The sequence below is a fragment of the Nocardia donostiensis genome (assembly GCF_002081715.1).
GTDB lineage: Bacteria > Actinomycetota > Actinomycetes > Mycobacteriales > Mycobacteriaceae > Nocardia > Nocardia donostiensis.
Genome location: NZ_MUKP01000008.1, coordinates 1 through 115,343 on the forward strand (window position 1 = coordinate 1; position 115,343 = coordinate 115,343).

The following is a 115,343-nucleotide window of genomic DNA, read 5'->3' on the forward strand; positions in this document are numbered from 1 at the left end:
ACATCCCACGCTCGAATCGCTGCGCTTCGGCCTGGGCAGCAAGCGAAAGAACGACGCAGTCGCGAACCTCATCGACCTGCCGAACGACGGCGACTGGCGGAAGCCGCTGAGTGACTGACAGGACCGACTCAGCCGCAGTCCCCGCTACTCCCGATCTCGAAGGCAGCCGCCGACCGCACCATCGGTCTCGAGCCGAGATCCGACCGCGGAGAGTTCCCGTCCACCCGTTGTCGCTGGCGAGTTGTGTCAGAAGAGCGTGTCGGTCGGTAGCCGGTGGGGCCAAGCCTGTCAGCGATGTGTCGATACCGGCCGGCCTCGTCGCCCAGGGCAAGTGCACTGATCGTGGTAGCCCTTCACAGAAACTTCACTCCGCGCCATATCACGCCTTTCATCAAGGTTTCGCCGAGTGCGGGATCATGGCCGGTCAGGTCCGCCAATTCCTGCGGAGAGGGATAGTTCTTCACCCGTCCGTTGAACCGCTCCAAGATATCGGATAAGAGCTGTCGGTCGGCTGGGTGGCATTGCATTTCCGCTACGCGTGCTTTGATGGAGTTGACCGTATCACGCAGAAATTGCCGGTCGCGATCGAACTCGAAACCTTGCCGTGCGAACACATAACTACCGTCTTGCACTGCGTGCAGTTCGACGCGGTGAACGCCGCAGCGGCGGTAGTAGTTCTCCATTGCCGTGTTGAACGCCGTCGCGAATCCGGTACGGGTTCGTGTCATCAGCAAGCTGTTGTTGTATGCTACGATTTTCCCTTTCCGATCTTCGTATATTTTCCGTCCAAAGGTTCCTACGACGTTTTCTTCGTTGTCGTAGACAACGCCCATGTATGTGAATCCGGGACGACCTTTGGCTGCTGATTTTGTGAAATAGTTGGCGTCGGTGATTTTTATTCGAAAGGGTCCGTACTGCTGGTTCAGTCCCGACAGTTGATCGAGTAGTCGGGCATTGTTCGGTGGCATGGCCCGAAGCAGGTCGGTGAGCGGGGGCATCGATGACAGATCGGGAATCCTCTGCCTCGGATCGACAGGGCCTCGGCTTGCGCCCGTATCGTCGTTGCGCGGGGAGAAGCGCTGAAGTCGCGTGCCGATACTGCGGGCAACCTGTCCTGATCGCGGGCGCTGTGGCGGGCTGCGGTACCACGGAGGGCTTCGGTCACGCCCTCTAGCGGCCTGGCATGGACGCGAGCGATACCCTTGGTGAGATTCCGTGCCTGTTGCAGCACTTTGCTCCACACCTGGGACCATTCCGACGACAAACTGGCCAACCCTCCCGGAAAAAGTCCCTTTCGAGGCATTCCACTGGTACGGCCAACTGGCACGACGAGTTGGTGCTCCGGGTCTTATTTCGTAGTCGACACTCACGTGTAACCGAGGTGTGAACCGGTTGTGGGGCGCCGTGTCAGGTTCGCCATCGGAGAATGTACCGTAAGTTGCCGCTGTGTGGCGGAGCGAGTACTACCGGCTGTCGTTCCCCGCGCTACTTCGGGCATCGACTCCTTCTCGGCGTTGCCGGGTGCAGGGGTTGAAGAGACCGTACGGACACTCGGGCATGGTCATTGTTCCAGTCGGGTGTTCAGAATACGGGCGATCCGGGCGATCACCGTCGGCTCGGTCATTGCCAGATGAGTTGTATCGATATCGAAGTTCGAAATCTGTCCGCGGACATGGGGCGCCCAGCCCGGGTGCCCTATCGCGTCGGATCGCCTTTCGCTGGTTGCGGTGAAGTACAACATGTCGCTGTCCAGGACCGGGGGTTGCCAGGAGCTGGCGGCTCGGATCGACAGGTTGTAAGCGTCGGTCATGCGTTCGATCGTTGCGGCGTCGATATCGATGCTGCCGCCCAGTCGCTGCCGGATCAGGTCGGCGGCTTCCTCGGCCGTCGCATCGGAACTCACGTAATCGATGCCGATGACCGGACCGAGGTTGCTTATCAGTTCTCCGGCGGTGACGGTGGAGAGGGTTGAGGAGTCGACGCCATCCGCTTCGGAGTCCAGCAGTGCCAGCAGCGCGATCTGCTCACCGGCGGCACGCATCTCGACGGCGATGGCGTGGGCGATCAGTCCGCCCAGTGACCAGCCGAGTAGATGATATGGGCCGTGTGGCTGGACTGTTCGGATCTCGTCGAGGTAGCGGGTGGCGATGTCCTGGATCGAAGTGGGGCCGGGGCTTTCGCCGCTGATTTGTGGTGTTTGCAGGCCATAGATCGGTCGATCGGCGGATAGGTACTCGTCGAGTGGGCGGTAGCACCAGGCCAGGCCTGAGGCAGGGTGGATGCAGAACAGTGGTGGTTGGTGGCCGCTGGTGCGGATCGGTAACAGGACGTCGAAACCGAGGGCGGCCCGGTCGGTGGTGGTGTGCCCGGTGCGCATGCCTGATTCGATCCGCTTCGCCAGGTCGGCCGGGCGAGGATCGGAGAGCATCCAGCTGACCGGTACCTCGTAGTCGAGTTCTTTTTTCAACTCGCTCACCACTTGCACCGATCGCAGCGAGTTACCGCCCAATGCGTAGAAGTTGTCGTCGGCCCCCACTCGGTCCACGCCGAGTACCTGTCCGAAGGCGCGGGCGACTTCTTCTTCCAGCCACGACGACGGCTCCCTGAACTCCCCCATCGTGTGCACCGGCTTCGGCAGCCGCGTGCGGTCCAGTTTGCCCGACGCGGTGAGGGGTACGGTGTCGAGCACCATCACTGTGGTGGGCACCATGTAGTCGGGTAGTTCGGTGGCGGCGTGTGTGAGGACCGCTTCGGTGTCGATGGTGGCGCCTGTGGTGGGGACGAGGTAGGCGACGAGTTGGTCCCCGGCGCCGGTGGTGTGCACTGCCGCGATCGCGCGGGCGATGGTGTGGTGTTCGGCGAGTACGGCTTCGATTTCGCCGAGTTCGATGCGTAGGCCGCGCAGTTTCACTTGGAAATCGGTGCGGCCCAGGTATTCCAGTTCACCGGCGCGGTTCCAGCGCGCCACGTCGCCGGTGCGGTACATGCGTTGGCCGTCGGTGTGGGGGTCGGGTACGAACCGTTCTGCGGTCAGGCCCGGGCGTGCGTGGTAGCCGCGCGCGATCTGGTTGCCCGCCAGGTACAGCTCCCCTGCCACGCCGGGTGGTACCGGATGCAGTCGGGTGTCGAGTACGTATGCTCGTACGTTCCATACCGGTGTGCCCGTGGGTAGGCTTCCGGCGTCGGTTTCGCTTACCGGGTGTGCGGTCGCGTGCACGGTGAATTCGGTTGGGCCGTATAGGTTGTGCAGTTCGGTTCCGGGCAGTGCTCGTCGTGCCGCGGCGACCACTTCCGCGCCGAACGCTTCGCCGCCTACGAGTAGTGCCCGCAGCGACGCCAGTGTTTCTGCGGGTGCTGTGTTCGCGAACGCTGCCAGCATCGATGGCACGAAGGAGGTGATGGTGACTTGGTGGGCGGCGATGGTTTCGGCGAGGTAGGCCGGGTCGGTGTGTCCGTCGGGTCGTGCGATCACCAGTTGCGCGCCTGCTGCCAGGGTTGCGAATAGTTCCCATACCGAGACGTCGAATGTGGCTGGGGTTTTTTGCAGTACGACGTCCGCCGGTGTGAGTGTGTAGGTTTCGCTGAGCCAGTGCAGTTGGTTCAGTACGGCGCGGTGCGGTACGGCTACGCCTTTCGGGCGGCCGGTGGATCCGGAGGTGAAGAGTATGTAGGCGAGGTTGTGTGGTTGTAGTGGTGTGAGTCGTTCGCTGTCGGTGATGGGGGTGTCGTCGAATTCGGTCAATTCCAGCCCGTCGAGGGATGTCAGCACCACCACCGGTGCCGCGGTTGCCAGCATGTATTCGATGCGTTCGGCTGGGTGGTCTGGGTCGATCGGCACGTATCCGCCGCCGGCGGCGTGTATTGCATACATTGCGGTGACTTGGTCGAGGGAGCGTCGCATCCGCAGTGCTACCAGTGTCTCTGGTCCCACTCCTTGGGTGATCAACCAGCGTGCCAGTCGGTTTACGCGTGAGGCGAACTGGGCGTAGGTCAGTGTTTGTTCGCCGGATATCACTGCGGGTCGGTGGGCGTGGGTTTGCGCGGAGTGGGTGAACAGTGAGGCGAGTGTTTCGTTCGGGGTGAGTGGGTGTTCGGTGGCGTTCCACTGGGTCAGGACGGCTTCTCGTTCCGTGGTGTCGAGTAGGTTCACGTCGTGGATCGGTTGTGTGGGGTCGGCTGCTAGGGCGTGGAGCAGCCGCAGGAGGCGGTTGACGAGGGTGGTGACGGTGGCTTGGTCGAAGAGGTCGGTGGCGTAGGTCACCCCGCCGGTGATGCCTGCCGGGGCGCCGGTGGGGCCGTAGGTGTCCGATACGGTGATCTGTAGGTCGAACAGTGAGGTCCCGGTGTCGGCTTCGATGGCTGATACCGAGAGTCCGGGCAGTTCGAAGTCGGTTGCGGTGAGGTTTTGGAATGCCAGCATCACTTGGAACAGGGGGTGGTGTGCGTGGGAGCGCACAGGGTTCAGTTCCTGCACCAGTCGTTCGAACGGTACGTCTGCGTGCCCGAATGCGGCTAGGTCGTTGTTTCGTACGTGTTCGAGTAGTTGTGTGAATGTCATTCCTGTGGTCAGTTGTGTCCGTAGCACGAGGGTGTTGACGAACATGCCGACCAGGTCGTCGAGTTCGGGTTCGCCGCGTCCGGCGTAGGGTGTGCCGATCGCTATGTCGTCGGTGCCGGCCAGTCGTGCCAGTGTGGCGGCCAATGCGGCGTGGAAGACCATGAACAGGGTTGTGTTGTGTGTTCGCGCAAGGTGTTCCAGTTGGGTGTGGAGTTCGGCGCTGATGGTGATCGGTACGTTTGCGCCTGCGTAGGACTGTGTCGGTGGTCGCGGTCGGTCGGTCGGTAGTTCCAGTAATGCCGGTAGGTCCGCCAGCTGGTTTTTCCAGTAGTCGATTTGTGCGCGCAGCAATGATTCGGGGTCGTGTTCGGTGCCCAGTATCGTGTGCTGCCAGATCGCGTAGTCCGCGTATTGGACTGGGAGTGGTGTCCAGGCTGGTGCTTCGTCGTGCAGTCGTGCCGTGTATGCGGTTGTCATGTCTCGTGCGAGTGGGCCCAGTGACGATCCGTCGCCGGAGATGTGGTGTATCACCACGGCCAGTACCCATTCGTGCTGTTCGAGTTCGAACAGTTGCACTCGGAACGGTATCTCGTCTGTCAGGTCGAATACGGTTGATACGAAGGCTGTTATCGCTGGGGCCAGTTCCGGTTCGGTGCTGGGGGTTATGGGCATCGGGGGGATTGCGTCGGTGGCGGGAAGAACAATTTGTGCCGGTTCGCCCGCTGTGTGGGGGTAGATGGTTCGTAGTATTTCGTGTCGGGTCACTACGTCGGTGATCGCTGCGTGTAATGCGTCGAGGTTCAGTTGCCCGGTCAGTCGTATCACGATCGGGATGCTGTAGGCGGCGGAGTCGGGTTCGAACCGGTTGAGGAACCACATTCGTTGCTGTGCGTAGGACAGCGGGATGTGTTGCGGGCGTGGTTGTGGAGTCAACGCTATCCGGCCGGTGTCGGCGTGTGATTCGGCTCGTGCGGCCAGCTTGGTGACGGTCGGTGCTTCGAAGATCATGGATACCGGGACGTTCGCGTCGAGCGCGGCGCCGATGCGTGCGGCTACGCGGGTCGCGACCAGGCTGTTGCCGCCCAGTTCGAAGAAGTCGTCGTCGGCGCCCACGGGGCTGTCGAGGTCGAGTACTTCGGCGAATACACCGGCTACGATCTCCTCTACCGGTGATGCTGGTGCTCGGAATTGTTTGGCCTGCAGGATGGGGGCGGGTAGCGCTTTGCGGTCGAGTTTTCCGTTCGGTGTCAGGGGGATCTGATCGAGGACCATCACTGCGGTGGGCATCATGTATGACGGCAGTGTCTCGGCCAGCGCCGCTGTCAGCTGTGCACCGGTCACTTGTGTTCCCGTTGTCGGCACCACATACGACACCAGCATGACCGGTCCGGTGCCCTCACGGCGGGGCACTGTCGCGGCGAATGCCACGCCCTCGTGTGTTCTCAGCGCTGTGTCGATTTCCTCGAGTTCGACCCGGAATCCGCGCACTTTCACCTGGAAGTCGTTGCGTCCCACGAATTCCAGGTCGCCGTTGGTGTTCCATCGCACCAGGTCGCCGGTGCGGTACATGCGGTGGCCCGGTTCCCCGTAGGGGCATGCGACGAACCGGGCTGCGTTGGTGTGCGGTTTGTTGAGGTATCCGCGGGCCAGTCCGGGGCCGGTGAGATACAGTTCTCCGGCTACGCCTACCGGTACCGGTTGCAGCCGGGTGTCCAATACCAGTGCTTGCATTCCCGGTATGGGGGTGCCGAGCGTCGGCTGCTGCCCTGGTTGTATCGGGTTTGCTGTTGTGGCGATGATGGTGGTTTCGGTGGGGCCGTACCATTCCCGGAATTCTCGGGTTCCGGCGGTGTCGGTGCCTGCCCACCGGTAGGCCAGGTCGGTGGGGACGTTTTCACCGCCGCACATCACGACCCGCAGGTCGTCGAGCCCTGTCGGATCCACTGATGCCAGCGCGGCGGGGGTCACGAAGGCGTGTGTGATGCGCTGTGTGCGGAGGAATTCGGTGAGTTCGTTCCCGCCGTACATTCCGGCTGGTGCTATCACCAGGGTGGAGGCGCAGCTGATGGCCAGCAGGATTTCCAGCAGTGATGCGTCGAATGAGGGTGACGCGAAATGCAGCACCCGGGAGGTGTGGTCGAGGGTGTGTGGGGCGCGCTGTTCTGCCAGGTAGCCGGCGATACCGGAATGGGTGATCACGACGCCTTTGGGTATTCCGGTGGACCCGGAGGTGAAGACCGTATAGGCCACGTTGGTGGCCCGCAGCGGTTGCAGCCGCTCCCCCGCGCCGATCGGGTCGGCTGTCAGCGTGTCGATCTGCGCGACCGAAGCCGGGTCGTCGAGTTCGATCCAGTCCACCGAATCGGGTAGCTGGGTTCGCGCCTGCGATACTGTCACGCCCAGTACGGCAGCGGATTCGGTCACTATCTGCTCGATGCGGGTTGCGGGATAGCCGGGGTCGACCGGTACGTATCCTGCGCCCGCCTTCATCACCGCCCACCAGGCGACGACCAATTCCAGCGACCGTGCTGCCGCCACCAGTACCGGTTTCTCCGGTCCGGCTCCTCGGCGGATCAGGAAACGCGCCAACCGGTTGGACTGTTCGTCCAGCTCCGTGTATGTCAGCTCGGTGTCCCCCGCTACCACGGCCACGCCTTCGCTGTTGTCTCGTACGGCTGCAGCGAAGACTTCCGGTAGCAGTCCGGTGGTCTGCGGTGTTCCTGCGGGCTGCTTCCCTACCCGTGATACCAGCTCCGAGCGTTCGTCCGGGGCCAGCCAGTCGATATCTCCGACCGCTACTGTTGGGTCGTCGGTGATCGCTTCCAGTATTCGTAGCATTCGTTGGACGAACCCGGCTGCTGTCGCCTCGTCGAACAGGTCCCGCGCGTACATCAGTGTTCCGGTGATGCCTTGGGCTGCGCCGGTGTTGCTGTAGGAGTCGGTTATCACCAGTTGCAGGTCGAACTGGCACATCCCGGTGTCCACGTCCTCCTGTGTCACCACGATGTCCGGCAGTGTCACGTCCACGGCCGCGAGGTTCTGGAACGCCAGCGCCACCTGGAACAACGGGTGCTGCGCCGCCGTTCGCTGGGGGTTCAGTTCTTCCACGACCCGCTCGAACGGCACATCGGCATGTTCGAACGCTTGCAGGTCTGTCTCCCGTGTCCGCGTCAGCAGGTCGGTGAACGGTTCACCGGTATTCACCGGAGTCCGTAAGGTCAGGGTGTTCACGAACATGCCGACCAGGTCGTCCAGGCCTGGCTCGCCTCGCCCTGCGACGGGGGTGCCGATCGTGATGTCTTCGCTGCCGCTCAACCGGTGCAGTAGCACGGCCAGGGCCGTGTGTATCACCATGAACAGCGAGGAGCCTTGTGATCGCGCCAGCTTCAGGAGCCGCCCGTGTACTTTCGCATCGATGTGCACTGGTACTCGACCGCCTGACAGCGACGCTACCGCCGGGCGGATGCGGTCTGCTGGTAGGTCCAGCCGGTCCGGTGTCCCTGCCAGCGTCGAGCGCCAGAATTCCAGTTGCGCGGACATCAGCGAGGTGGGGTCGTCCGCTGCTCCCAGCACTTGCCGCTGCCACAGTGCGTAATCAGCGTACTGCACTGGCAGGGGCTGCCATACCGGTGCGTGTCCGGCTACTCGCGCCGCGTACGCCGTCATCACGTCGCGGGCCAGTGGCCCCATGGATTGTCCGTCGCCGGCAATGTGATGGACTACCAGCACCAGCATGTACTGTTCGGTGCCTTCGGCGTCGGGGCCGAGTTCGAACAATCCCACTCGTATCGGCACCTGCATGGTCACATCGAAACCGGCGCGCACGAATTCACCCACCACGTCCTGATCCGAATTCGCCTGCGCTGGTATCGGTTCCGCCGCCACTGCGGGCTCGTCCAGAATCATCTGCTGCGGTGCGCCGGCTGTGTGGGGGTATATCGTCCGTAGTACCTCGTGTCGTGTGACGACGTCTCTGAGTGCTGCCCCCAGAGCTTCGGTGTTCAGCTGTCCCGACAACCGCAACAGCACCGGGATGTTGTATGCAGGCGAGTCGGGTTCGAGCTGGTTGAGGAACCACATCCGCTGCTGTGCCAGGGACAACGGTATAGGCTCGGGGCGCGCTCCCGCTGTCAACGGAATCCGGCCTCCGCGGCGGAGCGTGCTGGTGAGCTCGGCCAGTTTCGCGACGGTCGGTGCCTCGAATACCGACCGCACCGGCACATGTGCGTCGAGCGCGGCGCCCACGCGCGCTACCACCAGCGATGCGGTCAGCGAATCGCCGCCGAGGGCGAAGAAGTCGTCGTCGGCTCCCACGCGGTTCACGTCGAGCACCTGCTCGAATGCTTCTGCGATCACTGCTTCCAGCCATGTCGAGGGTGCCCTGAACTCGTGGGCAGCGAACACCGGTTCCGGCAGCCGGGTGCGGTCCAGTTTCCCGTTCGTGGTCAGCGGCACGTCGTCGAGCACTATCACTGCGGCCGGCATCATGTATGCCGGTAGCGCTTCGGCCAGCGCGGCGTTCAGTTCCTCGCCTGTTACGTCGGTTCCCGCTGCCGGCACCACATACGACACCAGTGTCACCGGCCGTCCGTCGTCGCTTCGAGGCACGGTGACCGCGAAGGCCACCTCTGCGCGTGCCCCCAGCACGGCGTCGATCTCCCCCAGCTCGACTCGGGTGCCGCGCACTTTCACTTGGAAGTCGTTGCGTCCCACGTATTCCAGGTCGCCGTTGGTGTTCCGTCGCACCAGGTCGCCGGTGCGGTACATGCGGTGGCCCGGTTCCCCGTAGGGGCATGCGACGAACCGGGCTGCGCTCAAGCCTTTCTTGCCGATATATCCGTCGGCCAGGCCCGGTCCGAACAGGTACAGTTCGCCTGTGACGCCCGGCGGTACCGGTCGCAGCCAGGTATCGAGGACTGCGGCCGCGACGGGGCCGACCGGTTTGCCGATGGTGATCGGGGCACCGGGTGTCAGCGCGTTGCTTCCGGTGGCCCAGATCGTGGTTTCGGTCGGCCCGTAGAGGTTGACCATGGTGCGTCCGGGCGCCCACTGTTCGACCAGTTCCGGCCCGACCGGTTCACCGACCGATGCCAGCATGCGCAGCTCGTCGAGACCGTTCCGTGGGAGGGTCGCCAGCGCCGATGGTGTCAGTACGGTGTGTGAAATATGTTCGCGCTGTATCAGTTCGGCCAGGTCGTGGCCGCCGTAGACGTCTGGTGGTGAGATGACCAGTCGGCCGCCCGAGCCGTGCGCCAGCAGCAGCTCGAACACCGAGGCGTCGAAGCTGGGTGAGGCGACCTGCAGTACCGTCGATGTCGGGTCGGCGCCGAGTATCCGGCGCTGCGCGGCGACGACATCGGCCAGGCCGCGGTGGTTGACCAGCACACCTTTGGGTGTTCCCGTCGACCCGGACGTGTAGAGGACATACGCTGTCTGATCTTTCCGGATCGGTGCGCCGCGTTCGGTGTCGGTGATCGGTGTGCCGGGTTCGCGGTCCACTGTGCGGGTGGTGTTCTCGTCGTCGAGGATCAGCCAGTCGACGCTGTCGGGCAGCTGTGTGCTGAAGGCGGTGATGGTCAGCCCGAGCGAGGCGTGCGAGTCCGACAGCAGGAACGCGATGCGTTCGGGTGGCAGGTTCGGGTCGATGGGTACGAACGCGGCGCCTGCTTTGGCGGCAGCCCATATCGTGGTGATCGCGTCCAGGGAGCGTGGGAGTGCGGAGGCGATGGTGGTCGCTGTCCGGCCGGTGCGTCGGAGCAGGACCCGGGCCAGACGGGTGGACCGTTCGTCGAGCTGCCGGTAGGTCATGGTGGTCTCGCCGCAGGTTGCTGCGAGCGCGTCCGGTTCGGTGGTAGCGGAGGCGGTGAGGATGTCGTGCAGCGTGTCCGGGACTGCATGCTCTTCAGCTGGTGTGGGCCAGGAAGGGCCCGGTTCGTCGTTCAGTGAGATTTCGCCCAGCCGGGTGGCGGGGTTTCCGGCGATCCGGTTCAGCAACTCGACGAAGCGGTCGAGGATGCGGCGCGCCTGTGGGGTGTCGAATGCGTCGGTGCGGAAGCGGAGGGTGATGTGCAGTCCTTGGGTCTCGCCGTGCTCGGTGTGCTTCGGTGCGACGACCAGGCTCAGCGGGTACGGGGTGGCGTCGGCGCCGGTGATGTCATCGACGTGTAGGCCCGCTGTGTCGACGAGTTGTTGCAGTGCCGGGCGGTCGAGGGGGAAGGATTGGAAAGCCAGGGCGGTGTCGAAGAGTTCGGTGACGCCGAGGCTGCGGTGGATCTCGGGGAGGCCGATGTGGTGGTGGTCGAGCATGCGGGCGTGCTGTGCCTGAATCCTGGTCAGCAACTGCTGTATCGATAGCGTGGGGTCGAGCTGGGCTCGGACGGGGATCGTGTTCAAGAACATGCCGAGCGTCTGGTCTACCCGCGGTAAATGCGGTGGCCGTCCTGAGACAGCGGAGCCGAAGATCACTTCGGTGTCCCCGGTCAGTATGCGCAGGTTCAGGGCCCAGGCTGCGGCGACGGCGGTGTTGATGGTGACGGCTGCGTCCGCGGTCACCTGACGCAGTTGCTCGAAACGTTCCGCAGGCAGCTCGGCGCCGACTTCGGCGGCTGCCGGCGAGCCCGCCGCACCGGCTGTGCGGGCCACGCGGGTGGGTGAAGCCACATCGGAGAAAGCGTGCGCCCATGCGGCTTTGGAGGCGGTGAGATCTTGCTGATGCAGCCAGGCCACGTAGTCGCGGTAGGAGGGGGCAGGCCCGAGGGTGCCGATGTGTGAGGGTGTCCCGTAGTAGTCGAGCAGTTCCCGCATCAGCAGCGGCATCGACCAACCGTCCAGGATCACATGGTGGTTGGTGACGAGCAGCCGGAACGCATGGGTATCGAGGCGGATCAGTGTGAATCGGATCAGCGGGGGTTCCGACAGGTCGAAGCCTGCCGCCGCGTCCGCTGCGGCGATATCGTCGACCTCGGTCGAGGTGTCCGCATCGCCGTCGGTGAGGTCGATCTCCCGGAACCGGGCATCGGCGTGGTCCAGCACGATCTGGCATGGCCCGGCGGCGGTGTCGGCGAAAGCGGCGCGCAGGGTATCGTGCCGGTCGATCACTGCTTGCGCGGCCCGCCGCAGGCGTTCGCCGTCGACCGCGCCGGAAAAACCGATCACCGTTTGGACGGTGTAGTTGTCCTCGGTATCGGGGTTGTATGTCGAGTGGAAGTGGATACCGGCTTGCATCGGCGACAGGGGCCACACGTCGGTCAGGGTGTGATACTGCCGCTCGAGTCGATCGATATCGGGTTGGGTGAGCGAGACAAGCGGGAAATCCGTGGGACGGTAGGGGCGTCCCTCGGTGCGGTGATCTGTTCGGGGCTGTACCTCGGTCACGGCAGCTGTATCGGTGCGGGCTGCGGCGGCGAGAGCGGCCACGGTTTTGGCTTCGAACACGTCGCGCGGGGTGATGGTGAACCCGGCGGATTTCGCCAGCGCCACCAGCCGCATCGAGACGATGCTGTCGCCGCCGAGGGTGAAGAAGTTGCTTTCCGCTGAAACGCTGTCCAGGTGCAGCACTTCGGCGAACAGGTGCGCTATGACCTGCTCGGCGTGCGTGGACGGCGGCCTGCCGCCGGTGGCTGTCGACCGGTAGGGGCGTTCGCGTAACGCTTTCCGGTCGATTTTGCCCGAGGGTGTGCGCGGCATCGAGTCGAGTTCCACGATCGCGGCAGGGTTCAGGTAATGGGGTAGCGTGCCGGCGAGTTCGTCGTGCAGTGCCGTCACATCCAGTTCTCCCCCGGATGCGGCGACGACATAGGACACCAGTACCGGTTCGTCGGCGGGCCCTTTCTGGGCGACGGTGGCGGCACCGGCCACGGCAGCGTGCCGCACCAGGTGGGCGTCGACCTCCCCCGGTTCGATCCGCTGGCCGTGGATTTTGACCTGTTGATCGGTGCGGCCCAGGTACTCCAGTTCCAGCCCGCTGCGGCCCCGCACCCAGCGCACGGAATCACCGGTGCGATAGATCCGTGCACCACGGGTGGATCTGGGGTCGGCGACGAAACGGGACGCGGTCGCGCCCGGCCGGTCGACGTAGCCTCGGGCCAGTCCGGGCCCGCCGAGATAGAGTTCGCCGGCGACCCCGACCGGCACCGGCCGCAGCCACATATCGAGAACCGCCACCGACACACCCCGGGTCGGGCCGCCGATCGTCACCGGCTCACCAGGTGTCAGAGCATCGGAGCCGGTCGCCCAGATCGTGGTTTCGGTCGGCCCGTAATGGTTCATCAACCGGCGCCCGGGCCCCCACCGGTTCACCAGATCCGGTCCGGTCGCTTCGCCGACGACTGCGACCGTTTCCAGACACGGAACCCGGGCCGGGTCCATCGTGTGCAACGCGGACGGGGTGATGATCGCGTGGGTAACCTGCTGTGAACGCAGCAGCTCCTCGAGATCGGTGCCGGCATACACCTGTGACGGCGCCACCACGAGGCAGGCGCCGCTGCTGTGTGCCAGCAGCAGCTCTGACAAGCAGGCGTCGAAACCTGGGGAGGCGACCTGCAACACCACCGAGGCGGTGTCGGCAGCGAAGGCGTCGGCGTGCGCGGCGACCAGGTTGGCCAGGCCTCGATGGCTGAGGTGGACCGCTTTCGGTGTGCCGGTCGAGCCGGATGTATAGATCACATAGGCCGCGTTGTCGGCCCGCACCGTGCCTGCCGCTATTGGGGCGCTGTCCGGGTGCGGGAGTTCTTCCTCGGTGTCGAGGATCAACCAGTCGACCGTGCCCGGAAGTTGCGGTGCAACAGCACTGGTCGTCACACCCAGTGCGCTTTGTGAGTCGGCCAGCAGCTCGGCGAGCCGCTCGGCGGGGTTGTCGGGATCCAACGGCACGAAAGCGGCACCTGTTTGTGCTACCGCCCATATCGTCACGACCAGCTCGACCGAACGGGGCAACGCCACCGCGACGAACGATTCGGGGCGAGCACCGTGACCGGTCAGCAGGCGAGCGAGCCGGTCTGCGCGACGCTGCAGCTCACGATAGGTGAGGGTGGTCTCACCCGACCGGACAGCCACCGCGTGCGGATACCGTTGCGCGGTGGTGGACAGGATGTCGCGCAACGTGAGCTCTGCGGGCGCCGAGTCACTGCCCACCGACAGCAGTTCGGCCCGTTCGCTATCCCAGCATGAGGAGATCGCAGCGACTTTCTCGCCCGGGTCGGTGACGATCTGCGCCAAGATCAGCTCGAATCGTTCGAGCATGGTGCGGGCATCGCCGGCACCGAGCCGGTCGGTGCTGAATCGCAGCGTCACCGTATGGGTGCCGGGCTCGCTGATATCGGATGCCTCGTCGCGAGTCGACCGCGGCGGGGTCACCTGCAGGCTCAGCGGATATGGTGTGGCGTCGTGTGCGTCGATATCGACGAGCCGCAGATCGGCGGCGCGCAGATCGCGAGCCAGCCCCTCCCGGTCCAGCGGGTAGGACTCGAGCACCGTCACCGTGTCGAACATATCGGCGACCCCGGCGGCCCGTTGCAGCTCCGCCAGGCCGATATGCCGATGGTCCAGCATGGCCGCTTGTTCGGATTGCACCCGGACGAGCAGGTCGGCAACGGTTTCGTGAGGGTTGAGCCGGACCCGGACGGGCAGTGTGTTGATGAACAGGCCGATCATGTGCTCCACACCCAGGATCTGCGGCGGGCGGTGGGACACCGTGTTGCCGAATACCACATCCGAGCGGCCGGTCAGGGCGGTGAGCAGCAACGCCCACGCCACCTGCACGGCGGTGTTGGCGGTGACACCATAGGCGCGACCGAGATCGAGCACCGCGGCGGTGGTCGCGGCGTCGAGACGCATATCGACTTCGCCGTTGTGTGCGGTGACGGCCCGCTCCGGTCTGCCCGTGACCCGCGTCGGGCTCTCGATCCCGGCGAGCATCTGCCGCCACGCGGTTGTTGCGGCGTCACGATCCTGGACATGCAGCCACTGCAGATAGTCACGGTAGGAACGGGGGGCCGCGATCCCGGCCGGATCACCGCCGGAGGTGTACAACGTCAGCAACTGGTGGATCAGCAGGGGCATCGACCAGCCATCCAGCACGATGTGATGGTTGGTGACGAGCAGCTGGAACTCCTCGGTGCCGGTGCGGATGAGGTGGAAACGCAGCAGCGGCGGACGAGCCGTATCGAACGGAGCCGACGCCGCTGACGTGAGTCGCTGCAGCGCGCGGGCGCGTTCACCATCCTCGCTGATATCGGTGAGGTCGCTGTGGCGCCATTCGGCCCGGGTGGTGCTCGTCACGATCTGACGTGGCCCCTCGGCGCTGTCGACGAACGCGGTCCGCAGGCTGTCGTGCCGGTCGATGAGCGCCTGCGCGGCGCGGCGCATCCGTTCCGGATCCACCTGCCCGGCCAGGGTGAGCGCTGCCTGCACGATGTAGCCGTCGACGCCGTCGCGGTCGTAGGTGGCGTGGAACAGCAACCCGGACTGCAACGGGGTCAGCGGCCACACATCGGTCATCGACGGGTATTCCCGCTGCCAGCGGTCGATATCGTCCTGCGCGACCGCGACGAGCGGGAAATCCGACACGGTGAAACCGCCGGCGGATTCGGATCGGGCGTGTTCGGCGAGCGCCCGCAGCGCCTGCACCCACAGTCCGGCGAGCTCGTCGACATCCGCGGCGTCGAGGACATGTGTGGCGAACTCCCAGGTCGCGTCGAGTTCGGTCCCGTCGGGGCCCTGCTCGGCGATCGCGTTGATATCGAGCACGGCGGGCAGCGCCATCTGCGGATCGCTCGTCGCGGTCAGGGAGGTGAATTCGGTGGTGGGTGCCCACGCCCCCGAGTGTTCGCGGGCACCCACCCGCCCCAGATAGTTGAAACTGATCTGAGGTTCTGGTGAGCCCGCGAGCTCGGCGCAGGCCCGGGGATCGAGGTAGCGCAGCATCCCGTAGCCGATGCCGTTGTCCGGCACCGCCCGCAGCTGCTCCTTCACCTGTTTGACCGCCATTCCCGCAGCCGCGCCGCCGGCGAACGCCTCCTCGGGGTCCACGCCGGACAGTTCGAGCCGGACCGGGAACCGGGTGGTGAACCAGCCCACGGTGGCGTGGAGATCGGCTCCCGGCACGGCCTGTTCCTCGCGGCCGTGCCCCTCCACCGCGATCACCTCCCCGCCTGCGGTCGTGCCACGTCTGCGCCGCCACTCACCCAGCGCCAATACCAGCGCCGCCAGCAGCGGATCATTGGCGCCGCCGTGGAAACGGGCCGGGATGGTGGTGAGCACCGCCTCGGCAACATCTGCCGGGACCCGCACGTGTCTGCGGCCCGCGGTGGCCACCACGTCACGGGCCGGGTCCAGACGCCGCGCCCCGAGAAGCTGTTCGCCGCCTTCGAGAGCTGCTTTCCACAAGTCGAGTTCCGCTGCGCACCGGCCGGGTGCTTGCTCGACCAGACCGTGCACCCAGCGCCGGACCGAGGTGGTGCCCGCGCCGGTGGGCGGGTCGCTGCCGTCGCGAACCTGCCGCCAGGTCTGCGCGAGGTCGGCGAGGATTATCCGCCACGACACGGCGTCGACAGCGAGGTGGTGGATCACCAGCCACATCAGGTCAGGGCCGTGCCCGTTGCGACCGTTGCGGTCGTTGCGGTCGTGCATCCAGACGGCCTGCACGAGCACACCGTTGCCCGGGTCCAATCGATCCGCGGCCGCGTGCAGGTGCCTGTCGATGTCGGTGGCGTCGCGTCGGTCGAGCCGGACGCCGGCGAGCACCGCGTCGGCGTCGACGGATCCCGGCTCGCGGACATCGAGGAACCGGTCGGCCGACTCGGTGCCGCGCAACACCGCGCGCAGCATGTCGTGGCGGTCCAGCAGAGATTGCAGCGTCCGCACCAGACTCGTTCGGTCGGCCCGCTCCGGGAGCTGAACGAGGGTGGCATGGGCGAACCGATCGACGTGGCCGCGGTCGAGCATGGCGTGCATGATCGGTGACAGCGGCATCGGCCCGACACCGCCGCCGGGCAACTCGGCCAGCCGGGTGTCGCTGCCGGTTTCGGTCGCTATGGCGGCCAGGCCCGCGACGGTCTTGTACTCGAACACATCCTGGGTGGAAAACCCCAACCCCACGGCCTTGGCCCGCGCCACCAGCTGAATCGACAAGATGCTGTCGCCACCGAGGGCGAAGAAGCTGTCGTCCGCCCCGACCTGCCGCACACCGAGCACCTCGGTGAACAGCCCCGCCAGCAGACTTTCCCGGCCAGTGGCCGGTAGCCGGCCGGCCGCTACGGTCCCGAAAACGGGTTCGGGCAGCGCGCTGCGATCGAGTTTGCCGAACGCGTTCACCGGCAAAATCTCCAGCGGCACGATCACCGCCGGGACCATATGCGGCGGCAGGCACTCGCGGGCGAAGCGCTCGAGTGCCAGCGGATCGATGCGACGGCCGTCGATCGGGACGACATAGGACGCCAAAACGGTCGCGTCGGCGTTGTTACGCACCGGCACTGTGACGGAAAGATCCACATCCTCGTGCCCGGTGAGCGCCGCGTCGATTTCGCCTGGTTCTATCCGGTATCCGCGGATCTTGACCTGGAAGTCGCTGCGCCCCATCAACTCCACGCTCATCTCCGAGCCCGCACCGGTCCAGCGCGCGAGATCACCGGTGCGGTACATCCGCTCACCGGCACCGCCGTACGGATCGGCGACGAACCGGGCCGCGGTATCACCGAACAGGTGGCTGTAACCGCGCGCCAGTCCCGGCCCGGCCAGATACAACTCACCCACGGTGCCTTTCGGCACCGGTTGCAGGGTTCGGTCCAAAACCATGGCCGCTACGCCGCGGATAGGGCCGCCGACGGTGAGGTCACGGTCGGGTCGTATCGCGGCGCCTGCGGCGGTCACCGTGGTTTCGGTGGGCCCGTATTCGTTGTCCATGGGTACCGTCTGCGCCCAGCGTTCGATGACGTGCGGTGGGCACACGTCGCCCCCGACCACAACCCTGCGCAGGTCGGTCAGCAGATGCGGGTCCACGGTTGCCAGCATCGCGGGCGTCAACGTCAGATGGGTTACCCGCTGGTCGGCCAGCAGCTGGGTGAGCTGTGCACCGCCGATCACGTCGGGGGGTACGACCACCAGCGTGGCCCCGTTGGCGAAGCAGGTCAGGAACTGTTCCAAGGAGGCGTCGAAACTGGGTGAGAGCGCATACGACACGCGGGATGTTGCGTCGATACCGTAGGTGTGGCTGCGGTCGGTGAGGAGATTCGCCAGCCCGGTGTGGGTGACTTGGACACCTTTCGGTAATCCGGTGGACCCCGACGTGTAGGTCACATAGGCGAGGTTGGTGGCCCGTAACGGGCGGGTCCGCTCCTCGTCGGTAATCGGCCCGCCCGCAGCGTCGTCGCATTCCCGCAGGGTCGCGGGGTCATCGACAACCACCTGCTGCACCCCCCGCGGAATCCGCTCACGGTGGGCGCCGACGGTGATTCCCACACGTGCGCCGCTGTCGGCGATCATGTGCTCGATACGTTTCGGCGGGTACTGCGGGTCCACGTGCACGATCGCGGCCCCGCATTTGGCGACCGCCCACGCTGCTGTGATCGATTCGACCGAGCGGCGAAGCACGATCGCCACCGCTGTGTCCGGTCCGCAACCCAGAGCTATCAGCTGCCGGGCCAGCTGGGAGGAACTGGTGTCCAGCTCGCCGTAGGTCACCGTCCGGCCGGGCGAGGTGATCGCAGTCGCCGCAGGGTTGCGCTGCGCGCTGTCGACCAGAATGTCCGGTAGCAGCCGTGTTTCGACGCTGCTCGGTCCCCGCACCGGCAGCAGCGCGGCTCGTTCCTGCGCTTCGAGCAGCGCCAGGCTGCTGACCTGGCATCCGGGTCCCCCGGCGAGGAACCCGTGCAAAAACATGAGGAACCGTGTGTGGTGGCCGGCGAGCTCGGCCGGGCTGTAGATATTCGGGTTGCCCTGGAAGTCGATGTGTGTGCTGTCCTTGCCTGCTCCCGGGTAGATGTTGACGAACAGGTCGGCGGTGGGTCCTGAGGTCAAGACATGCAAACGTCCGGTCGTGTTGCCGAGCACCACCTCGTTCTCGACCATCATGAGGTTCACGGCCGGCCCGAAGGACGCCGCCTCATCGCGCGCGATCCCCATATCACCGAAGATGTCCTCTTGGCGGTAGCGCTGTCGCCGCAGGGCACTGGTCAACTCGCTACGCGCAGCGTCGATCACGGCACCGACGTTGCGGGAACCGACCCGCACACGCAGCGGGACCACATTGGCCACCATGCCCCCCGAACGACGCAGCACAGCAGAGTGCCGACCCGACACCGGCAGGCTCAGCAGCACTTCCTCGCTTCCGGTCATCCGGGCCAGATAGGCGGCGAACGCCGCGACGATGATCGGAGCGACGCTCGTACCGCGCTCGGCTACGACGCTGTCCAGCAGTTGCACGGTGTCGTCCGGCAAGGGGGCGCTGACCAGCGTCGGATGAATGGTGGGCTTGCTGATGCGACCGGCCAGGCTGACGACGGGCGGCGCGCCTGCCAGATGCTGCGTCCAGTAGGCGCGGTCGTTGCCGAAACGTTCAGAATCCCGGTACGCCAGATCCTGGGCGACGATGTCCCCCAGGTCTTTCGCTGTCGACGGCGGGGCCTGCTCGCCACGGAGCCACGCATTGTACAACTCGGTGATCCGGTGCACCATGGTGACCGCGGCGAAACCATCCAGCGCAATATGGTGAGCGCGCTGATACCACAGGATGTGATTCGAGCCGACCTGGAACACCACACTCGTCATGAGACGGTCGTTCAGCAAGTCCAGTGGGGCGGAATAGTCCTGGACCATCAACTGGTGGGCGGCCGCAACGGGGTCGCTGTGGTGGCGCAAGTCTACGATCGACACGGCAGAGCCGAGGGTTTCGTCGACGAACTGACATGGTTCTCCGTCGACCTCGATCAGGCGCATATGCCCGGATCCGAATTCGCGACCGACGGTATCGCATGCCGCGACAAGCAATTCCGGTTCCACGTCGCCGATGAGCTCGACGTATTGGGCCACAGATATCGGCGACGACCCCGCGAGGTGCTGGGCGAACCAGATCCCCCGCTGCGCGGCGGTCAACCGAAGAATATCGAAGGAGGGCGGGCTTGCGGAACCGACACCGTTGGAATGTGCGCCCGAGCCATTACCGGAAAACAGGTGACCGGAAAACTCGGCGGACCCGATCTGCGAGGAACTCGACCGGTCCCGGCCACTATCGAGGTTGCGCTGGAATCGAGACACCTGACCTCCATAGATTTCGTCATGTCAGGAGCCGGCACTTCGGGTCGCCCCTGACCCCCCGAAGGGTCTGTGCATCAGTCCGAAAACAGGCAATGAATTCCACGGGAATGGCACCGAGTGCCGCCAGCCGAGGCATTTCGTCTGCGCTGCGGTAGGCCACATGGCGCGACAGTCCACGCTGAGCCCGGAAAGAAATCACCCTGGGAGAAAATGAGACCCGACGGTGACGAATACCGTGGATGCGGCTGCAGGCAAGCTCAGCGGGCTAGGAGCGCGAGCTGTCGCAAACCATCACGGTGCAGGGGGTTTTCGGTGAACAGGGAGATTGCGGAGTCGCCGTCCGGCGCATTCGGCGCGGACACGCCTCTCGATGTGGACGCCCGCGTCGCCACCGTCTTCTGGACGGAAAACACGCAGGTTGCCGCAGTGACCCGGACCCGAGGCGGGTTCGGCGAGCAGGAAGCGAACATCGTTGGAATTCATCGGTTGCACCGGATCGCCGTCTGGCGGGTGGTATACCACTACGCCAGTTTTGTTCTAGCAGAAATTCAACGACCACGCTGTCGTCGAATTCGTGCTGTGGTTTCTCCGCAACCCCGACAATTGGGAGGATTCGTCTGTCGTGTCGACCTGTCGTAAAAGCATTGGTCGACAGTCGTCGACGCGTATCCGCGATTTCGACGACCAGCTCGAGAGGAAATAATAAACGAGGGTAAGGGAAGTCCGCAATGGCCGTTGATGGGGTGACACCCCGCGCGGGCGCTGGACGACGGCCCGGCAGCATTCTGCGGAGCCGTTGTCTTCGCCACGCTGACCGTCTGGGACCTGGTGGTCGTCGACTGGATCATCCTCGTCGGCCTACGTCCCCGCCTGCTGGTACTGAGGCCATGCTCATCTGGTGTGCGGTGTGCCGACTACGCCGAGGATGTAGTCGGCGTAGGGTCGCAACGAGGAGCGCAACCTGCCCCAGTTTTCCTCTTCCGCACCGAGGTAGACGGCGCGGGCATGTTCGAGCACGGGCCGATGCTCGGCGGGCAGCTGCCGCAGCGCCCATCCGGCGGCCACATCCTTGGGTTCGATCCTTCCCGTGGCCAAGGTGGTCCAGGTGCGGGCCAGCCGGAGAACCACATTGCGGGTGTCGGTGTCCAATTCGTTCAGCGATTCGGGGATATCGGCGGTGATCGCGTGCTCTAGATCGGCGCGCGGAACCGGGTCGAGCACCCGCGCCGGCGCCGGACCGGTGACCGCGGTATCCCCCTGCAGTACCATCGTGACCAACAGCGCCAGATCAGGACTTGCCACAGCCGACGGGACTTCGCCGCGCTCGTACTGCACACGCTCCCACTCGCCGTACTGGTATTCGCACCGCGGCGGGTAACGCCACGGCCGCACATCCTCGTGCACGACCGCCGTCAACTCCACCGGCCGAGCCGGGCCGCGCGGCGGGTACTCCCCGGAGATCGTGAGCAACTCCCCGGTCAACTGCTCGCGTTGCCGTACCGTCAACCGGCGATCCAGCACGACGAACACGTCCAGATCGCTGGACTGTCGCAGTCCGCCGAGCACCGCCGACCCCAGCAGATACGCTCCCACCACCGGCGCCCCGAGCACCGTCTCGACCACCCGAACCACGCTTTCGGCCTGCTTCATCGCCTCCGTCACCGCTTCGACGGTAGAGACTTCCCCCAGCTCGGTCCACGGATTTTCTCCAGCCCCGGCCCGCCGCCGCCGAAACACCGGGGAGCGCAAGGCGACGGCAGTACAGTCGCTGACCAGAACCACGTGCAGGCACCAGTCAGGAGGCCGTCGTGACCGTTCCCGCGTTGGCTTGGGTGGGCGCGCTCGCCCTGATCGTGGCGTTGCTGCTGTTCGACTTCTTCGTCCACGTCCGCGCAGCGCACCGTCCGTCGCTGGCGGAGGCCGCGGTGTGGTCGGGCGCCTATGTCGGGGTCGCGGTGCTGTTCGGGTTCGTGGTGTGGGGGTTGGGCGGGTCGACGATGGGCATGGAGTATTTCGCCGGGTACGTCACCGAGAAGGCGCTGTCGGTGGACAACTTGTTCGTGTTCTTGATCATCATGACCTCGTTGCGTGTTCCGGCGGCCGCCCAGCAGAAGGTGCTGCTGTTCGGGATCGTGTTCTCCCTCATCGCTCGCGCCGGGTTCATCTTTCTCGGCGCGACCCTGATCAACCGGTTCGCGTGGGTGTTCTACCTCTTCGGCGCCATCCTGTTGCTCACCGCGGGCAGCATGCTCACACCCGAGAGCGAAGAACGCCACGCAGGCGACAACATGGTGGTCCGCATAGCTCGTACGGTGTTGCCGACCAGTGACACCTACGACGGAGACAAGCTGTTCACTCGCGTCGACGGCAAGAAGCTGATGACCCCGATGCTGCTGGCGATGATCGCCATCGGCGGCACCGATGTGCTGTTCGCGCTCGATTCGATTCCCGCCATCTTCGGTCTCACCCAGAACGTGTTCCTGGTTTTCACCGCAACGGCGTTTTCCCTGCTGGGGTTGCGGCAACTGTTCTTCCTCATCGAGGAACTGCTCGACCGCCTCATCTACCTCAGCTTCGGTCTGGCGGTGATGCTGGCGTTCATCGGAGTGAAGCTGGTTTTGCACGCGTTGCACGAGAACAATGTTCCGTTCATCAACGACGGACAGCCGGTGCCGGTCACCGAAGTCTCCACCGGTATGTCGCTGGCGCTGATCGTCGCTGTGCTCGTGGTAACCACGGTGGCGTCCCTGCTCAGCCCTTCGGGTAAAGCACAGACCGCGGTAGCCAATGCCCGCCGCCACGCCACCCGCTACCTGGACCTCGGTTACGAAGCCGACCAGAACCTGCGGGAACAGACCTACGCGAAAATCCTGCGCGAGGAACACGTCATCGCCGGTTTGCCTCGCAAACAGCGCGAACAGATCCGCGACCGCGAACCCGAGCTCACCATCCTGTTGCGCCGCGCGCACCGGGTGCACGAGGACCGGGTGGCCCGTATCCGCGCGGGGCTGCCGCTGCGCATGTGAACATTTCTAGCTTGCTAGCATGCTAGCATCGAGGTGTGGGCGACGAGGATGTGAAGCAGTTCAACGTCTATCTGCCGATCGGACTGATCAAGCAGATCAAACACCGGGCGATCGAGTCGGGAACGTCGTTGTCGGCGCTGGTTGCCGATGCACTGCGCGCCTACCTCGACGACACCCCATCGCAGTCACCGACAGAAGAGGATTGATTATGACGACCGAAGGCATCGGGGCCGTGTTCCTGGAAACCCACAATTGGGGCAAGACGGCCAGGTTTATGCAGGCACTCGGATTCGAGCTCGAATTCGAAACCGACCACAACTCGGGCCAATTCCGTCACGGTGACGGGCCCTATGTATTCATTGCCGAGGTCGCACCGACCCAGCAACCGCGCACACAGCTGGTTCTGAACGTGGCGGGCACCCATGAGCGTCCCGGCGCCGACGTCGAGATCGTCACCGAGTTCGAGCACACCCACTACGGGACTCAGGAGATGACCGTCCGCGACCCCGACGGGCGGCTCTGGAGCCTGCAAGCGCCGGGTAAGGAGTGAACACCGTGCCGAACGAGCAGACGATCACCCCGGACAGCACCGCGCTCCGCGTGGCACTGTGGCGGGCCGTCCACGTACTCGACGATGCACCGCCGCACGTCATCGACGACGAGATCGGCCTGCGGCTAGCGGCGCCGGAGGACGGCTGGCGCGACCGCCCGGATATGGATCCGCACACGACCGCCCCGATGCGCGCGGGCATCGTGTCCCGTGCTCGCTTCATCGAGGATCTCGTTGCCGAACAGACCGCGCGCGGGGTGGACCAGTACGTTCTCCTCGGCGCCGGACTGGACACCTTCGTGCAGCGTCATCCCGAAGCGGCCGCACAGTTGACGGTGTTCGAGGTCGACCAGCCCGGCCCGCAGGCATGGAAGCAGCAGCGCCTGAACGAACTCGGTTTCGGCGTCCCGGATCATCTGCGGCTGATACCTGTCGATTTCGAGGTGGACTCGTGGTGGCAGCGGCTGACAGCCGCCGGTTTCGACCCGCACCGTCCGGCGCTCGTGGCATCCACCGGCGTGACCATGTACCTGTCCCGGGAGGCGAACATCGCGACCTTGCGCCAGATTTCCCAGCTGGCGCCGGGCTCCACACTGGCCACCACGTTCATGCTGCCGATCGACCTCGTCGGCGGCGAGGAGCAGCAACTGCGCCGGTACGTCGAGCAGGGTGCCCGCGCTTCGGGCACTCCGTTCATCAGCTTCTTCCGCCCCGAAGAGATCGTGGCCCTGGCCGAGGAAGCCGGGTTCGCCGCTGCCCACCATATTTCGTCCGATGACCTGACCGCTCGTTACTTCGCCGACCGCACCGACGGTCTGCGGCCCGCCGAGTCGGAACAGATCCTGGTAGCCACGACCTGAACGGTGTGTATCCGGAATGCGGTGGCCACCGCTGGTGGGCTCACCGGGCAGGCTCTGCGGAGCCCGGGATACAGGGGTAGTGGTGTAACCAGCCGAAACGGCTCGTCGGTACGGCTACACCACTACCCCCTTTCTCGCGGCCAGTCACAGTCGCTGCTGATGCCGACCGCGATTCAGGCGGTGTCTCAGAACGTCAGAGTGAACGACCATCCGTTCTGCGCCGCGCTTGGGGACTCGACCGCGTCGGATCCGGGAAGGCCGGCCCCGGGCTGGGTGTTCTCTGATTCGGCGGCGCCCTCACCGACCGGCGGTGCGAGCCTCGACATGCTGCCGGACGCGCCCTCCGACTCGCTGCCGGTGACCCCTTCGGGCCGGCTCTCGCTCGTGCCCGCTGTCCCGCTCTCGCCGGTGCCTTCGGTGCTGTTCTCGGTGGAGGACGCGTCGCCTCCCACGTTGCCGGAGTTTTCTGCGTTGTCGCCGGAACTACCTGTGCTCTCCGGCGATGCCGTCCCCGGATCCGCGACGACTACGGCGGTATCCGCCGAGTCGTAGGCGGCGGCGTTTCCTGCCGAGACCAGTAGCGCCGATGCGATCCCGAACAGTCCGGCCGTCACTGCAGCCGCAGTTGTGTGCCTCAATGTGTAGCCCCTTCTCTAGATGGAAGTGGTACCTCTGATCAGCATCAACGACTGTAGTGCCGATGGTATGGCTGCGGGCGCATGCTGGTATTGCTCGTGTTGCGACTCGACCCGATCGGGTGAACGTGCACGCGGGGCCGGTCAAGAGCTCTCGAGGAAGTCCTGGCATATCCAGGACGTCGTGGACGTTGTCTAAGTGAGCGTCCGGGAACTCGGGCAGGTCTGGTCTCGGTGCTCATAGCGACGATAAGCCGTTGGCATTCCTGGCGTAGGCATCATCGAATAGGTCCCAGCCATTGCGGCGGCCGACTGTGCGCGCCTCGGCCATCCAGCCCGCGTCGACGGCCGCGTCGATGAACGCACGAACCACGCCGGGCATGTTCAGGTTCAGCCAACGGTCACCGATCCAGATATCACCGGCCACAGACGGCCAGCCGTCGGGGACATGGCGCTGCCCGTCGGGCCGGAAGACCAGTGTCAGGCCTGCCACCGACCCGCGTGGCCGTAGCCGCAGGATTTCCTCGCAGCCGTCTACGTGCTGGTGGTAGGTCTTCCACAGGTACTGCTGCTCACCCACCGTGAGCACTCGGCGGCGGCGTTCTTTCGTCACCGCGCGATGCTAATGCGGGTCCAGGGATCCGGCTACCGGTTTGTTGAGCGGGCCAATCGCCGTGACATGGTCATTACTGTGGCGATGTAAACCATGGCTTCGTGGTGCTCAGGCCGGGTTTCGTAGTCGCGGACGCAGCGGCGGTGTTTGCTGATCCAGGCCAGTGTTCGTTCTACGACCCAGCGGCGCGGCAGCACGACGAATCCGGGGTCGGCGCGTTTGACGATCGTCACTGCCAGGTTCAGGACCTGGTGTGCCCAGGTCACCAGCCTGCCCGCATAACCGGCATCCGCCCAGGTCAGTGTGATGGTGGCGAATTGCTCCCGTAGTCTCGCCAGCAGCGGGACCGCGCCGTCGCGGTCCTGGGTGCTGGCGGCGGTGACCACGACCGCCAGCAGCAGACCCATGGTGTCGGTGGCGATATGGCGTTTGCGGCCGCCGACTTTCTTGCCGTTGTCCCATCCGCGTGAACCAGCGGGCACAGTGTCAGCGGCCCGTACCGACTGGGAGTCGATGATCGCCGCTGTCGGAGTGGGCCCGCGGCCCGCACGCACCCGGATCCGGTCGCGCAGAACGCCGGTAATCCGTTGCCACACCCCGGCTTTGGTCCATCGGCAAAAGATGTCATAGACCGTCGTCGGGGGCGGGAAGTCTTTGGGCAGCGCCCGCCAGGCGATGCCGCCACGCACCAGATAGAAGATCGCGTCCAGCACCAGGCGGCGGGGATGTTTCTCACTACGCCCACCCTTGCCCGCGGTGTTACCCGGCGGGGGGCAGCAGCGGTTCGAGCAGCGCCCACTGCTCGTCACTGCACGAGGACGGATACGCCGGACACAGTGTCGGCGACTGGTCGTGGGCCGGGCATGACGAACACAGGCAACTCGGCAATACTGGCACACGAACTCCTGGCAGAACATGGTCTCGACAACCGCTGATCTACCAGGAGTTCTTCATGTTCGCGCTACGCCACACCGGGCCGAACCTCATTCACCCGCAACCACATTCGCCGATCCGGCACCACCGAACCCGCCGACAACTCACCACCGGCCACGCCTGACGAGAGTTCCCGGACGCTCACTAAGGCGTCACATAACGCTTGCCAGGGCTATGACACCGAGAAGTATTTAGCCAAGCTAATAAAACACGGTGGGGGAAGGTCACCGGATCGAGGAGGTCGGACTGTGGAGGCGCAAACACGCGAGGAATTACTCATGCGGCGTATGACGCAACTGTGCGCCGAGTACGACGACGTCCGTAGGGCTATGCCGCGCCCGGAGGTCGCTCAGGAGATCCACGAACCCGGAAAAGGGCTCGCGCAGATCATCGAGACGGTCATGGTGGGCTACGCGGACCGGCCTGCCCTCGGCCAGCGGGCGACCGAGATACACACCGACGAAGCCACCGGCCGTGCGTCGCTGACGCTGCTGCCGCACTACCGGACGACCACCTACGGCGAGCTGTGGGAGCGGGTGCGCGCCGGTGATTTCGTGGCCATGCTCGGCTTCACCAGCAGCGACTACGCCACCCTCGACCTGGCGACCACCTTTTTGGGTCTGGTGGCCGTTCCATTGCAACCCAGCGCGTCCGTCGCGGGGCTGACCGCCATCGTGAACGAGACCGAGCCACGATTGCTCGCCGCGACGCCCGAACTCCTGGACACGGCCGTGACGTGCGCCCTGTCCAGCCCCCCACTGCGGCGACTGCTGGTCTTCGATTACCACCCGGGCGACGACGACCAGCGAGCGACGTTCGACACCGCACGCGCACGGCTGGCCGACGCGGGCAGCCCGGTCGTAGTCGAATCGTTCGACGAGGTCCTCACGCGAGGCAGAGGCCTGCCGCCGGCGCCACTGTACCGGTCGAACCCTGACGAGGACCCGCTGGCGCTGCTGCTCTACACCTCGGGCAGCACGGGAACCCCCAAGGGCGCGATGTACACCGAACGACTGGTCATCGCGGGATGGTTGAGTCGGCCGGATGCCGCCGCGATCAATTTCAACTACCTGCCGCTGAGCCATCTCGCGGGCTGTTTGTCGCTGACGGGAGCGCTGGCACGCGGCGGTACCGCATATTTCGCCGCCAAGAGCGATATGTCGACGCTTTTCGACGATATCGCGCTGGCCCGGCCGACCGAGTTCTTGTTTGTTCCGCGCGTATGCGACATGGTGTTCCAGCGCTTCCTGAGCGAGGTCGAGCGGCGCGGCAACGGCGTCGATCGCAAGGCGCTGGAAGCGGAGGTGAAAGCCGAACTGCACGACCATTTCCTGGGCGGGCGCCTGATCATGGCTACCTGCGGCAGCGCCCCGGTGTCGGCGGAGATGAAGTCCTTCATGGAGTCGGTGCTGGGTCTGCCGATGCGCGACGGCTACGGGTCCACCGAGGCGGGCGGCAACATCATGGCCGACAATCAGCTGCAACGTCCGCCGGTGCTCGACTACAAACTGGTCGACGTTCCCGAGCTGGGCTACTTCCGGACCGACAAACCGTATCCGCACGGTGAGCTGCTGTTGAAGTGCACCACTATGATCCCGGGCTATTACAAGCGGCCGGAGGTCACCGCGCAGGTCTTCGACGAGGACGGTTTCTACAAAACCGGTGACATCGTCGCCGAGACCGCGCCGGATCGGCTGGTCTACGTCGACCGGCGCAACAATGTGTTGAAACTGTCCCAGGGCGAATTCGTCGCGGTCGCGCACCTGGAAGCGGTGTACTCGACCAGTCCGCTGATCCGGCAGATCTTCGTGTACGGCAGCAGTGAACGCGCGTATACGCTTGCCGTGATCGTGCCCACCGACGACGCGCTGTCCCGGGGGGGGATCCGGACAAGGTGAAAACAGCGCTCAGCGAGTCACTGCAGCAGCTCGCCAAGGACGCCGACCTGCACAGCTACGAGATCCCGCGCGACTTCCTGATCGAAATATCCCCCGCGAACTCATCGAGAAATACGGCACCGACCTGGCGCTGCGACACCTGCTCTGAACATCCGAGCCCGGGATGGCCGATATGGCCGATGTGGGTGAAAGTGCCCCGTCTGCCTTTGCGGCGGCCGCGATATGGCACGGCAGCCGCAAAGGCCTCTCGTTACCGGCCGAGGGCGAGGTCGACGTCTGTGGTGATGCTCGGAATGGTGAGCACCGCGGCGAACGCGGCGTGCTGATGCCGCAGCGCCGCCTGCTCGGCGTCCGATCGCAAGCCCTGAGCCGGCCGGCCCGCGGCGCACCGAACCGGGCCCCCGCGGCACCCTTTACAGCGCGGGTGTGGTGAGGCGTTCGAGGATGCGCAGCGATCCGGTGGCCGAGATTTCGCGGAATTCGCCGCTGTCGATCGCGCGCCGGTAGATGCCGTAGGGGGCTTGCCCGCCGTCGCGTGGGTCGGGGAACACGTCGTGGATGGCGAGGATTCCGCCGGTGTTCACCCATGTCGCCCAGCCGTCGTAGTCGCGTTCGGCGGCTTCGACGGTGTGGCCGCCGTCGATGAACAGCATATCGATCGGTGTGCGCCATGCTGCGGCGACGGTGGCGGAGGCGCCGACGATGCCGATGACGATATCGGTGAGCCCGGCGCGGACGATGGTGCGGCGGAACCGGGTGACGGTGTCGAACAGCCCGGTGTCGGGGTCGACGAGGGAACTGTCGTGGTATTCCCAGCCGGGCTGGTGTTCTTCGGAGCCGTGGTGATGGTCGATGGTGAACACGGTCTGGTCGCGTTCCCGAGCGGCCGCACCGAGCAGCAGCGCGGATTTCCCGCAATAGGTGCCGATTTCGGTGACGACGCCGCCGCGGGGGCATCCCAGCGCGGCCTGGTAGAGGGCGCGGCCTTCGTCTTCGGGCATGAAACCGGGGGTTTCGCGGGCCAGGTCGAACAACTGCGCGGTGGTCAACGGCGCCGTAGCGCTGGATGGGGTCATGTGCTGATCGATCTCTCTGCTGTCGGATACCGGACCGGTGCCGCGGCCATACCTTACTCGCAGCGGAGGTTGCCGAGCCCGGGGAAGGTGATCGAATGGGTTCGCAGCGCCGATCCTGCCGAGCTGGATCGCGCAGGTACTGCGCGATCGTCGGCTCGGCTTCGCCCCGGCGGCTGTGGGTGCGCTGCCGCCGGGGAGTCTGTCTGCGTGACAGAGCCGGAGGCGATGAGCCATCGCAGCATCTCGGTCCGCGATGACCGGGAGCACGGTGAAACATCAAGGGCCGGAATGTAACACGCGTAAGTGGCGCCACGTCCGCGAGTTGCGGCACTTCCTCCCCCACTACCCTGTCGCCATAGAATTTTCAAAAATATAAGAGAGTGCAATTACTATTTCATGGAGACTGGTGTCTTGCGGGACAACGCAATTCATGGCTCAGCGGTAACCGGGGACGGTGCGGCCGGGCGGTGATCGGAAGATATCTCGCCGAGTGGTTCCACAAGCATGTGGCAGGGAAACTGACCAGGCAGGTCGACGAAGCCAGCGAAGCAGTGGAGAAGCCGGTTCGGCAGACCGTGCAATCCCTCGGGGAGTTCGCGAAGAACACGGCGCCCGACCAGGATCTGGAGTGGCGGCGACAGCTCGAGCAGACCGGTGTCGGGGCAGGTGAGCAACCGGGATACCTGCAGATCACTGATCGTTCGACGCCTGGTCTGGAGGCTGCCGTGGGACGTCTCGGTGACCGGGTGGCGGGAGATTCGGTGGTGCTCGGCCGCGACGCCGCGGATGCAGCATTCGGGAGCCGAACGCATCAGGGAGCGAAGCTGGAGGTGTCGGTCACCGAGGATGCGTACCGGTATCTGCGGGAGCAGCCGGGGTGGTCGCACACCCAGGCGGCAGACGGGACTCCTCGCCTGGTCGATGGCACCCTGTCGATCGGTATGGGATGGGACGCAGGACCGCCGCATCCCGACCTGTTCGGCCGTTCCTGGACAACTCCCGAAGGCATCCATGTCGCGAGTCTTCCCGATGTCTACGCCGTCCTTCAGGAGCGCGGCTCACCGCAAGATCTCCTCGATGCCGCAGCTATACGGCGCCGTCTGCTCGACCCGACACAACCACCGTTGCCCGCGCCGGTGCTGGCTCGTGAGATGGACGCCATACGTTCGATCCTGCCCGCCGAAGCCCTCGACCGCCCCGACGCCGATATCGCGGTCCGGCTCGGCGCCAACGGAATGCACATCGCCTCCACCCTCTACGGTGATCCCGCTGTGGGGCGGGCCAACCAGATCATCGGCGACCTCGAACTGCCCGGATATCGTGTCCCAGCGACCTACCACAACGGTTTCGGACTCGTTGAAGACGGGCGCCTGCTCCAAGAACACCTGGGCAATATCGGCGCCCGCCCACACGAGCGGCTCGACGCGTCCGCCGCGGACACCTACAGCGACTCCGTCTACGGCAACGGCCGCTGCAGCAACAACCCGGAAGGATATGACGAACTGCGCTCGGCTGACCTCGCCCGCGCCCACGCGCTGTCCCTCGGGTACGAGACCGACCGGGCCGACCGAATCCACGACATGATCACAGGCACAGCCTTCGACGAACACACCAAAGCCCAGGCGGGCAAACACCACCCCGACCCTCTCGTGCAGAGCATCGCCGGGGTCGACCTGCAAACACTTGCCCAACCCTCCTGCGTGGCAGACGTTTTCGATCTGGCACCTGAAGACCTGGCATCGCAACGCCACTCACCCGACCGCATCCTCGGCCGCACCCTGGTCGACCACGACCTGCGCATCCGCAGCACCGAAGAAGGGATGACCGTTATCGACGAATACGCCGAGTACCGCCCGGCCGTCGACGGCGTCGCCTCCGACCGGACCGTGATGGATGCCTTCGCCAACCGCATCGCCGGAAACGCAGGCTTTTCCGATCCCAGCACAGGTCACCAGTACCCGCCGACATGGACTCTCGACAATCCGGAACTACGCGCCGAACACGCCGAGAAAGCACGCGAGCTCGGTCAGAAACTCGCCGACCGCGACATCACTGCCACCCAAGCGCATCAAGAAGCCCAACGCCACACCGCCGCCATGCAAGAAAAATACGGACGCTGACTCTCCATGCAGCGCTGGTGTCCCGGGCAGCTGGGTCACGCCGTCACCAGACGGAGCTCTAGCTGCGGCGGCGGCATCGTCTGCGATGTGTTCGCCGTTATGGTGCGTAGGTCCTGATTCGGTGCAGTTGGGGGGCGTGCGGGTGACGTCGATCGAGCGCACTGTCTATCCACAATTCAAACGGTTGACCTCGACGCCGACCGTAGAGGAGATCATCTGGGGCGGAAGCGGACCGGTAGCCCGGAGGCGTAAGGTGCGGGCCGTGCACACCGACTTCACCACACTCAGCCTGGCTGTATGAGCGTCGGTCGAGGCGGAACATCGGGACAAACGGAGCCGTAGCTTGGTGTGGTCCGAACCTGTAGCTGTCGTCCTGCTGCGTTCATGTCGTGTGTGCTGACAGGTCTGTGCGGAGCGTCTGTTCCAGACTCGGATAAGCGCTCCTGGATGCCGCGGACGCCGCGGAATTGGTTCCTTCTCGCGCCCATTGCACATCTTCGGTGGTCCGTCGGATTGCCGCAGCCCGTTCGAGCGGGGGTGCCTTCACGAGCTATGGTCTCATTGGTCACCACCCGCCACTCGACGCCTGAACGTTGCAGGGCGGCGCGCAGCTGTGGGCTGGGCGCTTCGGGTAGCGCCACGAGATCGAAGTTCGATGTCGTGACATCGCCGAGGACCTGTGCTTCGACATGCTGCCTCCGTCGGCCACCTCATGCATGGTCCCCCATCGGCCTTTCCGACCTCTTTCAGCCGAGCAACCGGCGGGACAACCTGTTTGCGAAAAAGATCGGCAAGAGCTCTACTGATCCACACTTGTTCCCCCGGCTCATGTCATCAACGAGCTCGGCTCGGTCACAATACATAAAGTCCGGTTCCGTCACTGCAGCCCGTCACGCCCACGCGGCGCGCCGACCGCTGGCCTGAGGTTTGCCCCCTCTTTTATGCTTACTTGGTCTGTCGCCCTTCTACAGCCGGACGCCGAGCAGCGCGTCGACGACGTCGCGGATCAGTGTGGGTGCGCTGGTGTCGCTGCCGCCATAGTCGAGTGCTTGGGCGGCCCAGTGGTCGAGGGCGGCGAGCGCGTGGGGGGTGTCCAGGTCGTCGGCCAGATGAGTGCGCACCCGCATCAGGGTGTCTTCGGCGGCGGGGCCTGCGGGTAGCGCGGCAGCGTCGCGCCAGCGCTGCAGCCGGGTATGTGCGTCGCCGAGCACCGCCTCGGTCCACATGCGGTCGCTGCGGTAATGCCCGGCCAGCAACCCCAACCGGACCGCGGCCGGGTCCACCCCCGCCTGCCGCAGCCGCGACACCAACACCAGGTTGCCCTTGGATTTCGACATCTTCTCCCCGTCGAGGCCGATCATCCCGGTGTGCACGTAGTGGCGGGCGAAACGCCGATCCGATATCAGCGCTTCGGCGTGAGCGGCGGAGTATTCGTGATGCGGGTAGATCAGGTCGCTGCCACCGCCCTGAATATCGAATTCGGGGCCGAGCCGGTTGAGGGCGATCGCCGCGCATTCGATATGCCAGCCGGGGCGGCCTGCACCGAACGGGGCGGGCCAGGACGGTTCGCCGGGGCGGGCGATCCGCCACAGCAGCGCATCGAGCGGGTCGCGTTTACCGGCACGGTCGGGGTCCCCGCCGCGTTCGGCGAACAACCGGGCCATGGTGTCGCGGTCGTAGCCGGATTCGTAACCGAACGTTTCGGTGGCATCGGCACGGAAATACACGTCGGGGTATTCGGCGTCGTCGACGGTGTAGGCGGCGCCGGAGGCCAACAGTTTGCCGACCAGTTCCACCACTTCGTCCACTGTTTCGATCGCACCCACATAGTGGCGGGGCGGCAGTACCCGCAGCGCGGTCATATCGTCACGGAACAACGCGATCTCGCTGCTGCCGAGTTCCCGCCAGTCCACGCCGTCGCGGGCGGCGCGTTCGAACAGCGGGTCGTCGACGTCGGTGACGTTCTGCACATAATGCACCTGGTGTCCGGCGTCACGGAAGATGCGGTTGATCAGGTCGAAGGTGACGTAGGTGGCGGCGTGCCCGAGATGAGTGGCGTCATAGGGGGTGATCCCGCACACGTACATGGTGGCGGTCGATCCCGCGGTGACCGGCCGCACCTGCCGGTCGGCGGTGTCGTGCAACCGCAATGGTGGTCCTGCTCCGGGGACCGTCGGGATCGGGGTATCGGACCAGGCCTGCATCCTTCGAGGGTAAAGGGTGGGGTCAGAACGCGGGCCACGGGATGGGGCGCGCGGTGGTGGGCAGCGGCATCACCGCCTCGTCGAGCAGCCGTTTCGCCCGCGCCAGTACCGCGTCGATCTCGACGTCGGTGATGTGACGGGACAACGCGTCGGCCGGCGCGCCGGGCAACCGGTCGGTGAACGCGGCGATATCGGCCAGCAGCCCGTCGTCGACCGGGCGCCCGGCCCACCCCCACAGCACGGTGCGCAGTTTGGGTTCGCTGTGCAGGCAGATACCGTGGTCGACGCCGTACACACCGCCGTCGGCGCCTTCGAGGGCGTGCCCGCCTTTACGGTCGGCGTTGTTGAGCAGCACATCCAGCACCGCCATCCGCTGCAGCCGCGGATCGTCGGCGTGCACCAGCGACACCTCGTGCCCGTCGGGGTCCACCGCGCGCAGCACCTCACAGAACCCGTCGGGCACCGTGCCCGCCGGGCACAAGTCGACCAGGGCGAGGCGGTCGGCGCGATGGTCGACGGTGTCGACCCAACGCTGCACCATCCCCGGACCGAACGGGCCGTCCCGCAGCACCGTCTCCGGGATCACACCCCAGCCCAGCGCCTCGGAAATCAGGTAGGAGGCGACCTCACGCCCGGCGAGGGTGCCGTCGGGGAAATCCCACAACGGCTGCTCCCCACGCACCGGTTTGTACACCACCCGCAGCGGTTCGGTGTCGGTGTCGGCGGCGGTGATACCCGGATCGATGAGGTCACACACCAGGGTCACGTTGCTGGCGGTGCTGACACGACCGATCACGGTCATCTCCCCGGCGCCCAACCCGGTCGCGGCGTCGGGCACCGGTTACTCCCCCAGTTCGGTCGCGCCGAACAACTCGCCGCGTTTGTAGCCGTTGGTACGCACACACATGTGCCCGCGCGCCGACAACGGTTCCCCGCACAACGGGCACGGCGGACGCCCCGCAGCGATGACACGGGTGGAGCGCAGCGCGAACTCGCGGGCCTGGACGGGGGTCAGGAAAACCCGCACCGCGTCGGGGCCTTCGTCGGTGTCGTCGAGTACGACCGATTCGTCGACTTCGGTTTCGGTGATCGCGAGCAGTTCCACCACCACCGCGCCCGCGTCGGCGTCCCACCCCAAGCCCATGGTGCCGACCCGGAACTCGGCGTCGATAGGAGTGACCAGGGGCGCGTTGTCGCTGACGTTCTCCGCCTGCGGCGGCACGTCGGCGCCGAAGCGGCGCGCCACCTCGTCCAGCAGCAACCCCATCCGGTCGGCGAGCACCTTCACCTGCTGTTTTTCCAACAGCACGCTGACCACGCGGGGTTCTTCCACGGCTTGCAGATAGAACGCGCGGTCGCCCGGTTCACCGACGGTCCCGGCGACGAAACGTTCGGGGGTGCGGAAAACATGGATAGCTCGTGACACATGCACCTCCTGATACGTGACCTTCTTCGGCCTTGCCCCGCGACGCTGCGGCGGGATCGACACACAGCCGATACGCGCACCGGTCGCCGGTTACCCATGACAAGCATTCCGGGCGCCGCGCATTCCCATTATCCGTCTTTCCTCCCCGCCCCGATCTCACCGCCGGGCACCGGGCCCGAAGCATCGGATTCGCGCGGCGACGGCGGCGCCAACGCCGACAGGTCGGCGCCGGTATCGTTCATCCGCGCCACATACGGCGCGGTGGGGGTGTAGCGGATGACGCTGATCGAGGCCGGTTCGACCACGATGCGCTGGAACCCGTCCAGGTGCAGGCCGAGCGCGTCGGCGAGCGCGGATTTGATGACATCACCGTGGGTGCAGGCCACCCACAGCACGTCGGCGCCGTGCAGTTCGGCCAAGGCGCTGTCGTGGTCACGTAACGCGGCCACCGCCCGCGCCTGCACCTGCGCGAGCCCTTCCCCGCCGGGGAACACCGCCGCCGAGGCATGCCGCTGCACCACCTGCCACAGCGGTTCGCCGAGCAACTCGGCGATGGGACGGCCGGTCCAGTCGCCGTAGTCGACTTCGGCGAGCCGATCATCGATCACCGGCTCCAACCCCAGTTCCGCAGCCAGCGGCGAGATGGTGCGCTGGCAGCGCAGCAGCGGGGAGGCCACGATACGGGCGATGGGCAGCCCCGCCAACCGTTGCCCGACCTGGCGGGCTTGTTCGGTTCCGTGGTCGGTGAGTTCGACACCGTGGCTGCGGCCGGCGAGGGTGCGGGCATTGTTGGAGGTCGACACACCATGGCGCAGCAGAATCACCGTCATGGAGCCAGCCTAACGGGCGCACCCCGCACCCCGTCCCTCCTCGGCCCGCGCACGGCCGCAGCGGAGACGATCATGTCGCGCTCAACACCCCGGTCGCCAGCAACGCCATCACCACCGCACCGAGGACGATGCGGTAGCCGACGAACCAGTACAGCGAATGTTTGGCCACGAACCGCAGCAGCCACGCCACCGACGCATACCCGACGGCGAACGAGATCAGCGTCGCCACCAGCAGTTGCGGCCCTGAGGCATTGAGCCCCTCCCCGGCGGGTTCGAACGCGTCCGGCAGACTGAACAACCCCGAGGCGGTGACAGCGGGGATAGCGAGAAGGAACGAGAACCGCACCGCAGCCTCGCGTTCGAGGCCGAGGAACAACCCCGCGCTCGACGTCGCACCCGACCGCGACACTCCCGGAATCAACGCCAGACATTGCGCGAACCCCATGATCACCCCGTCACGGGTGGTGAGCTGCTCGAGAGGACGCTGTTTGCGGCCGTAGTATTCGCTGGCCGCGATCACCAGCGCGAACGCGATCAGCATGAACGACACCAACCACAGATTGCGGGCACCGGTGCGGATCACGTCTTTGAAAACGAACCCCAGCACCCCGATGGGGATGGTGGCGATGATCACATACCAGCCGATGCGGTAGTCCAGTTCCCGTTGGGTCTCGGCATCAGGGTCGTAGCCGACGGGCCCGGCTCCGGTGACGACGGGCAGTTTCGTGGTGACCCGATCACTGAGCGGCACCGTTTCTCGGGAACGCTGGGTCAGCTTCTCGAACACGGTGGCGCACCAGACCCGCACGATGCGCCAGATGTCCTTGGCGAAGAACAGCAGCACAGCAGCTTCGGTGCCGAGCTGGGTGACCGCGGTGAACGACGCGCCCGCGTCCTCACCGAAAAACAGCGACGACACGATCCGCAGATGCCCCGACGACGAGATCGGCAGAAACTCGGTCACACCTTGCACCACACCCAGAACGACCGCCTGAATCCAGGTCATCGACTCGACCGTCACACACATCCTCCTGAACTTCCCGCGGCACATGCCCGCTCCCCCTTGGCTTTTGACACCCGGGGCGGGGCAGGTACGGCGAACACACCGCAATCCCGCAGCGACAGTACAGTGCCGGACACCGGCCAGCAGGGCGGACCCCGCCAGCCACACACCCCGCGGCACCGGCAGCGGACACGACGCGCGAACAATCCCGCACCGGCCAGGTCACCGCCGCGTCACGTTCTAGGCTTGGCGCCGTGACGAATGCGCGGACCGCGACGAAGATGCGGGCACGGTGATGGAACAGCGGACCCTCGGCCGCAGCGGCCTGCGGGTGTCGCGGATCGGGTTGGCCACCCACACCTGGGGCAGCCGCACCGACGCCGACGAAGCGGCCGCGCAACTGGTCGCGTTCGCCGAAGCCGGCGGCACCCTGGTCGACACCTCCCCCGCCTACACCGGCGGCGCAGCCCAGAAAATCCTCGCCGAACTGCTCGGCGACCTGGTTTCCCGCGACGAACTGGTCCTCAGCGGCTGCGCAGGCCTCATACCGCACCTGCCCACCCCCGCACCCGGCGGTGAACCACCGGCCCCCGACCGCGTCCGCCACACCGTCGACGCCTCCCGCCGGTCGCTGCTGCGGCAACTCGACCGCACCCTGCTGGAACTGGGCACCGACCACCTGGATCTGTGGCATGTGGCAGTGTGGGACCCTCACACCCCTCTCGACGAGGTCGCCGCCACCGTGGACTGGGCGCTGCGTTCGGGTCGCGTCCGCTACGCCGGGGTGCGCGGGTTCACCGCCTGGCAGCTGGCCAGCCTGGCCGCGCTCGCCCCGATCACCGCAGCCCAAACCCCGTACTCGCTGCTGGCGCGCACCGCCGAAGACGATATGGTGCCCGCCGCCACCCATCACGGCGCAGGCCTGATCGCCACCGCACCGCTGGCCGGCGGCATCCTCACCGGAAAATACCGCGACGGGGTGCCCGCCGACTCCCGCGGCGCCGACGAATCCACCGCCGCCGAGATCAGCGGCCGCCTCGACGACCGCGCCACCCGCGTCGTCGACGCCCTGGTCACCGCCGCCGACGGTTTGGCCACCTCCCCGCTGGCGGTGGCGCTGGCCTGGATCCGGGACCGGCCCGGGGTGGCGAGCATGTTCGTCGGCGCCCGCGACATGGGCCAGCTGACCGGGGTGCTGGCCGCTGAAACCCTGGAACTGCCGCGCGCGATCGCCGCCGCTCTCGACGACGTCAGCTCCACCCTGTGACCCACACCGGCCGGGGCGGGCGTGATCGCAGACACAGCCCCGGCACGGATTAGCCTTGCCTGCATGAGCTGTGACCGCCGCTGTGTCCGTTCCCGGTGGGTGCGCGCGTTCCTCACCGTCCTGGCGTTGGGTGTCGTGGTGGCCGCCACCGGCTGCGACAGCAGCGGACCCACCGCCGACGGCGGGCAGCGCGGCCCGTCCACCGCCCGCCTGACCGACCTGGACCCGGTCCCGATCCAGCCCGCACCCACCCCGGCGCTGCCTGCCACGGTGCGCTCGTTCGACGGCAGCGACGTCACCGTCACCGACGCCTCCCGCATCATCGCCGCCGACCGCTACGGCACCCTCACCCAAATCGTGTGGGCGCTCGGACTGGGCCACAACCTGATCGGCCGCAGCACCTCCGCCTCCTTCCCCGCGGTGCAGCACCTGCCCAACGTCACCGGCGGCAGCGGATCACTGAATGTGGAATCGATCCTGGCGCTGCGCCCCACCGTGTTCCTCACCGACACCACCACCGCCAACGCCGCCATCCGCGAACAGTTGGCCGCCACCGGCGTCACCGTCGTCTACTTCGACCCCAGCCGCACCATGGACGGCGTGGGCCCCCAGATCGAAGCCGTCGCCGCCGCCCTCGGTGTCCCCGACGCCGGACGCGCACTGGCTGAACGCACCCGCGACGAGATCGCCGCCGCCTCCGCCGCTGTCCCACCTCAGCCGCGCCCGCTCACCATCGCCTTCCTGTACCTGCGCTCCACCGCCATCACCATGCTCGCCGGACCCGGTTCCGGCGCTGACGCCCTGATCACCGCGATCGGCGCCCGCGACGCAGGCACCGCAGCCGGGCTCACCGAACCGTTCACCACGATCACCAGCGAAGCGATGATCAGCGCCGCACCCGATGTGATCCTGGTGATGACCGACGGACTCGAATCCGTCGGTGGCCTCGACGGCATCCAGCAGATCCCCGGGATCGCGCAAACCCCCGCCGGACGCAACCAGCGCATCGTCGACATGTCCGATGCGGTGCTGCTCAGCTTCGGCCCCAACACCGGCCGGGTCGTGGCCGCACTCAGCGACGCCGTCTACGGCAACACACCCGCATGAGCGCCACCGACACCGAACCGGTCACCGCCACGTCCGGTCGACGTTCCCGCGCCACCCTGGCTTTCGCGGTGACGGCGGCCGTGCTGCTCGCTCTCGCGCTGGCCTCGGCCGCCATCGGGCAAGTCCCCACCAGCCCCGCCGAAGTCGCAGGCAGTGTCGCACACCGCATCGGCGTCGACCTCGGACCCCTGCCCACACACCCTGCCGGTGACGTCACCCTGTGGGAGGTGCGGTTCCCGCGCGTGCTGCTGGCCGCGCTCGTCGGCGCCGCCCTGGCCACCGCGGGCGCCCTGCTGCAAGGGGTTTTCGCCAACCCGCTCGCCGAACCCGGCGTCATCGGGGTATCGGCGGGCGCAGCGGTCGGCGCAGGCACGGTGATCGTCATCGGCGGCGCGTTCGTCGCCGCTTGGTCGGTCGCCGCCGCCGCCTTCGCCGCCGGACTGGCCACCACCACCCTGGTGTATGTGCTGGCCCGCTCCGACGGCCGCACCGAAGTGGTGACCCTGGTCCTCACCGGTGTCGCGATCAACGCGTTCGCCGGCGGGCTGATCGCGTTCCTGCTGTTCGTGGCCTCCCCTGCGGCGCGCGACCAGATCGTGTTCTGGCAGCTGGGCAGCCTCAATGGCGCCACCTGGGACGCGGTCGCCGTCGTCTCCGTGCTCACCACCGCCGGTGTCGCCGCCGCCGTGTTCGTCGCACCGCGACTGGACCTGCTCGCGCTGGGGGAGTCCGCGGCCCGGCACCTGGGTGTGGACGTGGAACGGCTACGCCGCAACGTCATCGTCATCGTCGCGGTGCTGGCCACCGCCGGGGTGGCGTTCACCGGAATCATCCTGTTCGTCGGGCTGATCGTGCCGCACCTGGTGCGCATGCTGGTCGGGCCGGGACATCGGGTACTGATCCCGCTCAGCGCCCTCGTCGGGGCCGCGGTGCTGCTGGCCGCCGACGTGGCCGCCCGCTCCCTGGTCGACAACGCCGACCTACCGCTGGGCATGCTCACCTCCCTGGTCGGCGGCCCGTTCTTCTTCTGGCTGCTGCGCCGCACCCGCGCCCGCTCCGGAGGATGGGCATGAACCACACCCCGCAGCACCGCGACAGGAGACGGCGATGAGCACAGTCACCACCCTGCTGCACCGCACCCACCAGCTGCCCACCACACCGGAACCCGGCACCGTCACCGTCCGCGCCACCGCAGTGAGCCTGGACCGCCGCGGCGGCACCCACACCCGCCGCGTCCTCGACAACGTCGATTTCCAGGTCACCGCCGGGGAGATGGTCGCCCTCGTCGGCCCCAACGGGGCAGGTAAATCCACCCTGCTGGCCGTGCTGGCCGGGGAACTGGACCCTAGCGAAGGATTCGTCGAACTCGACGGGCACCGCATCGGCCACTGGTCGCCGGTGGATATGGCGCGCCGTCGCGCCGTGCTCCCGCAAACCCACACCGTCGGCTTCCCGTTCACCGCCGCCGAAGTGATTGCCATGGGCCGCGCACCCTGGCAGCGCACCCCACTGCGCGACCGCGACGCCGAACTGATCGCGGCCGCCATGGCCGCCACCGATGTACAACATCTGGCCGACCGGCAGTTCCCCAGCCTGTCCGGCGGCGAACGCGCCCGCGTCGCACTCGCCCGGATACTGGCCCAAGACACCGCCACCCTGCTACTGGACGAACCGACCGCAGCCTTGGACCTGGGCCACCAGGAGACAGTGCTCACCCTCGCCGCCGACCGCGCCGCCGCAGGCGCAGCCGTCGTCGTCGTGGTGCACGACCTGGGCATCGCCGCCGCCTACGCCGACCGGGTCGCCGTCCTCGACAACGGCCGCGTCGCCGCCGACGGACCACCCCGCCAGATACTCACCAGCGAACTACTCACCCGCATCTACCGCTACCCCGTCGAGGTGCTCGACCATCCGGTGACCGGCGCGCAACTGGTACTGCCCGACCGCCATCGCCTCTGACCTACCACCAGACCGGAGCGGGGTGCGGAAGCGACTGCTGCCCACGATGGCATCCAGTCGATGGAAAACGCTGCTGACCATTTCTGGTGGCAGCGCGCTGCGGAGAACCGGAGGTCAGCAACACGACCGTAGAAGATCAGGCGGACCGGGGAATCCACGACCGGTGCGTGTGGCAGACGCCGAAATGAACGACAACGCCTCTGCCAGTGACCTTCCTGATCTGTCACCGAATATCCGGGTTTGTTGTCACGGATCAGCCTGTTTCCGGGTGCATCCGGCAAAGATAGCGAGCGGTGGGGCGCTGTGATGGAGTAGGTCCGTGGTGAAGGATTTGACGGATTGCCGCGACGTGTATGACCTGCTCGATCACAATATTCGGCCTCGGCCAGGGATGTGGGCACGTGGCGAGTCGTTGCAGGAGCTGGAGGCGATCCTGACCGGCTATTGGGTTGCGCTTCAGGTGCACTCGGTGCCGGAAGAGTTCGCGCTTGGCCCGAGGGGGCCGTTCACGCGTTGGTTGGAGTCGAAATACGGTTGGGGCATGTCGTTGGGTTGGGCCTTCGCCATAGAGCAGCATCTGCATGACGGGGAAACGGCGATGGATGCGTTCTTTCGTCTGCTCGATGAGTACCGGGCAGAAAGCGAGCGGCAATGACGCCGGCTACAGCACGCTGAGGTTGGTTACGCTGGTGAATTCCGACGTCGTTGGCTGGTTATCCTGACGTCGGAGGGCGTGGATCGGGGTCGTGTCGATCGGCGGAAAGTGACGTCATCGGTTGGCGTGTCGGCAGCATCGGGCTGTCGGATCCTGATCTTCGCCGCGCTGCTGGGCGCCATGCGCGCCACCACCGGCACCCTTCGGGCCTGTATCGGGTTCCATCTCACCTTCCAGGTGACAGCCCAATTCCTCACCAGTAGCCACTGGAACCTGGTCGTCACCGACGACCCGGATCTGGCGTTGTCAGAAATCGCTTTCGTCGCGGCGCCTTTCCTGAGCACGGCGCTGCTGTTAGGGGTACTGGGCCGAACAGGCAACTCGGTCAGCGCCACACCAGTTTCAGCACCGCCGGAGTGAGCAGCATCCGGATCACGGTCGCATCCAGGACCAGCGCGGCGATCATCCCGTAGGCGATGTATTTCATCAACACCAGATCCGAGAACCCGAACGCACCCGTCACCACGATCAGAATCGCAGCAGCCGAGGTGATCACCCCACCGGTGTGGGCGATACCGTAACGGATCGCCTCGGGCGGGTCGGCGCCACCGGCCCGGGCCTCAGCCATCCGCGACAACAGAAACACCTCGTAATCGGTGGACAACCCGAACACCACCGCCACGATCAGCACCAGCACCGCGAACATCAGCGGCCCCGGCGTGAAATCGAACAGCTGCGCCCCGTGCCCCTCGACGAAAACCCACGTCAAGATGCCGAGCGTGGCGCCGAGACTCAACGCCGACATCGCCACCGCTTTCACCGCCAGCACCAGCGAACCGAACGCCGACCACATCAACCCCAGCGCCGCCACCACCAGAATCGCCGCCAACACCGGCAGACCCGCAAGCAAACCGTGGATACTGTCCCGCTCCAGCGCGGGCACCCCGGCCACCATGATCTGCACCCCCTCCGGTTCCGGGATCGCCCGCAACACCGCGATCGCAGTATCGGCGTCGCGGTCGTCCACCAAACCCGCAGTGAGAACATTGATCCCGTCGGTAGTGGGCGCGGCGGGCTCGAACGGACCGGTCAACCCAGGAGCATGATTGGCCAGGAACCGGATATCGCTGAGCTGACGCGCATCGGCGCCGACGACCACCAGCTTCAACGGTTCGGTACGGAATCCGGGAAACAGGTCGTCGAACTGCTGCTGCGCCACCCGCGCCGGATTGTCGGCCGCCAGATACCGTTCGCTCAACCCACCGAACTCGATATGCCGAAACGGCACGATCAACGCCAGCAACCCCAGCACGATCGGCACGACCACCAGCCACGGCCGCCGCATCGACCGCACCGCCAACCGGGAGAAGAACCCCGCATCGACCTCGGCGGCGGTGGTGGTCTTCGCGAACCGCTGCCACCCCCACCAGTCGATCCGACGACCGAGGATCGCCAACATCGCAGGCAGCGCCGTCACCGACAACAGCGCCGCCAACAGCACCGAACTGATCCCCCCATACGGCACCGACCGCAGCACCCCATGCGGATAGATCAACAGCGCACCCAAACTGACCGCGATGATCGCCGCCGAGAACACCACCGTGCGCCCCGCAGTAGCCACCGTGCGCGCGGTCGCGTCGGCGACATCGCGGCCCGCGGCCAACTCCTCCCGGAACCGGGTCACCGTGAACAGCCCGTAATCGATGGCCAACCCCAAACTGACCAGCGTCACCACAGCGCTGGCGAACACGTTGACCTCGATATGGTCGGTGAGCACCCGCATGATGCCTTGACTGCCAAGGATCGTCATCCCACCGATCAGTACCGGCAACAGCGCCGCCACCACCCCGCCGAACACGAAATACAGCAGAATCGCCACCAACGGCAACGCGATCATCTCCGCGCGCCGGATATCGTTCTGCATCCCGGTGTTGATGCCTTCGACCACCGGCTGCAACCCAGCCAGCTGCACCGTCGTACCCGCCGGTCCCGCACCGGGACCGGCGGACCGAAGATCGGGTTCGATCGCCAGATAGTTCTCCACCGTGGCAGAGCCCTCACCACGCAACCCGACACTGGCGAACGCATACCTGCGACTGTCGTCGGCGAACCGCGCCGACAAAGCGCTATCCCAATAGCTGTCGATCTTGAGCACCCGATCGGGATGTTCGGCCAGCAACCCGGACAACTGTTCGGTGACCGCGGCCCGCACCTCCGGATCGTCGACGGTGCGCCCGGCGGGGGCGGTGTAGAGCAGGATCAGATCACTGTCGGTGTCGCGGCCGAACGTCTGGTCGGCCAGCTTCGACGCCGCCACCGACTCACTGGACTCGTCGAACCAGCCCTCCTGGGTCAACCGCCCCGACAAGTCGCGCCCTGACCAGCCCGACAACGCCACCAGCAGCACGATCACCGCGATCACCGCCCAGCGGTACCGGTACACCACACGCCCCCACCGGTACCGGGCCCCCGCCGTCATCGCCACACCCGGGCCGTCGCGCCGTTACCCGCACGCCGCGGTGCGATAGTCGGCCGAACGCAGGATCCCGCACAGATCCGTACGCGAAAGCTTCCACCTGCCGTCCAGGTGCACGAAATGCACGACCGTGGTGCGCACCGCCGTGCCGGTGCCATCCTTGTCCAGCCGCAGCGTTGCAGTCAACGTCCCGTCATGATTGTCGAACACCGGGTCGGTGACCCCGTACACCGCCCGCGGATGATCCTGCAGCGCCCGATACATATCCGGGATCGCCTCACGGAACGCCTCACCGTCCTCGATCAAAGCGGTGCGCTCGCTGTCGGGCAGCGCCGGGTCCAGGGCGCGTTTGATCTGGGTATCCAGCTCCTCCGCGGTGGGGATCGTGCGGGCCGCGACCGAACTGGAGGTGGCAGCCGCCGACGCCGACAACGCGGCGTTCGCCGACGAGCGCGCCGCGTCCACAGCGGCGTCGTCGACGCCCGTTCCGCACGCCGCCGCAGCACAGACCGCCACAGCGAACACAGCCGCCGACGCGGCACGACCCCCGCGTGCGGGGCGGGAGAACACTGTGTAACCCATCACTACTGAATACCATCCAGAACCGACCCGATCCGGGCCAGCAACGCCCGCACCGTGGTCACCTCACCGTCACCATCGGTCACGGCCGCGACCGGCACCAGGTCCCGGACCAGCGCCACCACGCTGCGCTCGTCGTCGAGGTCGATATCGGTGACCCGCGCCTGAGCGGCCGCCACCACATCCTCGCGCGCCGGCACCGCGGTGTCCAGGTCCGCGCGATAGATCTCGAGCCGCAACACCGACTCCACAGTGCGGAACGCGAACGGGCGACCGTCGTCGGTGGTGCCGAAACCATGCGCAAACGGACCAGTAGTCACATCATCTACGGAAAAACCAGATGAACAGTCTGACTTCAACCCGAACTCCTGACATACGACGCGTTACGTCACGTACCGTAACTCCCGCCCGGCCCCACCACTTCCCGGCGCCCACCCCGCCCGCTCACCCCCCTACACCGACATGGTCAGATAAAAGAGTTCACCCTCGGTCGTCGGCAGAAGGAGTTCGGTGGATGAGCCCACGCGGCTCGGTGGCCTCGCTACTAGCGGGCGCCGTAACACTGACACTGTTGGCCGGATGCTCGTCCGGACCAGGAAACAGCGACCTGGCCACCCGAGAACCAGCCACCCCCGCGGCCGCACCCACCACCGCACCCCCCGCCGGTGACATCATCGACCTCTCCACCCCCATCGGCGCACTCACCGCCGACCCACACACCGGGCTGCTGGCCGCCCTCGACACCACAGCCACCACACTCACCGTGCTCGACCCGGCCGCCGCCACCCCGGTCACCCACACCATCACCCTGCCCACCCCCGCCGCCACCCTCACCCAAGGACAGCCGGGAGAAGCCCTGATCGCCGCACCAGGCCACATCATCCGCATCGACCTCGCCGCAGGCACCAGCAGCGACATCACCGTCGACGCCGACCTCCGCTCCGTCCGGCTCCTCCCCGACGGCAACCTCGCCGCAGGCACCGCCGACGGCACCGTGCACATCCTGACCGCCGACGGAAAACCCGAACACACCATCACCGGACTCGCCTCCGCCGACGGCCTCGCCGTCACCGGCGAATACCTCACCGCCCTCGACCGCCGCCAAACCCTGATCACCGAAATCGAACCCGACGAACAACGCCTCGGCCTATCGCTACGCGCAGGCGACGGCGCAACCAACATCATCGACGATCCGTTCGGCCGCATCATCGTCACCGACACCGACGGCGGCGAACTCCTGGTCTACACCGCAGGACCACTCGTGTTACGTCAACGATTCCCGGTAGGATCATCGCCTTACGCACTCGCCTACGACCAACGGTCCGACACCGTGTGGGTGACCTGCACACAAAGCAACGAAGTCGTCGGCTTCGACCTGTCGACGGGTATACCGGTAGAAGTGGGCCGCTACCCCACCGTCGGGCAACCCAACTCGGTGACCGTCGACAACCGCACCGGCGACCTGTTCGTCGGATCCGCCGCCGGCGACGGCCTGCAACGGATCCACGCGGACGAGCGGAAGAGAGGGCAGTGATGGCATCGAGCCCACGCACACGACTACCGGCGAACTGGGAAACCAGCAGCGACGACTACGAATACGTCCCGCTGCGCCTACCCCCGGACGTCACCCGGGTCACCGCCTCCATGCGGCTGGCCATCCAAGCCGAATACGGCGGCTGGGAACTGTCCCGCGTCCGCGCCTACACCGACGGCAGCCGCCGCGTCCTGCTCCGCCGCCGCAAAACCGCACTATCGACCCCGGTCACCCCTGAGCCGGGAATGTGAGCTCGATGCTGTACCGAATACTGCTCCAGATGATGTTCCTGCTCCCCCCGGAACGCATCCACCACCTGGTCTTCACCCTCATCCGCATCGCCACCGCCATCCCACCCATCAGGGCCCTGCTACACAAAATATTCGCCACCGACGACCCCATCCTGCGCACCACCGTCTTCGGCGTCGACTTCCCCGCCCCACTCGGGCTGGCCGCAGGCTTCGACAAAAACGCCACCGGCGCCGACGCCTGGCCCACCATGGGATTCGGATTCGCCGAAATCGGCACCGTCACCGCCCAACCCCAACCCGGCAACCCCACCCCCCGCCTGTTCCGCCTCCCCGCCGACCGCGCCCTGATCAACCGCATGGGCTTCAACAACGACGGCGCCGCAACCGCCGCCGCCCGCCTGCACGCACGCACCACCACCACCCCGATCGGCGCCAACATCGGCAAAACGAAAATCGTCGACCCCACCGACCCCACTGCCGCCGCAGCCGACTACCTCACCAGCGCCCGCCTACTCGGACCGCACGCCGACTTCGTCGTCGTCAACGTCAGCTCACCCAACACCCCCGGGCTGCGCGACCTGCAAGCCGTGGAATCACTGCGCCCGGTGCTGCGCGCCGTCCTCGACAACGTCGACGTCCCCGTACTGGTCAAAATCGCCCCCGACCTCTCCGACGACGATATCGACGCCGTCGCCGACCTCGCCGTCGAACTCGGCCTGGCCGGCATCGTCGCCACCAACACCACCATCAGCCGCGACGGACTAGCCAGCGACCCCACCCGGATCACCGATATCGGAGCAGGCGGACTCTCCGGCCCCCCAGTCGCCCAACGCTCCCTCGACGTACTGCGCCGCCTACACCGACGCGTCGGCGACCACCTGGTCCTGGTATCGGTCGGCGGCATCGAAACCGCCGACCAAGCATGGGAACGCATCCTCGCCGGCGCCTCCCTCCTCCAGGGCTACACCGGCTTCATCTACGGCGGACCGCTGTGGACCCGGCGCATCCACCGCGGCATCGCCCAACGCCTACGCGCCGGCGGCTACCGCAACCTCGCCGAAGCCGTCGGCGCCGAACACGCCCGCACCTGACACCGTGTGGCCGCCGCTAACCCGCGGCGGCCACCGCCGGACCCGCCAGCCGCGCCGCCATCCGCTTGTACAGCAACAGCACCGCCTGCTCCCAGATAATGCCCAGCGCATCCGCGCACATCGCGCCACGCGCCAACGCCATCCGGTCGTGCACCAGCGCCGGATCACTGACGATCTCATCCAATTCCATACCCGCACGAGCCTGATCGAACGACAGCAACCGACCCGGCAGCCAACTCAACCGCCACACCTCCGACGGCCCGCCGACCGCACGCTCAGCGGTTTCCGGGGTGATATCACTGGTCATCGACCAACGATCGATATAGATGGACACAACTGCCTCCTGACGAACACGGCATCGACACCAGGCCACAAGAACGGCCGACACGACATCGCTGCCGACATGCGGAGCGGACAAAGACCAGACGCGCGCTGACGCGCGGCGATCGGGAAGCCTCTGCATCGGTCGCGGCATGCGGATCGGGTTTGTGCTGCGCCTGCCTACGGCTGAAAAGCATCAGCGGAAATGTCCTCACCAGGCCCTCCCGTTCATCTGGTGTGCAGTTGTCTTCTACCATTGTGTCATTTGCCGGTAAGGGCAGTCAATTGCCAACTCTTACCCGGTGATTGCCGGAACCTCAACGGAAGTGGACACAATGGCCGACCCGGACACCACAGCCATGGTCGCTGTACGCAACATCCTCACCCGGCTCTGCAAACGCTCCGGCCTCAGCCCAGAACGCCTCCGCACCACCGAAATCGACGTCAACCCCCTCCTCGAACTCCCCACCATCCGCCGCCACGCCCAACACACCGGCCTCCCCCCACACCAAGCAGTCCTACCCGTCATCCGCAACCTCGCACGACAACTACCACCCACCCACCAGCTGATCACCGACGCAGAACTATCCCTCGGCCTCCTCCGCGACAACCCACCCGACGGCATCGACCTCAACCGCCTCTACGCACACGACCTCGGCGAACGACGCGAATACCTCACCACACACTGGCACCCCCTCCACGAAGCCCTCCACGCCGACCACATCCCCGCCGCACCCACCGTCCGATCCCTACGCGCCACCCCGGAACGACGCGCCTTCACCGCACTCGCCGCCCTCCTCACCTCACCCCCCACCTACAACGCCACCCCCCGACTCGGCGAAACCATCCACACCTCACCCGGCACCCTCACCGTCATCGGCGACGCCGTCATCGACCACATCTACCGCGTCGACCACATCCCACCCCACGGCACCTCCACCCCCGGCAGATTCGTCCAACACCCCGGCGGCAAAGGACTCAACCGCGCCGTCGCCGCCGCCCGACTCGGACTCGACGTACGCTTCGTCACCGCCGTCGGCGACGACGACAACGGCCACCGCATCCTCGACTACCTCCACAGCGAAAACATCGACACACGACTGATCAAAATCATCCCGCACACCACCACCCCCGTCACCGCCGTCATCGTCACCCCCACCGGAGAAAGCAGCGCCATCAGCTGCAAAGACGACCGCGTCCAACTCCACGAACACGACCTCACCGACCCCGACATCCACTCCGCCATCACCGACACCGACGCAGTCCTGCTCACCTTCGAACAACCCCCCGCAGTCATCGACACAACCATGTACACCATCCGCGGCCTACCACAACGACCCCTGGTCCTAGTCCACACCGCCCCACCGGTATCCGCACCCCAATACCTCTACAAACACCTCGGCATCGTCGACTACATGATGGGATCCACCAGAGAACTCGACCTCATGGTCCCCGAGGTCGCAGCCACCTCAGGACCACATATCGCCCAGCAACTACGCATCCTCGGCGTACGCACCGTCTGCGTTATCGAAGGCTTCGCCTGCACCGCCCGCTCCGACCGCCTCGACGTCGACATCCCCCGCTACAACGACGCCGTACTATCGGACTCCCCCGGCGCCGGAGCCGCATTCAGCGCCGCCCTGGCCTACCGCCTCCTGACCACACGCCGCCCCGCCGACGAAAAGGACTACGCCTGGGCAACAGCCGCCATGGTGGCCACCCAATCATTCGGAGACGTCCCCAACGCCATGCCCCTGGCCACCGATATCGACCGAATCGTCACACTCGCCTCCCAACAGCAGTAACCCGGAAAACCGCTGTGGCCCCGGACACAAGCCCAGGGCCACAGCGGTTACCACGAACCTACTTCTGCTCGTAGGTACCGACCAAGATGGCGCGAGCCAACGTGTGCGAGAACAGATTGAAACCCACAAACGCCGGCGTCGCCTCCGCAGGAACCCCCAACGACTCCACATCCACCGCATGCACCACCACGAAATACCGGTGCGGACCGTGCCCGGCCGGCGGCGCAGCACCCACGTACCCCGGCGAACCCGTATCGTTACGGATACTCAGCGCACCCGTCGGCAACGCGCTCGCCTCGTTACCCGCACCCGCGGGAAGCGACGTCACCGACGCCGGAATATCGACAACCACCCAGTGCCAGAAACCCGATGCGGTCGGCGCATCCGGATCGAACACCGTCACCGCGAAACTCTTCGTCTCGGGCGGAAACCCCGACCAACTCAGCTGCGGCGACATATCCTTGCCGCCCGCGCCCATCACACCGCTGACCTGAGCCATACCCAACGGCTGACCGTCGGTTACATCTTCGGAAGTCAGAGTGAACGACGGCACCTGCGGTAGAGCGTCATAAGGGTTGTAAGGCATAGGCCACACTCCTGTCTGAGGATCGATTCAGCTGTGTAACAAGAAATGCTCCATCACATTCGTACCGAACTCGAGCGCGTCCACCGGAACCCGCTCGTCGACACCATGGAACAGGGCGGCGAAATCCAGCTCCGGCGGCAACCGCAGCGGCGCGAACCCGAAGCAGCGAATCCCCAACTTCGCGAACGCCTTCGCATCCGTACCACCGGACAGCATGTACGGCACCGTCCGACCGTCCGGATCATGCGCAAGCACCGCGTCGTTCATCGCATCCACCAGATGACCATCGAACGTGGTCTCATACGAATCCAGTTTGGTGATCCACTCCCGCTCCACATCCGGGCCGATGAGTTCGTCCACCTCCCGTTCGAACGCCGCCTGCCTGCCCGGCAGCACCCGGCAGTCCACCACTGCCTCCGCGGTCTGCGGAATCACATTCGCCTTGTAACCCGCATCGAGCATCGTCGGGTTGGCCGTATCGCGCAGGGTGGCGCCGATGATCCGGGAAATCGAGCCCAGCTTCGCCAAAGTGCCTTCGATATCGGGGCTGCCCGGATCGAACTCCAGACCCGTCTCCTGCGATACCGCCGCCAAGAACTCCGCCACCGAATCCGACAGCACCAGCGGGAACGTATGCGTACCGAGCCGCGACACCGCGCCCGCCAGGATCGTCACCGCATTGTCCTCGTGCAGGAACGATCCGTGCCCAGCCCGGGCCTTGGCCCGCAACCGCATCCAGCCCAGCCCCTTCTCGGCAGTCTCCACCAGATACAGCCTGCGCTCACCCCCATCCGGTCGCGGAACCGTCAGCGAAAAACCGCCCACCTCCCCCACCGCCTCGGTAACCCCCTCGAACAACTCCGGCCGATTGTCCACCAGCCAATGCGCCCCCCACTTACCGCCGTTCTCCTCATCGGCCAGAAACGCGAAAACCAGGTCCCGCGGCGGCACCGTCCCCTCGATCTTGAACTGACGGGCCACCGCCAACATCATCCCCACCATGTCCTTCATATCGACCGCGCCACGCCCCCACACGTAACCGTCGCGGACCGCCCCCGAGAACGGGTGCACACTCCAATCCTCGGCCTGCGCGGGCACCACATCCAGATGCCCGTGCACCAGCAACGCGCCGCGCGACGAATCAGCACCCGGCAACCGGGCGAAAACATTGCCCCGCCCCGGCGCGCCGGACTCCACATACTCGGTGGTGTACCCCGCGTCCTGTAGCTGCCGAGCAACCCACTCGGCACACTCACGTTCCCCCTTGGTGGTAGCCAGATCGCCGGTATTGGATGTATCGAACCGGATCAATGTGCTGACCAGGTCCACTACCTCCGAGACCGCGCGGGAACGACCATTCGGATCGGATGCTGCACCAGTAGTTGCGGACACGCCCCTTTCCTACCATCCTTTGCTGTCTTTGCCATTTTGGTGGGGGTTGAGGGTTTGTCGGGTGATGGGGTGTGATCTACATGGTTAGATGCGCATATCTACGTATCGACATGTAATTTCTACCGCACTTTCGCGGACACTTTCCTGCCCGGAGATCCCTCTCACTCAGGCCGGTTTCCCGTCCTTCTTCGGACTGTTCCGGCATACGGTCCGCTCCCCTGGTCCTGGTCCGGCCACCGCTTCACCCAGATGAGCGCCCCCTACCCCACCGGCCCGGCGCGCCCCGATACCTGGCCGATGTCGAGGGAACGCCGCGGCCACGAACAGCAGCTCAGCGTCGTACCGGGTACCCTGCTGCCTATCGTAGGCAGCCGCCCAGACGTAGACGCGGCGCAAGTGGCTCAGCAAGCGACCGAATGGTACGCGGAGGCCACTTACACGGCGGCCGAGGAAACGGCCGTGCCAGGACCACGAGACCGACCGAACCGGTCATACTTCGACAACACGGCGCGGAAGACCCGTCGTGTCGCTGTTCGTTCCGACGCCACGACCGTGAGCCATTCACTCCTGGAGGCAGCCCGTCGACCTCACCTTCGAGTGGCCCACCAACAACGGACCCGAGTACGTACCGGCGAAGCCCAACACTACAACGACTACCGGAAGGACCTCCGTGCGAGCCATCACAGTCCGGAATCGCGAAGCTGGCATCGGCGGGTTGACCCTGACCGATCTCCCCTACCCCCACGCCGCAGAGAACGATGTCATCGTGCAAGTCCGCGCCGCCGGCTTCACCCGCGGCGAGCTGGACTGGCCAGGGACGTGGACCGACCGTGCCGGCCGCGACCGCACCCCGAGCGTCCCCGGTCACGAACTATCAGGCGTAGTCGTCGAACTCGGCCACGGCACCACTGGTCTCACGGTGGGCCAGCGCGTCTTCGGACCGACCGACTGGGCCCGCAACGGTTCGCTTGCGGAGTACACCGCCGTGGAAGCCCGCAACCTGGCACCTCTCCCCGCCGACGTCGATCACGTCGTCGCAGCCGCGCTACCGATCTCGGGCCTGACAGCTTGGCAGGCCCTGTTCGACCACGCTCACCTGAAAACTGGCCAAACCGTACTCATCCACGGAGTCGGGGGTGCCGTCGGCTCCATCGCCGCCCAGCTGGCCCATGAGGCAGGGGCCCGCATCGTCGGCACCGGCCGAGCCTCCGACCAGGCCGCGGCCGGCGATCTCGGTGTTCACAAGTTCGTCGACCTGGACAGCGAACTCCTGGAGGACGTCGGCGAGGTCGACGTAGTACTCGATATGATCGGCGGCGACATCCGCGACCGCTCCACAGCGCTACTACGTCCCGGCGGGACTCTCGTCACCATCGCCGGTCCACCCACCACCCTCCCTCACGACGGCCGAGCCATCTTCTTCGTCGTTGAACCCAACCGCGAACAACTGGCCCAACTGGCCACCCGCCTCCACGACGGCCGGCTCATCCCCCTCGTAGACACTGTCTGCTCCCTGGCCGACGCCCCCGCGGCCTTCAGCCCCGAGAGACATACCCGCGGCAGAACGATCATCGAGGTGAGCACGGACTGACGCTCGCCGGTCCCGGACAACTTCCTCGCCAAGCGGATATGGCGTAGCCGCTGGTTGCCGCTATTCGGCGCGGCGGCCGGACTCGGCCGGGCTTCGGTTGACGGATGGGCCGAAGGCGTCGACAGTGGCGACGTGGTGGAAAACGCTCAGGGACGCTGGGCAATTCGGGTAGGGCATGGCCGCTTCGGCACGCGTGTGCCGGGGGTGTTCGGGGTGATCGGCGGGCTGGTCGCCACCGCGGCGATTGCCATGGGATGCGGCGGCGAGATTTCGCAACGAGATCGCGAATGCGAGCTGTTGCGGACGGTGACGGTCGCGGGGTTCACGCGGCAATCGGTGGATACCGTGCCAGGCGATGGCGCCCACTGCCCTCGGGAGTTCTATTTCGGGCCGGCTTTCGGTGATGTTCGTGAGGTCGTGAACGCACCGGGGTTGGATCCGACATCCAATACCCGACCGCCCTACCCGTCCCACGCGGGTTCGACATCGATAGTGTTGGGCTTCGAACAGACCCGATGCCACCTCGATGCTAGGTGGTACGGGCGGACGGCGGTATTGGATCCATGGCTGGGATTGACCGATGAGCAGCGTCTGGCGATCAGGGGCGGCACGTCGGTCGTGATAGGTGTCTCGGTGAGTTGTTATAGCGGCTGACGGATTTCGACGCTCCATGGTTGTCGCGGTAGCGCCGGTGGTGACCGGCGTCGGGTGACGGTCGGTGGCGCAGGAGCTACCGACCTCGACTGGGGACGTTGTTTTCCGCGCGATTACTACCGGTACCCCTGTATGAACCGATCGCGGCGACAGCGGCTGAGCGTCCAGGAATATCGATTTCCCTGCGTTCGGATCGACGCGATCCAGATGTCGCCGTGGAATCTGTCCGATCAGTCAGGGAGTCTGTTGGCTCGGCTCGGTCGAAGACTTCGAATCGTAAGTAATTCTGGCATTGGTGATTTCCTCACGGTGTTGGCGGGTCCAGGACACCAGGGGTTCGATGATGGTGAGCAGACTGCGGCCGAGCGGGGTCAGGTCGTAATCGACGCGGGGAGGTACCACCGGGTGCACCTTGCGTATCAGGAGGCCGTCGCGTTCGAGGTGGCGCAGTGTCAGAGTGAGCATGCGCTGGCTGATGCCCTCGATCGCACGGTGGAGTTCGCTGAAACGCTGTTGCCCTTCACCTAGCATCTCCACGACCAGCAGCGACCACTTGTCGGCAAGGCGGTCGAGCAGATCCCGGATCTCGCATGAGGCGGTGTCACACACATTGGTGTGCGTGACCGACATTGAAGTGCCTTCTTCCATCGCCGCTCAGGATGCCGCATGATCGCCGTGGTTACAAGAAGTTACTGACCACACGGGAGATAACCATGGTCGATCTCGACATCGGAGTCCTACTGCCCACCATGTCCACTCGTGACGGATCCCTCGGAGATGTCGGCGCGGCCGCCCGCCACGCCGAAGATCTGGGATTCGAGTCGGTGTGGGTGGCCGACCAGCTCATCGCAGGAACAGGTGTACCCGTGCTGGAGAGTCTGACCTCGCTGGCCGCAGCCGCCGCGGTGACCGATCGGATTCAGCTCGGTCTGGGTGTTCTCGTTCTGCCGCTGCGCCCGGTCGCGTGGATAGCCAAACAGGTTGCCTCGCTTCAGCACATCTCCGGTGACCGTCTCCTGCTCGGGGTCGGAGTCGGCGGCGCCCGTCACGACCGCTCCTGGGCTGCAGCAGGTGTGCCTGCGCGCGAACGTGGCAGAAAAACCGACGAAGCGCTGCGTCTGCTGCCGGACCTGATCTCGGGCAGGCCCACACACCTGGGCAACGGCGCCCCTGCCCACAGTCCGGTCCAGCTCAGCCCACCGGCCACGGTGCCACCGATCATTGTTGGCGGAATGTCCGATGCCGCCGTCCGGCGGGCCGCTGCCCACGATGGATGGTTCGTACTCGGAGCATCCGATGACATCCCTGCGCACCAAGCTCGCCTGGGAGTACTGGCCGCAGCCAACGGTCGCACCACACCACCCATCACGGCCAACGCCATGGTGGGCCTGCACGGCGACCCCTCACTTCCCGACCACACAGCGATCCTCCAGTCACTGTCGGACCCGGACGGCATGTTCGGAATCCCGGTCGAGCACGCGGAAAGCAGCCTCGTCCGCGGCGAACCAGGCTTCGTGGCCGAACACCTGAACATATTCGCTACTCATGGCGCTGATCGGGTAGTGGTTACCTTTGTCGCCGGCGACTGGTTCCGCCAGGCCGAACTTCTCGCTCAGGCTTGTCAGCGACTGTGACCCAGCGGGGCGGCGTGGATGGCTCGGCGTTGAAAGCCTCGGCGGCACCCGCATCGCGAACCGGCCGCTCACGACAACGCGGCGCCTCTCCTCCTCCGCCGGACCGTTCCGCTGCGGAACCTATCGCCGTGATCGGTTTGAGCTGCCGTTTCGGCGGTGGGCGGACTCGTCGGGTGCGTTGTGGCAGCTGCTGCTGAGCTCCTAGCTCCCACGGACAAGCTCTCGCTCCGAACGTAGCGCGATCTTCGCGGCTGGGTTGTTCGGACGTCTCGTCACAGTCCTCACGCTGGGCGTTGGTGCAGCGGGTGCAGGCTTGCCAGCGCCGCCGTGAGCGCGCGGCGCGCGTCGGCGCGGCTGATCGGCGCGTCATCATCGTCGAGTGCGGCCAGTTCGATCGCCAACCAGTCCCGGATGAGGTCCGACATCGATACCCCGCGGGCGTCGGCTTCCTGCCGAATCCGCTGATCCATCTCGAACGGGATGCGGACCGTACGCAGCACCGTCACCGGGGCCTGCGGACCGGGCAACTCCGGTACGGGCGCGTCGTCGTCGAAGGTCAGACTGTTCAGGAACGCCTCAGCGGCCTCGGCGGTCTGCGGGTAGCCCTCGTTCGGGTCGTTGTTCATCGCCGTTCACCTTCCCACTTCACGAACTGCGCCAGAAGCTCACCGGTCACCGGCAGGACGCCGATGACCTGCTGGTCCCATCGCGAGACCGGTCGAACCACCACCGCCAACGGCTGGCCCGAACCGGTGCGGCCGATGACCATCAGGGCAGGAAGACCACCCTTGCCCCGCACCGGACGCGGCCAGCGCCGACCAGGTCCGGTGAGCACGTGCATCACCTCATGCGGTTCGACCCCGAGCTCAGCAAGTGCCTCCAAGGCCCATGCGGGCCACTCATATCCCACCTAAGCATAATACGATCGTAAAACGCCTGATGAGAGTTCGACTCCGCGTACTCGAATCCCCGGTACACGTGTCGGAGCGCTTGTCCCGAAGAGAGGTTCGGGGCCGGGGAAGAGTCTCGTCCGGTCTGCGGTTCACGCAGCGATACCGAACAGAGTCGCTCCCACAGGTACGGCAACAACGCTCTACGATGCTCTGCACGTTTACGGATCGCGCAGGTCGGTGACACCGAACTCGGCGGCGAGCCGGTCAACGGGGTATCGACGCTTGCCGCGTTCATCGAGTTCGTCGTATAACTATCGGGCCACCAGCAGCGCCTACCCACCCCAGGCGAGGCAAGCCTGCCGGATGCCTTTGTCGGCTACCGAACCGCCCGCACGGCTCCCTCGACGGAGACGGGTGCCCTGCAACGATTGACGGGCAAACCCAGGGCCAATTAGCATACAGATACGTATTCGTATGCTAATTGGAGTCAGGATGGGACACGCAGAAGTAGTAGTGGTGGGGGCCGGTCCGTCGGGGCTGACGCTGGCGGTCGGGTTGGCCGCACAGGGAGTGGCGGTTCGTGTGGTCGACACATCGAGCGGCCCGGCAGCGACATCGCGGGCGAACATCCTGCATGCGCGTGGCGTCGAGGTTTTGCAGCGGCTGGGAGCGATGGGCGACCTACGAGAACGGTCGTTGGCTCCGGTCGGTATGCGGATGTATGTGCAGTCACGTCCCATCGCGACAATGCGGTTCGCCCCAGACGACCGAGAGTCGGTGCAGGCGCTTTTCGTGTCGCAGGCTCGGATCGAGGAACAGTTGCGGCACCGGCTCACCGAGCTGGGCGTGGAAATCGAATGGGGCCGGACGGTCACCACCGCAGCCCAGGAGGCCGATGGCGTGACGGTGGAATTCGCGGACGGGACACGGTTGCGAACGGATTGGCTGGTCGGTTGCGACGGAGCGCACAGCGTGGTGCGCGACGCCGCCGGAATCGAGTTCCCTGGTGTCTCGGTGGTGGAGCAGTTCCTGCTCGCCGATGTGGACGCGGACTGGGACCGCGACCGCACCACCTCAGCAGGCTTCTACCACCGCAGCGGTCTGTTATTGGCGATTCCCATGCACGGCAACAACGATCGCGGCGACCGATGGCGGCTCATGGCAGACGTCCCGGCTGTTGATCGGCATCTTTCGGCCGCGGAAATCGTCGCTCGTTTCGAGGAGTTGCTGCGCGAGCGAGCCGGCGAGACCGGAGTGCGTATCCGAAAAGCAGTGTGGACCTCGGGGTTCCGTATCCACCGCAGACTCGCCGCAGACTACCGATCCGGTCGCATCCTGTTGGCCGGCGACGCTGCCCACATCCACAGCCCGATCGGCGGGCAGGGTATGAATACCGGAATCGGTGATGCCGAGAACCTGGCGTGGAAACTGGCCCTGGTCGTCGGCGGGCGCGCGCACGCGAAGTTGCTCGACACCTACACCGCCGAGCGGCGTCCACTGGCCACCGACGTGCTCCGCACCACAACCGCCAACACGAAAATCCTGGTCGGCGACGGGATTTTGGCGCGTTTCGTGCGGGATCGGATCTTCATCCCGCTGCTCGATTCCCCGAAGGTGCGGCAGAAAGCGACGCGTACCGCGTCCCAGCTGTGGGTCACATACCGGAAAGGTCCACTCGGCAACCGCCGAGGCCCCGCACCCCGGCCCGGGGACCGCATACCCGACCGCGAATGTGCGCGCCTCGACGGAAGCTCGACCCGCTTATACAGCGAACTGCAACCCGCATGGGTCGTCCTCGCTCACCCCGACACGTCCACTGCTGCGTTGGCGAGCGTAGCCGCGAAACATCTCGGCTCGACCGTCGTCACGTTGACCGATCCGGCAGCTCCACACGCCGCGTCGCTGATCCGTCCCGACGGGCACCTCGCCTGGCACGGCCACGACCCCGCCGAGCTGCACAAGTGGTTCACCGGCACGCTCTGCTCCAGGATGAGTGCATGAGCACACAGACGCCGCGACGTGAAGGACCGGGACGCCCTCGCGATCCCAACGCCGATGCCGCCATCCTGCGCGCCGCTGTCGACCTGCTCATCGAACGCGGCGTCGACAACACCAGCATGGAAGCCATCGCCAAACGCGCCGGCGTTGCCAAGGTCACCGTCTACAAACGGTGGAAATCCAAGGAGGACCTGCTCGCCCAAGCTATCGAGCAAGCCCGCGACGACATCCCCGGCCTGCCACCCACCACCTCTGCGACAGCCCTGCCCGACCTGATCGAGACGCTGCTACCGCAATGGGCCGAGGCCCTCGCCGATCCCAAGTATCGCCTACTCGCGGCGCGCCTCCTCGGAGCAGGCCCCAGCCACCCAGCACTGGTGAACGCCTACTGGCACCACCATGTGCTACCCCGGCGCGAACGTTCCCGCGCCCTGCTCCAGCAAGCCCAGGCCGCCGGCGTCCTCTCCCCCACTGCCGACCTCGACATTCTGCTCGACATGCTCAATGGCGCCATCATCCATCACCTGCTGTTGGAACCCGCCCGAACCCACACCACCGAAGGACCGCCACTGTCCGACCTGACCGCATACCTGCGCAGCCTGCTGCGCCAGGCCGGGTTCGCACTCCCCGACACCGCGCTCTCGTCGGCGCGCTCGCCGTCACCAGTTCCCCCGCCCTGACACTGACCGGGGATGGCCGCTTCGTCGGTCGTACCCGCCGCCGCGCTCATCGCACGATCGAAACAACCCTGCCCCGGTGATATCGGGCTGTCCACAATCGGCGAACGAGATCAATCGCCGATGCGCCCGGCCAGCCGCGCCCGTCCGGGACCGGTCAGTTCAGCGATGATGCCGCGGCGGCCGGTCATGGCCATCAGCAGCGCTTCGCCGGGACCGGAGACCAGTAGCCCTTTTCCGGTGGACCAGTCGAGGTCGGTGGCTTCCAGCCGCAGCCCCCGGATGCGCCACGGCACCCCGAGCCGGGGATTGGGGCGCACCGCAGTCAACACCCGGTGCAGGCGTTGTGGTGGGATCTGCCGGGGAATGCCGAGCCCGCGGCGGATGTCCTGGTGGTGGATGGTGCCGTCGACCAACCCGACCATCCCCCCGAAGCCCGCGGTGAGCCCACGCGGCCGCAGATGTGTGGTCAGCAGCTCCAGCAACTGATCGGGAGAGTATGAGGCGAATTCGTCGACGCCGGCCTGGTTGGCCCACAACAACCGGCCCCTGACGAACCGCATGGCCAGCCCGGTGGGACCGAGGTCGTCGTAGCTGATCATGTGGGCGACGACGTCTTTGACCGTCCACCGGTCACACAGCGTCGGCATCTGCCACTGCTGCGGTGTCAAGCCGGCCAGCAACGCCGCGAGATCCTTGCGTTCGGCCTCGGCCATATCCATATCGCTCATCTCGCCCTCCCTGATATCGGACCGGTCGCGGATCTCGCCGGTCATGCTCGTGCGCCGGAGACCTCGGCGAACCGAGCCAGCACGGCGCTCCAGCCACCACCGCGTTCGACGATCGTGTCCCGTATCGCCTTGCCCTCCACCAGCCGGTCCAGGCGACGGTGTTCGAGGGTGAGCAAGGTCTGCTCCGGCGCCTCCGCGGTGAACCGGAACTCGATCTCACTGGCATGCTCCGGATCGGGATCGAAGCGCCAGTGACCGTTGATCTGCCAGGTCACCACGATCCGGTGCGGCGGCTCCCACACCAGCACCCGCCCCCAATCACACTCCGAACCATCCGCCCCCCGCTCGAACCAACGCCCACCTACCCAGGGCTCGAGGATCACATCGGCCAGCTCGGCCGCACCGATGTGATAGGCCGACGGCCACCAGTCCCCGAACGACTCGGTGAAAAACGCAAACGCCTTCTGCAACGGCAACGCCACCGTCGCCTTGCCCTGCAACGCAGAAAGAGGAGTGGGTGTGGTCATCGATTCGGCTCCTGTCCGGCGGTATCGGTGGCCGCGGTTTCGGCGGCCTTCTGAAAAGCAGCCAGAGAGTGGTCCCAGATCCGCTGGAAATACGCCCGGAGACCGGCCAACCCGTCCGGGTCGATCCGGTAGATCCGCCGTGTGCCCTGCGGTTCGGCGACCACCAGACCGCCCTCGCGCAGCACCCGCAGATGCTGGGATACCGCCTGGCGGGTGATCGGCAGCGCCTCCGCCAGCTCACCCACCGACGCCGGTCGCCGGGCCAGGCGTTCGAAGATCTCCCGCCGCATCGGATCACCCAGAATCCCCAGATCCACATCCCTGAAAGCAGTCACTTACGTAAGTGTGCGCTTTCTCTTAAATATCCGCAAGACCACGTCCCCGCCATCGGTGGTTCGGCCCTGATAGAAGCCGGTTCAGGGCGTCAGGCCTGCGGTAGGCGGCGGCAGCGCCGGGGCTCCGAGCCGACACTGATCCGTCGGTGACGCCGTCAGATCCCCGGCTGGGTCACCGATGGGTGACTGAGCCCGCGTTCGGCGATGATTCTGCTACAGCGGGCTCAGGCCGGTGCCTGTCGAGGAGGAGTACTGCCAGGAGCCCGGCGGTCAGCAGCATGACGAACGACACCAGGAGAGCATCGCTGTATCCCTCTGTAAGTACAGCGTTGACGTCGGACTGGGTGGAATGCGCCGTCGCGGTGGCGGCGACCCCAGCCAGGATCGCGATGCCAAGCGCGACGCCGATTTGCTGGGCCGAGTTGAGGAGGGCGGAGGCGATGCCGGCCTTGTTGCCTTCGACGTGGTACACGGCCGCCTGGGTAAGTGCCATCACACCTGAACCGAACCCGAGTGCAGACAACAGCATCGCCGGGGCGAGATGCGACCAGTAACTGGTGGAGACGGTGATGCCGGAGAACCAGAGGGCCGCGAGAGCGCTGAGCACGGCACCCGATCCGGCGACGTATCGGGGGGCGAATTTCAGGAGAAGCTTCGGTGCTCCGCCGGCGCCGAGAATGATGCCTGCGGCGAATGGCAGCCACGCAGCGCCGGTCAGGATCGGCGAGTAGTCGCGAACACGCTGGAGATACAGGGTCAGCACATAGAGAGAGCCCATGGGACCGACCGCCAGCAAGAGCATCGACACGTACGCACCCGCCCGGTTGCGGTCGCGGAACAGACTGAGCGGAACCAATGGGTTGCGGCTGCGCGCCTGGCCGACCAGGAAGATGGCGAGCACGACGGCGGCCACAGCGATCAGGACCAGCGCGACAGGGTCGGTGAAGCCGTCTTCACCGAACCGGGTGATCGCGTAGACGAGGGCAAATGTTCCCGCTGTTCCGAGCACGGCCCCGGCGCTCCCGAGCTGTCCGCGATGACGTTCGGGCGCGATCAGTGTGCGGGTGCCCAACAGTACGAGCAGGCCGATGGGGACATTGATGAAGAAAACCCACCGCCAGCCCAAAGTTCCCGCCAGCACGCCGCCGAGAAGCAGGCCGATGACGATTCCGATTCCAGACATCGCACCGTAGAGCGACAGCGCAGTGTCACGAAGTTTCCGCTCGGAGAAGGTGGTGGCGATCAGCGCGAGCACGTTCGGAGCGATGAGTGCCGCGCCCAGCCCTTGGATCCCGCGCGCCGCGATGAGCATGCCAGCGGTCTGCCCGAGCCCGCCCGCAAGGGAGGCGACCACGAAGACAGCGAGACCCACCTGCACAGTGCCGCGACGCCCCCACAGGTCCCCGATCCGACCGCCGAGCAGCAGCAGCGCCCCGAAGGCAAGGATGTAGGCATTGACGACCCAGGACAGATGTACCGGGGCGACGTGTAGTTCCTGCTGGATACTAGGCAGCGCGATATTCACGATCGAGTCGTCGAGCACCAGCATCAGCTGGGCCGTGGCGATCACCGGCAGCGCCAGTACCAGGCTGCGCTGCGTCTTCGACCCCTCCCCTACCGCAGTACCAACTGCACCGGGCATGCTTTCAACCTCCTCCACGCATGGGATACCCCCGTAAGGTACCCAGCTCGTGCTAATGCGTCAATTCAGCGTGTACCGTTAGTCTCGTGGTCAAAACATTCCCCCTGACCGGCGAACCGCTCGCCCTGGATCTGGTCAACACCGCCCCCTCCCTCGGGGACCTACTCCTGACCTCGGACGATCTGCGCGCCTGGTGTGCACTGCAGACCCACCGGCTACCGCCGATCACCGACGAGATCACCGATGCGGACCTGGCCCTGGTACGTGATATCCGAGACCACACCGCGGCCGCTCTCGACCAAGCCCGCCGCGGCCAACGACCCCGCGACGCCGACCTCGAAGCTCTCGACCAAGCCCAACGCGCGGCTCCCGCGACCACCCACCTGACTTGGAACGGCACCGGCCTGACCGCCACCCGCCGCCGCGAGGGCACCACCGGGCAGCGCTTGGCCGCCGAACTCGCCGAGGCCGCCGCTGTGCTGCTCGCCGACCCCGCGGTCACCAAGATCCGCCAGTGCGACGCCCACGACTGCGTGATCCTGTTCCTGCCCACCAACCCGCGCCGACGCTGGTGCTCGGCCACCCTCTGCGGCAACCGCATGCGCGTGGCCCGCCACTACCAGCGACACAAAGCCGGGAAATGACCCCCGCCCTCGAGTAGCGATCACCGGGGCCAGAGAGCAGTCGTGAAAGAGGGGCTCGGCCCGAATGGCGAGCGTAGTTGAACTGCAAGTGGTTTCATGTCGTAGTGATTGATTCAGCCCGAGTTACTGTGGCCGCTCTAGCGGCAACGGTGATGTTGCTGCTCGCTGCCTGTTCGTCGGAGGACACAGCACCCCGGGCGCACGATCTACTTCTTTCGGCGAGCCAACTGCCCGAGCCGGGATGGACACCGCTGACCGGCACTGACCCGGAAAGCAGCGAACCCCCAGGGCCGACGCAACCCGAGTGCAGCAATCAATCGCGGACCTTGCGCACAGCAGAGATGACCGGCACAGCCAGTGCCGCATGGAAAAACGAATCCGACGTAGGAGTCGAGTCGGTCAGCAGCCACGCCTTCGTCTACACCAATGCTGCCGCGGCAGCGTCGGCGCTGGCGTCCTACCGAGATCTCGTAAGCCGCTGCACGAGGTGGGAGAACGGCAAAAGCCCCTCCGGTCGGCCCGCGACAATCGGAGAGCAAGAGCTCTTCGACGCACCTGCGGGTGAGGAATCCGTTGCGCGGCAGAGCGGAATAGTGCACCCCTACTTCACCGACATTCCAACATTCCGCACGTACTGGGTGGCATCACGCGTCGGGCAGTCGATCGTGCAGATCACTTACGATCCCGAATGGCCGCTCGACACGAAACAAGGAAGAGAAAAGGCCAAGGGACTCGCCGCGGTAGCTGCCGCCAATGTGGAAAACCACTCGGGATAAGGACCTACTGCCTTCCATGGTCCAGACGGATCTGCGCCACCAGGGCTCGGTGGTCCGCGCCCGGTAGATCCACCGTCTCCACTGCGACGGCGTGGCCTCCGGCGACGAGGATATGGTCGATACCGACCAGAGGCGGCCACCGCTTATCGGTCGGATAAGTGACCAGGTCTCCGGCACCTGACTGTTCGGCGGCGTCGGCGAAACGCCCTGACAACATCGCGCGGTACTGCGCATGATCGTAGGTCGCGTTGAAGTCGCCGCCGACGATCGCTGGACGCCCCGAAGGCGACCGCTCGAGAATTTCGCGCAGACGGGCCAGCTCGTCGGCCCACACCTGCGTACCGAACACCGGTGGCACCGGATGGAACGCATACACCGTGACCGGTCCGGCATCCGGGATACTTGCCGTCGCCGAGAGCTGGTTCAGCACGAACCCGTCGTACTCAACGGTTTCCGACAGCGGGTAGCTGCTCCAGATTCCCGTCCCGCTCGCGGTCCTTCCCGGGGAGAGATACCGGTGCGGCAACACCTGGTCGAGCCCCGCCCGGTCGAGCTCATCGACCGCGGCCGGTGTGAGTTCGTTGACGGTGAGCACAGCGATATTTCGCGCGCGCACCTGATCGACCAGCGCCCGAGGATCAGCCCCGTCGAACAGAAGATTGGCCTGCATCACCATCACGGTGCGCCCAGCCTCATCGCCCGAGCTACTGACATACAGCGGAGCTCGAGTCCACACCGCGGCAGCAACGACAACGACCGCCACCCCCACACCGCTCCAGCGTCGCATGACTGCAAACGCCACCGCCCCAACAAGCGCGGAACCCATCAGGTACGGCGCACCCGAAGCCGCTAAAACCAACACCCGAGACCACGACCGACTGAAGTGCAATGCGACTCCAGCAGCTCCTGCGAGTGTTGCAGCCCATGCAAGCACGTCGACGCCGACCCGGATCACCTTCGACATCACACCGACAGCCAAACACACAAGCTCCGCAACGCTTGCCGGTGATCAGAGCGGCAGCCTCGATCTGTATGCCATACCGCGTGCGGCTTCACGCCCCAGCGTCTTATCGGCCCGAGCCAGGAGTTTGAGCCGCAGGCATATTCCGTGAGATGTGGGGGTTGGTTCAGAGGGCGATCCGGTCGAGGAAATCGGCGATGAGTGGCGCGATATTGCCGAGGTGGGTTTCCAGGGCGAAGTGGCCGGTGTCGAAGAGGTGGAGTTCGGCGTCGGGGAGATCTTTCAGATAGGCGTGGGCCCCGGGGGAAGGAAAGAAGGGGTCGTTCGCGCCCCAGGCAATGAGAGTGGGCGGAGTGTGTTCACGCAGCCAGGACTGCCACTCGGGGTAGCGCGCGACGTTGGAGTGGTAGTCGTAGGCAAGAGCCAACTGGGCTTCCGTGCGGCCGGGGAGGTCCAGGTAGTACTGGTCCAGAGTCCATGCATCGGGGGAGAGAACAGCCGGATCGGGGACACCGTTTTCGTATTGGCTGCGGGTGCCCTCCCAGCTGAGCAGGGCGCGGATGGTGGCTTCCGAGCCGTCCTGTTCAGGCTGCAGGGCGATGAACTCTTTCGCGCCGTCGGACAGCCCAGCTTCGTAGGCATTGCCGTTCTGCACAACGAGTCCGCTGATCCATTCCGGATGCCGGACCGCGAGCCGGAATCCGACGGGGGCGCCGAAGTCGAAGACATACATGGGGAAGCGGGTCAGGCCGAGCTGTTTCACGAAGCCCTCGGTGATATCGGCGAGATGGTCGAAGCTGTACTCGAAATCAGCAGGGGCCACCGTGTTCCCGAAGCCCGGGTAGTCGGGGGCGATGCATCGGAAACGGTTACCGAGTATGTCGATCAGGCGGCGGAACTGGTGCGACCCAGAGGGAAAGCCGTGCAGCAGCAGGAGAGTCGGCGCATCGGACCGGGTAGGGATGGACTCGCGATAGAAGACCTCGACACCGTCGACGTCGATGGCGTGGTGTCGGATCTGGGGCAACTCGAACATAGTGTCTTCACATGCTTTCTCTGGGAGGAGATGCATTAGTTCTAGCCGAGTCATACCTAATCCGTCAACGCAATGAGTTACCATTAGCCTGTGAGTGAGCCTGAACCGCTGATCGGTGAGCCCCTGGCCCTGGACCTGGTCAACAGCCGTCCAGCCGGAGCCGACCTGCTGGAAACTCCGGAACAGTTGGACCACTGGCTACGTCTACAGGCCGACCGCCTACCCGAACCCTTCGCCAACCCGACCCCGGCCGACCTGCACGCCGTCCGATACGTTCGCGACCAGGTAACCGCCGCTCTGGAGGCCCTGTTGCACGGCCGTCGTCCTCCCGCCGCCGCCCTGCGCGGTCTGGGTACGGCGCAATCCGCAGCGCCGGCCATCCGTCACCTCGAATGGGACGGCGAATGCTGCGTCGCGACTGTGCGCCGCAAGGGAACTCCCGGTGAGCGCCTCGCCGCGACGCTGGCCGAGGCAGCCGTGGACCTGCTCACCGATCCGGCGCTCCCCAAGCTCCGGCGTTGCGCGGCGGATGACTGCGTCATGCTGTTCCTGCCCGTTCACCCCCGCCGCCAGTGGTGCTCTCCGGACCGCTGCGGCAACCGCGCCCGGGTCGCCCGCTATTACCATCGCCACAAGACCACATCACCCTGACGGTTCCGAGTCGGAGCGATCTCGATACGGCCGTATCCCTGCCGTAGAGAGAACAGCTCTTGCCCCTCAGCTGGTTTCGCGAACCCAAGCCGCTGCATCATGGGCGATCCGATCCGGGTCCGCCATCGCGTCAACCGTGCGCCCACGCTCATCGGCGGCGAGCGGTTCCAATGTCGCCAGTTGCGAATCCAGCAACCGAGCCGGCATGAAATGCCCTGTGCGCTTGTGGATCCGGGTGTCCAACGCATCCCTGGAGGCAACCAGATGCAGGAACAGGGCTCGGGGAGCGGCGGCGCGCAATCTGTCGCGATACCGGCGCTCCAGCGCCGAACAGCTCACCACCGCACCGTCCTCGGCGTGGTCACGCAACCATCGGGCGAGCCCGTCGAGCCAGGGCTGCCTGTCCTCATAGGTGAGCGGGTTGCCCGCAGCCATTTTCGCGATATTCGCAGCCGGATGGAAATCGTCACCGTCGGTGTAGCGCACGTCGAGCACCTCGGCCAGCCGCCGGCCGACCGTGGTCTTCCCGGCTCCCGACACCCCCATCACGATCACCACGGGGCGTTCGCCCACACCGATCTCCTCATCACTGCTCGTCGAGCTCGCCCCCGATCAGGGTTGCCGCCACTTCTCATCAGTGAGCAGCTGACTGGCCTGCGGGCCCATCAGCAGCATGCCGCCGTCGACCACATAGGACGCACCCGTGACATATCCGGCAGCCGGGGTTGCCAGGAACGCCACCACCGACGCGACCTCCTTGGCGTGACCGGGGCGGCCCAGCGGGATACCGGGTCGTGGTTCGGTGCGGGGGTCGACGTCGTGCTGACCGGTCATCGGTGTCGAGATCTCCCCCGGAGCCACCGAATTCACGGTGATCCCGTGCTCGGCCAACTCCAACGCCAGCACCTTGGTCAGCGCGCCGAGCCCGGCTTTGGCGGCGCAGTAGGGCGCGGCCCCCACCTTCGGGGTGTGCTCGTGCACGCTGGTGATATTGATGATGCGACCGCCGCGGCCCGCGTCGATCATATGCTTGGCGGCACGCTGCGAACAGAGGAAAGCACCGTCCAAGTCGACCGACAGCACATGCCGCCAGGTGTCGAAATCCATCTCCATCGCCTTCTGCGCCGTACCGGTTCCGGCGCAGTTCACCAGTACATCGATACCGCCCAGCTCGTCGGCGAGTTCGTCGACCACAGCCGCTGCGGTCGGCAGGTCGTCGAGGTCCAGTCGGCGTACGGCCGCGCGGGCCCCACGCTCGCGGACGATGCCTGCGGTGTCCTCGGCTCCTTTCCGGTCCTCGTGGTAGGTGATGCCGACATCGACGCCCCCGCCGGCCAAGGCGTCGGCGATCGCTTTCCCGATCCCGGAATCGGATCCGGTGACCACGGCACGCATCGGCGCGCCGGCACGTTCCTCCGGTAATGCAGCGACAGTAGCCATATCCCTCGGCTACCCGCTGCCCTCGCCGCCACACCCCACCAGTGCCCTCGAATGGTCACTGACGGCTGGGGATCCCTTCGCTTGCGCCGAAACTGGCTTCCTCCCGGCTGACCAGGCCCAGCCGGGTCAACGGCCGCTGAGTGACCGCATTGGTCAGGTAGGTCAGTGTTATCGCCCACCTGTTCAGCGCACGTGGCACCGCCCAGGTGTGATAGGCGCGGGTTACCGCTTTCGCAGGCAAGCCGGACAGCGGCACACCCAGCGGGTTGGCCACGGCGAACCCGGGACCGAGATCGACGACCAAGCCCATGTCCTTGTGCCGGTACGGCGCTCTGCTCCCGAAACCGAGGCTGGCGGCGACGTTCCTGGCCAGGATCTTGCCCTGCCTGCCTGCGTGCTGGGCGGTGGGCGGAGTGACCTTGCCGGGCTGAGTGAGGTCGGGGACGGCGGCCGCGTCACCGCCGGCGAAGACATGCGCGAACCCGGGGACCGTCAGGTACTCGTCGACGACCAACCGTCCCCGTTCCAGCGGCAGGCCGAGGGTTTGCAGCAGGGGCGCTCCGGTCACGCCCGTCACCCAGGCCACGGTGTAGGTCGGAACCACCGTGCCGTCGGTGAGCACGACCCGGTCGTCGCTCAGTTCTCGCAGCGATGTCTTCAGCCGGATATCGATCCCGCGATCACGCAGCACCGCCAGCACCTTGTCGCCGAGTTTCTCCCCCACCTCCGGCATTACCTGTTCGGCCAGATCGAGCAGCAGGAACCGGATATCGGTCCGGTCCAGACCCCGCCGGTCGGCGTAGGCGTCGGCGAAGGCACGCATCTGGGCGATGAGTTCGGTGCCCGCGTAGGAGGCCCCGACGACCACGAAGGTGCGGCGGGCACGCCGCATCTCCGGGTCCTCCTCATGGTCGGCCAGTTCCAGTTGGTGCAGCAGTTGTTCGCGCAGATACAGCGCTTCGGCGACTGTTTTGAGGCCGCGGGCGTGCTCGGCCAAACCGGGTACGTCGAACAGCCGCGTGACCGAGCCGGGAGCCAGGACCAGCCGATCCCAGGACAGGGTGCGCGGCTCGTGGTGTTCGCTGGTCACCGTGATCGTCTGGTTCGCCAGGTCCACCGAATCGGCAGTGGCGACGACGAGCCGCACCCGCGGCAGCGAGTCGGCTAGCGGGATGGCGACGTACCGGGGGTCGATCAGCCCGCCCGCGACATCCGGCAGCAGCGGCGTGTACAGCATGTAGTCGGTCGGCGTGACCAGCAGCACCTCGGTATCGGATCCGGCAGCTGCCAGAATTCGGCACAGCCGCTGCGCGCAGGTGAACCCGGCGAACCCACTGCCGACGATCACCACCCGCCGGGGTCCCGCAGTATCGTCTCGGTTAGCGATATCGCCGTGCGGCACGGCCACCACCTCCTCGGATTCGGCTCCCAGTCGCGATTCCCGGTTCATCGCGTCCGAAACCGTGCACCGCAGCGCTCCCCGGTGGGGTCAGCTGCCGAGCACGGTCCGGCGCAGGAAGTCCACCTGGTCGGCGATGACCTTGCCTCGGTTGTCGGGATGGTAGATCTCGAAGTGGCTGAACGGGTAGGTGCATATCTCGCTGTCAGGAGCGCGGCGGGCCAGGTCGAGGGTGTCCTCGGCGACAGTTTCGCGGTCGCTGTCGGCGATGCAGACCAGCAGTGGCACCTGCAGCCGCGGCGCATGGTTACCGGGTTTGTAGCGCATCATCGCGAGCAGCGTCCGCGGGGCGACACTGTTGCGCCAGGTGGCGCTGTTCATGGCCTCGATGGTGTGGTGGGCTCCGGGGCCGGTCATCACGGCGAGCTCACCGGGCCTGCCGACGGCCGGAATGTAGCGGGGTGCCCTGCCGAACACCCCGCGCAGCCAGTCCCCGAGGATCGCGCGCAGCAGCGCGCGCGTTTCCTCGGCGGTCCGGCCCTCGGCTTGTTTCGGGAATCCGTTGAACGGCACCTGGGCGATGACCGCCGCGATCCGTGGATCACCGGCTGCCGCGGTGACGACATGCCCGCCGCCGAGCGAACTGCCCCACAGCACAATCCGCTCCGGATCGATCCCGGGCTGTGTCCGGGCGAACGCGACAGCGGCGGCGATATCCGCCAACTGGCCGCCGATATCGGCGATCTGGCGCGGTTGGCCGCCGCTGGCGCCGAACGATCGGTAGTCGAAGGTCAATGCCACACAGCCGGCTTCGGCGAAGGCGGTGGCCGCGGCGGTCAGCGCCGGGGTGTCCTGGGTTCCGCTGAACCCTGGGCACAGCAGTACGCAGGGCCGGCCGGGGCCGGTGTCGTCGCCGTAGCGGGTGCCCACACATTCGGTACCGCCCGAATGGAAGGTGACGGTGGTTGTTTTCACGGCTGCTCCCGGGTTTCGGTGAATTCGGTGTCGAGGATGCGTTCGAGGAGTTCGAGCAGGGCGTCGCGATGCGACTCCAGGTCGAGGTCGGGGCGCTCAGCGTAGTGTTCGTGCAGTTCCCGCAGCATGCCAAGGATTGCGACGGCAGTGAACTCCGCGTCGCGTACGGCGAATTCGCCCGCGCCGGTGCCCGCGGCCAGCAGCTCGCACAGCACCGGGTGCAGTCGCGTGCCGACCTGGTCGACGACCCGATGGTGCATATCGCGGAACTGGTCGCCGTGCAGGGTCGACATCACGGCGGGGACGGTATCTGCCCGGGTAAGCGTGTAGTTGTAGTCGATATAGGCGAGCAGCCGGGCGCGGGGCGAAACCGAGATATCGCCGAGGATGTCCAGGTAGCCAGCACATATCCGTTCCGCCAGCGCGGCGATCACCTCGGTGAACACGTGTTCTTTGGAGGTGAAGTGGTGGTAGAAGCAGCCTTTCGCCACCCCCAGCTCCCTGGTGATGGATTCGACAGTGGTCCGGTCGTATCCCTTGTCGGCAAAGGTGCGCAAGGCCGCGTCGATGATCTCCGCCTTGCGGACCTCGGGCTTCTTCACTTGTCGCATGTGCGGTACCTCCTCCACACTCAAGTTAACGACCGACGGTCGGTCGGTCAAAGCAGTGAAGTCGGCGACACGAGGGCAACCGCCTCGGTACCACCACGACGAGCACCGTCGCGGGAGTGGCGATGAGACAGAGGCCGGACACTCTGAAGGAAGGCAGGTCAGTGCCGGGGGCCGATGCGCTACCAGGAGACGAACGCCAGTTGCCCGCCCGTACCGGCATAGGCCGATGAGCAGGGGCGGAGACCGGCGCAGACGCGCATATCAGCAAGTTCGCGGCAAAGAACCGGCACAGGTGGGAACGCCTCGGCAGCCAGGCGGTCAGTTCTCCTCGTCGGAAAGCTCGCTGAGCACCTTCCGCAGGAAATCGCGGCTCTCCCCCGGTGTCAGCGACTGCACGCTGAGTTTGTTCATCACCGTCATGTACAGCTCGACGTCCTGTTTCTTTTCCAGGTAGTACGAACTGGTCAGCTGTTCGAGGTAGACCACGTCGGACAGTTCCGGCTCCGGGAAACGCAAGATGCTGAACGATCCGCTAGCCGCAGGATGCCCGCCCACCTCGTACGGCAGCACCTGGATCTTGACGTTCGGCTTCTCCGACACCTCGAGCAGATGCTCGATCTGGGCTCGCAGCACCGGGACACCGCCTACCGGGCGGCGCAACATGTTCTCGTCCAGCACCGCCCACAGCGTCGGCGGTGCGGACCGGGACAGGATGTCCTGCCTGCGGAGGCGTATGGTGACCCGGCGTTCCATCTCGTCATCGTTGCCCAGCATGATCACCGAGCGGGCGTAATCCCTGGTCTGCAGCAGGCCGGGAACGAACTGGGCTTCGTAGGTGCGGATGGTGGTCGCGGCCTGTTCGAGGCCGATATAGGTTTCGAACCATGTCGGCAGCAGATCGTTGTACGGCTGCCACCAGCCGGATTCGTTCGCCCGGCGCATCAGTTGCAGGTAGGTGTCCAGGGTCGCCTCGTCCCGCACGCCGTACAGATCGAGCAGATCACGCAGATCCCGTTCCTTGAAGCCGGTGCGACCCAGCTCCAGCCGGCTGATCTTGGCATGCGAGCCCCTGATGTGTTCGCCCGCCGCTTCCCGGCTGATCCCACAACCTTCGCGCAGCTGCCGCAGCCTGCTTCCGAGCGCGATCCGCAGCACGGTCGGCCCACGTTCGGCTGCCGCTTCCGGGTTGTCGCTGTTTCCCTGCTCGTTGCTCATGGACCGCCTCTGGCCGGTTGAGGATGTACTCGCGGGGTGCCCGCCCTGCCGCCAACCACTCCGCATCAGGCGGAGATCCTACTCGTTCGACTACGAAACAATCGAACGCTGACAATTGGCTCATAGGTACTTCGCAGCTGCCCTAGCGCTAGTTACATTTCGCATTTTTCATTGCGAATCGCTCAGCGTCACCCCAGGATAACCCGCTGTTCGCAGCATATCGGCACCGCGCCGTGGCTACACTCGCCCATACAGTGGCCGGACCCAACGGCCAGGTGATAGGAGATGGCAGCACAGGCGAACTCGTTCGTGACCACAGTGGCCGACTCCTCGAACCTCGAATCGCGATGGAGAACGCTATGACTGTGGACGATTCACCGATCACCGGCGCGGCGGTGCGAGCCAAGCTCGCCGGTATCCTCACCTTCACCACCATCGATCTTGCCACGTCCAAAGACGGGATCAACTGGTGCTCCAACGCGTTCTTCGCCCAACTGGACGATGACGACCCGTTTCTGCTCACCCTGATCCTGGAGAACCGGGGGCGCACCCTCGATCAGCTCCGGGCGAACCCGAACGTGGGCTTCAAAGTGGTTCCCGGAGGGTTTCTCCAGCCGTTCGCCCAAGGGCTCGGCACCGTGACCGTACGCGCACCACAGGACCGGGCGGAAACCTTCCAGGCGTTGCGGAACAAGGAACCGCAGATCGAGCCGTTCCTGGCTACTCCGGTGGAAGCACTGACCGTGGACGTGCAATGGTGGCGGGTCACCGATGTTCAGAGGGGTTGGCTACCCGGGCAGGTGCTGAAGCGAGAAGCCCAGCCCTGAGCCTGGTTTCAGGCAGTTACAGCAACGATGGGTAACGGACAGGCGTCGAGCGCTGCCGAGCGCCACGCGGTTCGTCTACTGTGTGCACGACAGCTCGTTGTCCGCTTCGGATCGTCGCAACGAATTCGATGGTGGCCGAAGGTGTTAGCGGCCGAAGGTGATGGCGGCAGAACCGATGCGACTACCCGAGGCGGGCCGAACGGTGTTGTTTCCGAACGTCAGAGAGAGGTTTTCATGTCCGAATCCGCACCGCAGACCGGTGTTCGTGCCCCGGTAGGCGTGGACACCAGCCGCGCGAGCATCGCTCGCGTGTACGACGCCAGTCTCGGTGGCAAAGACAATTACGACGTCGACCGGGCAGCGCTCGGACAGATCCTCGAAGTCGCGCCCCGCCAAGGCGATGTGTCGCTGATGAACCGCCGCTGGTTACACCGGGTCATCCGTTATCTGGCGGGCACGGTCGGCATCGACCAGTTTCTCGACATCGGCGCCGGCCTGCCCACGGTCGGCAACACCCACGAGATCGCCCAACAGCAGAACCCGGAAGCGGTTGTGGTGTATGTCGACAACGACCCGGTCTGCAACGCCCACGGCCGCGTCCTGCTCGAACAAAACGACTACACCCATTTCGTTCCCGCGGACCTGACCCAACCCGACACCCTGCTCGACAGTCCCGATATCGTCAAACACCTCGACATGAGCCGACCACTCGGGCTCATCCTGTGCGGCATCCTGCACCACGTCGACGACGATCTGGACCCGGCCGCCATCATGCGCCGCTACATCGACAAACTGCCCGGCGGCTCCTACGTCGCGATCACCCATTTCTGGGACCCCGACGACGGTACGGAACTGCACGACCTGGCGATCGAACTGCAACGCCGTTTCACCCAGATGGGGCTGGGCTCGGGCTGGTACCGCACCCGCGAACAGATCGCCGAATACTTCGGCGACCTCGAACTGCTCGAACCCGGCCTGGTCGAACTCGAGGACTGGTGGCCTGCGGGCCCGCCGGTGCGCCCGCGGCTGCCCGAGGAGCGGGTGATGCTCGGTGGCGTCGGTTACAAGCCGCACGGCAACGTGACACCGCTGCGCCGATCCACCAACAGAGAATGACCCTCCGGCCGGGCCGAGTCCTCTCGTCCCGGCCCTTCCGGCTTCCGGCAGCCTCCCTTCGTCCGGGTCCGCCGCCAGGCCCCGGCCCCGATCGAGCGCACGCCGAACCCTGACTGTCTCTGCCGAGGTAGGCTCGCAGCTACCGAACCACCGCGCCGCCGCCACATGGCCGGATATCGAGCCTTCCGTTTCGCCGGGGCATAGCGGGGCAACCGATCAGCATGAACACCGATGATCGGACTGGCGCAACGCCCGGCTCGTCGCCGGGGCACGGCGCGAGCGGCCCACACCTACAGGTCACGGCGGACGATCTGCGTCGGTTGCTCGCCGCGAACGTACCGCATGCATGCCTGGTGCTCGAACAGGGCAGTATCCGGCTCACCGAGGTCACCGACGAGCCGCAGGGGCTGCTGGTGATCACCCGCGACGAGCTGACGAACCGGCTCGGCACCGCGTTCGACAACACCCAGCTGGCCGAACAGGTCGCCGAACTGAACAACGAGATCCGCCTACAGGGCGCGTGAAAGAACCTGTACCACAGCGTGGGACGCCCGCGGCCTGACGACGAACTTCCGCGCGCCCCTGCGCTCGGCGCCGTGCCGCTGCCGCAACGATCGACAAAGCTGAAGGTGGCGGGCACGACCAACGCAACCGTACGGCCCTACACATGCCCTTATCTCGCCGCCTACTCGCACAACCGGAGCGAATGCAGAGACACGTCCGGAGCGCACAACCGCAGCGAATAAGGGAAGCACGCCTAAGTGCACAATCGCAGCGGATGCCGGGGCACGTCCGCAGCGGATGCAGAGGTATACCTAAAGCGCGCAGCCGCAGTAGCGGGTACGGAGGCACGCTCGCAGCAGGCAGACCGACCACAGGCGTACGAACCTGGAAGTACGCATAAATGCACACGGCCGCAGCGAAGGCGGAGGTACGCCTAGGCAGTGGCGCGACGGTAGGCGGCGGCGACACTGGCGGGGATGCGGCCCCGCTGCGATACCTCGTGCCCGTTGCGTCGTGCCCACTCCCGGATCACCATGGCGGGCACCTCATTCGGCGACTTCTCCCGTTTGGTGCGCCGAGCGCGACCGACCTTGCGAGCGAATGGTGTCCACTTACCGAAGACTGCGCGCAACTCCCCCGCGTTGGCTTCGGACAAGTCGATCTCGTACGTCACTCCCTCTAGTGCGAAAGAAACCGTCTCGACGGCCGGAGACTCACCGTCGAGGTCATCGATCACACTGATGACGACCTTGCGCGCCATGGGTTTGCTCCCTCCGATCCCCAAATGACTTGTCACACCTGACTTCACTACCGCAGACAGCCGCGGGAACCCGGAGCCAGCCCACAGCTCCGGCACAGCGATAATGTCCGGGGAGCTGTGAGCATACAGGGGCACGCCGGGGCGTTCCGCGGGGGTCGCGCCCCGGCGGTCACCGGGGGTACGCCGGGTGCTGCGGGTGCGTGCTGTACCGGCGCTGTCAGGTCTGCTCGCTGCCGTTCCCTGCGGCCGCGGAGGCAAGCTCGGGCAGATGCGGGGCGGGCAGCGCGGGCGGTTCCTGTGCGCCTTCGGGTTCGGGTTCCGTGGTGGGCAGCGCCAACGCGGGCGGTTCCTGTGGGCCCTCGGGTGATGCGGTGGGCAGCAGACGCGGCAGCAGTGTCGAGCCCGCGGTGGCGGCGGCGGCCGCGGTCGTCGCGACAGTCCATCCGACGGGTCCCAAAGGCGTGCAACCGAAGTAGGTGCCGAGCCCGGGGGTCATCACCACGACACCGAGCACCGCACCGCTGGCCGCGGTGGTCAACCACACCAGCGGGCTGCGGTAACCGGCGATCAGTGTCTGACCGAGCTGGGTGCCGATCAACGCGACCAGCCCGATGGTGTCGGCGCGGCGCCGGGTACCGGTGTAGCGGCCGAAGGTCCACGCGGCGGAAGCACCGGTGGCCGTTGCGATTCCACGTATGGCGATGGTGCGCAGCAGATCGCCGCCGAGCTGTGCAGGCGGAATCTCGGCGAGCTGGGCGGCGCGCTGTTCCACCCATTCCGGGGTGTCGTCGGGTTCGGGGCGTTCGCCGTCTTCGGCCAACGCCAATGCCAGCGCGGGGAACATATCGGTGAGCATGTTGACCAGCAGGAACTGCCTGGTCCCCAACGGCGCCCGGCCGCTGACCCCGGTTCCGAACAGGGTGAACGCCACCTCGCCCGCGTTACCGCCCACCAGCACCGCGACCGCGTCGGCGATACGCTGCCACATGCTGCGGCCTTCGACGAGCGCGTGCAGCAGCGCCCGTGGGTCGGGTTCGGTGAGCACCAGATCGGCGGCGTTGCGGGCGGCGGCGGAACCATGTGCGGCGATACCGATTCCGATATCGGCGGTGCGGATCGCGGCCGCATCGTTGCTGCCGTCGCCGGTCATCCCGACGACATGGCCGCAGCGGCGCAGCGCCGACACGATGCGCACCTTCTGCTCCGGGCCGACACGGGCGAAAACAGTGCTGCGTTCGATCAGTGCGGTCTGTTCGGTCTCGTCGAGCCGGTCCAGGTCCGCTCCGGTGGTGACCGTGCCGACAGTGATCCCGAGCTGCCTGGCGACGGCGGCTGCGGTGATGGGGTGGTCACCGGTGATCATCCGGACGGTGACACCGTTGTCCTGCAACGCCCGGACCAGGAACGGTGTCTGCGGGCGCGGGGTGTCGGCGATACCGAGGAATCCGAGCAGGGTCAGCTCCTCGACCACGTCCTCGACGTCCTCGGGCCGAGCGGACAGATCGCGCCGCGCCACGACAAGCACGCGGAGCCCTTGCTGGGCAAGGTCTTCCACCACACTCTGGGCGCGTTGACGCAAGTTCGGCGACAGCGCCCGGTCTCGTTTCTCGGCCGTGCGCACCCGGCTGCATTTGGGCAGCACCACTTCCGGCGCTCCCTTGACCATCAGCCGCAGTCGGCGCGCGGTGTGCCCGTATGCGGCCGCGTAGCCGCGGTTGGATTCGAAGGGGATCTCGTCGATGGGATTCCAGTTCGCGTCTTCGCCGTACAGCTCGGCGGCGTCGAGCACCGCGCGGTCGGTGGCGTGCAGCACCGGCCCGTCCTCCGGGTCCGGGCAGGCACGCGCCGCGGCGCGCAGCAGCCTTCGGGCATCCTCGGTGTCGGCGTCGGGCCGCCACTGCTGGTCCAGGTCGGCGAGTGCGGTCAGCCGCAGCCGTCCCTCGGTCAGGGTGCCGGTTTTGTCGAAGCAGAGTGTGTCGACACGGCCGAGAGCTTCTACCGCCCGGTTGGCGCGCACCAGCACGCCGTAGCGGGACAGCCGCCGCGCGGCGGCCAGCTGAGCTACGGTGGCGACCAGCGGAAGCCCTTCCGGCACGGCGGCGACCGCGACCCCGACACCGTCTGCGATGGCTGCGCGCAGGGTGCGTCCGCGCAGCGCGCCGAGCGCGGTGACGATGGCTCCGCCGGACAGGGTCAACGGTAACGCGCGCTCGGTCAACGCCCGCAGCTGAGCCTGCACACCGCCTTTGTCCGGCGGTACCGCGCCCGCGGTGGCACGGCCTGCCTCGGTGTCGGCGCCGACGGCGACGACCACGGCCATTGCCGACCCACTGACCACGGTGCTGCCCTCGAACACCATGCAGGCGCGTTCCCCCAGGGCGGCACCAGGGGTCGGCTCGACCCGTTTATCGACGGTGACCGATTCGCCGGTGAGCCCCGATTCGTCCATCTCCAGATCGTCGACCTGCAGCAGGCGGGCATCGGCGGGGACCACCTCGCCCGCCCGGACGACGAAGATATCGCCGACGGCCAGACGATCGGCGGGCAATGTGGTTTCCGGTGGATCGTCGTGGTCCCGGTCGGCGCGGTCGAGCACCCGGCAGGTGAGCTTCTCGCCTTCGATCAGTTCGCGTAGTTCGCTTTCCGCGGCTTGGCGTTGGCGGGCGGAGATCATCGCATTCACGGTGAGCACCGACGACAGCAACACCGCGTCCGAGGGGGAACCGAGGATCGCCGTCGCGGCCGCGCCGACACCCAGGATCGGAGTCAGTGGGTCGGCCAGTTCGCGGCGCATATGGCCGAGAAACGACACCAGCGGAGACACGGCGTCGATCATGCTGCGGTGTTGCCCGTTCACCGCGGCGGCGCGTTCATCGATGTCGGGTGGTTGCGGCAGCCGGTCCAGCACTTCGTCGGGTTCCAGGGCGTGCCAGGGCAGCAGCGGCGCGAGCACTTCCGGTGGGCGGGTTCCCGCGGCGCGGATACCGGTGATCGCTCCGTTGCACAGGCCGGCGAAATTCGCGGCGACCATCGGGGCGGTCCGCGATCGGGTCTGCGGTGCGGCCGCGAGCAGCAGTCCGGTCAGGGTGCACGCCGACAGCGCCAGGGTCCGGCCGCGTTCGCTGACCTGCCGGGCGGGGCCGACCGCGGTCAGTACCCGTTGCACCTGTATCAGGTTGCGGCACAGCGCGTCTGCCGACCAGGGCACATGGGTTTCCCCGTGGGTCGAGCTGACCAGGCCGAGCGCCACGTCGGCTTGGTCGAGCGCCCGGTACGCGCAGGTGCTGAGCACAGCCACCACGTGGCCGCCGCGTTGCAGCCGGTGCACGTGCGTGCTCAACGACCCCTCCGCGGGGACGAATTCGTCGGCGAGCGAGCGTAGTTCACCGGCGTCCTGGTGAGCGTAGAGGATCACCCGCAGACCTGCCTGTCGTGCGGAGGTCATGACGCCGTGCGCGTGCGGGTCGAGTTCGCGACCGACCAGGACCCGACCCAGGGTGTCGGCGCCGTCGCGTAGTTCGCGCCATACGGGGCTCGCGGTGGCGCCGCGGTCGGGTGTTCCGGACTCGGGGTGGACCAGCCGCAGCTGCTGCCGCGCGGCAGCGGAACCGTTCTCCGCGGCCGACCACAGCAGCCGCTGCGCCGAGCTCCAGACGCGCGATACCGGCCACTGCTCATGGCTGCTTTCCGCGGCGAGAACGACGCGGCGAGACGTGAGCAGTGTTTCGCCGTCGACGACGAACGCGCTCAACCGGTCGAGCCTGCGCCAGACGCGTGGGTGCAGGGTCAGCACACCCGCGCCGGCCAGTGAGGTCGAGAGGGTGGCGGCGAATACTTCGCGGCCTGTGCGTGCCGCCTTCGGCACACCGAGCATGAGCGCATCAGGCACATCGGAGAGGCGGCCGAGTCCGGCGAACGCGGCGGCTCCGGTGAGCGCGGCCGCTGCCATTTCGTCGGCGACGCGTTCGATGGGACCGCGCGGCATCTCGACGGGCCGCTCGTAGTCCGGCAACGGTTCGGCGACGCCGAAATGCTCTTGGCAGACGATCTCGTCTTCCCATTCCCGCCATTGCGCGCGCCTCGCGAGCGCCTCGGTGAGAGTGAAACCGCGTTGTACCGCATCGGCCAGCAGGTTGGTTGTGCCGCCCAGTGCGTCTTCGCCGAGCGCGGTGCCCGCCGCGGTGGTGATGGCGAGGAGCAGATCGGTGCGGGTGGCGCCGAGCCGCTCCTCGAGCTGCCTGCGCAGCCGCGGCTGGGCGTCGGCGAAGGCCGACACTGCGCGCACCGTCCGCATCATGCCGCGCAGCGGTGGGATGGCTCCGGCGGCGGATACCGCGATAGCGCAGAGATCGCCCGCCACTTCGATAGCGGCCGCGAGCACGGGTTCCCGGTCGGAGGGGAATTCGTCGGTGCGGCTCCATCCTTCGTCGTCGACGTCGGATTCGGCTTCCACCTCCTCGACCGCTGTGAGCAGCTGATGTAGATCGGCGCCGCTGGCCAGGGCGGTGACGACACGGCCGGTGACCGCGTTGATCCGCCACCACTCCACGCCGCGCAAACGGCTCAGGTGTTGTTCGAGACGGCGGGTGACATCAGAACTGTGCCCATTGCTCAGGCCTTGCACTTCGATAGTGGCCAGGCCCTCGCTGACCGCCACCCGGCGTTGGGCGCGGCGGGCGTGCGGATCGAGCAGCGCGGCCAGATCGTCGCGGAGCCTGCTTTCTTCGCTCGGCGCAAGCAGCGCGGCACCGGCGAGTACGTTATCGGCCACCTTCCCCACCGCCTGCAACGGCGCGGTGGCCGCCTTCACTCCTGCGTGCAGCGGTGCTCCCACGACCTTCGCTCCCGCCCGCATCGGGGCGGTCGCCATCTTGACTCCAGCCTGCAACGGCGCCGTGGCGGCCTGCATCCCCGCCCTGGTGGCGCGCTGCGCCCCGGCACGCGTCACATCCGACACAGCTGCGGCCGGCTCGGCGATCCAGCGGGGAGACAGCATGCTGCGGACAGAAACAACCATATTGGGCAGCTACCCGGGGTCGACCCCAGCAAACGCTTCCCGGCCCAGCAAACCTCGTCGCGACGCAGGGCGTCGCACCTGTGCGGGCCAGCGAACACGAAAGATACCGGCAAATGGTCAGCGAAACTTCGGCGACCCACAGCAGGGCGGCCGACCTCACCTGCCCGAATCGGCTGTCACCATGGGGCCGTCCACCCCTCAGAGCAGAGGTCCGGCGGCGAGTCGGCTCGGGTTGTCGCTGCCGGCCATCACCCAACTCGGTCGCCTCGGGCCGTATCCGGCGTGAAGGCGAGCCCGGGAACGCAGGAAGGGACAACCTTTGTTATGCCGAGCGCGATACGGCGATGAGATCGTTCTTCGCACTGCCGGGCGCGCGCAGTCACTTGTCGGGCCAGGTCCCGGTCAGGCGTTGGTATCCGCTCGCGCCCGCGCGGTCGATGGCGGCCTTGACGAACCCGAAGACCGCGCCCTGTATTGCCGCTGCCAGCAGCACCTCACGCCACCCGTGGTCGCGTGCCGTCGCGCTCGGTGCCTGGTCCTCACCGCTGATGCGGCGCCACACCCGGGCGAACACGATATTGGCGGCAAGCCCGCCGAGCACGCCGACGAGCATCCCGAGCGGTTTGTACAGGAATTTCAGCATGACCGCCGCCTGCGCCGAATCAGCCAGAACACCAGCCCGCCCGCCAGTACGGCGGCCACGATCGGCACCGGACGGCTGCGGGCCATCCCCATCGCCTCCCGGCCCCGGTCCACCACTGGCGACGGCGCGGCGGCCTCGGCACGGTCGACGAGTTCGCGCGCGTGAACCTTGGCGTGGCCAGCGGTGTCGGCTACCCGATGCCGGGCTTCACCGACCCGGTGTTTGGCTGCGTCGGCGGCCTCGTGCGCTTTGTCTCCCGCGCGCGCCTTCACATCGAATTTGCTGGTCAGTTCCGCTACGGTCTCCCCTAGCTCCTGTCGGGCCAGGTCCCGGTCCACTCGCAGCAACTCCGGTTCGTTCGGCAGATCCGGTTTTCTGTTGTCGTTCATCGTCGGGTTCCGCCCTTCACGGCTTGAATATCCTCGCGAACGTCGTCGACCGCGTGCTGCGGCACGGGCGGCCCGGCCGCGCTGACATTCTTCTTCCCCAGCAGAGCCAGCCCGGCGCCGAGCAACAGCAGCACGGCGCCGACGATCAGCGCGGCCGCCCAATCGGGCAGCACAAGCGCCAACGCCAACACCGCGGCGGCAACCAGCGCCGCACCCCCGTAGAACGCGAGCAGCCCTCCGGCCCCAGCCATTCCGGCGCCCTTGGCCACACCTTTGGTCTTGTCCTGCATTTCCAGCCTGGCCAGCTGGATCTCGTCGCGCACCAGTCGCGTCAGCTGCGATGTGGCGTCTTCGACGAGTTCGGTGACCGAACGCGTGTCCGCGGACGTCGTGTGCGCATGCGCCATGGTTGCACCTCCTCGGTCGGGTTTAGCCGGGTGGCGGCTCGCCAGGTGAATCGCCAGCCGGTTACCCGGCTACACTCCCGGTAAACGGCGGCACGACCCGACACCTGGGACCCGGCCCTAGTCCGACGAGCCCAGGCGGCCCACTCCCGACGGTTCGGACAGTTCCGCTCCGGCGTCGTGTCTCGCCGCACGCCCGGCATGTGCTTCCGAGCGCAACCGCTCGGCCATATGTGGGTAATGCAGTTCGAACGCCGGTCGCTCGGAGCGGATTCGGGGCAGCTCGTAGAAGTTGTGACGCGGCGGTGGACAGGTGGTGGCCCATTCCAGGGAATTCCCGGCGCCCCACGGATCGTCGACGGTCACCACCTCGCCGTAGCGGTAGCTTTTGAACACGTTCCACACGAACGTCACCATCGACGCCCCCAGCAGGAACGACCCGAGCGTCGACACCGTGTTGAGCACGGTGAACCCATCACTGGGCAGATAGTCGGCATAACGGCGCGGCATACCCTCGTTGCCCAGCCAGTGCTGCACCAAGAAGGTGCTGTGGAAGCCGAGCAGAGTGGTCCAGAAATGGATACGGCCCAACCGTTCGTCCATGAACCGGCCGGTCATCTTCGGGAACCAGAAGTAGATACCGGCGAAGGTGGCGAACACGATGGTGCCGAACAGTACGTAGTGGAAGTGCGCCACCACGAAATAGGTGTCGGTGATATGCCAGTCCAACGGCGGGCTGGCCAGGATGACACCGGACAGACCACCGAACAGGAACGTGACGATGAACCCGACAGAGAACAGCATCGCCGTTTCGAAGGTCAACTGGCCCTTCCACATGGTGCCGATCCAGTTGAAGAACTTCACCCCGGTCGGAACGGCGATCAGGAAGGTCATCAGCGAGAAGAACGGCAGCAACACCGCGCCGGTGGCGTACATGTGATGAGCCCATACCGCCATCGACAGCCCGGCGATACCGAGCGTCGCGTACACCAGGGTGGTGTAGCCGAAAATCGGTTTGCGGCTGAACACCGGGATGACCTCGCTGATGATCCCGAAGAACGGCAGCGCCACGATATAGACCTCGGGGTGGCCGAAGAACCAGAACAAATGCTGCCACAGGATGGCGCCCCCGCTGCTGGGGTCGTAGATGTTGCCGCCCAGATGCCGATCGTAGGCCAGTGCCATCAGTGCCGCGGTCAGGATCGGGAACACCAGCAGCACCAGAATGCTGGTCACCAGAATATTCCAGGTGAAGATCGGCATCCGGAACAACGTCATCCCCGGCGCCCGCAGGCACACCACGGTGGTGATCATGTTGACCGCGCCCAGAATGGTGCCAAGACCGCTCAACGCCAACCCCATGATCCACAGGTCGGCACCTGCGCCGGGGGAATGCAACGCAGTGCTCAGCGGGGTGTAGGCCGTCCAGCCGAAGTCGGCGGCGCCGCCGGGGGTGACGAAGCCTGCGACCGCGATGATGCCGCCGAACAGATACAGCCAGTAGCTGAACGCGTTCAACCGGGGAAAGGCCACGTCCGGGGCCCCGATCTGCAACGGCAGGACAGCATTGGCGAAACCGAACACCACCGGCGTGGCATAGAGCAGCAGCATGATCGTGCCGTGCATGGTGAACAGCTGATTGAACTGTTCCGGGGAAAGGAACTGCAAACCCGGCCTGGCCAGCTCACCGCGCATCAACAGCGCCATCAGCCCAGCAGCCATGAAGAACGCGGTCGCGGACGACAGGTAGAGAATGCCGAGCATTTTCGGGTCGGTCGTGGTGAGGATCTTCCATAGGGCCGTTCCCTTGGGGCCGACCCGCTGCGGATACGGACGGGTAGCCGTGAGCTCGGGAACACGCCGGGACGGTGCTGCTGTCACGCTTCCTCCTCCGGATGACCGACGCTGGCGCCGATATACCCGCGCCGAACAACAGACAAACCTGAAAAATGAGCCTGAAAAATGAGCGATTATCCGCCCCACCGCCTGCCGTGACCTGCGGCGATGAACGCTTACTGCATGCTACGCCCGCGGCAGGCGATACTGCTGGCCTCGACGGCTTCGGCGGGATCGAGGAGCGCAACGGTTGCCGCGACCGTGGCAGGCAGTCGCGGCTGCACTGTTTCGGCGTCGCGACGGCCAGGCCGGAAACGCCGCAGCCCGGCACCCCGCCGCAGCGGCGGTCGATCGTTGGCGATCAGTACCGCTGTCCACGACAGCGGCGCCGACACGACGAGAATCCCGGCGCACAGCAACGCCGCGCCGGTGGCCGCATATACGCCCCAGGCGATCAGCAGCGCGGGCACCCGGAACGACATCAGCAGCAGATAAGCGCGTACTCGTGTCCGGTGCTGGTCCTGGTAGGAGGGCTGGGCGTCGGTGATCGACGGGGGACGCCGCGACAGGAGGCCGGGCCGGTTCACCGGCTGCCTCGGCGCTGATCCGGAACTGTTCATGCCGCCCGCGTTACCCCGATCCGCTCCGGCAAACCCTGCGGGCAACGGCCGTCCGGGAGTTTTCCTCCGCCGAAACAGGTCATCCCGTCACTGACCTACGCAACGGATACGACACGGGAGGATGCATGGTTTCCCACGACACGATCGCCCAACTCCGCCAGGACATCACCACCGCTGAAGACGCGGGCGACGAAGCGACCGCCGCCCGGCTGCGCCGGGAACTGGACGCCGCGCTGCAGGAGTACGAAGCCGAACGCGACTCCGGGGCGTGAACCGGTAGGACCGCGGCAGCGCGGGCATGGCTCGACCACTGTGCCGTACCAGCCGGTCTCACTCTGTATCGGTACTGTTTTCGACGTTACGCACTCTGCGCTGGGCCCGGTCCAGTTCGACACTCGCCGTGCGTACCGCGGAGCGGGCGGCGCGGTCGTCGGCGCGGACGGTGGCGTACTGCTCCCGCGCCGCGTCGAGCTCGGCGTGCAACCGATCGAGTTCCTCTTCGACTTCCCGTAGCCGGTTCCCGGTTTCGGTGGCACGTTGTTCGGCGGCGACGAAGGAGGCTTTCGCGGTCTCGCAGGCCGCGCGGGCCGCGTCGAGTTCACGGCGGGCGGCGCGACGGTGTTCGGCGTCTTTGCGGTCGGTCGCGGTTGTGGGCCGGGTCCGCGTCGCTGTGGTTACACCGGTTGCCTGCGCGGCGGAATCGCCGGAAACGGCGGTCAGATCGGGTCCGACCGGTCCGAAACCTTCGTAGCTCGCCGTGGCCGACAGTGTTCCCGCGCGGACCTGTTCGGCGATCTCGGGGTCGGCCAGGGCCGCGGTCAGCGTCGTGCTTATCGCACGCAGCGCGGGTTCGCCGACCGGATGGCCGTGACCGGCGGCCAGCTCACACGCCCGCTGGGCGAGCGCGTGAACGACCTGCTGCCGCTGGGCGGTGAGCTGACGCAAAGAATCGCCGGACAGTTCCCGCTGCGCCCTGCGGAGGGCGATGCCCAATGCCAGCAACGCCTCGATCTCGTCGGGGGCTTCGCGAGCGAGCATGTTCACTGCCCACGCAGCGACCGTGGGTTTACGCAGTTTCGCGATAGCCGCCGCCAACTGCCGGTCGCCCTCCTGCTTCGCAGTGTCGGCATGCCGGCGACGAGCGGGGACGAACTCGTCCGGTGCCAGCCCGTACAGCTCCGCGGCGACCTCGCTGAGCGTCATGGGCTCCGAGGATAATCGCCGTGTCCGCCTGTCCCCGGGACCTGTCCGAACTCGTGCGCTACAGGTCCGCGAAGCACACGACGAACCGGCGTTCCTCGTAGACGAACGCGCGGTCGGCGGATCGGCAGTTCTCGGCGGTGGTCGTATCGCGCAGAATGGCGAGGACCTCGACGCCGGGCCCCGTGGCGCAGTCGACGCGTTGCGGCTCGTCCCCGCTGACGTTCAGGCAGCCGCCGACCACCCAGTCGATATCCAGGCAGAGGGTGAGCTTGTCGACGTCATGGGTCCGGTCCGCGTCGGCTGGGCAACTGCCGCCCTGCTCGGTTTTACCGACCACCGTGTAACTGGAATCCGGCCCGCCGCAGGCGACCTTGGCGATGGAGCCGGTGTCGGCGCCGGTCAGGTCGACACATTCCCCGACTTCGATCTTGAAGGCGGTCGCCTCCTTGTTCGCGACCAACGGTGGTTCCGAGGGGGCGACGGTCGTGGTGGACGGTGGCGGCGTCGGCTGCTCCGGCACCGAGGGGCCGGGCACCGCGGGTATCTGCGAAGCGGTCGACGCACTCGACGGCCCGGCGGTGGTGGGGGTGGTGGTGTTCTTGGCGAGGGTGGAGGAAGGCGAGGAGGCCAGTATGGCGGCAACACCGACGGCGAGCAGCATCGCGGTGAGGCAGACCGCGACCGCGATCGCCGCCACCATCGCGATCAGGCGGGTGCGCCGTTCCCGGACGCCCGGGGTCTTGCTGTCGTTACCCTCGTCGGGGAAAAGATCGGTCACGGCTCGCCGTTGAGAACGGCCAGCACGGCATCGGCGAACGGTTGGCCGCCCATGATGAGCCCGCCGGCGACCGCACCCACGACCAGGCCGATCGGGCCGGTGAGCAGGGAGAAGAACCCGAGCCCGATCAGGCTGCCGATGATCCCGCCGACGATTCCGCCGACCACAAGGCCGATGACGTTCTTTTCCAGTTCCGCAACCAGTTTCGACATCGACGAGATCGGCCGCATCTCACCGATTTGTTCGGCGGTGACGTCCGGGGTCAGTGCCAGCCGCTGCCCGTCGTCACTGATCTCGTGGGCGACCGATACCCGGCTGCCGTTGAGGTCGAATTCGAGCGGCACCTCGGCGATGACCTCGCCGTCGGCCGAGGTCAGCGTGGCGGTGCGGCCGTCTTCGGTGAGGGCGAAACGCCCGTTGGTGACGACGGTTTCGATGGTGCGGCCGACGTCGGCGAGCTGCGGCTTTCCGGAGTCGGAGGCCTGCGGGTCGGACTTCTCCGCCTGCTCCGCATCAGCGGTGTCAGCTGTGTCGGACGCGATCAGCCTGGTGCGGTACCCGACCCCCTGCTCGACTCCCTCGGACTGCATCTGCTCGGCGACTGCCGCGGACGGCTCCGCGTGCACGGTGGCAGTGGATACGCCGACTGCAGTGACGGCGAGTAGAGCGGTGGCGGCGAAGGTGCCGAACTTCATTTCCTCGAAATCCTTTGGTCGAACCCGACTCACGGCCGGATGGCGTGGAATCATACGTTGCCCGCGCGTCGGCTGCCAACACCGGAAAAAGGTATTCCACTCCGGGGCCAAGTGAACGACTGATGTTTTAGAATTCCACGGCTCTACCCGTATCCCTGTTACCGCAAACCATTTCCAGCTCGGACCGAGGTACCGGAGCGTCGAGAAACTATGGGCCACCATGCTCGGGCACGCACCGCGCCCCGACCGGGGTACACCGCCCGAGTCACGGTCGACACGATCCGATGCCCGCCGGGTTCCCGCGGGCCCCACCCGAGCTCGGGGCCCTCCGCACGCCGCCGAGTCGTTGCCTCATCGGCCCGGCCGGCGGGCCGATGAGCCCGCACCCCTCGTCGGAAATCACTCCGCCCACCCCACTAACCCCTCCACACCCGCCACGTTAATGCGCGGAAATCGGACATGCCCGAGGTGGCCGAATTCCCATGACCAGGTTGATATGTCGTTTTCCGGCGAGCCGATCGAATTGCCGAGAAAACCATACTGGACCCACACAGACGAGACCACCACCGCTAATGGGCTGGAATATCCCCGGCAAAGACCAACAAAAACTCTGATGAAACCCTTCACGGCGAATCCTGGCTAGTTGGAAAACCCACTTACGCCAGATCGTCGAAACAACGCGGAAACAATTCGAGCAGGCACAACCCACACCCTGATGGCCGAAACAGCGAGCCGGCTCGGTTCCGCCGCCCGAACCCGCGAGCCCGCCTGTCAACAACCTGCCCTGCGCAGGTCTTTCGCCCTCGGGTGCGCCAAACGAAGACGGCAACATACGAGACTATGGATTCCTACCGCGTGGGTATTCGGACCATCGAGCACCGGATGACTCCGGTCGAGTGACCAACAGCGGCCGCGCGCCGTCCGTCGAAAGGTAGCGAACCATGACCGTGCACACCGTGCCACCCGTTGTCGTCGGTATCGACGGCTCCCCAGCGTCACTGGATGCACTGCGCTGGGCCGCACGCACGGCCGAGCGACATCGCGCCCCGATGCATCTGGTGTACGGGATCGGGGCGCCGATCGACTACGGTCCGGGAATCAGCGTCATAGCGTTCGACAATCAGGCATTTCGGGACGATGGGGAAACACTGTTGGCTTCCGCGGCAAAAGTGGCGCGCGCGGCGGTGAATCGTCCCGACGAACTCGACATCGCCACATCGGTGACCGATCCGGCCCCGACGCCCGTACTTCTCGAGCGTTCTCACCAAGCCCGATTGGTGGTGGTCGGCACCCGGGGTCTGGGGGCCATCGGACGCGGCATCCTCGGATCGGTCAGCACCTCGCTGGCCAGGCACGCGCACTGCCCGGTAGTCGTCGTGCCCGAGATCGAGCCCGGCTCACCGGACCGTACGCAGTCTCCCGTCGTCGTCGGGGTCGACGGCTCCGCCTGCAGCACCCGGGCCATCGATATCGCCTTCGACGAGGCCTCGGCCCGCGGTGTCGGCCTGATCGCGGTCACCACTTGGTCGGAGTTCTTCCGGTACGAGTCGCGCAACGAGATGCAAGAACAGGCCAGTGCCCTGCAGTCGGAGAGCCTGGCCGGGCACACCGAAAGGTATCCCGATGTGCAGATCACCCATGTGGTCGCCGAGGACCGGCCCGCCAGGCGCATCCTGCGGGAAGCCGAGAACGCCCAGCTGATCGTCGTCGGCAGCCACGGGCGCGGCGGTTTCGCCGGTATGACACTCGGCTCGGTCAGTCAGGCGGTACTGCACAGCACCCACATCCCGGTCATCATCGCCCGACCGCAGGTTTGACATCCGCCCGTTTTCTCGTGCCGGTATCGGGAATGCGCCAACAGATGAGGCCGTCCGATGGAAAGGGAAGTGTGCGCAAGTGCGATACGGCCCCGAAGTGTGCCGGAGGCGCGACAGGGAACTGCGACGGCAACCGGATGTACATCGCGTCGACGGGCAGGGACGTGCAGCCAGGGTGCGATATGGGGGAAGGCCAGGTTGTGTCCGGTGATCGGAGACCGGCCGAGTTCGTGGTCGGGTTGCTGGCCGACCCCGACCTGCCTGCCCGGCTGGCACAGCATCTGCGCGAGGTCCTGCCCGCCGACCTGCACCGCAGCGTCGACGACGGAGTCGAGTGGCGGGTCGAGGTGCGCGACGATCCGTTCGAAGCGATGTACCCCGACTACGAGTACGTCGTCGACAAGGCCCGCGCGCATGTGCACGACACGGAGTGGGATCTGGCGCTGTGCCTGACCGATCTGCCGCTGCGCGGTAGTGGGTCCGGCAAGGCGGGAAGCAGCGACGTGCTTGTCGCGTATCTCGATGCACCACAGCGGGTCGCGTTGATCTCGCTACCCGCACTGGGCGGTCTGTGGCTACGGCGACGGCTGCGTGAGCTCACCCTTCCCATCGTCGCCGCACTACGGTCCGGGCCCACCGAACCGCCCGCGACCACCATTGCACGGCTGCGAGCCGGCACACCGTCGCGCGCCACCCGAGTGGAGGCCTGCGACGGCACCTCGGTGCAGATCGTGCGAGCCCGTGCCTCGGGTGTGCCCCGGCTGCTCGCCGGTATGGTGCGGGCGAACCGTCCATGGCAGTTGATCGTCGGACTGTCCACCGCACTCGCGGGCGCGCTCGCAGGCACCGCGTTCGGGGTCCTGTACTCCACCATCTGGCAGCTGGCCACCGCGATGGGCCCGTACCGTCTGGCCGGTGTCACGCTGGCCGCGCTGACCGCACTGATCGCCTGGATCATCACCCGGCACCGGCTGTGGGAGCGGCCGCAACCCGGTGGGCCGCCCGATCCGCACCTGGCACTGCGCAATGCCGGAACCCTGGCCACCGTCGCGGTCGGCGCTGTCGTCTTCTTCGCCGCACTGTTCCTGCTCACCCAGGTCGCCGTCGCGCTCGTCGTACCGCCGGACTACCTGTCCGCCACCCTCGGCCGCCCCGTCGACTGGCGCGACTACCCGACGATCGCGTTGATGGCAAGCGTTTTGGGCACCGTCGCGGGCGCTGTCGGGTCGGGGCTGGAAGACGATCGGACGGTGCGCAAAGCCACCTACGGCTATCGCGAACAAGAACGACGCCAACGCGTGGAACAGCAGCGTCGCGCGACCGAAACCCGGCGCGACCCATAGCCGGCTAGCCGGCCAGCGCCTCGACCTCTGCCGCAGCGGCGATCGGCGAACTCGCCTCGCTCAGAAGAAGGTTCCGCTGAACGGCAGTGACGGCGTCGCGAAGAGCTCGTCGGCAGCGGCGAGCGCACCGCGACGCTGCTCCACCGCACGCCCGCCCAAACCGAGCTCGTACCAGCTCGAGCCGCCGAGGTAGACCGCGGCGAGCGCAGCCACGTCCACGGTGATATCGGCGGGATCTGCGACGCGGGCGACGCCATCCGCGGACACCCGGTAGCGGCCGGTGTTCGCGGTACGGAGCGCGTCGAGGACCTCGACGACCACCGACGGCCCAGCCCGGTAGGTGCGCTGCGCGAGCGCCTCGGGGACGTCGATGATCTGCAGCCAGGTTTCGTCCCGGATAGCCGCGACCCGCACGGCGCGCTCATCGGCCAGCAGATGCCGCAGCGGGCTGTCCAGCGGGGCGAACGCGATGACGATCTTGTCGACCAGATCGATGGCGAGCAGGTGCCGCAGCAGGCCGCGGTAGGCGTCGGGGGTGGTGGCGACGAAATCGTCCACCACGATCGTGCGTTCGGAGCTGGTGAACCAGCCCGCAGTGTCGACCGGGTGGTAGCGGAGGAAACCGTCTTCGGCTCCGGAGATGCCGTGCACCACCGTGTAGCTGAGCTCGGGCGTCATCAGACGCTGCTGCCGCCACCAGTAGTCGGGCCGGTCGATCGCGCCTGTCCAGGAAACACCCGATTCGGTGTAGATCTGCGCGAGCAGCTTCCACGCCTCATCGGATTCCACGAACCGCACCGGCCCGGATTCGGGTACGCCGTCGCGCAGCCGGGCGCGGCGGCGGTCCACCTCCAGCCGGGCGAAGGATGTCGCGACACCGTAGCCGAAACGCTCGTAGATCACGCCCTCGGAGGCGCGCAGCGTGGCCAGTACCTCGCCGCGGGCGGCGATATCGTCGAGCTGGTGCCGCATCAGGGCGGTGAGCACACCTTTTCTGGTGTGCGTCGGTCGCACCCCGACGTGGGTGACGGCCGCGTGCGGGACGCGGGCGCCGCCCGGTACGACCAGCCAGCTGGTGTAGGTCTCTGCGGTGCCGACGAGTTCTCCGTCGATCCGGGCGCCGAGCGTGCGTCCGGGTTCGGACAGCTGCTCCTGGTGGCTCGGCAGCGGTGGCAGCCCGACCATGGCGCTGCGGAACAGCGCACCGGCAGCCCGCACGTCGTCATCGGTGACCAGGGTGTGCACTTCGAGGCTCATAGCACCACTGTTCCTCATTCGCAGATTGTTCGAAGCTATGCCCGCGGGTGGTGTCGCAGCTCCTCCCCCAGCCGCCGAGCGAACGCTCCGCTGTCCAGCACATCTGATCGAGGACCTCGCCGACCGGCCGGGCGCTGGTCAGCAGCCCGACGCCCATCCCGGCGTCGACCGGGGCGATGCGGGTGTCGTCAGCGGCCATCGCGGCGCCCAGCTCGGCACAGGCGGTGGTGTCGGCGGCCAATTCGGCTTCGTGATCGTGCCAGCGGCCGGTGAAGTCGTTGCGCAGCGCGCGAGTGGGAAATCTGGCGGGCCAGGGCAGATTCTGGCCGACATCGAAGACCCGGGTGGTGACGGTGTCGGATCCCTGTGCGGCGAGCAGGGTGGTGCGGCTGCGTTCGGAGGTGAGCGCTTCCGGGCACGCCGCCAGGCAGGTGCCCAGCCAGGCGCCGCTCGCGCCCGCAGCGAGCACGGCGGCCAGACTGCGCCCGGAGGCGATGGCGCCTGCCGCCAGCACCGGGACGGTGACAGCGGGCAGCACCAGATCCAGCAGCGGCAGGATGGACAGTTTCGTATCGCCGTGGCCGCCGCCTTCGGCTCCGCGGGCGACGAGCACATCCACCCCGGCATCCTGGGCGCGGCGCGCTTCGCCGACGTCGTAGATCTGGGTGGCGGCAAGAATGCCCGCGTCGTGCACCCGCGTCACCCACGCGAAGTCCTCGGTGAAACTCACCGATATCAGCGATGGGCCTGCCGCGATGGCGGTATCGAGCAGATCGTGTTCCTGTTCTGCCACCCAGCCGACCATCCCGATCCCGAACGGTCCGCCGACGTCGCCGAGCTGCGCCAGTTCTGCGGTCAGCTTCGCGGCGCTGCCACTGCTGCCCATCCCGATCATGCCGAGTCCGCCCGCCGCGGTGACCGCCGCAGCGAACCTGCCGCCCGCCACACCCCCCATCGGCGCGTTGACGACCGGGATCTGCAATCCCATCTCGCGTGACCACGGTGTCGACAACATCGCTGTCCACCTCATCCGGCCCCCGGGGCCTCGTTTCCGATCGTCGCCGCGGGGGGTAGCGCGCCGAGCGCCGCCGCAGCCTGGTCGGCGACCAGTTTTCCATCCCGCCGGTCAGGTCGGCGGCGCCACCTGCCGGAACCAGTCGAGGATCTGCGGCAGTGCCACCGCGGCCGACTCTGAATGGCCGATATCGCCCAGGCTGATCAGTTCGGCCTGCGGACTGTTCAGGTCACGCAGGCAGTGTTCGCTGTTGGCGTAGGGCACGCTGCGGTCGCCGGTCGCGGCGTACAGACGGACGGGCACCTGGGGGTTCCAGCGACAGGTTCCGTCGCTGTCGACTACTGCTTGCGCCGCCGCGCCCTCGGGGTTGTGCGCCTGGTCCAGGAAGCGTGGGGTGAGCAGTTCCTGCGGGGTGGCAGGCAGTGAGGTGCCCACCGAGACGATGTCGTGGTGGCCGTCGAAAAGTTCTTCGACTCGTTCGTCGTAAGGCGGCTGGAAGGCTTCGGACGGGTCGTCGTAGAGCGGGTAGATGCGGTTCATGGCGGTGATCCAGTAGGCGAAGAACACCACTGCACTGCGCGGCAGCACTCGACCGTCCAGCGCCGCGGGGGCCTGGACACCGCGCACATCGTAGGGTCCGCTCACTGCCGCCACTGCCGCCAGCTCGAAGTCCGGGACCTCGCCGGTGCCCAGCTGTTCGGCCAGCGCCGTCGCGGCCTGACCGCCCTGTGAAAAACCGGTGACCAGGACGCGTCGGTCCAGTTTCCGCCCACGATCGCCTGCCACCGCGCGGGCGGCGCGCAGCAGATCCAGCGACGCGCTCGCCTCCGTCGGCGAATGCGCATACGGATGACGGCCCGGTCCTGTGCCCAATCCCAGATAGTCCGGAGCAGTCACGGCGTACCCCGAGGCGGCGAACATGATCGCCCGCCCGCGAGCGGTTTCGCCGTCGAGAGAAGGCGCTTCGTCCTTGCGGACGATGGTGCCGTGGGCGAAACTGACCGCCCGCAGCGATCGTGCCCCGGTGTGCGGCAATATCACCAGGCCACTGGCCGTGGCCTGCGCGCCTTCCGGGTCGACGGTCGTGTACTCGACGCGCAGCGCCTCGATGCCGTTGCGGGCGGGGACGTCCAGGCCGCGCCCACGCAGATATTCGGCGGTCTGCTCGGTCGACAACTCGAGCACCGGGGCAACCGAAACAACTTCGCCGCGTGGCACCGACTCCGGCGTGTCATCCGCGCAGCCCGCGCTCGAACCCGCTACCAGGGCTACAGCCACGAGCGCGGCAAGCACTGTCCACCATGATCCGCGCATCGAACGCGCCCCTCTCCCACCTCCGCGCCGGTCGAGCCCGGCAGCCGAGCCCTGTGCGCGCTCATTCTCCCCCACCCTCCTCGCGTCAACGCACCGGACACCCTGACATCGCGTGAGCTTCCGGAAGGGGCGTTTCCTGCCGCACGGCACGCTACGAGTGGCTATCGGCGGGTAGCCCTAGGCGGGCCGGCCCGAGTGGCGACGCGGAAACCGGCTCGGAAGAAGCCGGTATCGCACAGTTTTTCGCCGCCCGACAGGCCTAGGTGGTGATGCCGATCGGCGGTGGCGGCGTGCGCGGCGTTCAGTCGACCGCGAGCGCCGCCACGATCGGCATCCGCGACGCGCGTATCGCGGGCGGGATGGATCCGGCCAGCGCCAACGCCATCGCGATCACCCCGTAGACCAGCAGCAGCGGGCTCGGCTCGTACACCACGTCGATGGTCATCGCATGCCCGATGGCGACCGTGGCCAGGTATTGGATCCCCGCGCCTGCCACGATCCCGATCGTGGCGCCGACCAAGCCGATACCGGCTGCCTCGGCCAGCACCGAGCGCAGCAGGAACCCACGGTCGGTACCCATGGCGCGCAACACCCCGATCTCGCGCTGCCGTTCCAGTACCGACAGCATCAATGTATTGAGCAGGGCCACGGTTGCGACCAGGACCACGATCCACAGGATGGCGGTGCTGATCGCCGCGCCCTGGCGCACACTTCCCGAAATCTGCTGTACCGCTTCGTGGCCAGGAGTGACGAACAGCTCCGGCGGCACAGCTTCGCGCAGCGCCTCCTGCACCGCTTCGCGGTCGGTTCCCGGTTCCAGGTCGACGGCGAGAATTGTTTCACCGGGCCGGTTGTACCACTCGCGCATCCGATCCAGATCCATCATCACCACACCGGAGATGGCGGAGAAGTATGGGATGACCTGCAGCACACGCACGGTATGCCTACCGGTCGGTGTCGGCACCGTCAGCTCGTCACCGGCCTCGACCCCGAGGGAGCGGGACACGTCACGGGATATCACCACGCCCTGGCCCGCCACCAGCTCGGCGACGACCCCGTCGTCCACCTCGGCGCTGATCCTGGTGCGGTCGCTGCCCGCGGGGAAACCCTGCAGCATCACCCGGCCCGAGCCGATCGAAGCGAACGCCATTTGCGCGGGCTGGGCAGCGGCCACCCCTGGTACTTCCGTAATCTTCTGCCGCAGTCCGTCGGGCAGCAGCGGACCGGTGGGGAACTGCTCCATCGTCGCCGGGGTGACCCAGTAATCGGTACTGCCGAGGTTGTCGAAGGTCGCCGTGGCCGAATCCACCAGGTTGCGGGAGGCGTTGCCCATGGCGACGGTCGCCGATACCCCGATCATCACCGTCATCGCGGTCGCCCACACCCGTCGCGGTGCGCGTTCCAGCGTGGTAGCGCCGAGCGCCCCGGCCGGGCCGAAACGGCTCGCTGTCCACGCCGCGGCCCGCACGATCGGCCCGGTCGCAGCGAAGCACAAGACCAGCACGGCCAGGAAGGCCAGCGAAATCGACAGCAGCGACCACCGTCCCAGATCCGTCCGGGCGATCAGGTATGCGGCACCGGCCAGCGCGAACCCGGCCACGGCCGCGACCAGCCGCAGCACCGGACGCATCGCATCGCTGGGCGCTGCTCCCACCGGGACCAGCGCCTCCACCGGCTCGACCCGGTACACCGCGCGCGCTGCGATCGCCGCCGCTCCCACGCTGGCCACCACGCAGGCCGCCACCGCGACCGGTATCGCATAGCCGGGCACCAGATATTCGGTGCGCGCTTCCACCGATTGCAGGATCGCGGCGGGCAGCTGATCGATCGCGGTGCGTCCTACGAAAATTCCGATGATCGCGCCGACCAGGCCGCCGAGCACACCGAGCAGCGCCGCTTCGGCGAGCAGATCCCGCACCATCGGGGCACGTTTACCGCCGAGTGCCCGCAGCAGCGACAGCATGGGGCGGCGCTGGGCGATCGCCATTCCCATCGCGTTGTAGATCAGGAACGCCGACACGATCAGCGCGGCCGCCGCCGACATCAGCGTCGAATAGCTCACCACCTGCACCGCACCGCTGGCCTGTGCGGTGCGCAGGCTGGGATCGGCCACGACCGCCCTACCGTCCACGACCTCGGTGAGGCCGGCACGCAGTGCTGCGATATCGGTGCCCGGTTCCGGGACGATCTGCACCGAGTCCAGCATGCCCGTGCGGCCGGTGAGCCGCTGCGCCAACCCGAGGGGGGCGGCAACGATATGGCCGCCGTTGAGCTGGTCCGAGGTCTGCTCGTCGAGCACGGCGGCGACGGTGACGGTGCCCGACCCGAGCGGGAACCGGTCGCCGTCCTGATAACCCATGCCCGCGCCGACCAGCACCCCGTTGGGCACGGTGAGCAGCTTCCCCGCCTGCGCACTCATCGGTCCGGTCAGTCCGCTGCCCAGCGCGGCGATCCTGGCGTCGGCGCCGACCAGCAATGCCCGGTCGGCGCCGGAACCGAGTTGCGCGCGCAGCATCGGCACGGCCGCGGCCACGCCAGAGGTGTTCGCTACGTCGTCGAGCACCTGCTGCCCGAAACCGGCGTCGGTGATCCCGGTGATCTCCAGCGCCGCATTGCCGCCGAGGCTCGACGCCAGTTTGTCCACCGACCCGGTAACCGAACCGGAAATACTGAACACCGCCACCAGCAGCGACGCCGACACCGCCATCACAATCGACGACATCAGGGTGCGGCCGCGATGGCCGAACAGTTCCCGAATATTGAACAGACGCAGCCGATCCCACCCCGCGCCGATCACGCCGTGACCCCTTGTCCCCGCGGTCCGCCGGTACCGGCTGCACCAGTCTCGGACATCATCACAGGCATCCCCTTCCGGCACTCGCACCCAGCCGATCCGTCGCTCCTCGCGCACTGTCCGCAGATCCGGATATGGCTGTTCCGACAGAACTTACCGCGCGGTTGTGTACCCGTCGCGGCGAGTTCGCCGACGAAATGCGCAGGCCGTAGCGGCGATGGGAGGTGCTCGCCGGGTGTGGCCAGCGCTTCGTGGCGCGCGGCCGTGGCTCGTCAGCGAGGCCCGAGCATCTTCTTCAACAGGGGATCGAGCAGACCGTCGGGTAACCGATGCATCAGCACTCGGCGCGGATCGGGCCGCACCGAATAGCGCCGCCGCGGCCGCGCGGAATTCGCGGCCTTCCATACGACTTCGGCGAGGACTTGCGGGTCGTGGGCGCGGAGTTGCTCGGCCACGGCGCGAGCGCCCACCTTGCCGATCAGCTCGGCGAAATAGGTGGAACCGCTGCGGGCCCGGTCGAACGAGGCGCGGATACCCTCGACCATAGTCGTGCGGAACGGCCCCGGCTGGATCGTGCTGACCGGGATGTCGAGGAACATCAGTTCCCGCCGTAGCGCATCCGAGTACGCCTCCACGGCGTGTTTGGTCATGGCGTAGGGGCCGTTGAGCATCAACGCCTTCTGCCATCCGGTTTCGGAACTGATGGTGATCACCCGTCCGCCGCGGCGGTGCACCAGCGGGAAGGCCGCTTTCACCACCCGGTAGGTGCCGAGCACGTTCACGTCGAAGATCCGCCGCATATCCTCCTCGTCGACCTCGATGAGCGAGCCGACGAACATCATCCCGGCGAAAGTGACCACGGCGTCGAGCCCATCCGGCGCGTGCTCTTCGGCTGCGCTCAGTGCCGCGGCGACCGATGCGGTGTCGGTGACGTCGAGTTCGAGCGGGATCACATTCGGCGCCGGTTGCGGCGGACGCAGATCCGCGGCGAGTACTCGCCAGCCGCGGCGCGCGAACATCGCTGCGCTCGCACCACCGAGCCCACCGCCGGCACCGGTGATCAGCACGGTCTTATCGCTCATCCATCTATCCCTTCGTCGCTGGGTCGTGCTGAGGCGGGTCAGGTCAGGGCGGGTGCAGGGGGTGCACTGGGGCGTGCCAGCACGCAGGTGGTGCGGCTGAAGATCGACGGCATGCACTTGTTGCAGTGCGTGCACAGCGACGGGGTGTTCTCGTTCTCCTGGATGCGCAGCAGCAGGTCGGGCTGGCGCAGCAGGGCCCGCGCCATCGCGACGAATTCGAAACCTTCCTCCATCGCCAACTGCATGGTTTCGGCGGTGGTGATCCCACCGAGCAGGATCAGCGGCATCGTCAGCTCATAGCGGAACTGGCGCGCCAGATCCAGCATGTATGCCTCGCGGTAAGGGTATTCGCGCAGGAAGAAGCGGCCGCCGAGCCGCATCCCCCAGCTCAGTGGTGCGCCGAACGCTTTCGCGAACTCCGTGCGCGGGGCGTCGCCGTGGAACAGGTACATCGGATTGAGCAGAGAGCTGCCGATGGTGAGTTCCAGTGCGTCGAGAGTGCCGTCCGCCTCGAGCCACCGGCCGATCTGCAGGCTCTCCTCTAGCCGGAGCCCGCCGACCACCCCGTCGTCCATATTCAGTTTCGCCGTCACCGCGATCCGGTCGTCCACCGCGTCACGCACCGCCTGAGCGACCTCACGTGCCAGGCGGGCACGGTTGGCCAGGCTGCCACCGTAGCTGTCGCGGCGACGGTTCAGCAGCGGGCTGAAGAACGAGCTGATCAGATAGTTGTGCCCGAAATGCAGTTCGACGGCATCGAACCCGGCTGATTCGGCAGTCAGTGCCGCGTCGGCGAAGGCGCGCACCACGCGCTGCAGGTCGGCCGCGTCGGGCCGGACGGTCCGCGCCATCCCCAACGGGCTGAACAGCCGGCCCGGGGCGAGCGCGGGCATCCTGTTGGATGCGGCATTGGCGACCGGTCCGGCGTGCCCGATCTGCGCGCTCGCCGCGGCGCCTTCGGCATGGACGGCGTCGGTGAGCCGGCGCAGGCCTGGTACTGCCTCCGGCCGCATCCAGATCTGGTGACGGTCGGTGCGCCCTTCCGGGGAGACGGCGCAGTAGGCGACCGTGGTCATCCCGACCCCGCCCGCGGCGGGCGCACGGTGGTACTCGATCAGATCGTCGGTGACGAGCGCGTCCGGGGTGCGTCCTTCGAATGTCGCGGCCTTGATCACGCGGTTGCGCAGCGTCACCGGTCCGAGCTCGGCGGGCGTGAATACCTTGTTCATCGTGGCTCCACAGGTGCGATCAGGCCCGCAGTCACGAACGCTCGCAGCGTGCTGACCGCGTGCGGGGACAGGACACGGTCATCGGCGAGCGGCGCGCCGAACTGGCCGAGGATCAGGTCGAAGGCCAGCATCCAGCGCACCCGCGCCTCGTGGCCCGATAGTTCGGGATGCTGCCGTCGCAACAGGTCGACGAAGGGGTCGAGGGCGAACCAGCGCGCGGTCCAGCCGATATCGTGGCGGCCGAGGACCAGCCGGGACAGCAGCCGCAGGTGCAGCCTGCCTGCCGGATCGGCCGCCAGCGTGACCAGCGGCTCGATGACCGCCGACACGCATTCGGCCACCGTGGCGGGGCGGCCGTCGAGACTGTCCAGCGACGACTCCCACAGCGGGCCGAGCCGTTGCTGCAGTAACGCGGCCACCAACGATTCCTTCGACCCGAAGTGGTAGTGCACCGCGGCCGGGTTCACTTCGGCCGCCGCGCACACCGCCCGGATGGAAACCCGCTCGTAGCCCGATTCCAGCAATAGGCGCTCGGCGGCTGTCAGCAGCCGCTCACGGGTATCGGGTTCCACTCGCCTCACAGCAGAATTAGAACACGTTTCAAGCAGTGATTCAAGCACCGATTGGGCCGCTGCGGACGGATCAGCAGCGGTCAGGGGTACGGCAGCGCTGAAGTGTCTCGATAATCCAGCGATACCGTTATCAGCGTGATCTCCTGCTGCTGGACGTGGACCATGGTCACCTCAGGAGATCGGACAGCGGTGGTGTTCGCCGTGGCCGCCGCAAGGTCGCGCGCCAACGCCAGGGCGCCTATGGCCGGTGACGCGACGATCGAGCCGCGCGCAGCGGGTTCAGCAGCTACAGATGTTTCCCGGTGTGTGCCGGCGAACCGACACAGGCGCTTCCCTGGCCATGGCCGGAGTCAGCGCCGCTGTCCCGCTGTCGGCAGTTCCACCGAACCGGTTGCTCCGGCAAGACGTTCGAGCACCTCCGGCAAAGGCCACCCGTTGGTGCGGTAGCGCGGCGGCCGCAGCCCGGGTATCGGTGTGATTCCGGTGATGTCGACGGCAGTGCGGAACGGCACCTGTATCGAGCGGCCGTCATCGCAGGCGAATACGAGGGCGTCGGCTTCGGGGAGCGCGCAGTCGACGTCCTCCCCCCAGACGGTCACGGTGCGCAGGCCGTCACCCTGTTCGACCACCATCAGGCTGCTGACATAACAGGGGTCGAGCTCGTCTTCGTACTTCTGCGCCAGCCATTCTCGCTGAATGTCGTATTCGGCGCCGGCGAGCAGGGCGCGGGCCCGCTGGGCCGGGGCTCGGTGCGCGGTCGCGAGCTGGTCGACCGCGACCACGCCCCCGTCGGCGTCGAGGGTGTAGCCCTGTGGCGACAACGGTCGCGTCGCCTCCCGGTACTCCTGTTCGACGACCTCGTAGACGGAGGCGACCAGCTCCGGGTCACCGGGCACGACCAGCAGGGACTGCTGATCCGGTACGAACACCACGGGGGTGTGCCGGAAGGTGCGCGTTGCCGAGGCCAGCCAGCCCTCGGCCAGCAGCCAGGACGGCAGGAAATCGCGTTCCTGGGAAACAATTTTCGCGACCCCGTCATCCGATATTTCCATCGGTGCCACTATTTCCGCGATGTTCTCGCGGGCGGCGTCGAATACTTCTTCTTCGGTGACGCCCCATTCGGCCAGTATCGATCGCGCGGGAAAAAGCACCACCTCCGGTAGATCGATGGCCACTATTTCGTCGATGAACGGAAACAGCGGCCTGCGCAGCCTGGGGGCGTCGTCGGTCAGATAGGTGGCCGCTCGCAGCATCGGGCGAAGCAGTGGTCGCACCTCACCCCAGCTGCCGGGTGCTTCCGGGCCCGCTACCAGCGCGGGCACGATGCGGGCGAGTTCGTCTCGCAGTTCGCTCTGGTCCAGACCGCGGGTTTCGCGGTACAGGTTCTGCAACTGGATCACGCCGTCGCCGTACCGGATGGCGAACTCGTCGGGATCATAGGATGCATCGCCGATACCAGCGCTTCTCATCTGCTGGAAAACCAGCAGCGCGAAATCTCTGTATTCGCACTCGTCATCGAGAGCCGACATCCGGACCCATTCCCTCGCAGTTCTTCCGGACCTGGGGCCCGGCCGGCCAGGGCGCGATGTTACACGACGTTTCCGACGGGCCGACAACTCCTGCGCCACAAGGTTCTCGGGCGCTGCCGATCCGATATCGCCACTGCGGCAGCGGGTCCGATGCCGCGCTTCAGTCCTCGTCGACAGGCGGCGGTGGCGGCACGTCGACACCGAGTTGCAGTAGGGTGAACCGCACTTCGTGGTCCCAGCTGGTGTGTCTGCTGCTGGCCCGACGGCAGCGTTCTTCGGCTGCGGCGACAACGCGGCGGTGCTCGTCGAGTTCGGCATTCATTGCCGCGATTTGGCGCGACAGCGGCTCCACCATCTGGGCGGCAGCCTGGGTCAGCACCTGCACCGCGTCGGCGCGGCGCTTACGCCTGCTGAGCAGGCCGGCGGCAAGTATGCCGCCGACGCCGGTTACCAGGCCACCCAGGACGGGGGCGAACTCCACGATCACACCGCCCTCCAATCGGCGAATGACGGCGCCAGGTGCTACTACGCACCTGTCGTCGGGTCACGAAAACCGGGGATCTGCAGCGCGGCTCCGATGGCGCCGAGCGCTTCGACCGCCGTGCGATTGCCGAGAAATTCCCATCCGGGAAAATCGGCGCCACGAGAGGTGTCGGGGCCCGCAATTTGGTCCAGGCCGAGCCCCACATGTTTGTCGAGATAGTGCAGGAGCGTTCCGACGGTGACCTCGTCACCGCGGTAGTTCGTCAGCTTCTCCTCTAAAAAAGACACTCCGTCACCTCCATCGATCAGTGCCTGCACATCCCGGCGGAAAACGTCCATATCGATACCCGCCGGGTCGATCTTTCCTTCACTCGAGTACTCACGGTGCGCCACGCAGTCGTGCGCGCTGCGGCCGATGCGGCGCAGGATGGCAGCGCATCCGCGGCGGTAGGCATCGAGCTGGACAGGGGTCCAGTCCCAGGGCTGGGTACCGCGGGACACCGCTTCGATGCCGATGGTGTGGTAATTGGCGCGGTTGGTCGGCCATCCGGGCCAGCTGCCGCGGCCGGCGTGCCAGCAGACACCCACGGCGATCACCCGGTAGCTGCCATCCTTTTCCAGGACCAACTGCGCGAGCGGACCAGGCAGGCCGGGGCGGCCGTCCTGGACTACACGCCAGTCGTCGGGTCCACCACCACCGGTGTGATGGCACAGCACACCACGGATATCAAGGAAGTCGCCGTGGCCTCGTTGCGTCCAGCCGTCGTGCTCGATCACGGTCAGCCCGGCGGCTCGCAGCACATCGGCCAGCCATACGGGGTCTCCGGTCCAGCTCATCGCTCACTCCCGTCGTCGTCCGGTGCTATACCACGACAATAGGCCCCGTTTTGACTCTTTTCAACCTAGTTTGGTCCCTATTGGGGTTATTTTGACCCCTGATTTGCTCTCCTGTTCGACCCCTTATGCGGAGGAGCTCGAATGCCGGACCCAACGGATCGGACGCTTGCCTAGCACGCCGTCCGGTACCCAGAATGATCCCCATGAATACGTCCCCCGCCGATTCGGAACAAGTGACCGCCGAAGAGACGAAACTCGACGCGGCCCTCGGCGCGGAGGTACGCGCGTTGCGGGCCCGTCGAGGCTGGAGCCAGGAGGTACTGGCCGAGCACGCCGGTTACAACAAGAAGACCATCACCCGCCTGGAGCGCGGCGAACGGGCGATGACGATGGCGCAGTTGTACAAGATCTGCAAAGTGTTCGGTGTCCGGCCGAGTGAACTAGTCACCGCCGCGGAGAAAGAAGTCGGCATCCAGTAATGCCGACGGGTTGTATCCGCGCCGACGCGCTTCGCGGACGAACCACGATACGGTGGTCGCCGCTCGATCTCCGGCCAGGTGATCCGCCATCTCCACCACGGGACGGTCTGGCGCTTCATTGCTCATGAGCGTTTCCAGTTCTACCGATCCGCGCTCGCAGGGTAGATCCCGCAACCCTCGCAGAGCCCGACTGTTCCGCACCGACACCCCGCACCGGGCGCGATATCGCACAGGAAGCTGGGCGGACTCTCCTTATCCGGTCATCCGATTCGACTTCCTGACCGAGCGCCGGGGTGACGCAACCACTCTCGATTCAATCTCTCGCCAACCTCCAGCTACCCGAACCCCGGCTCCCCGGACCACGCGTGCGTGACCTGGAGCCGAGTGTAGTTACCCTCGGCGTTCCCGCCTAGTTGTTCGGCCCGAAAACGCACAGGCCTCGACCACATCGTTCCCGTAATTCGCTCCTGGCAAACCCGTACCGCCCCCGGTGATCCGGGTCTTTTCATCAAGGGCTCCCGGCAGCCGGAACGAGTTTTCCTCCCGAGACCACCCGCCACGCTCCTGAGGGCGTCGCCGAAAACATCGGTCAGCCAACCGGGTAGGCCCAGGCCACCCACGCCAACCGGCCGATTGCGGCCAGTAACACCATCACCGGCGGTAACAACCACCACCACCGTAACCAACGCAGAGCGGCGGGCAGGATCAGCAGGACCGTGCTCAGCAACGCGAACAGCACGCCCAGCCACGCGGCCACCTCGATAGCGAGAAGGACATCGTCGTCCCACGGGCCGCGCGGGGACATATCGAATGCGGAGAACACGGCGAGCACCGCGACGAGACCGGCAACGGCAGCACCTGATCCACTGATCGCCGTGACAGCCGCCCTCATGCGGTCTCCGCCCGAGCCAACAGCTCGGGATGTCCGCACAGCACGCAGCGGTAGACGTCGATCAGGAGCCTGTCGAAACGTCTGGTGCCACCGAAGATTCCCACTTCCAGCTACCCCGCGACCCAGCGCACATGTCCGCGCCAGTTGTCTCCGCGGTCCTCCAGGAAGCCTGGTTCCAGTTCGGTGCCACCGCAGTGGGTACGCCTTGGCGCCATCATCACGGGATCGATCATGCCCGTCGGTCGGTCGCTCTTCGACCCCAGAATCTGCAAGCGGCGCAAAGCCACCGACCGCAGAGGTGTCAGGAGCCGGGTGACCCGAGCTCGGCCTCGGAGCCCGGCCCGATCGCAGCAGGCACTGCACGCCGCGCAGCCTCACCGGGGAGGCTGGTGACCGGTCCCGCCGGTGCCGGGAGGGCGAACAACCACTCGGCGGTCCGGATCCGGAGCTGATCCTGCCCATGCCACCCGCGGCGGCACAGACCACACGGAACGGGGGGCAGCGCCGACGCCGGGTGGCGACGCGGTAGAAAGGTCGAGGTGTTGTGGAACCGCTCCACAATGCCGCCGCCGAGCGGCTTCGCCCGGTCAACCGAGTACACCTGCCGAACGAGGAGAGCTGGTTCATGACGTCCGCTACCGCGCGTGCACAGATCGGGGTCACCGGCCTGGCGGTCATGGGGAGCAATATCGCCCGTAACTTCGCCCGCAACGGCTTCACCGTAGCGCTGCACAACCGCAGCATCGCCAAGACCGACGCCCTGCTGGAGGCGCACGGCAGCGACGGCGACTTCGTGCGCACCGAAACCATCGAGGAGTTCGTCGCCGCGCTACAGCGACCGCGCAGGGTCCTGATCATGGTGCAGGCCGGCGCGGCGACCGATGCCGTGATCGAAGAGCTCGCCGCGGTCATGGAACCGGGCGACATCATCATCGACGGCGGCAACGCCCTCTACACCGACACCATCCGTCGCGAAGCCTCCCTACGCAAACGCGGCCTGAACTTCGTGGGGGCCGGTATCTCCGGCGGCGAGGAGGGCGCGCTCAACGGCCCCTCGATCATGCCGGGCGGGCCGAAGGAATCCTACGCCTCGCTCGGCCCGATGCTGGAGGCGATCGCGGCGAAGGTCGACGGTACTCCGTGCTGCACCCATATCGGCCCCGATGGATCAGGGCATTTCGTCAAGATGGTGCACAACGGTATCGAGTACGCCGATATGCAGCTCATCGGCGAGGCCTACCACCTGTTCCGTGACGCGCTCGGCTTCGACGCCGGACAGATCGCCGACGTGTTCACCCAGTGGAACTCCGGCGACCTGGAGAGCTACCTGGTCGAGATCACCGCCGAGGTGCTGCGGCAGGTGGACGCGAAAACCGGACAGCCGCTGGTCGACGTGATCGTCGACGCGGCCGAACAGAAGGGCACCGGCCGCTGGACGGTCAAGGCGGCCCTGGATCTGGGTGTGCCGGTGACCGGTATCGCCGAGGCGGTGTTCGCGCGGGCACTGTCGGGCTCGCGGGACCAGCGCAAGGCCGCTACCGGTCTGGCCTCGGGCACTCTCGCCGGTAAGCCCAGCGACGTCGCCCAGTTCACCGAGGACATCCGGCAGGCGCTGTACGCGTCGAAGGTCGTCGCCTACGCGCAGGGTTTCGACCAGATCGCTGCGGGCAGCGAGGAATACGGCTGGGAACTGCGGCCCGGTGATCTGGCGACGATCTGGCGCGGCGGATGCATTATCCGCGCCCGGTTCCTGAACCGGATCAAGGAGGCCTACGACCAGAATCCGCAACTGCCGAGCCTGATCCTCGCCCCCTATTTCCGGGACGCGATCGCTACCGCTATCGATAGTTGGCGGCGCGTGGTGTCCACCGCGACCCTGCTTGGCATTCCGGTGCCCGCGTTCGCGTCATCGCTGTCGTACTATGACGCGCTGCGCGCCGAACGGCTACCCGCCGCGCTCACCCAGGGCCAGCGCGATTTCTTCGGCGCGCACACCTACGAACGCATCGACGCCGAGGGCAAATTCCACACGCTGTGGAGCGGCGACCGCAGCGAAGTCCGGGCCGACTGACCGACGGACCCGACCCGTATTCCGCACTCGGTAGCGGCAGTTCGTTACCGAAGCCCCGGGTGCTGCCTGCTTGTGCGGGCAGGCAGCACCCGGGTCGGCCTCAGCTGATGCGGTGCAACAGTGCGGCGACCTCGGCACTGCGGTAGAGGAAGCCCGCATGCGTCGTGTCCAGTGTGTGCACCTGGAACCGGTTCTGCGGGGTCAGCGCATCCGCGTCGCGAATCAACCTGTCCTGCATGGCGATCGGGAGCGACCGATCCTGGGTGAGTCGAATGAAGGTCCGCGGGACACGGCTCCACCCCGCGCCCACCCGCGCATCCGCGGTCATGACGGCGAGCGACTCGTCCGGCTGCATGATGTTGAGGAAGGCCATGAACTGCTCGTCGGTGGCATCGGCCATCGTTGCCGCCTTGAGAGTGCGCAGCAGGTCCGGATCAGCGGTGCGATAGTTGGCGCGACCTACGCCGAGCACAGTCGGATCACCGACGTTGAGTCCGGCGAGCGCCGGGAGCAGGCTGGTGGCGAACTCCGGTTCCGCCATGTACTCGATCGGGTCGGCCGCCGCCGTGCAGACCCAGGCCGAGATGTAGACCAACCGGTCGATCAGGTCCGGGGCTCGGTCGGCGACCGCACCGATGGTCACCCCGCCGAGGCTCGCACCGACCAGGACTACCGGCCCGTGCTCGCGAAGCCGCCGCACCACGGCGAGCACGGCGTCCACATTGTCGTCGAGAGTTACCCGCGACAAAGTCGACGGTTCGCCCGCCAGCGCGTCGAGATCCTGTGGGCACTGGTAGGACATCGGGTACTGGGCGTCGAAACCGTGTCCCGGCAGATCGACGGCGTAGGAGCGCAGACCGAGCAGCGCGAGTTCTCGTTGCAGTGGAGCCCACATGAACGAACTGGTGCCCGAACCGTGCACCAGCACCAGGGTCGGGGTCGCGCCGGTGGGTGCGGAAGGTGCGGGCGAGTGCGTTGACATACGAAATACCTGTCGTGTCGATGTGATTCATCCATCGGCGACACGTATGAACAGGAACCCCATTGGGTCCTGACACAGTCCACCCCTGCCACAGGGTGGAAGCGTGCGCCGGCTAGGCGGCGCGCAAACGAATGTAGAACTCCATGCCCGCCAACATACCCGACTCCAGGCTCGGCGACTCACCACCTCACGCCGTCATGGATGCCACGACAGCGGCGGTCGTTTCGGCCAAGGCGGCGTTGTCGTTCGGTGCGTCGGGGCGCCCGGTCGTCGACGAGGTGAGCAGCACCAGCAGCAGCGGCGCACCGCCCGGTGACCACACCACCCCGGCATCGTTGACCGTGCCGTAACTGCCGCCACCGGTTTTATCGGCCGCTGTCCAGCCCGCAGGAAGCCCGGCGCGGATACGTTCACCAGAGGTGACGCTGGCGCGCATCCAGTCGGTCAGAGTCTGTTTCGCCGCGGCGGGCAAGCCGGACCCGAGCAGCAGTTCGCGGTAGCCGTCGGCCAGGCCGGTGGGTGTGGTGGTGTCACGCGGGTCGCCGGGTTCGGCGCTGTTGAGTTCCGGTTCCCACCGGTCGAGGCGGGTTGCGGTGTCGCCGAGCGAGCGGGCGAAACCGGTGACCGCCGCGGGCCCGCCGAGACGACGCAACAGCAGGTTTGCGGCAGTGTTGTCGCTCCGGGTCAGGCTGGCCTCGCACAGCTGCGCCAACGTCAGGGTGCGGCCCTGCGCGGCGGAGGTCACCGGCGAGTTCACGACGATATCGGCCGCAGCGACAGGCACCGGCTCGTCGAGGGTGAGGCGACCCTGGGTGTGCAGCCGCAGGATGGCGGCGGCCGCGTACACCTTGAATGTCGAGCACATGGCGAACCGCTCCTCGCCGCGCCGGATGTAGCTCAGGTTGCGGCCGGGGTCGTGGGCGATGACGCCGAGCCGAATGTGTTTGCGCTCTTCGATTCCGGCCAGCGCGATATCCAGCTCGGCCCAGCGTGCATCATCGGCACCGGGCCGGGCGGGCGCCGCGGGGCGGGCACCGCAGGCGGCGGTCACCGACAGCGCCGACACCGCCAGCGCGGAGACGAGCAGGCGGCGGCGGGTCAGCGGGGCGGGGACGATCGTTCGGTGTGCGTTCACCACGGCAGCACAGCATCGCAACGGCGGGCAACGCCAATACCGGACCACCATCCCAGCGAGTCGGTGTCACTATCGCCGCACGTCGGCGATGGTTGTCCGGGCACATCACGGGCGCAGACGCAGAGCGGGGCGACAGTAGCGGACCCAGGTTCTGATTCGATGGCGGCATGGATCTGATCCGGCATCTACGCTTCTTCGTCGCCATCGCCGAAGAGGGCCATTTCGGTAAGGCCGCCGTCGCGCTCGGGATGACCCAGCCCCCGCTGTCGCAGGGACTTCGGCGGCTCGAACAGCATCTGGGCGTCGAACTGATCAACCGCACCGCACAGGGCGCGGTGCTCACCCTTGCCGGACGTGAACTGCTCCCCCGCGCTCGCCTGCTCGTCGACGACGCCGCCCGGCTCCTGGCCGAGGCACAGCGGATCGCGGGTACCCGCGGCGCGGTGCACTGGGGCGTCGCAGGCGCGATTCCGGACCGGGTGGTCACCGCCTGCGTCGGGGCGCTGCGCGGCGGCGGGACTGTAACCACAACCACCGGGGCCAGTGTCGATCTCGTCGCCGAAGTGCGGTCCGGGGTGTGCGATGTGGCGGTGGTCGAGCATCCGGCCCTGGTGGACGGCGTCGTCGCACGGCCCGTCGTCAAACTGCCGCGCTGGGTGGTTGTTCCCGCCGAACATCGCAGCGCAGGCGCGCAACGGCCCACCTTCCCGATGCTGACCGGTCTGGCTTTCGCCGCCGCTGCGCGGGCCACCAACCCGCCTGCCTTCGACACGGTCCTTGACCTGCTGCGCGAACGGGGCCTCGACCCGGTTACCGTATCCGCATCCGACGACCGGGCGGTGTTCGCCGCGGTCGCCGCAGGCAATTGTTTCGGCCTCACCGCGTCACCACCCACCGAGGTGCCCGGCCTGACATGGTTGCGGATGGCTCCCGATGCGCTGGCGTTGCGGGTGCGGGTCGTGCACCGGCCGGGCGCCGAGGCGCATGCCGATGTGGTGGATCGGGTGCTGTACCGGGAGCGGCAGCGATGAGCGGAGCACACCATCGGATCCGTGATGTGTTCGCCGACGCGGGCTGCACCGGATGGTTGCATGCGCGCCGCTGCGACGGCAGCGCGGACGAGGTGTCGGTCGGCGGTGGAGAACGTGTGGTGACCGCGTCGGTGTACAAGCTGGCGTTGTTCATCGCGTTCTGCCGGTGTGTCGACGCGGGGCTGATCGACCCGGCCGAACCGCTGACCGTGCGCCCTGCGGAGTGCACTCCCGGCCCGACCGGTATCGCCACTCTGCACGATCCGGTGACGTTGAGCCGCCGCGATCTGGCGACATCGATGATGACGGTGTCCGACAATGCGGCCGCCGATGTGCTGCTCGGTGAGGTCGGTCTCCGCGCGATCGAGGACCTGCTCACGGGCCTCGGCCTGACGCAGACCAGGATCGTCGGCGGCACCGCCGACATCCATCGCAGCCTGGTGCGCGATACCGACACCCACACCACCGCAGAGGCGTTTGCCGCGCTCGCCGACAACGACGACGCGTGGTCGGTGTCCGCATACGATCCGGCCTACACCAGCGCGACAACCCCGGAGGAGATGACGCGGCTGCTGCGGGAGGTGTGGTCGGGTGCCGTGCTGTCACCCGGCCAGACCGAATTCGTCCGGACTGTTATGCGTAATCAGATCTGGCCGCATCGCATCGCTTCGGCTTTTCCGCACCGCGGTGTGTCGGTAGCGGGTAAGACCGGCACCGTCGGGATCATCCGCAACGAGGTCGCCGTCGTCGAGTTCCCTGAGGAATACCCCGTCGCTGTCGCGGTTTTCACACGTGCCGCCCGCGCCGACCCGGCCCTGCCGATCGTGGATGCGGCCATCGCCGAAACGGCCCGGATCGCCGTCACGGAATTACGCAGGCCGCTACCCGATTGAACTCAGGGCACCGAGGTTCGGCCCGATGCTACTTCACCCGATCTCGCTGGGCCGAGGCCGTGTCCTGCGGGAGCGGGCGCGTAGCACGCGAACAACCGCTGCCTTTCCGCGCCGGCCTGCGCACAGAATTTGACCTCAATAACAGTTGAGGTAGCACGGTGACGGTATGACTGCGAAGACAATTCAGCCACCCCTGGTCACCGACACCACCACCGACCACTCCGCCGATATCGCCGCCATCGAGCAGATCATCCGCAATGTGGAAACGGCCTACAACACCAACGACGCCGAGCTGATGACCGCCGATTTCACCGCGAACGCCTCCGTGGTCAACGCGGTCGGGGTCCAGCTCACCGGACGGGAAGCGCTACTGGCGGCGAACCAGCAGGGACTCGCCGGTTTCCTGAAAGACCAGTACGCGCGCTACGAGGTCACCGACATCACCTTTCTGCGCCCCGATATCGCGATCGCGCACAAGGCTGCGCGCGCCACTACCGCCGACGGCACGCTCATCGATACCGATCCCGCGATGATTGCGCTGTATGTATTGGTCAAAGAGAACGGGCGCTGGTGGACCGCGGCCCGGCAGAACACGCTGGTCCCCACGTCCGGCTGAACAGCCGGAGCAAAGACCCGATGTACGACTGGGAGACGCTCGGCGGAAGCACCGCATCCGTCACGTCGGCGTCCGATGCGGCCAACAGATAGACGCCTTGCCGATTCCGCACCGCGCGCAGTGCGGAGTCGGCAAGGGCTCTGCAATGACCGGATACCGCCCCGCTTCGGCCTACGCCACCTGTGTTTCTTTGCGGAGCGCGATCATGGTGTGCCCGGTATCGGCGTCCACCCGTCGCGCCAGTTCCGTAAAACCCAGCCGATCGTACACTGCGCGTGCCGTCGCATTGCCTTCGTACACCTCGAGCGTGACGTTGCCGTGCATGGCGATGGCATGCTCCACCAGCATCCGCCCGATACCTCGGCGATGCGCCTCGGGCGCGACGAAGAGGCCACCGATTTCCGAGCCGATCATGCCCAGCAGACCGACCACGGTCTGATCCAGTTCAGCGACCCAGTTGTCGGCCTGCTGCAGGTAGATCTCGCGCATTTTGCGGGCGCGCTCACCGCGCCCTTCGTCGGGAATGAAGGGGTGCGCCTGCCGAGCCGCCCGCGACCACAGATCGAGCACTACTTCCTCGTCGCCGGGCTCGTACCGGCGGATCAACACGTTCATCGACACCCGATGAGGCTACGGACAGTTCCGTGCGCACGGCAACGGATTATCCCAGGCAGCAGCCCCCTGTTTGCGGTCACAAAACCCGGGTAACGCGTGGCACGGATCACAAATATGCAGAGGAGCTACAGCGATGACCGATGTCGCGTCACAAGGCCCGGGCCGAGGAGACGACCGCCGTGTCCTCACCAACCGGCAGGGCCATCCGGTGTACGACAACCAGAACCAGCGCACGATCGGCGCGCGCGGACCCGCCACCCTGGAGAACTACCAGTTCCTGGAGAAGATGAGCCATTTCGACCGGGAACGCATCCCTGAGCGTGTGGTCCACGCGCGCGGCGTGGTCGCCTACGGCTATTTCGAAGCCACCGGTACCTGGGGCGATGAACCGATCAGCAACTACACCCGCGCAAAAATCTTCGCCGAGGCAGGTAAACGCACCGATCTGGCGATTCGCTTCTCCACCGTGATCGGTGGACGCGACTCGTCCGAAGCCGCGCGCGACCCGCGTGGTTTCGCGATCAAGTTCTACACCGAGGACGGCAACTGGGACCTGGTCGGCAATAATCTCGGCGTCTTCTTCATCCGCGACGCCATCAAGTTCCCCGACGTCATCCACGCCCTCAAACCCGACCCGGTGACGTTCCGGCAAGAGCCGGCCCGGATCTTCGACTTCATGTCACAGACCCCGGAATCGATGCACATGCTGGTAAATCTGTTCAGCCCGCGCGGCATCCCCGCCAACTACCGCACTCAGCAGGGGTTCGGGGTGAACACCTACAAATGGGTCAACGCCGAGGGCGTTACTCATCTGGTCAAATACCACTGGATCCCGAAGGCCGGGGTGCACAGCCTCACCGCCGCCGACGCCGCTGCTATCCAGGCACAAGATCTGGGCCACGCCAGCAAGGACCTCTACGAGCACATCGCGGCGGGCGACTACCCGGAGTGGGAGCTGCGGGTGCAGCTCATGAGCGACGACGAGCATCCGGAACTGAACTTCGACCCGCTCGACGATACGAAAGTCTGGCCGGAAAACGAGTTCCCGCCGAAACCGGTCGGCAAGATGGTGCTCACCGACAATGTGCGCAATCAATTCCTCGAAAACGAGCAGATCTCCTTCGGCACCGGTGTGCTGGTGGACGGTCTCGACTTCTCCGACGACAAAATGCTGGTCGGGCGCACCTTCTCCTATTCGGATACGCAGCGCTACCGGGTGGGACCGAACTATCTGCAGCTGCCGGTGAACAGCGCCAAAAACGCTCACGTGGCGACGAATCAGCAGGGCGGCCTGATGGCTTACCACCTCGACGACTCCGGTGACAACCCCCACGTCAACTACGAGCCGTCCATCACCGGCGGTCTCCGGGAAGGACAGTTACCGACACATGATGAGCAGGGGCCGGAAATCACCGGCCGGTTGACCCGCACACGCATCCCGCGCACCAACGATTACGAACAGGCGGGCCAGCGCTACCAGCTCATGCAGGCGTGGGAGCAGGACGACCTGGTCACCAATCTCGTCACCAATATCGGGCAGGCAGCCCGTGAGGTGCAGGAGCGCATGGTGTGGCATTTCTACCTGTGCGATGACGAGCTCGGCCAACGCGTCGGCGACGGACTGGGCATCAGCGCCGACGACGTTCGCGACCTGGCACCTCTGGCCAGTCAAACACTGTCGGAGGACGAGCTGCAGCGCGCCAAGAACCTGGGCAAGAACGGACCGCGCAAGGTCGACGGCCTGCAGATGACGCACTGCGTGCCGAACGAACGGGAGGTGCACGCCGCCTGATCGCGCCGACAACCACGGACCCGGCTACCTGGGTCGGCAGCCGGGCCCGTCACCGTCGGGTGACCGCTTACCGCGGCGCCATCCGGATGGCGCCGTCGAGACGGATGGTTTCGCCGTTGATCATCGGATTCTCCACGATGTGGCGGGCCAGCGCGGCGTACTCGGCCGGGTCGCCCAGCCGGGCGGGGTGCGGTACCTGCGCCCCGAGCGCGGCGATCGCCTCATCGGGCAGCGTCGCGAACAGCGGCGTGTGGAACAGCCCCGGCGCGATGGTGACGACACGGATGTTCACCGACGCCAGATCGCGGGCGACCGGCAGGGTAAGGCCGACGATGCCGCCCTTGGACGCCGAGTAGGCGGCCTGACCGATCTGGCCGTCGAACGCGGCCACCGAGGCGGTGTTGATGATGACGCCCCGCTCCTCGCCGACCGGCTCGGTGGCGGCGATACGTTCGGCGGCCAGCCGGATGACGTTGAAGGTGCCGATCAGGTTGATATTCACCACGCGGCTGAAATCGGCCAGTGGGAACGCGCCCTTCTTGCTGACCGTCTTGATGGCGTTGCCGATACCCGCGCAGTTCACCGCGATCCGCAGTTCACCCAGTTCCGCTGCGGTGTCGAGCGCCGCGGTGACCTGCTCCTCGTTCGTGACATCGGCCGGGGCGAACACCACGCCGTCACCCAGTTCTTCGGCCACGGCCGCACCGGACGACGACGGCAGATCGATGATGACGACCTTCGCGCCCTGGCCGTGCAGTTCCCGCACCGTTGCCAGCCCCAGCCCCGAAGCACCCCCGGTCACCACTGCCACCACGTTGTTCAGTTGCATATCGTTCCCTTCTCATCCAAACCCGGTCCCCGATGCCCGAGCACCTGCCGCGGTGCATCCCGCGGCAGGTGTAGCCCGAATCACCGGCGACTCTGCCCGGCGGACATCGTGATCCACCCGACAGCGGACACGAGTCTAGACAGACACAACGAAAAGAAGGCGCGCGCCGTCAGTCCGGGCCGGATCAGGGGCCGCGCCACCAGGGACAGTGGGCATCCGAGCCACCGACCTGATGACCGGCGATTTGCTGACCCCACCGGGAGCCCCCGGTGGGGTCGGTCAGACCAGGACGATCAGCATGCTCAGCAACGCCATGACGATCACCCAGAGCCCGATCAGCAGATGCGCTGATTGCGGGGTCTCGGTACTCGGCAGGTATCGCGAATTGCGCTGGGAAATGTTCCGCACTGCGGTGGAGGTCTGCATCGCCGTACTCCTTCGCCAGTGTGTATACCTTTCGGTGACCGGCTACCCCATTATCGGCCGTAACACCATGGCGGGGCAGCGATTTCGGACACACCAGCGCAACGAACGCATAAACGAGCCCCCTGGCCGCCTGGTGTGCGGCTGCGGCGTCGTCTGTGCTGACGAGCTGCGGTGGCCACGTCCGCCCCTGGCGCCGGGACACACCGCTGCCGTCGACGGCGTGCAGGCGGAGGCTGGTCAGCCCGCGTCGGTGAGGAACGACAACCGCACCTGCCGGTCCGGGTTGTCGACGTTGATGTCCACCAGCGCGATCGACTGCCACGTGCCGAGCGCCAGCGCACCGCCGAGCACGGGAACCGTCGCATACGGGGCGATCATGGCGGGCATGACGTGGGAGCGCCCGTGACCACGGGAACCATGCGCATGCCGCCACCGGTCGTCGGCGGGCAGCAGATCCCGCAGTGCGGCCAGCAGATCGTCGTCGCTGCCCGCACCGAGCTCCAGCACTGCGACACCCGCGGTGGCGTGCGGCACGAAGATGTGCAGCAACCCGTCGCCGCCCGCTTCCCGAACGAACGACGCGCACTGCGGGGTGATGTCGTGCACCACCTCGCGGTGACCGGTCCTCACGTCGAGCAGTGTGCTTTTCATACTGCTCATACTCCCCCATATTCCGCAGGTGGTCCGTTACGGACGGCCCGCAGGCAATGGCCGCTCAGCCGATATTGGCGGAGAGGTCGGGCAGTATCCGCAGCGCCTGATCGGCCCAGTTGTTCCAGGCGTGGATACCGTGGGACGGATAGTCGTAGTGGGCATTGCCGCCGCCCAGGGTCGCCATCCGGATCTGGAAGGCGCGGGTGTTCACCAATGCCAGCGCCTCGAGCGCCATCCCGTTGAGGGTGCCGATGGTCGGACCGTCGGTGGCAGTGGGCAGACCGCTGGCCGCCGATATCCACAGCCGGGTGTTGTTCGCGATCAGCTTCGGGGCTGCGACGAACGGGTCGATGTGCAGCCACTTCGGATCCCACGGCGCGGCCATCGAGTCAACGTTGTAGCCGCCCGCGTCGATCATGGCGAGGCGGATCGCCTCCCGCATCCCTGGCGCGGAGATGTTCAGGTAGCCG

General features: G+C 66.5%; 99 protein-coding genes (1 of these 99 running past the window's edge). 36 read left to right on the forward strand and 63 right to left on the reverse strand.

The window, feature by feature from the left end; translation table 11 throughout:
• Positions 1-353 precede the first annotated feature (353 nt).
• From B0T44_RS07325 to B0T44_RS07335, 3 genes are all read right to left on the reverse strand, one after another.
• The gene (locus B0T44_RS07325; protein ID WP_077117483.1) at positions 354-998 is read right to left on the reverse strand and encodes a hypothetical protein; all 645 of its coding nucleotides are present in this window, start codon (positions 996-998) and stop codon (positions 354-356) included.
• 563 nt (positions 999-1,561) lie between these two features.
• On the reverse strand, positions 1,562-19,645 hold the full coding sequence (locus tag B0T44_RS07330) for a non-ribosomal peptide synthetase (protein WP_367946991.1): 18,084 nt from the start codon (positions 19,643-19,645) through the stop codon (positions 1,562-1,564).
• 1,053 nt (positions 19,646-20,698) lie between these two features.
• A complete protein-coding gene (locus B0T44_RS07335) occupies positions 20,699-21,469 on the reverse strand; it encodes an aminoglycoside adenylyltransferase family protein (protein ID WP_254854201.1) in 771 nt (256 codons plus the stop codon).
• Between the two features lie 146 nt (positions 21,470-21,615).
• Here B0T44_RS07335 and B0T44_RS07340 point away from each other — a divergent pair, with 146 nt between their 5' ends.
• Genes B0T44_RS07340 through B0T44_RS07355 form a run of 4 tightly spaced genes read left to right on the forward strand, consistent with a single transcriptional unit; the run spans position 21,616 to position 24,243 of the window.
• Positions 21,616-22,833 carry a TerC family protein gene (locus tag B0T44_RS07340; protein WP_077117489.1) on the forward strand — a complete coding sequence of 406 codons (1,218 nt, stop codon included), beginning with the start codon at positions 21,616-21,618 and terminating at the stop codon, positions 22,831-22,833.
• Between the two features lie 35 nt (positions 22,834-22,868).
• Positions 22,869-23,039: a ribbon-helix-helix domain-containing protein gene (locus B0T44_RS07345; protein ID WP_077117491.1), complete on the forward strand. Its 171-nt coding sequence runs from the start codon at positions 22,869-22,871 to the stop codon at positions 23,037-23,039.
• Positions 23,040-23,041: 2 nt separating this feature from the next.
• On the forward strand, positions 23,042-23,383 hold the full coding sequence (locus tag B0T44_RS07350) for a VOC family protein (RefSeq protein ID WP_077117493.1): 342 nt from the start codon (positions 23,042-23,044) through the stop codon (positions 23,381-23,383).
• Positions 23,384-23,406: 23 nt separating this feature from the next.
• Positions 23,407-24,243, forward strand: coding sequence for a class I SAM-dependent methyltransferase (locus B0T44_RS07355; protein ID WP_254854205.1), 837 nt, complete (start codon positions 23,407-23,409; stop codon positions 24,241-24,243).
• Positions 24,244-24,428: 185 nt separating this feature from the next.
• Here the strand turns inward: B0T44_RS07355 and B0T44_RS07360 are convergent, their stop codons facing one another.
• The 3 genes from B0T44_RS07360 to B0T44_RS07370 form a co-directional block, all read right to left on the reverse strand.
• Positions 24,429-24,881 (reverse strand): hypothetical protein, encoded by a 453-nt coding sequence (locus B0T44_RS07360; protein ID WP_139347854.1) that lies wholly within the window; start codon positions 24,879-24,881, stop codon positions 24,429-24,431.
• Between the two features lie 235 nt (positions 24,882-25,116).
• Positions 25,117-25,491 carry a hypothetical protein gene (locus B0T44_RS07365; protein WP_139347855.1) on the reverse strand — a complete coding sequence of 125 codons (375 nt, stop codon included), beginning with the start codon at positions 25,489-25,491 and terminating at the stop codon, positions 25,117-25,119.
• Between the two features lie 32 nt (positions 25,492-25,523).
• Positions 25,524-26,328, reverse strand: a protein-coding gene (locus B0T44_RS07370; protein WP_245839140.1) for an IS5 family transposase whose coding sequence is annotated in 2 segments (ribosomal slippage) — positions 25,524-26,262 and positions 26,261-26,328 — 807 coding nt in all. Because the reading frame shifts where the segments join, the coding sequence is not laid out codon by codon here.
• A gap of 374 nt (positions 26,329-26,702) precedes the next feature.
• Between B0T44_RS07370 and B0T44_RS07375 the strand changes: the two genes are divergently transcribed.
• Positions 26,703-28,322: an AMP-binding protein gene (locus tag B0T44_RS07375; RefSeq protein ID WP_254854202.1), complete on the forward strand. Its 1,620-nt coding sequence runs from the start codon at positions 26,703-26,705 to the stop codon at positions 28,320-28,322.
• A gap of 413 nt (positions 28,323-28,735) precedes the next feature.
• On the opposite strand, the gene B0T44_RS07380 is transcribed toward B0T44_RS07375, so the two are convergent.
• A complete protein-coding gene (locus B0T44_RS07380; protein WP_077117500.1) occupies positions 28,736-29,398 on the reverse strand; it encodes a class I SAM-dependent methyltransferase in 663 nt (220 codons plus the stop codon).
• A gap of 467 nt (positions 29,399-29,865) precedes the next feature.
• Between B0T44_RS07380 and B0T44_RS07385 the strand changes: the two genes are divergently transcribed.
• On the forward strand, positions 29,866-31,518 hold the full coding sequence (locus tag B0T44_RS07385) for a hypothetical protein (protein ID WP_077117502.1): 1,653 nt from the start codon (positions 29,866-29,868) through the stop codon (positions 31,516-31,518).
• A gap of 965 nt (positions 31,519-32,483) precedes the next feature.
• Here the strand turns inward: B0T44_RS07385 and mshC are convergent.
• The 5 genes from mshC to B0T44_RS07410 form a co-directional block, all read right to left on the reverse strand.
• On the reverse strand, positions 32,484-33,722 hold the full coding sequence (gene mshC, locus B0T44_RS07390; RefSeq protein WP_077117504.1) for a cysteine--1-D-myo-inosityl 2-amino-2-deoxy-alpha-D-glucopyranoside ligase: 1,239 nt from the start codon (positions 33,720-33,722) through the stop codon (positions 32,484-32,486).
• A gap of 22 nt (positions 33,723-33,744) precedes the next feature.
• Entirely contained in the window at positions 33,745-34,524 is a 780-nt protein-coding gene (locus B0T44_RS07395) for an SCO1664 family protein (protein WP_077117735.1), read from the reverse strand.
• A gap of 39 nt (positions 34,525-34,563) precedes the next feature.
• Positions 34,564-35,148 (reverse strand): DUF3090 domain-containing protein, encoded by a 585-nt coding sequence (locus tag B0T44_RS07400; protein WP_077117732.1) that lies wholly within the window; start codon positions 35,146-35,148, stop codon positions 34,564-34,566.
• Positions 35,149-35,276: 128 nt separating this feature from the next.
• Positions 35,277-35,978, reverse strand: coding sequence for a histidine phosphatase family protein (locus B0T44_RS07405; protein WP_077117506.1), 702 nt, complete (start codon positions 35,976-35,978; stop codon positions 35,277-35,279).
• A gap of 70 nt (positions 35,979-36,048) precedes the next feature.
• Complete coding sequence (locus B0T44_RS07410) at positions 36,049-36,984, reverse strand: undecaprenyl-diphosphate phosphatase (protein ID WP_077117508.1); 936 nt, start codon at positions 36,982-36,984, stop codon at positions 36,049-36,051.
• Between the two features lie 292 nt (positions 36,985-37,276).
• Between B0T44_RS07410 and B0T44_RS07415 the strand changes: the two genes are divergently transcribed.
• The 6 genes from B0T44_RS07415 (at position 37,277) to B0T44_RS07440 (ending at position 42,389) form a co-directional block, all read left to right on the forward strand.
• Entirely contained in the window at positions 37,277-38,248 is a 972-nt protein-coding gene (locus B0T44_RS07415) for an aldo/keto reductase (protein WP_077117510.1), read from the forward strand.
• Positions 38,249-38,311: 63 nt separating this feature from the next.
• Positions 38,312-39,355, forward strand: a complete 1,044-nt coding sequence (locus tag B0T44_RS07420; protein WP_077117512.1) for a heme/hemin ABC transporter substrate-binding protein — start codon at positions 38,312-38,314, stop codon at positions 39,353-39,355.
• Positions 39,352-40,428 carry a FecCD family ABC transporter permease gene (locus tag B0T44_RS07425; RefSeq protein ID WP_077117514.1) on the forward strand — a complete coding sequence of 359 codons (1,077 nt, stop codon included), beginning with the start codon at positions 39,352-39,354 and terminating at the stop codon, positions 40,426-40,428. The genes B0T44_RS07420 and B0T44_RS07425 overlap by 4 nt, the downstream gene beginning before the upstream one ends.
• Before the next feature lie 34 nt (positions 40,429-40,462).
• Positions 40,463-41,314: a heme ABC transporter ATP-binding protein gene (locus B0T44_RS07430; RefSeq protein WP_077117516.1), complete on the forward strand. Its 852-nt coding sequence runs from the start codon at positions 40,463-40,465 to the stop codon at positions 41,312-41,314.
• A 319-nt stretch (positions 41,315-41,633) separates the two neighbouring features.
• Positions 41,634-41,969 carry a hypothetical protein gene (locus tag B0T44_RS07435; RefSeq protein WP_077117518.1) on the forward strand — a complete coding sequence of 112 codons (336 nt, stop codon included), beginning with the start codon at positions 41,634-41,636 and terminating at the stop codon, positions 41,967-41,969.
• A gap of 126 nt (positions 41,970-42,095) precedes the next feature.
• Positions 42,096-42,389, forward strand: a complete 294-nt coding sequence (locus B0T44_RS07440) for a hypothetical protein (protein WP_077117520.1) — start codon at positions 42,096-42,098, stop codon at positions 42,387-42,389.
• Here B0T44_RS07440 and B0T44_RS07445 read toward each other — a convergent pair.
• From B0T44_RS07445 to B0T44_RS07455, 3 genes are read right to left on the reverse strand one after another with little or no spacing between them, the layout of a single operon-like run.
• Positions 42,355-44,448, reverse strand: a complete 2,094-nt coding sequence (locus B0T44_RS07445; RefSeq protein WP_077117523.1) for an MMPL family transporter — start codon at positions 44,446-44,448, stop codon at positions 42,355-42,357. The genes B0T44_RS07440 and B0T44_RS07445 overlap by 35 nt on opposite strands.
• Positions 44,449-44,472: 24 nt before the next feature.
• The gene (locus tag B0T44_RS07450; protein WP_077117525.1) at positions 44,473-45,027 is read right to left on the reverse strand and encodes a WKL family lipoprotein; all 555 of its coding nucleotides are present in this window, start codon (positions 45,025-45,027) and stop codon (positions 44,473-44,475) included.
• A gap of 2 nt (positions 45,028-45,029) precedes the next feature.
• Positions 45,030-45,344: a hypothetical protein gene (locus B0T44_RS07455; protein WP_425436795.1), complete on the reverse strand. Its 315-nt coding sequence runs from the start codon at positions 45,342-45,344 to the stop codon at positions 45,030-45,032.
• 194 nt (positions 45,345-45,538) lie between these two features.
• Here B0T44_RS07455 and B0T44_RS07460 point away from each other — a divergent pair, with 194 nt between their 5' ends.
• Genes B0T44_RS07460 through B0T44_RS07470 form a run of 3 tightly spaced genes read left to right on the forward strand, consistent with a single transcriptional unit; the run spans position 45,539 to position 47,900 of the window.
• A complete protein-coding gene (locus B0T44_RS07460) occupies positions 45,539-46,558 on the forward strand; it encodes a YncE family protein (protein WP_077117530.1) in 1,020 nt (339 codons plus the stop codon).
• Positions 46,558-46,809 (forward strand): DUF5703 family protein, encoded by a 252-nt coding sequence (locus tag B0T44_RS07465; RefSeq protein ID WP_077117532.1) that lies wholly within the window; start codon positions 46,558-46,560, stop codon positions 46,807-46,809. Before B0T44_RS07460 ends, B0T44_RS07465 begins: the two co-directional genes overlap by 1 nt.
• An 8-nt stretch (positions 46,810-46,817) precedes the next feature.
• Positions 46,818-47,900: a quinone-dependent dihydroorotate dehydrogenase gene (locus tag B0T44_RS07470; protein WP_077117737.1), complete on the forward strand. Its 1,083-nt coding sequence runs from the start codon at positions 46,818-46,820 to the stop codon at positions 47,898-47,900.
• A gap of 16 nt (positions 47,901-47,916) precedes the next feature.
• Here the strand turns inward: B0T44_RS07470 and B0T44_RS07475 are convergent, their stop codons facing one another.
• A complete protein-coding gene (locus B0T44_RS07475; RefSeq protein WP_077117534.1) occupies positions 47,917-48,234 on the reverse strand; it encodes a hypothetical protein in 318 nt (105 codons plus the stop codon).
• Positions 48,235-48,556: 322 nt separating this feature from the next.
• Between B0T44_RS07475 and B0T44_RS07480 the strand changes: the two genes are divergently transcribed.
• Positions 48,557-50,026 (forward strand): carbohydrate kinase family protein, encoded by a 1,470-nt coding sequence (locus B0T44_RS07480; RefSeq protein ID WP_077117537.1) that lies wholly within the window; start codon positions 48,557-48,559, stop codon positions 50,024-50,026.
• Between the two features lie 58 nt (positions 50,027-50,084).
• On the opposite strand, the gene B0T44_RS07485 is transcribed toward B0T44_RS07480, so the two are convergent.
• The 3 genes from B0T44_RS07485 to B0T44_RS26405 form a co-directional block, all read right to left on the reverse strand.
• Positions 50,085-50,612, reverse strand: coding sequence for a YbhB/YbcL family Raf kinase inhibitor-like protein (locus tag B0T44_RS07485; protein ID WP_077117539.1), 528 nt, complete (start codon positions 50,610-50,612; stop codon positions 50,085-50,087).
• A 27-nt stretch (positions 50,613-50,639) separates the two neighbouring features.
• On the reverse strand, positions 50,640-52,004 hold the full coding sequence (locus B0T44_RS07490; RefSeq protein WP_077117541.1) for a M20/M25/M40 family metallo-hydrolase: 1,365 nt from the start codon (positions 52,002-52,004) through the stop codon (positions 50,640-50,642).
• Between the two features lie 165 nt (positions 52,005-52,169).
• Positions 52,170-52,412, reverse strand: a complete 243-nt coding sequence (locus B0T44_RS26405; RefSeq protein WP_139347857.1) for a hypothetical protein — start codon at positions 52,410-52,412, stop codon at positions 52,170-52,172.
• A gap of 262 nt (positions 52,413-52,674) precedes the next feature.
• Between B0T44_RS26405 and B0T44_RS07495 the strand changes: the two genes are divergently transcribed.
• Positions 52,675-53,595: an NADP-dependent oxidoreductase gene (locus B0T44_RS07495; protein WP_077117543.1), complete on the forward strand. Its 921-nt coding sequence runs from the start codon at positions 52,675-52,677 to the stop codon at positions 53,593-53,595.
• A 132-nt stretch (positions 53,596-53,727) separates the two neighbouring features.
• On the forward strand, positions 53,728-54,249 hold the full coding sequence (locus B0T44_RS26410) for a hypothetical protein (protein ID WP_139347858.1): 522 nt from the start codon (positions 53,728-53,730) through the stop codon (positions 54,247-54,249).
• Positions 54,250-54,483: 234 nt separating this feature from the next.
• Here B0T44_RS26410 and B0T44_RS07505 read toward each other — a convergent pair whose 3' ends face one another.
• Positions 54,484-54,879 carry a winged helix-turn-helix transcriptional regulator gene (locus tag B0T44_RS07505; RefSeq protein ID WP_217697508.1) on the reverse strand — a complete coding sequence of 132 codons (396 nt, stop codon included), beginning with the start codon at positions 54,877-54,879 and terminating at the stop codon, positions 54,484-54,486.
• Between the two features lie 83 nt (positions 54,880-54,962).
• On the opposite strand from B0T44_RS07505, the gene B0T44_RS07510 reads away from it, so the two are divergent.
• Positions 54,963-55,883 carry an LLM class flavin-dependent oxidoreductase gene (locus B0T44_RS07510; RefSeq protein ID WP_077117739.1) on the forward strand — a complete coding sequence of 307 codons (921 nt, stop codon included), beginning with the start codon at positions 54,963-54,965 and terminating at the stop codon, positions 55,881-55,883.
• Positions 55,884-56,164: 281 nt separating this feature from the next.
• Here the strand turns inward: B0T44_RS07510 and B0T44_RS07515 are convergent, their stop codons facing one another.
• Together B0T44_RS07515 and B0T44_RS07520 are read right to left on the reverse strand one after the other, a co-directional pair.
• On the reverse strand, positions 56,165-56,509 hold the full coding sequence (locus B0T44_RS07515; protein ID WP_077117549.1) for a ribbon-helix-helix protein, CopG family: 345 nt from the start codon (positions 56,507-56,509) through the stop codon (positions 56,165-56,167).
• A complete protein-coding gene (locus B0T44_RS07520; protein ID WP_077117551.1) occupies positions 56,506-56,793 on the reverse strand; it encodes a hypothetical protein in 288 nt (95 codons plus the stop codon). The genes B0T44_RS07515 and B0T44_RS07520 overlap by 4 nt, the downstream gene beginning before the upstream one ends.
• A gap of 475 nt (positions 56,794-57,268) precedes the next feature.
• On the opposite strand from B0T44_RS07520, the gene B0T44_RS07525 reads away from it, so the two are divergent.
• The gene (locus tag B0T44_RS07525) at positions 57,269-58,777 is read left to right on the forward strand and encodes an FAD-dependent monooxygenase (RefSeq protein ID WP_077117553.1); all 1,509 of its coding nucleotides are present in this window, start codon (positions 57,269-57,271) and stop codon (positions 58,775-58,777) included.
• On the forward strand, positions 58,774-59,454 hold the full coding sequence (locus tag B0T44_RS07530; RefSeq protein ID WP_077117555.1) for a TetR/AcrR family transcriptional regulator: 681 nt from the start codon (positions 58,774-58,776) through the stop codon (positions 59,452-59,454). The genes B0T44_RS07525 and B0T44_RS07530 overlap by 4 nt, the downstream gene beginning before the upstream one ends.
• Before the next feature lie 110 nt (positions 59,455-59,564).
• Here the strand turns inward: B0T44_RS07530 and B0T44_RS07535 are convergent, their stop codons facing one another.
• The 4 genes from B0T44_RS07535 to B0T44_RS07550 all read right to left on the reverse strand — a co-directional run bounded on the left by B0T44_RS07535 (position 59,565) and on the right by B0T44_RS07550 (position 62,686).
• Positions 59,565-60,227, reverse strand: coding sequence for a maleylpyruvate isomerase family mycothiol-dependent enzyme (locus B0T44_RS07535; protein ID WP_438269016.1), 663 nt, complete (start codon positions 60,225-60,227; stop codon positions 59,565-59,567).
• A complete protein-coding gene (locus tag B0T44_RS07540) occupies positions 60,224-60,709 on the reverse strand; it encodes an SRPBCC family protein (RefSeq protein ID WP_077117557.1) in 486 nt (161 codons plus the stop codon). Before B0T44_RS07540 ends, B0T44_RS07535 begins: the two co-directional genes overlap by 4 nt.
• Complete coding sequence (locus B0T44_RS07545; RefSeq protein WP_081511755.1) at positions 60,706-61,044, reverse strand: ArsR/SmtB family transcription factor; 339 nt, start codon at positions 61,042-61,044, stop codon at positions 60,706-60,708. Before B0T44_RS07545 ends, B0T44_RS07540 begins: the two co-directional genes overlap by 4 nt.
• A gap of 172 nt (positions 61,045-61,216) precedes the next feature.
• Positions 61,217-62,686, reverse strand: coding sequence for an MFS transporter (locus B0T44_RS07550; protein ID WP_077117559.1), 1,470 nt, complete (start codon positions 62,684-62,686; stop codon positions 61,217-61,219).
• An 86-nt stretch (positions 62,687-62,772) separates the two neighbouring features.
• On the opposite strand from B0T44_RS07550, the gene B0T44_RS07555 reads away from it, so the two are divergent.
• The gene (locus B0T44_RS07555) at positions 62,773-63,330 is read left to right on the forward strand and encodes a CGNR zinc finger domain-containing protein (RefSeq protein WP_077117561.1); all 558 of its coding nucleotides are present in this window, start codon (positions 62,773-62,775) and stop codon (positions 63,328-63,330) included.
• Positions 63,331-63,479: 149 nt separating this feature from the next.
• Positions 63,480-64,106 carry a hypothetical protein gene (locus tag B0T44_RS07560; protein ID WP_139347859.1) on the forward strand — a complete coding sequence of 209 codons (627 nt, stop codon included), beginning with the start codon at positions 63,480-63,482 and terminating at the stop codon, positions 64,104-64,106.
• A 4-nt stretch (positions 64,107-64,110) separates the two neighbouring features.
• Here B0T44_RS07560 and B0T44_RS07565 read toward each other — a convergent pair whose 3' ends face one another.
• Together B0T44_RS07565 and B0T44_RS07570 are read right to left on the reverse strand one after the other, a co-directional pair.
• Positions 64,111-64,776, reverse strand: a complete 666-nt coding sequence (locus B0T44_RS07565) for an endonuclease/exonuclease/phosphatase family protein (protein ID WP_367946993.1) — start codon at positions 64,774-64,776, stop codon at positions 64,111-64,113.
• Positions 64,777-65,233: 457 nt separating this feature from the next.
• Positions 65,234-66,103 (reverse strand): alpha/beta fold hydrolase, encoded by an 870-nt coding sequence (locus B0T44_RS07570; protein ID WP_077117567.1) that lies wholly within the window; start codon positions 66,101-66,103, stop codon positions 65,234-65,236.
• A 90-nt stretch (positions 66,104-66,193) separates the two neighbouring features.
• Here B0T44_RS07570 and B0T44_RS07575 point away from each other — a divergent pair, with 90 nt between their 5' ends.
• Positions 66,194-66,754, forward strand: coding sequence for a CGNR zinc finger domain-containing protein (locus B0T44_RS07575; protein ID WP_077117569.1), 561 nt, complete (start codon positions 66,194-66,196; stop codon positions 66,752-66,754).
• Positions 66,755-66,820: 66 nt separating this feature from the next.
• Here the strand turns inward: B0T44_RS07575 and B0T44_RS07580 are convergent, their stop codons facing one another.
• The 6 genes from B0T44_RS07580 to B0T44_RS07605 form a co-directional block, all read right to left on the reverse strand.
• Complete coding sequence (locus B0T44_RS07580; RefSeq protein WP_367946994.1) at positions 66,821-67,327, reverse strand: gluconokinase; 507 nt, start codon at positions 67,325-67,327, stop codon at positions 66,821-66,823.
• A 39-nt stretch (positions 67,328-67,366) separates the two neighbouring features.
• On the reverse strand, positions 67,367-68,194 hold the full coding sequence (locus tag B0T44_RS07585; RefSeq protein WP_077117571.1) for an SDR family oxidoreductase: 828 nt from the start codon (positions 68,192-68,194) through the stop codon (positions 67,367-67,369).
• Between the two features lie 55 nt (positions 68,195-68,249).
• Entirely contained in the window at positions 68,250-69,542 is a 1,293-nt protein-coding gene (locus B0T44_RS07590; RefSeq protein WP_077117747.1) for an NAD(P)/FAD-dependent oxidoreductase, read from the reverse strand.
• Between the two features lie 141 nt (positions 69,543-69,683).
• Positions 69,684-70,568, reverse strand: coding sequence for an alpha/beta hydrolase (locus tag B0T44_RS07595; RefSeq protein ID WP_077117573.1), 885 nt, complete (start codon positions 70,566-70,568; stop codon positions 69,684-69,686).
• Positions 70,565-71,179: a TetR/AcrR family transcriptional regulator gene (locus B0T44_RS07600; protein ID WP_139347860.1), complete on the reverse strand. Its 615-nt coding sequence runs from the start codon at positions 71,177-71,179 to the stop codon at positions 70,565-70,567. Before B0T44_RS07600 ends, B0T44_RS07595 begins: the two co-directional genes overlap by 4 nt.
• Positions 71,180-71,497: 318 nt before the next feature.
• Positions 71,498-72,394 (reverse strand): Sco1979 family transcriptional regulator, encoded by an 897-nt coding sequence (locus tag B0T44_RS07605; RefSeq protein WP_077117577.1) that lies wholly within the window; start codon positions 72,392-72,394, stop codon positions 71,498-71,500.
• A 359-nt stretch (positions 72,395-72,753) separates the two neighbouring features.
• On the opposite strand from B0T44_RS07605, the gene B0T44_RS07610 reads away from it, so the two are divergent.
• The 3 genes from B0T44_RS07610 to B0T44_RS07620 all read left to right on the forward strand — a co-directional run bounded on the left by B0T44_RS07610 (position 72,754) and on the right by B0T44_RS07620 (position 74,861).
• Positions 72,754-73,221 (forward strand): pyridoxamine 5'-phosphate oxidase family protein, encoded by a 468-nt coding sequence (locus B0T44_RS07610; protein WP_139347861.1) that lies wholly within the window; start codon positions 72,754-72,756, stop codon positions 73,219-73,221.
• Positions 73,222-73,455: 234 nt separating this feature from the next.
• Positions 73,456-74,337, forward strand: coding sequence for an SAM-dependent methyltransferase (locus tag B0T44_RS07615; RefSeq protein ID WP_077117579.1), 882 nt, complete (start codon positions 73,456-73,458; stop codon positions 74,335-74,337).
• Between the two features lie 221 nt (positions 74,338-74,558).
• Positions 74,559-74,861: a hypothetical protein gene (locus tag B0T44_RS07620; RefSeq protein WP_077117580.1), complete on the forward strand. Its 303-nt coding sequence runs from the start codon at positions 74,559-74,561 to the stop codon at positions 74,859-74,861.
• Between the two features lie 413 nt (positions 74,862-75,274).
• Here B0T44_RS07620 and B0T44_RS07625 read toward each other — a convergent pair whose 3' ends face one another.
• The 7 genes from B0T44_RS07625 to B0T44_RS07655 all read right to left on the reverse strand — a co-directional run bounded on the left by B0T44_RS07625 (position 75,275) and on the right by B0T44_RS07655 (position 84,510).
• Positions 75,275-75,601 (reverse strand): histone-like nucleoid-structuring protein Lsr2, encoded by a 327-nt coding sequence (locus tag B0T44_RS07625; protein ID WP_077117582.1) that lies wholly within the window; start codon positions 75,599-75,601, stop codon positions 75,275-75,277.
• 217 nt (positions 75,602-75,818) lie between these two features.
• Positions 75,819-80,618: a cation-translocating P-type ATPase gene (locus tag B0T44_RS07630; protein ID WP_077117584.1), complete on the reverse strand. Its 4,800-nt coding sequence runs from the start codon at positions 80,616-80,618 to the stop codon at positions 75,819-75,821.
• Positions 80,619-80,997: 379 nt separating this feature from the next.
• The gene (locus B0T44_RS07635) at positions 80,998-81,261 is read right to left on the reverse strand and encodes a DUF4235 domain-containing protein (protein ID WP_077117586.1); all 264 of its coding nucleotides are present in this window, start codon (positions 81,259-81,261) and stop codon (positions 80,998-81,000) included.
• Positions 81,255-81,650 carry a DUF3618 domain-containing protein gene (locus B0T44_RS07640; RefSeq protein WP_077117588.1) on the reverse strand — a complete coding sequence of 132 codons (396 nt, stop codon included), beginning with the start codon at positions 81,648-81,650 and terminating at the stop codon, positions 81,255-81,257. Before B0T44_RS07640 ends, B0T44_RS07635 begins: the two co-directional genes overlap by 7 nt.
• On the reverse strand, positions 81,647-82,057 hold the full coding sequence (locus B0T44_RS07645) for a phage holin family protein (protein WP_077117590.1): 411 nt from the start codon (positions 82,055-82,057) through the stop codon (positions 81,647-81,649). The genes B0T44_RS07640 and B0T44_RS07645 overlap by 4 nt, the downstream gene beginning before the upstream one ends.
• A 117-nt stretch (positions 82,058-82,174) precedes the next feature.
• The gene (ctaD, locus tag B0T44_RS07650; protein ID WP_077117592.1) at positions 82,175-83,935 is read right to left on the reverse strand and encodes an aa3-type cytochrome oxidase subunit I; all 1,761 of its coding nucleotides are present in this window, start codon (positions 83,933-83,935) and stop codon (positions 82,175-82,177) included.
• Positions 83,936-84,066: 131 nt separating this feature from the next.
• Positions 84,067-84,510, reverse strand: coding sequence for a DUF3099 domain-containing protein (locus B0T44_RS07655; protein WP_081511761.1), 444 nt, complete (start codon positions 84,508-84,510; stop codon positions 84,067-84,069).
• A gap of 125 nt (positions 84,511-84,635) precedes the next feature.
• On the opposite strand from B0T44_RS07655, the gene B0T44_RS27035 reads away from it, so the two are divergent.
• Positions 84,636-84,782 carry a hypothetical protein gene (locus B0T44_RS27035; protein ID WP_175648044.1) on the forward strand — a complete coding sequence of 49 codons (147 nt, stop codon included), beginning with the start codon at positions 84,636-84,638 and terminating at the stop codon, positions 84,780-84,782.
• Positions 84,783-84,840: 58 nt separating this feature from the next.
• Here B0T44_RS27035 and B0T44_RS07660 read toward each other — a convergent pair whose 3' ends face one another.
• The 4 genes from B0T44_RS07660 to B0T44_RS26425 all read right to left on the reverse strand — a co-directional run bounded on the left by B0T44_RS07660 (position 84,841) and on the right by B0T44_RS26425 (position 87,813).
• Positions 84,841-85,713 (reverse strand): hypothetical protein, encoded by an 873-nt coding sequence (locus tag B0T44_RS07660; protein WP_077117597.1) that lies wholly within the window; start codon positions 85,711-85,713, stop codon positions 84,841-84,843.
• Between the two features lie 58 nt (positions 85,714-85,771).
• Entirely contained in the window at positions 85,772-86,491 is a 720-nt protein-coding gene (locus B0T44_RS27040; protein WP_077117598.1) for an LppU/SCO3897 family protein, read from the reverse strand.
• Complete coding sequence (locus B0T44_RS07670; RefSeq protein ID WP_077117600.1) at positions 86,488-87,186, reverse strand: DUF8020 domain-containing protein; 699 nt, start codon at positions 87,184-87,186, stop codon at positions 86,488-86,490. The genes B0T44_RS27040 and B0T44_RS07670 overlap by 4 nt, the downstream gene beginning before the upstream one ends.
• A 399-nt stretch (positions 87,187-87,585) precedes the next feature.
• A complete protein-coding gene (locus tag B0T44_RS26425; RefSeq protein ID WP_139347863.1) occupies positions 87,586-87,813 on the reverse strand; it encodes a hypothetical protein in 228 nt (75 codons plus the stop codon).
• 314 nt (positions 87,814-88,127) lie between these two features.
• Here B0T44_RS26425 and B0T44_RS07675 point away from each other — a divergent pair, with 314 nt between their 5' ends.
• Positions 88,128-89,003 carry a universal stress protein gene (locus tag B0T44_RS07675; protein ID WP_077117602.1) on the forward strand — a complete coding sequence of 292 codons (876 nt, stop codon included), beginning with the start codon at positions 88,128-88,130 and terminating at the stop codon, positions 89,001-89,003.
• A 182-nt stretch (positions 89,004-89,185) separates the two neighbouring features.
• Positions 89,186-90,346, forward strand: coding sequence for a hypothetical protein (locus B0T44_RS07680; protein WP_077117604.1), 1,161 nt, complete (start codon positions 89,186-89,188; stop codon positions 90,344-90,346).
• A gap of 60 nt (positions 90,347-90,406) precedes the next feature.
• Here B0T44_RS07680 and B0T44_RS07685 read toward each other — a convergent pair whose 3' ends face one another.
• The 10 genes from B0T44_RS07685 to B0T44_RS07730 all read right to left on the reverse strand — a co-directional run bounded on the left by B0T44_RS07685 (position 90,407) and on the right by B0T44_RS07730 (position 102,458).
• Complete coding sequence (locus B0T44_RS07685; protein WP_077117606.1) at positions 90,407-91,603, reverse strand: GNAT family N-acetyltransferase; 1,197 nt, start codon at positions 91,601-91,603, stop codon at positions 90,407-90,409.
• Positions 91,569-92,618 carry an NAD(P)H-dependent flavin oxidoreductase gene (locus tag B0T44_RS07690; RefSeq protein ID WP_081511763.1) on the reverse strand — a complete coding sequence of 350 codons (1,050 nt, stop codon included), beginning with the start codon at positions 92,616-92,618 and terminating at the stop codon, positions 91,569-91,571. Before B0T44_RS07690 ends, B0T44_RS07685 begins: the two co-directional genes overlap by 35 nt.
• A 111-nt stretch (positions 92,619-92,729) precedes the next feature.
• Complete coding sequence (locus B0T44_RS07695) at positions 92,730-93,932, reverse strand: alpha/beta hydrolase (protein WP_077117610.1); 1,203 nt, start codon at positions 93,930-93,932, stop codon at positions 92,730-92,732.
• 301 nt (positions 93,933-94,233) lie between these two features.
• The gene (locus B0T44_RS07700) at positions 94,234-96,729 is read right to left on the reverse strand and encodes an ABC transporter permease (RefSeq protein WP_077117612.1); all 2,496 of its coding nucleotides are present in this window, start codon (positions 96,727-96,729) and stop codon (positions 94,234-94,236) included.
• Between the two features lie 269 nt (positions 96,730-96,998).
• Positions 96,999-97,808, reverse strand: a complete 810-nt coding sequence (locus B0T44_RS07705; protein ID WP_077117614.1) for an SDR family NAD(P)-dependent oxidoreductase — start codon at positions 97,806-97,808, stop codon at positions 96,999-97,001.
• 38 nt (positions 97,809-97,846) lie between these two features.
• Positions 97,847-99,037 (reverse strand): NADH:flavin oxidoreductase, encoded by a 1,191-nt coding sequence (locus B0T44_RS07710; protein WP_077117616.1) that lies wholly within the window; start codon positions 99,035-99,037, stop codon positions 97,847-97,849.
• A complete protein-coding gene (locus B0T44_RS07715; RefSeq protein ID WP_081511765.1) occupies positions 99,034-99,618 on the reverse strand; it encodes a TetR/AcrR family transcriptional regulator in 585 nt (194 codons plus the stop codon). The genes B0T44_RS07710 and B0T44_RS07715 overlap by 4 nt, the downstream gene beginning before the upstream one ends.
• Before the next feature lie 341 nt (positions 99,619-99,959).
• Positions 99,960-101,138, reverse strand: a complete 1,179-nt coding sequence (locus tag B0T44_RS07720; protein WP_077117618.1) for a DUF1444 domain-containing protein — start codon at positions 101,136-101,138, stop codon at positions 99,960-99,962.
• 160 nt (positions 101,139-101,298) lie between these two features.
• Positions 101,299-101,625: a hypothetical protein gene (locus tag B0T44_RS07725; protein ID WP_077117620.1), complete on the reverse strand. Its 327-nt coding sequence runs from the start codon at positions 101,623-101,625 to the stop codon at positions 101,299-101,301.
• A gap of 38 nt (positions 101,626-101,663) precedes the next feature.
• Complete coding sequence (locus B0T44_RS07730; protein WP_081511767.1) at positions 101,664-102,458, reverse strand: peptidoglycan recognition protein family protein; 795 nt, start codon at positions 102,456-102,458, stop codon at positions 101,664-101,666.
• Positions 102,459-102,661: 203 nt separating this feature from the next.
• Here B0T44_RS07730 and B0T44_RS07735 point away from each other — a divergent pair, with 203 nt between their 5' ends.
• Entirely contained in the window at positions 102,662-102,937 is a 276-nt protein-coding gene (locus tag B0T44_RS07735; protein WP_175648047.1) for a helix-turn-helix domain-containing protein, read from the forward strand.
• A 589-nt stretch (positions 102,938-103,526) separates the two neighbouring features.
• Here the strand turns inward: B0T44_RS07735 and B0T44_RS07740 are convergent.
• Positions 103,527-103,829, reverse strand: a complete 303-nt coding sequence (locus B0T44_RS07740) for a hypothetical protein (protein ID WP_077117622.1) — start codon at positions 103,827-103,829, stop codon at positions 103,527-103,529.
• 625 nt (positions 103,830-104,454) lie between these two features.
• On the opposite strand from B0T44_RS07740, the gene gnd reads away from it, so the two are divergent.
• Entirely contained in the window at positions 104,455-105,900 is a 1,446-nt protein-coding gene (gnd, locus tag B0T44_RS07750; RefSeq protein ID WP_077117755.1) for an NADP-dependent phosphogluconate dehydrogenase, read from the forward strand.
• A 100-nt stretch (positions 105,901-106,000) separates the two neighbouring features.
• Here gnd and B0T44_RS07755 read toward each other — a convergent pair whose 3' ends face one another.
• Together B0T44_RS07755 and bla are read right to left on the reverse strand one after the other, a co-directional pair.
• Positions 106,001-106,882, reverse strand: coding sequence for an alpha/beta hydrolase (locus B0T44_RS07755; protein WP_077117624.1), 882 nt, complete (start codon positions 106,880-106,882; stop codon positions 106,001-106,003).
• A gap of 187 nt (positions 106,883-107,069) precedes the next feature.
• Entirely contained in the window at positions 107,070-108,017 is a 948-nt protein-coding gene (gene bla / locus B0T44_RS07760) for a class A beta-lactamase (protein ID WP_254854203.1), read from the reverse strand.
• 167 nt (positions 108,018-108,184) lie between these two features.
• Between bla and B0T44_RS07765 the strand changes: the two genes are divergently transcribed.
• From B0T44_RS07765 to B0T44_RS07775, 3 genes are all read left to right on the forward strand, one after another.
• Positions 108,185-109,048 (forward strand): LysR family transcriptional regulator, encoded by an 864-nt coding sequence (locus B0T44_RS07765; protein ID WP_077117626.1) that lies wholly within the window; start codon positions 108,185-108,187, stop codon positions 109,046-109,048.
• Positions 109,045-109,941, forward strand: coding sequence for a serine hydrolase (locus B0T44_RS07770; RefSeq protein ID WP_077117628.1), 897 nt, complete (start codon positions 109,045-109,047; stop codon positions 109,939-109,941). Before B0T44_RS07765 ends, B0T44_RS07770 begins: the two co-directional genes overlap by 4 nt.
• Before the next feature lie 166 nt (positions 109,942-110,107).
• Complete coding sequence (locus tag B0T44_RS07775; protein WP_077117630.1) at positions 110,108-110,557, forward strand: SgcJ/EcaC family oxidoreductase; 450 nt, start codon at positions 110,108-110,110, stop codon at positions 110,555-110,557.
• A 171-nt stretch (positions 110,558-110,728) separates the two neighbouring features.
• Here the strand turns inward: B0T44_RS07775 and B0T44_RS07780 are convergent, their stop codons facing one another.
• Positions 110,729-111,172 (reverse strand): GNAT family N-acetyltransferase, encoded by a 444-nt coding sequence (locus B0T44_RS07780; protein ID WP_175648056.1) that lies wholly within the window; start codon positions 111,170-111,172, stop codon positions 110,729-110,731.
• A 133-nt stretch (positions 111,173-111,305) separates the two neighbouring features.
• Between B0T44_RS07780 and B0T44_RS07785 the strand changes: the two genes are divergently transcribed.
• Positions 111,306-112,964, forward strand: coding sequence for a catalase (locus tag B0T44_RS07785; protein ID WP_077117634.1), 1,659 nt, complete (start codon positions 111,306-111,308; stop codon positions 112,962-112,964).
• 67 nt (positions 112,965-113,031) lie between these two features.
• Here the strand turns inward: B0T44_RS07785 and B0T44_RS07790 are convergent, their stop codons facing one another.
• The 4 genes from B0T44_RS07790 to B0T44_RS07800 all read right to left on the reverse strand — a co-directional run.
• Positions 113,032-113,793: a 3-hydroxyacyl-CoA dehydrogenase gene (locus B0T44_RS07790; protein WP_077117637.1), complete on the reverse strand. Its 762-nt coding sequence runs from the start codon at positions 113,791-113,793 to the stop codon at positions 113,032-113,034.
• 279 nt (positions 113,794-114,072) lie between these two features.
• Positions 114,073-114,219, reverse strand: a complete 147-nt coding sequence (locus B0T44_RS27045) for a hypothetical protein (RefSeq protein ID WP_175648048.1) — start codon at positions 114,217-114,219, stop codon at positions 114,073-114,075.
• Positions 114,220-114,456: 237 nt separating this feature from the next.
• Positions 114,457-114,870, reverse strand: coding sequence for a secondary thiamine-phosphate synthase enzyme YjbQ (locus B0T44_RS07795; protein WP_077117639.1), 414 nt, complete (start codon positions 114,868-114,870; stop codon positions 114,457-114,459).
• Between the two features lie 64 nt (positions 114,871-114,934).
• A protein-coding gene (locus B0T44_RS07800) for an alpha/beta hydrolase (protein WP_081511790.1) crosses the window boundary here: on the reverse strand, positions 114,935-115,343 show its final stretch. 641 nt of this gene lie beyond the right edge of the window; only the last 409 of its 1,050 coding nucleotides appear in the window; its start codon lies beyond the right edge, outside the window; it ends in the stop codon at positions 114,935-114,937.

What these genes read in the sequence shown, in the direction of transcription:
- B0T44_RS07325 (WP_077117483.1), bottom strand. Translation starts at nt 998, where the DNA reads ATGCCCCCGCTCACCGACCTGCTTCGGGCCATGCCACCGAACAATGCC.
- B0T44_RS07350 (WP_077117493.1), top strand. Translation starts at nt 23,042, where the DNA reads ATGACGACCGAAGGCATCGGGGCCGTGTTCCTGGAAACCCACAATTGG.
- B0T44_RS07375 (WP_254854202.1), top strand. Translation starts at nt 26,703, where the DNA reads ATGCGGCGTATGACGCAACTGTGCGCCGAGTACGACGACGTCCGTAGG.
- B0T44_RS07380 (WP_077117500.1), bottom strand. Translation starts at nt 29,398, where the DNA reads ATGACCCCATCCAGCGCTACGGCGCCGTTGACCACCGCGCAGTTGTTC.
- mshC (WP_077117504.1), bottom strand. Translation starts at nt 33,722, where the DNA reads ATGCAGGCCTGGTCCGATACCCCGATCCCGACGGTCCCCGGAGCAGGA.
- B0T44_RS07395 (WP_077117735.1), bottom strand. Translation starts at nt 34,524, where the DNA reads ATGACCGTGATCGGTCGTGTCAGCACCGCCAGCAACGTGACCCTGGTG.
- B0T44_RS07405 (WP_077117506.1), bottom strand. Translation starts at nt 35,978, where the DNA reads ATGACGGTGATTCTGCTGCGCCATGGTGTGTCGACCTCCAACAATGCC.
- B0T44_RS07410 (WP_077117508.1), bottom strand. Translation starts at nt 36,984, where the DNA reads ATGACCTGGATTCAGGCGGTCGTTCTGGGTGTGGTGCAAGGTGTGACC.
- B0T44_RS07415 (WP_077117510.1), top strand. Translation starts at nt 37,277, where the DNA reads ATGGAACAGCGGACCCTCGGCCGCAGCGGCCTGCGGGTGTCGCGGATC.
- B0T44_RS07420 (WP_077117512.1), top strand. Translation starts at nt 38,312, where the DNA reads ATGAGCTGTGACCGCCGCTGTGTCCGTTCCCGGTGGGTGCGCGCGTTC.
- B0T44_RS07425 (WP_077117514.1), top strand. Translation starts at nt 39,352, where the DNA reads ATGAGCGCCACCGACACCGAACCGGTCACCGCCACGTCCGGTCGACGT.
- B0T44_RS07430 (WP_077117516.1), top strand. Translation starts at nt 40,463, where the DNA reads ATGAGCACAGTCACCACCCTGCTGCACCGCACCCACCAGCTGCCCACC.
- B0T44_RS07445 (WP_077117523.1), bottom strand. Translation starts at nt 44,448, where the DNA reads ATGACGGCGGGGGCCCGGTACCGGTGGGGGCGTGTGGTGTACCGGTAC.
- B0T44_RS07450 (WP_077117525.1), bottom strand. Translation starts at nt 45,027, where the DNA reads ATGGGTTACACAGTGTTCTCCCGCCCCGCACGCGGGGGTCGTGCCGCG.
- B0T44_RS07460 (WP_077117530.1), top strand. Translation starts at nt 45,539, where the DNA reads ATGAGCCCACGCGGCTCGGTGGCCTCGCTACTAGCGGGCGCCGTAACA.
- B0T44_RS07465 (WP_077117532.1), top strand. Translation starts at nt 46,558, where the DNA reads ATGGCATCGAGCCCACGCACACGACTACCGGCGAACTGGGAAACCAGC.
- B0T44_RS07480 (WP_077117537.1), top strand. Translation starts at nt 48,557, where the DNA reads ATGGCCGACCCGGACACCACAGCCATGGTCGCTGTACGCAACATCCTC.
- B0T44_RS07485 (WP_077117539.1), bottom strand. Translation starts at nt 50,612, where the DNA reads ATGCCTTACAACCCTTATGACGCTCTACCGCAGGTGCCGTCGTTCACT.
- B0T44_RS07505 (WP_217697508.1), bottom strand. Translation starts at nt 54,879, where the DNA reads ATGTCGGTCACGCACACCAATGTGTGTGACACCGCCTCATGCGAGATC.
- B0T44_RS07510 (WP_077117739.1), top strand. Translation starts at nt 54,963, where the DNA reads ATGGTCGATCTCGACATCGGAGTCCTACTGCCCACCATGTCCACTCGT.
- B0T44_RS07515 (WP_077117549.1), bottom strand. Translation starts at nt 56,509, where the DNA reads ATGAACAACGACCCGAACGAGGGCTACCCGCAGACCGCCGAGGCCGCT.
- B0T44_RS07525 (WP_077117553.1), top strand. Translation starts at nt 57,269, where the DNA reads ATGGGACACGCAGAAGTAGTAGTGGTGGGGGCCGGTCCGTCGGGGCTG.
- B0T44_RS07530 (WP_077117555.1), top strand. Translation starts at nt 58,774, where the DNA reads ATGAGCACACAGACGCCGCGACGTGAAGGACCGGGACGCCCTCGCGAT.
- B0T44_RS07535 (WP_438269016.1), bottom strand. Translation starts at nt 60,227, where the DNA reads ATGACCGGCGAGATCCGCGACCGGTCCGATATCAGGGAGGGCGAGATG.
- B0T44_RS07540 (WP_077117557.1), bottom strand. Translation starts at nt 60,709, where the DNA reads ATGACCACACCCACTCCTCTTTCTGCGTTGCAGGGCAAGGCGACGGTG.
- B0T44_RS07550 (WP_077117559.1), bottom strand. Translation starts at nt 62,686, where the DNA reads ATGCCCGGTGCAGTTGGTACTGCGGTAGGGGAGGGGTCGAAGACGCAG.
- B0T44_RS07565 (WP_367946993.1), bottom strand. Translation starts at nt 64,776, where the DNA reads ATGCAGGCCAATCTTCTGTTCGACGGGGCTGATCCTCGGGCGCTGGTC.
- B0T44_RS07570 (WP_077117567.1), bottom strand. Translation starts at nt 66,103, where the DNA reads ATGTTCGAGTTGCCCCAGATCCGACACCACGCCATCGACGTCGACGGT.
- B0T44_RS07585 (WP_077117571.1), bottom strand. Translation starts at nt 68,194, where the DNA reads ATGGCTACTGTCGCTGCATTACCGGAGGAACGTGCCGGCGCGCCGATG.
- B0T44_RS07600 (WP_139347860.1), bottom strand. Translation starts at nt 71,179, where the DNA reads ATGCGACAAGTGAAGAAGCCCGAGGTCCGCAAGGCGGAGATCATCGAC.
- B0T44_RS07605 (WP_077117577.1), bottom strand. Translation starts at nt 72,394, where the DNA reads ATGAGCAACGAGCAGGGAAACAGCGACAACCCGGAAGCGGCAGCCGAA.
- B0T44_RS07610 (WP_139347861.1), top strand. Translation starts at nt 72,754, where the DNA reads ATGACTGTGGACGATTCACCGATCACCGGCGCGGCGGTGCGAGCCAAG.
- B0T44_RS07615 (WP_077117579.1), top strand. Translation starts at nt 73,456, where the DNA reads ATGTCCGAATCCGCACCGCAGACCGGTGTTCGTGCCCCGGTAGGCGTG.
- B0T44_RS07620 (WP_077117580.1), top strand. Translation starts at nt 74,559, where the DNA reads ATGAACACCGATGATCGGACTGGCGCAACGCCCGGCTCGTCGCCGGGG.
- B0T44_RS07625 (WP_077117582.1), bottom strand. Translation starts at nt 75,601, where the DNA reads ATGGCGCGCAAGGTCGTCATCAGTGTGATCGATGACCTCGACGGTGAG.
- B0T44_RS07630 (WP_077117584.1), bottom strand. Translation starts at nt 80,618, where the DNA reads ATGGTTGTTTCTGTCCGCAGCATGCTGTCTCCCCGCTGGATCGCCGAG.
- B0T44_RS07635 (WP_077117586.1), bottom strand. Translation starts at nt 81,261, where the DNA reads ATGCTGAAATTCCTGTACAAACCGCTCGGGATGCTCGTCGGCGTGCTC.
- B0T44_RS07640 (WP_077117588.1), bottom strand. Translation starts at nt 81,650, where the DNA reads ATGAACGACAACAGAAAACCGGATCTGCCGAACGAACCGGAGTTGCTG.
- B0T44_RS07645 (WP_077117590.1), bottom strand. Translation starts at nt 82,057, where the DNA reads ATGGCGCATGCGCACACGACGTCCGCGGACACGCGTTCGGTCACCGAA.
- B0T44_RS07655 (WP_081511761.1), bottom strand. Translation starts at nt 84,510, where the DNA reads ATGAACAGTTCCGGATCAGCGCCGAGGCAGCCGGTGAACCGGCCCGGC.
- B0T44_RS27035 (WP_175648044.1), top strand. Translation starts at nt 84,636, where the DNA reads ATGGTTTCCCACGACACGATCGCCCAACTCCGCCAGGACATCACCACC.
- B0T44_RS07660 (WP_077117597.1), bottom strand. Translation starts at nt 85,713, where the DNA reads ATGACGCTCAGCGAGGTCGCCGCGGAGCTGTACGGGCTGGCACCGGAC.
- B0T44_RS07670 (WP_077117600.1), bottom strand. Translation starts at nt 87,186, where the DNA reads ATGAAGTTCGGCACCTTCGCCGCCACCGCTCTACTCGCCGTCACTGCA.
- B0T44_RS07675 (WP_077117602.1), top strand. Translation starts at nt 88,128, where the DNA reads ATGACCGTGCACACCGTGCCACCCGTTGTCGTCGGTATCGACGGCTCC.
- B0T44_RS07680 (WP_077117604.1), top strand. Translation starts at nt 89,186, where the DNA reads ATGGGGGAAGGCCAGGTTGTGTCCGGTGATCGGAGACCGGCCGAGTTC.
- B0T44_RS07685 (WP_077117606.1), bottom strand. Translation starts at nt 91,603, where the DNA reads ATGAGCCTCGAAGTGCACACCCTGGTCACCGATGACGACGTGCGGGCT.
- B0T44_RS07690 (WP_081511763.1), bottom strand. Translation starts at nt 92,618, where the DNA reads ATGTTGTCGACACCGTGGTCACGCGAGATGGGATTGCAGATCCCGGTC.
- B0T44_RS07695 (WP_077117610.1), bottom strand. Translation starts at nt 93,932, where the DNA reads ATGCGCGGATCATGGTGGACAGTGCTTGCCGCGCTCGTGGCTGTAGCC.
- B0T44_RS07705 (WP_077117614.1), bottom strand. Translation starts at nt 97,808, where the DNA reads ATGAGCGATAAGACCGTGCTGATCACCGGTGCCGGCGGTGGGCTCGGT.
- B0T44_RS07710 (WP_077117616.1), bottom strand. Translation starts at nt 99,037, where the DNA reads ATGAACAAGGTATTCACGCCCGCCGAGCTCGGACCGGTGACGCTGCGC.
- B0T44_RS07720 (WP_077117618.1), bottom strand. Translation starts at nt 101,138, where the DNA reads ATGTCGGCTCTCGATGACGAGTGCGAATACAGAGATTTCGCGCTGCTG.
- B0T44_RS07730 (WP_081511767.1), bottom strand. Translation starts at nt 102,458, where the DNA reads ATGAGCTGGACCGGAGACCCCGTATGGCTGGCCGATGTGCTGCGAGCC.
- B0T44_RS07735 (WP_175648047.1), top strand. Translation starts at nt 102,662, where the DNA reads ATGAATACGTCCCCCGCCGATTCGGAACAAGTGACCGCCGAAGAGACG.
- B0T44_RS07740 (WP_077117622.1), bottom strand. Translation starts at nt 103,829, where the DNA reads ATGAGGGCGGCTGTCACGGCGATCAGTGGATCAGGTGCTGCCGTTGCC.
- gnd (WP_077117755.1), top strand. Translation starts at nt 104,455, where the DNA reads ATGACGTCCGCTACCGCGCGTGCACAGATCGGGGTCACCGGCCTGGCG.
- B0T44_RS07755 (WP_077117624.1), bottom strand. Translation starts at nt 106,882, where the DNA reads ATGTCAACGCACTCGCCCGCACCTTCCGCACCCACCGGCGCGACCCCG.
- B0T44_RS07765 (WP_077117626.1), top strand. Translation starts at nt 108,185, where the DNA reads ATGGATCTGATCCGGCATCTACGCTTCTTCGTCGCCATCGCCGAAGAG.
- B0T44_RS07770 (WP_077117628.1), top strand. Translation starts at nt 109,045, where the DNA reads ATGAGCGGAGCACACCATCGGATCCGTGATGTGTTCGCCGACGCGGGC.
- B0T44_RS07775 (WP_077117630.1), top strand. Translation starts at nt 110,108, where the DNA reads ATGACTGCGAAGACAATTCAGCCACCCCTGGTCACCGACACCACCACC.
- B0T44_RS07780 (WP_175648056.1), bottom strand. Translation starts at nt 111,172, where the DNA reads ATGAACGTGTTGATCCGCCGGTACGAGCCCGGCGACGAGGAAGTAGTG.
- B0T44_RS07785 (WP_077117634.1), top strand. Translation starts at nt 111,306, where the DNA reads ATGACCGATGTCGCGTCACAAGGCCCGGGCCGAGGAGACGACCGCCGT.
- B0T44_RS07790 (WP_077117637.1), bottom strand. Translation starts at nt 113,793, where the DNA reads ATGCAACTGAACAACGTGGTGGCAGTGGTGACCGGGGGTGCTTCGGGG.
- B0T44_RS27045 (WP_175648048.1), bottom strand. Translation starts at nt 114,219, where the DNA reads ATGCAGACCTCCACCGCAGTGCGGAACATTTCCCAGCGCAATTCGCGA.
- B0T44_RS07795 (WP_077117639.1), bottom strand. Translation starts at nt 114,870, where the DNA reads ATGAAAAGCACACTGCTCGACGTGAGGACCGGTCACCGCGAGGTGGTG.